General features: G+C 34.3%; 84 protein-coding genes, 1 tRNA gene and 1 pseudogene (2 of these 86 cut by a window edge). 25 read left to right on the forward strand and 61 right to left on the reverse strand.

Features of this window, described 5'->3' with window-relative positions; all coding sequences use genetic code 11:
* The 27 genes from E0I61_RS06105 to E0I61_RS06230 form a co-directional block, all read right to left on the reverse strand.
* Positions 1–791: the 5' portion of an OmpA family protein gene (locus tag E0I61_RS06105; RefSeq protein WP_132070104.1), read on the reverse strand. It extends 583 nt beyond the left edge of the window; 791 of the gene's 1,374 nt are visible here — the first part of the coding sequence; its start codon is at positions 789–791; its stop codon lies off the left edge, out of view.
* Positions 792–1,050: 259 nt separating this feature from the next.
* Positions 1,051–1,182 (reverse strand): hypothetical protein, encoded by a 132-nt coding sequence (locus tag E0I61_RS16535; RefSeq protein ID WP_262708570.1) that lies wholly within the window; start codon positions 1,180–1,182, stop codon positions 1,051–1,053.
* Positions 1,183–1,198: 16 nt separating this feature from the next.
* Positions 1,199–1,672 carry a Dps family protein gene (locus E0I61_RS06110; RefSeq protein WP_132070106.1) on the reverse strand — a complete coding sequence of 158 codons (474 nt, stop codon included), beginning with the start codon at positions 1,670–1,672 and terminating at the stop codon, positions 1,199–1,201.
* 259 nt (positions 1,673–1,931) lie between these two features.
* Positions 1,932–2,993, reverse strand: a complete 1,062-nt coding sequence (locus E0I61_RS06115) for a class I fructose-bisphosphate aldolase (protein WP_131994099.1) — start codon at positions 2,991–2,993, stop codon at positions 1,932–1,934.
* A 505-nt stretch (positions 2,994–3,498) separates the two neighbouring features.
* Positions 3,499–3,834 carry a DUF892 family protein gene (locus tag E0I61_RS06120; RefSeq protein WP_132070108.1) on the reverse strand — a complete coding sequence of 112 codons (336 nt, stop codon included), beginning with the start codon at positions 3,832–3,834 and terminating at the stop codon, positions 3,499–3,501.
* Positions 3,835–4,194: 360 nt separating this feature from the next.
* On the reverse strand, positions 4,195–4,443 hold the full coding sequence (locus E0I61_RS06125; RefSeq protein ID WP_235832072.1) for a hypothetical protein: 249 nt from the start codon (positions 4,441–4,443) through the stop codon (positions 4,195–4,197).
* A gap of 237 nt (positions 4,444–4,680) precedes the next feature.
* Positions 4,681–8,955, reverse strand: coding sequence for a chemotaxis protein CheB (locus E0I61_RS06130; RefSeq protein ID WP_132070110.1), 4,275 nt, complete (start codon positions 8,953–8,955; stop codon positions 4,681–4,683).
* A gap of 217 nt (positions 8,956–9,172) precedes the next feature.
* On the reverse strand, positions 9,173–9,610 hold the full coding sequence (locus tag E0I61_RS06135) for a response regulator (RefSeq protein WP_132070112.1): 438 nt from the start codon (positions 9,608–9,610) through the stop codon (positions 9,173–9,175).
* The gene (locus E0I61_RS06140) at positions 9,610–12,066 is read right to left on the reverse strand and encodes a response regulator (RefSeq protein ID WP_132070114.1); all 2,457 of its coding nucleotides are present in this window, start codon (positions 12,064–12,066) and stop codon (positions 9,610–9,612) included. Before E0I61_RS06140 ends, E0I61_RS06135 begins: the two co-directional genes overlap by 1 nt.
* 118 nt (positions 12,067–12,184) lie before the next feature.
* Entirely contained in the window at positions 12,185–16,087 is a 3,903-nt protein-coding gene (locus E0I61_RS06145) for a response regulator (RefSeq protein ID WP_132070116.1), read from the reverse strand.
* A gap of 27 nt (positions 16,088–16,114) precedes the next feature.
* On the reverse strand, positions 16,115–16,687 hold the full coding sequence (locus tag E0I61_RS06150) for a chemotaxis protein CheB (RefSeq protein ID WP_132070118.1): 573 nt from the start codon (positions 16,685–16,687) through the stop codon (positions 16,115–16,117).
* Between the two features lie 2 nt (positions 16,688–16,689).
* A complete protein-coding gene (locus E0I61_RS06155) occupies positions 16,690–17,514 on the reverse strand; it encodes a CheR family methyltransferase (RefSeq protein WP_131994078.1) in 825 nt (274 codons plus the stop codon).
* Between the two features lie 105 nt (positions 17,515–17,619).
* Complete coding sequence (locus E0I61_RS06160; RefSeq protein WP_132070120.1) at positions 17,620–18,057, reverse strand: response regulator; 438 nt, start codon at positions 18,055–18,057, stop codon at positions 17,620–17,622.
* 161 nt (positions 18,058–18,218) lie between these two features.
* Positions 18,219–18,782: a helix-turn-helix domain-containing protein gene (locus tag E0I61_RS06165; RefSeq protein WP_131994326.1), complete on the reverse strand. Its 564-nt coding sequence runs from the start codon at positions 18,780–18,782 to the stop codon at positions 18,219–18,221.
* 428 nt (positions 18,783–19,210) lie between these two features.
* The gene (locus E0I61_RS06170; RefSeq protein WP_132070122.1) at positions 19,211–19,687 is read right to left on the reverse strand and encodes a hypothetical protein; all 477 of its coding nucleotides are present in this window, start codon (positions 19,685–19,687) and stop codon (positions 19,211–19,213) included.
* Positions 19,688–19,689: 2 nt separating this feature from the next.
* Positions 19,690–20,367, reverse strand: coding sequence for a peptidoglycan DD-metalloendopeptidase family protein (locus E0I61_RS06175; protein WP_132070124.1), 678 nt, complete (start codon positions 20,365–20,367; stop codon positions 19,690–19,692).
* 291 nt (positions 20,368–20,658) lie between these two features.
* Positions 20,659–23,067, reverse strand: a complete 2,409-nt coding sequence (locus E0I61_RS06180) for an alpha-ketoacid dehydrogenase subunit alpha/beta (RefSeq protein ID WP_132070126.1) — start codon at positions 23,065–23,067, stop codon at positions 20,659–20,661.
* Positions 23,068–23,252: 185 nt separating this feature from the next.
* Positions 23,253–26,039 (reverse strand): gluzincin family metallopeptidase, encoded by a 2,787-nt coding sequence (locus E0I61_RS06185; RefSeq protein ID WP_235832073.1) that lies wholly within the window; start codon positions 26,037–26,039, stop codon positions 23,253–23,255.
* A gap of 153 nt (positions 26,040–26,192) precedes the next feature.
* Positions 26,193–26,921 carry an LOG family protein gene (locus E0I61_RS06190; RefSeq protein ID WP_131994063.1) on the reverse strand — a complete coding sequence of 243 codons (729 nt, stop codon included), beginning with the start codon at positions 26,919–26,921 and terminating at the stop codon, positions 26,193–26,195.
* Positions 26,922–26,989: 68 nt separating this feature from the next.
* Positions 26,990–29,821 carry an excinuclease ABC subunit UvrA gene (gene uvrA, locus E0I61_RS06195; protein ID WP_132070128.1) on the reverse strand — a complete coding sequence of 944 codons (2,832 nt, stop codon included), beginning with the start codon at positions 29,819–29,821 and terminating at the stop codon, positions 26,990–26,992.
* 172 nt (positions 29,822–29,993) lie between these two features.
* Complete coding sequence (locus tag E0I61_RS06200) at positions 29,994–33,074, reverse strand: WD40/YVTN/BNR-like repeat-containing protein (protein ID WP_132070130.1); 3,081 nt, start codon at positions 33,072–33,074, stop codon at positions 29,994–29,996.
* 152 nt (positions 33,075–33,226) lie between these two features.
* Positions 33,227–33,964 (reverse strand): LolA-like protein, encoded by a 738-nt coding sequence (locus E0I61_RS06205; protein WP_131916065.1) that lies wholly within the window; start codon positions 33,962–33,964, stop codon positions 33,227–33,229.
* Between the two features lie 330 nt (positions 33,965–34,294).
* Positions 34,295–36,079, reverse strand: a complete 1,785-nt coding sequence (locus E0I61_RS06210; protein WP_131994054.1) for a chloride channel protein — start codon at positions 36,077–36,079, stop codon at positions 34,295–34,297.
* A 36-nt stretch (positions 36,080–36,115) separates the two neighbouring features.
* On the reverse strand, positions 36,116–36,790 hold the full coding sequence (locus tag E0I61_RS06215) for a DNA alkylation repair protein (RefSeq protein WP_132070131.1): 675 nt from the start codon (positions 36,788–36,790) through the stop codon (positions 36,116–36,118).
* Between the two features lie 82 nt (positions 36,791–36,872).
* Complete coding sequence (gene ggt / locus E0I61_RS06220; RefSeq protein ID WP_132070133.1) at positions 36,873–38,558, reverse strand: gamma-glutamyltransferase; 1,686 nt, start codon at positions 38,556–38,558, stop codon at positions 36,873–36,875.
* A gap of 15 nt (positions 38,559–38,573) precedes the next feature.
* Positions 38,574–40,259, reverse strand: a complete 1,686-nt coding sequence (gene ggt / locus E0I61_RS06225; protein WP_132070135.1) for a gamma-glutamyltransferase — start codon at positions 40,257–40,259, stop codon at positions 38,574–38,576.
* Complete coding sequence (locus E0I61_RS06230) at positions 40,256–40,840, reverse strand: acyl carrier protein phosphodiesterase (protein WP_132070137.1); 585 nt, start codon at positions 40,838–40,840, stop codon at positions 40,256–40,258. The genes ggt (E0I61_RS06225) and E0I61_RS06230 overlap by 4 nt, the downstream gene beginning before the upstream one ends.
* Positions 40,841–40,959: 119 nt before the next feature.
* On the opposite strand from E0I61_RS06230, the gene glmM reads away from it, so the two are divergent.
* Positions 40,960–42,348: a phosphoglucosamine mutase gene (glmM, locus tag E0I61_RS06235; RefSeq protein WP_132070139.1), complete on the forward strand. Its 1,389-nt coding sequence runs from the start codon at positions 40,960–40,962 to the stop codon at positions 42,346–42,348.
* A 110-nt stretch (positions 42,349–42,458) separates the two neighbouring features.
* Here the strand turns inward: glmM and E0I61_RS06240 are convergent, their stop codons facing one another.
* The 4 genes from E0I61_RS06240 to E0I61_RS06255 form a co-directional block, all read right to left on the reverse strand.
* Positions 42,459–43,025, reverse strand: coding sequence for a PepSY domain-containing protein (locus tag E0I61_RS06240; protein ID WP_132070141.1), 567 nt, complete (start codon positions 43,023–43,025; stop codon positions 42,459–42,461).
* A gap of 233 nt (positions 43,026–43,258) precedes the next feature.
* Positions 43,259–45,796 carry a TonB-dependent receptor gene (locus E0I61_RS06245; protein ID WP_132070143.1) on the reverse strand — a complete coding sequence of 846 codons (2,538 nt, stop codon included), beginning with the start codon at positions 45,794–45,796 and terminating at the stop codon, positions 43,259–43,261.
* Positions 45,783–46,697, reverse strand: a complete 915-nt coding sequence (locus E0I61_RS06250; protein ID WP_132070145.1) for a FecR family protein — start codon at positions 46,695–46,697, stop codon at positions 45,783–45,785. The genes E0I61_RS06245 and E0I61_RS06250 overlap by 14 nt, the downstream gene beginning before the upstream one ends.
* A 61-nt stretch (positions 46,698–46,758) precedes the next feature.
* Complete coding sequence (locus tag E0I61_RS06255; protein WP_132070147.1) at positions 46,759–47,274, reverse strand: RNA polymerase sigma factor; 516 nt, start codon at positions 47,272–47,274, stop codon at positions 46,759–46,761.
* A 258-nt stretch (positions 47,275–47,532) separates the two neighbouring features.
* Between E0I61_RS06255 and E0I61_RS06260 the strand changes: the two genes are divergently transcribed.
* The 3 genes from E0I61_RS06260 to E0I61_RS06270 all read left to right on the forward strand — a co-directional run bounded on the left by E0I61_RS06260 (position 47,533) and on the right by E0I61_RS06270 (position 50,060).
* Positions 47,533–48,576, forward strand: coding sequence for a hypothetical protein (locus E0I61_RS06260; protein ID WP_132070149.1), 1,044 nt, complete (start codon positions 47,533–47,535; stop codon positions 48,574–48,576).
* 90 nt (positions 48,577–48,666) lie between these two features.
* Positions 48,667–49,443: a membrane metalloprotease gene (locus tag E0I61_RS06265; protein ID WP_132070151.1), complete on the forward strand. Its 777-nt coding sequence runs from the start codon at positions 48,667–48,669 to the stop codon at positions 49,441–49,443.
* A 35-nt stretch (positions 49,444–49,478) separates the two neighbouring features.
* Complete coding sequence (locus tag E0I61_RS06270) at positions 49,479–50,060, forward strand: porin family protein (RefSeq protein WP_132070153.1); 582 nt, start codon at positions 49,479–49,481, stop codon at positions 50,058–50,060.
* A gap of 89 nt (positions 50,061–50,149) precedes the next feature.
* Here E0I61_RS06270 and E0I61_RS06275 read toward each other — a convergent pair whose 3' ends face one another.
* A complete protein-coding gene (locus tag E0I61_RS06275) occupies positions 50,150–51,046 on the reverse strand; it encodes a hypothetical protein (RefSeq protein WP_165930183.1) in 897 nt (298 codons plus the stop codon).
* A 10-nt stretch (positions 51,047–51,056) separates the two neighbouring features.
* A complete protein-coding gene (locus E0I61_RS06280; protein ID WP_132070155.1) occupies positions 51,057–51,476 on the reverse strand; it encodes a DM13 domain-containing protein in 420 nt (139 codons plus the stop codon).
* A 174-nt stretch (positions 51,477–51,650) separates the two neighbouring features.
* Here E0I61_RS06280 and E0I61_RS06285 point away from each other — a divergent pair, with 174 nt between their 5' ends.
* Positions 51,651–53,138, forward strand: coding sequence for an aminotransferase class V-fold PLP-dependent enzyme (locus tag E0I61_RS06285; protein ID WP_132070157.1), 1,488 nt, complete (start codon positions 51,651–51,653; stop codon positions 53,136–53,138).
* Between the two features lie 126 nt (positions 53,139–53,264).
* Here E0I61_RS06285 and E0I61_RS06290 read toward each other — a convergent pair whose 3' ends face one another.
* A complete protein-coding gene (locus E0I61_RS06290; RefSeq protein ID WP_132070159.1) occupies positions 53,265–54,134 on the reverse strand; it encodes a lysophospholipid acyltransferase family protein in 870 nt (289 codons plus the stop codon).
* Positions 54,135–54,249: 115 nt separating this feature from the next.
* Here E0I61_RS06290 and E0I61_RS06295 point away from each other — a divergent pair, with 115 nt between their 5' ends.
* Both E0I61_RS06295 and E0I61_RS06300 read left to right on the forward strand, forming a co-directional pair.
* A complete protein-coding gene (locus E0I61_RS06295; RefSeq protein ID WP_131994010.1) occupies positions 54,250–54,888 on the forward strand; it encodes a rhomboid family intramembrane serine protease in 639 nt (212 codons plus the stop codon).
* Between the two features lie 50 nt (positions 54,889–54,938).
* Positions 54,939–55,628 (forward strand): SIMPL domain-containing protein, encoded by a 690-nt coding sequence (locus tag E0I61_RS06300; protein ID WP_132070161.1) that lies wholly within the window; start codon positions 54,939–54,941, stop codon positions 55,626–55,628.
* A 144-nt stretch (positions 55,629–55,772) separates the two neighbouring features.
* Here E0I61_RS06300 and E0I61_RS06305 read toward each other — a convergent pair.
* The 5 genes and pseudogenes from E0I61_RS06305 to E0I61_RS06325 form a co-directional block, all read right to left on the reverse strand.
* A tRNA-Tyr gene (locus tag E0I61_RS06305) sits at positions 55,773–55,854 on the reverse strand.
* Between the two features lie 175 nt (positions 55,855–56,029).
* Positions 56,030–56,416: pseudogene (locus tag E0I61_RS06310) on the reverse strand (TlpA family protein disulfide reductase); the annotation flags it as partial.
* 18 nt (positions 56,417–56,434) lie between these two features.
* The gene (locus E0I61_RS06315; RefSeq protein WP_131993706.1) at positions 56,435–57,208 is read right to left on the reverse strand and encodes a DUF4369 domain-containing protein; all 774 of its coding nucleotides are present in this window, start codon (positions 57,206–57,208) and stop codon (positions 56,435–56,437) included.
* A 295-nt stretch (positions 57,209–57,503) separates the two neighbouring features.
* Complete coding sequence (locus tag E0I61_RS06320; RefSeq protein ID WP_131993703.1) at positions 57,504–57,944, reverse strand: KTSC domain-containing protein; 441 nt, start codon at positions 57,942–57,944, stop codon at positions 57,504–57,506.
* Positions 57,945–58,119: 175 nt separating this feature from the next.
* The gene (locus E0I61_RS06325; protein ID WP_131993700.1) at positions 58,120–58,365 is read right to left on the reverse strand and encodes a hypothetical protein; all 246 of its coding nucleotides are present in this window, start codon (positions 58,363–58,365) and stop codon (positions 58,120–58,122) included.
* Between the two features lie 91 nt (positions 58,366–58,456).
* On the opposite strand from E0I61_RS06325, the gene E0I61_RS06330 reads away from it, so the two are divergent.
* Positions 58,457–59,002, forward strand: coding sequence for a hypothetical protein (locus E0I61_RS06330; protein ID WP_132070163.1), 546 nt, complete (start codon positions 58,457–58,459; stop codon positions 59,000–59,002).
* A gap of 35 nt (positions 59,003–59,037) precedes the next feature.
* On the opposite strand, the gene E0I61_RS06335 is transcribed toward E0I61_RS06330, so the two are convergent.
* A complete protein-coding gene (locus E0I61_RS06335; protein WP_131993694.1) occupies positions 59,038–59,445 on the reverse strand; it encodes a response regulator in 408 nt (135 codons plus the stop codon).
* Positions 59,442–62,282 (reverse strand): PAS domain S-box protein, encoded by a 2,841-nt coding sequence (locus tag E0I61_RS06340; RefSeq protein ID WP_165930184.1) that lies wholly within the window; start codon positions 62,280–62,282, stop codon positions 59,442–59,444. Before E0I61_RS06340 ends, E0I61_RS06335 begins: the two co-directional genes overlap by 4 nt.
* 368 nt (positions 62,283–62,650) lie before the next feature.
* Between E0I61_RS06340 and E0I61_RS16255 the strand changes: the two genes are divergently transcribed.
* The 6 genes from E0I61_RS16255 to E0I61_RS06365 all read left to right on the forward strand — a co-directional run bounded on the left by E0I61_RS16255 (position 62,651) and on the right by E0I61_RS06365 (position 67,070).
* Positions 62,651–62,803, forward strand: a complete 153-nt coding sequence (locus E0I61_RS16255) for a hypothetical protein (RefSeq protein WP_165930185.1) — start codon at positions 62,651–62,653, stop codon at positions 62,801–62,803.
* A 2-nt stretch (positions 62,804–62,805) separates the two neighbouring features.
* On the forward strand, positions 62,806–63,036 hold the full coding sequence (locus E0I61_RS06345; protein ID WP_131993688.1) for a hypothetical protein: 231 nt from the start codon (positions 62,806–62,808) through the stop codon (positions 63,034–63,036).
* Positions 63,037–63,067: 31 nt separating this feature from the next.
* Positions 63,068–63,451, forward strand: coding sequence for a YchJ family protein (locus E0I61_RS06350; protein WP_132070167.1), 384 nt, complete (start codon positions 63,068–63,070; stop codon positions 63,449–63,451).
* Between the two features lie 107 nt (positions 63,452–63,558).
* Entirely contained in the window at positions 63,559–64,677 is a 1,119-nt protein-coding gene (locus E0I61_RS06355) for a vWA domain-containing protein (RefSeq protein ID WP_131993682.1), read from the forward strand.
* A gap of 37 nt (positions 64,678–64,714) precedes the next feature.
* The gene (locus tag E0I61_RS06360) at positions 64,715–66,178 is read left to right on the forward strand and encodes an AAA family ATPase (RefSeq protein WP_132070169.1); all 1,464 of its coding nucleotides are present in this window, start codon (positions 64,715–64,717) and stop codon (positions 66,176–66,178) included.
* A 298-nt stretch (positions 66,179–66,476) separates the two neighbouring features.
* A complete protein-coding gene (locus E0I61_RS06365; RefSeq protein WP_132070171.1) occupies positions 66,477–67,070 on the forward strand; it encodes a 2OG-Fe(II) oxygenase in 594 nt (197 codons plus the stop codon).
* Positions 67,071–67,073: 3 nt separating this feature from the next.
* On the opposite strand, the gene E0I61_RS06370 is transcribed toward E0I61_RS06365, so the two are convergent.
* Complete coding sequence (locus E0I61_RS06370) at positions 67,074–67,634, reverse strand: 2'-5' RNA ligase family protein (protein WP_132070173.1); 561 nt, start codon at positions 67,632–67,634, stop codon at positions 67,074–67,076.
* A gap of 239 nt (positions 67,635–67,873) precedes the next feature.
* Positions 67,874–68,221 (reverse strand): DUF6249 domain-containing protein, encoded by a 348-nt coding sequence (locus tag E0I61_RS06375; protein ID WP_132070175.1) that lies wholly within the window; start codon positions 68,219–68,221, stop codon positions 67,874–67,876.
* A 141-nt stretch (positions 68,222–68,362) separates the two neighbouring features.
* On the opposite strand from E0I61_RS06375, the gene E0I61_RS06380 reads away from it, so the two are divergent.
* The 3 genes from E0I61_RS06380 to E0I61_RS06390 all read left to right on the forward strand — a co-directional run bounded on the left by E0I61_RS06380 (position 68,363) and on the right by E0I61_RS06390 (position 71,195).
* Positions 68,363–68,959 (forward strand): RNA polymerase sigma factor, encoded by a 597-nt coding sequence (locus E0I61_RS06380; protein WP_132070177.1) that lies wholly within the window; start codon positions 68,363–68,365, stop codon positions 68,957–68,959.
* Positions 68,934–69,341 (forward strand): hypothetical protein, encoded by a 408-nt coding sequence (locus E0I61_RS06385; protein WP_131993664.1) that lies wholly within the window; start codon positions 68,934–68,936, stop codon positions 69,339–69,341. Before E0I61_RS06380 ends, E0I61_RS06385 begins: the two co-directional genes overlap by 26 nt.
* A gap of 207 nt (positions 69,342–69,548) precedes the next feature.
* Positions 69,549–71,195 (forward strand): serine hydrolase domain-containing protein, encoded by a 1,647-nt coding sequence (locus E0I61_RS06390; protein WP_132070179.1) that lies wholly within the window; start codon positions 69,549–69,551, stop codon positions 71,193–71,195.
* Positions 71,196–71,519: 324 nt separating this feature from the next.
* On the opposite strand, the gene E0I61_RS06395 is transcribed toward E0I61_RS06390, so the two are convergent.
* The 18 genes from E0I61_RS06395 to E0I61_RS06480 all read right to left on the reverse strand — a co-directional run bounded on the left by E0I61_RS06395 (position 71,520) and on the right by E0I61_RS06480 (position 100,647).
* Positions 71,520–72,662: a saccharopine dehydrogenase family protein gene (locus E0I61_RS06395; protein ID WP_132070181.1), complete on the reverse strand. Its 1,143-nt coding sequence runs from the start codon at positions 72,660–72,662 to the stop codon at positions 71,520–71,522.
* Between the two features lie 171 nt (positions 72,663–72,833).
* On the reverse strand, positions 72,834–73,457 hold the full coding sequence (locus E0I61_RS06400; protein WP_131993655.1) for an MCP four helix bundle domain-containing protein: 624 nt from the start codon (positions 73,455–73,457) through the stop codon (positions 72,834–72,836).
* A 171-nt stretch (positions 73,458–73,628) separates the two neighbouring features.
* Positions 73,629–74,624, reverse strand: a complete 996-nt coding sequence (locus E0I61_RS06405) for a metal-dependent hydrolase (protein ID WP_132070183.1) — start codon at positions 74,622–74,624, stop codon at positions 73,629–73,631.
* A gap of 177 nt (positions 74,625–74,801) precedes the next feature.
* Positions 74,802–75,914 (reverse strand): formylglycine-generating enzyme family protein, encoded by a 1,113-nt coding sequence (locus E0I61_RS06410; RefSeq protein ID WP_132070184.1) that lies wholly within the window; start codon positions 75,912–75,914, stop codon positions 74,802–74,804.
* Positions 75,915–75,959: 45 nt separating this feature from the next.
* Positions 75,960–77,474 carry a sulfatase family protein gene (locus E0I61_RS06415; protein ID WP_132070186.1) on the reverse strand — a complete coding sequence of 505 codons (1,515 nt, stop codon included), beginning with the start codon at positions 77,472–77,474 and terminating at the stop codon, positions 75,960–75,962.
* Positions 77,475–77,543: 69 nt separating this feature from the next.
* On the reverse strand, positions 77,544–79,019 hold the full coding sequence (locus E0I61_RS06420; protein ID WP_132070188.1) for an arylsulfatase: 1,476 nt from the start codon (positions 79,017–79,019) through the stop codon (positions 77,544–77,546).
* 292 nt (positions 79,020–79,311) lie between these two features.
* Positions 79,312–80,442, reverse strand: coding sequence for an N-acetylglucosamine-6-phosphate deacetylase (nagA, locus tag E0I61_RS06425; protein WP_132070190.1), 1,131 nt, complete (start codon positions 80,440–80,442; stop codon positions 79,312–79,314).
* Positions 80,443–80,518: 76 nt separating this feature from the next.
* Positions 80,519–81,664 carry a sialidase family protein gene (locus E0I61_RS06430; RefSeq protein WP_235832074.1) on the reverse strand — a complete coding sequence of 382 codons (1,146 nt, stop codon included), beginning with the start codon at positions 81,662–81,664 and terminating at the stop codon, positions 80,519–80,521.
* 282 nt (positions 81,665–81,946) lie between these two features.
* Positions 81,947–85,171: a LamG-like jellyroll fold domain-containing protein gene (locus E0I61_RS06435; protein WP_132070194.1), complete on the reverse strand. Its 3,225-nt coding sequence runs from the start codon at positions 85,169–85,171 to the stop codon at positions 81,947–81,949.
* A 97-nt stretch (positions 85,172–85,268) separates the two neighbouring features.
* A complete protein-coding gene (locus E0I61_RS06440; protein WP_132070196.1) occupies positions 85,269–86,459 on the reverse strand; it encodes an AGE family epimerase/isomerase in 1,191 nt (396 codons plus the stop codon).
* A 109-nt stretch (positions 86,460–86,568) separates the two neighbouring features.
* The gene (locus E0I61_RS06445) at positions 86,569–88,680 is read right to left on the reverse strand and encodes a GDSL-type esterase/lipase family protein (protein ID WP_235832075.1); all 2,112 of its coding nucleotides are present in this window, start codon (positions 88,678–88,680) and stop codon (positions 86,569–86,571) included.
* Between the two features lie 115 nt (positions 88,681–88,795).
* On the reverse strand, positions 88,796–90,040 hold the full coding sequence (locus tag E0I61_RS06450; RefSeq protein ID WP_131993628.1) for an MFS transporter: 1,245 nt from the start codon (positions 90,038–90,040) through the stop codon (positions 88,796–88,798).
* A 70-nt stretch (positions 90,041–90,110) separates the two neighbouring features.
* Positions 90,111–91,283: a kelch repeat-containing protein gene (locus E0I61_RS06455; protein ID WP_131993625.1), complete on the reverse strand. Its 1,173-nt coding sequence runs from the start codon at positions 91,281–91,283 to the stop codon at positions 90,111–90,113.
* A gap of 29 nt (positions 91,284–91,312) precedes the next feature.
* Complete coding sequence (locus E0I61_RS06460; protein ID WP_131993622.1) at positions 91,313–92,233, reverse strand: dihydrodipicolinate synthase family protein; 921 nt, start codon at positions 92,231–92,233, stop codon at positions 91,313–91,315.
* A 244-nt stretch (positions 92,234–92,477) separates the two neighbouring features.
* Positions 92,478–94,058, reverse strand: coding sequence for a RagB/SusD family nutrient uptake outer membrane protein (locus tag E0I61_RS06465; protein ID WP_132070198.1), 1,581 nt, complete (start codon positions 94,056–94,058; stop codon positions 92,478–92,480).
* Positions 94,059–94,066: 8 nt separating this feature from the next.
* Complete coding sequence (locus E0I61_RS06470; RefSeq protein WP_205728742.1) at positions 94,067–97,510, reverse strand: SusC/RagA family TonB-linked outer membrane protein; 3,444 nt, start codon at positions 97,508–97,510, stop codon at positions 94,067–94,069.
* Positions 97,511–98,102: 592 nt separating this feature from the next.
* Positions 98,103–99,332, reverse strand: coding sequence for an ROK family transcriptional regulator (locus E0I61_RS06475; RefSeq protein WP_132070200.1), 1,230 nt, complete (start codon positions 99,330–99,332; stop codon positions 98,103–98,105).
* 316 nt (positions 99,333–99,648) lie between these two features.
* On the reverse strand, positions 99,649–100,647 hold the full coding sequence (locus E0I61_RS06480) for a GntR family transcriptional regulator (RefSeq protein ID WP_132070202.1): 999 nt from the start codon (positions 100,645–100,647) through the stop codon (positions 99,649–99,651).
* 103 nt (positions 100,648–100,750) lie between these two features.
* On the opposite strand from E0I61_RS06480, the gene E0I61_RS06485 reads away from it, so the two are divergent.
* The 8 genes from E0I61_RS06485 to E0I61_RS06520 form a co-directional block, all read left to right on the forward strand.
* The gene (locus E0I61_RS06485; protein WP_132070204.1) at positions 100,751–101,800 is read left to right on the forward strand and encodes an aldose epimerase family protein; all 1,050 of its coding nucleotides are present in this window, start codon (positions 100,751–100,753) and stop codon (positions 101,798–101,800) included.
* 28 nt (positions 101,801–101,828) lie between these two features.
* A complete protein-coding gene (gene galK / locus E0I61_RS06490; protein ID WP_131998290.1) occupies positions 101,829–102,995 on the forward strand; it encodes a galactokinase in 1,167 nt (388 codons plus the stop codon).
* Positions 102,996–103,000: 5 nt separating this feature from the next.
* A complete protein-coding gene (locus E0I61_RS06495) occupies positions 103,001–104,050 on the forward strand; it encodes a UDP-glucose--hexose-1-phosphate uridylyltransferase (protein WP_132070206.1) in 1,050 nt (349 codons plus the stop codon).
* A 25-nt stretch (positions 104,051–104,075) separates the two neighbouring features.
* Complete coding sequence (locus tag E0I61_RS06500; RefSeq protein ID WP_131998296.1) at positions 104,076–105,749, forward strand: sodium/sugar symporter; 1,674 nt, start codon at positions 104,076–104,078, stop codon at positions 105,747–105,749.
* 240 nt (positions 105,750–105,989) lie between these two features.
* Positions 105,990–107,540 carry a sulfatase family protein gene (locus E0I61_RS06505; RefSeq protein ID WP_132070208.1) on the forward strand — a complete coding sequence of 517 codons (1,551 nt, stop codon included), beginning with the start codon at positions 105,990–105,992 and terminating at the stop codon, positions 107,538–107,540.
* A 364-nt stretch (positions 107,541–107,904) separates the two neighbouring features.
* A complete protein-coding gene (locus E0I61_RS06510) occupies positions 107,905–111,147 on the forward strand; it encodes a glycoside hydrolase family 2 TIM barrel-domain containing protein (protein WP_205728743.1) in 3,243 nt (1,080 codons plus the stop codon).
* Between the two features lie 270 nt (positions 111,148–111,417).
* Positions 111,418–114,018 (forward strand): family 20 glycosylhydrolase, encoded by a 2,601-nt coding sequence (locus tag E0I61_RS06515; protein ID WP_205728744.1) that lies wholly within the window; start codon positions 111,418–111,420, stop codon positions 114,016–114,018.
* A 90-nt stretch (positions 114,019–114,108) separates the two neighbouring features.
* Positions 114,109–115,343: the 5' portion of a DUF4091 domain-containing protein gene (locus tag E0I61_RS06520; protein ID WP_132070210.1), read on the forward strand. The gene runs 436 nt beyond the window's last position; the window shows 1,235 of its 1,671 coding nt (coding positions 1–1,235); its start codon is at positions 114,109–114,111; the stop codon falls past the right edge of the window.

A 115,343-nucleotide genomic window follows, 5' to 3' on the forward strand; every position in this document is an offset into this window, starting at 1 on the left:
TCGTTGCCATCAGCTATACCATCATTATCAGTATCTGGACAACCATTTAATGCTGCTCTTCCTGCAACATCTGGACATGTATCTAAATAATCAGCGATTCCATCTTTGTCTTTGTCTAAAGGACAACCGTTTGCATCTACTGAAACACCGGCAGGAGTTCCGGGACAAGTATCATTACGATCCGAAACGCCATCATTGTCAGCGTCTTTTTTGTCTCCAATATTGAAAGTCAAACCAGCCATGTGTGATAAGTAAGCATCTTTTTTACCTGAAACAACTCCGTCTCTTCGGTCTTTATTAGAATAACTAAAAGTTTCTTGTAAATTAAGCATGATTCCAGGACTCAATCTGAAATTTAATCCACCACCGGCAGTAGGTAAAGCATAATCAATTCTATCTTGGTCAAAGTTGAGGTCTTTGTCAAATAACATCGCTCCAACTCCAGCAAATACATAGGGTCTGACTATAGATTCAGGCCCCGTAAAATTAAATCTTAGATTTAATGCAACAGAATTGAAATCAGTTTTGAAGCTTCCTGAAGTACTATTGTAACCAATTGTTCCTTTAGATGCTAAAAAATTTAAATCAAAATGACGACCTAAATATCTAGTTACAGATAAACCTCCAAAGCCATAAAATGCTTTATCCGTTTTGTAAAAATTATTACCAAGATCTCCTTGATATTGTGTTACACCACTATGAAGACCAATATTCCATTTTTTATCTTCTGTTTGGGCTTTCGAAATTAATGTAAATGCTATGCATGTACAAAGTAGCAGGATTTTTTTCATCTTAATTTATTGTTTGATTAATTAATTAATTAATTAATACAAAGATGGCTAAGATGAAATGTGTTAATGTTATAGAACTTTATGAATAAGTTGCATCATTCCCACATTTCGATTATTGCATTTCTATCTCAAAAAAAGAACTATTAAAAAACTAGTTTTTTATTAACTGCTCTGGGATTGAAGTTGAAAAAGTTTTTTAATAGTTCTGATTTCCATATTAAAAAGAATATAGAATTTGCATTAAGTAAATGATTATAAGTTATTTATGATATTTTGTTTTAAAATCATTTTCCGTTATTGATGCATCTTCTTCAATTTTTTTAGGAGTTATTTTACCAACTCTACAATGACTTTTGGAAGCTGAATAAACTTCGTTTTCTGAATTTTCCATTTGTATATATATTTTATTATTCTAAATATCTTCTTAGTGTCCAAGCCATTGTTTCATGTGTTTCCATCAAACCTGTAAGGAAATCTGCCGTTCCGGCATCCTTATTTTCTTCAGCACTTATGTCAACATCTTTTCGCAAATGAATGATAACCGTTTCATGATCTTCTAAAAGTTCTTTAACCATTTCTTTTTGAGATGGGTAATGATTTGGTGATTCTTTTATTATTGTTAAATCTGAAAACTCTTTCATCGTTCCAATAGTTTTCCCTCCTAATTTGCCGATGCGTTCTGCGATTTCATCGATTGACGCTTCCAGTTGTGTATATTGGCCTTCAAATAATTTGTGAAATTCCATAAAACTTTCTCCAGAAACATTCCAATGAAATTTTCTTAATTTAACATATAGTGTCATTTCATTCGCTAAAATTGACGATAGGATAGAAATGCTATTTTTTAAATGTTCTTGTGTAATTCCAATTTGTGCTTTCATATTTTCTATGTTTTTTATTATTTAATTTGTGCTACTTTTTTAATGACTGCATACCAGTTCTTTTTTGGAATTATTTAAACGGTATGTGACAAGTAAGAAAGTATCCTAATTATTACAAAGGTCCTTTTATTCCTTTCTAAAAGTATTATAAAATTGTAAAAATAAGTTACATGATTCACACCTTTTGGTAGTGTAAGGTCTATATAATCAGTATTTTAGTTTATTTGTAAAGTGTTTAATAAATTTGCAAATACATGTTTTAAGCAATAGAAACTTCTTTTGCAAGATAAATTTCCTGAACAGCATTTATAAGTTTTACGCCTTCGCCAAAGGGACGCTGGAAAGCTTTTCGACCCATAATCATTCCGGCTCCACCAGCTCGTTTGTTTATAACGGCTGTTTTTATGGCTTCGGCCAAATCAGTTTCACCTTTTGATTCACCTCCTGAATTAATCATACTAATACGGCCAGAAAAACAATTCATTACCTGATAGCGGCATAGATCGATGGGATGATTGCTGGCTAATTTGGTATACATATCTGGATTTGTTTTCGCAAATTGTATCGTGGTAAAACCACCGTTATTAGTTGGTAACTTTTGTTTAATAATATCTGCCTGAATAGAAACACCTAAGTAATTGGCTTGACCGGTAATATCAGCAGCTGTATTGTAATCGACACCGTTTTTAATAAACCCATCATTTCTCGAGTAGCACCAAAGAATGGTTGCCATACCTAAATTATGTGCTTCTTCAAAAGCCTTTGCTACTTCTATAATTTGCCTGTCAGATTCGGCTGAACCAAAGTAAACAGTCGCGCCCACAGCTACAGCTCCCATATTCCAGGCGTCTCGAACACTCCCAAACATTATTTGATCGTATTTGTTGGGATAGGTTAGGAGTTCATTGTGATTAATTTTTACCACAAACGGAATTTTATGGGCATATTTTCTGGATAACATGGCAAGTCCTCCCATTGTTGAAGCTACTGCATTGCAACCTGCTTCAATGGCTAATTTTACAATATTTTCAGGATCAAAATAAATTGGATTTGGAGAAAATGAACTTCCCGCAGTATGTTCAATTCCTTGATCTACGGGTAAAATAGAAATATAGCCAGTATTAGAAAGTCGGCCATGATGATACAACTCTGACAAACTTCGAATTGTTTGTGCATTCCGATTAGTTTGCAAAAAAACAGTATCTATATGCGATGGATTGGGCAAGCGAATTTGATCTTTCAAAATTGTTTTACAGACATGATTCAATAAAGAGTCTTTTTCATCACCTAATAAAGCTAATAATTGGGCTATATCTTTCATCTTATCTTTGATTTGAATAGACTTAAAAAAACATTCGTTTTAACATTAATTAACCTTTATAAAATGAATTGTCTAACAATTCTATTTTTTAAATTAATGGAACCTACTTTTTTTGATGTGAATAATGTATATGTTTTCATATTTTTTTAACCTTAAAAGATTGATATAAAGATAATTATATTTAATGATTTGTCTGTTGGAAAACGATATAAATTAAACCGTAAGATGTTTTAAATGAGTTTGTTGTAAAATTAAAAGCAATTTCATTTATGCGGTTTATATTGCATAAATAAAATTGCTCTCAAAAATTAAGTTAGATTATTTTGCCTTTTAAAAAGTTCTGATTAACAGGTATCAAGCTCGTGTACCTATTCGTTGGTCATAGGCGGAAGGTTGGAAAACCCCTATGTTCTTGATGCTGTTTCGCCAACCTGGCAAACCAGAAAATAGACTATCTAACAAAATAGCAGTATTGTTTTAGGCATCTGGACTCTTACTATTTTATTTATTCTTTGGGTGTAATTGATCCATACATTGCATCATATTTTAGTATAATATCTATTTCGCCTATTGAACAAAAAAAATCTTCTAAGCGTTTTATATGGTCTTGTGTAAATTGCAGATGTACTTTGAGTGCATCTACTAATTCATCAGTAGTTGCATTCTTAATCATTACGGGAATGGATATCATTAGTGCTTTTTCACTAAAGTAGATTTCTTTTAACTCCTCTACAAAAACATTGCGACAATTTAGCTTTGTCTCTGGTATAGTATTTTCTGAATTTCCTTTACCTTCTTGCAACTTTACTTTTTTAATAGTTTTGGTGGCTGTACTTTTCATCAGTTTCTATTTAATTGTTGTTTAATCCTATATAGTAAAATTCCGTTTTTAAGATCTAAAAATTATTACATAATTCTTAAAATGAGTTGTAAGATTCACATGTATATTAATAGAAAAGGAAGGTTTAAGAAACAATATGAGGTATTTGCATAGTAGAAATAACCTTTCTCGACTATTTTAAAAAAGAGGAGAGAAGTTATAGGTATTGTAAAATATAACGATTTTAGTTTAAATTCGTTTGAAGAATCCTTAATGTAACATTAGGGGAAATAAAGATTAAAAGGTAATCTAAATTATTTTTTGATTTCCAATTAAATGATACTTAACATCAAAAATAAAAACAAAGACAGAATTGTAATTTTATGATTCGTCTTTTGTGGTACGAACCAAGCTGATTCCTGAAACGAAGAAAATAATGCCAAGCACACCGTAAATAATTAATGATTTAACATCTGTCATGTCGCCAGATGTTCCAGCAAATAATACTGCGGTATAAATAAGGCCACCTATTCCAAGTGCAGTAAGTAATGCTCCAAAGATTCTTTTAAGATTCATAATTTTATTTTTTTTAGATTGATATTGTAATTTATTTCCCTGTTTAACAGTCAAAAGTCAACTTGATAAAAAGAGAAATACTTAGAGTTAATCATCTTCAAATATTTGTTATGTAGTTGATTACAGAACAAATGTATTTCAGTTAGACTCTAAAAGTGTTACATAATTGCCAATAAAAGTTATATCATTCACACACTTAAAATAAGGGAATCTAATATTTAGGGATTAATATTGCATTAAAAATTATTGAGAACCGTTGAATTGCCTTTTGAGGTTCAGTGAAATTAGATTTTATTTTGTTAGCTCAACAATTTTGGAGAATAGTAATTTTTCATCGATGGGTTTAGCTATATAATCATTCATTCCAACAGCTTTACATTTTTCTAAATCAACGGTTGTAACATCAGCTGTCAAAGCAATAATTGGAATTTTTAAATTCATAGTGTTACGAATGTAATCTGTAGTTTCAAATCCATTCATTATTGGCATTTGCAAATCCATTAAAATAATATCATATGATTTTACCAGAAGCTTTTCAATAGCAATTTTTCCATTGTCAGCAACATCACGTTCAAATCCGAAATCATCCAATATTGTTTTCATCAATAGTTGATTGAGTGGCATATCTTCTACAACCAATATTTTTATATTTTTTACTTCTGTATCTAATCCTTTTATGGTAGTTTCTAATTCAGTATCTATTTTTGTTTTTTGAAAAGGCAGAGTAAAACTAAATGTAGAGCCTTCATTAATTTTGCTTTTTACACGAATACTACCTCCTTGGGATGTTACCAGTTGCTTAACAATAGCGAGTCCTAAACCAGTTCCTCCGTATAGACTTGAACTTCCGTTAGTAGCTTGTTGAAAGTTTTCAAATATTAAATCGATATTGTCCTTTGGAATACCAATTCCACTATCTGTAATTGCAAATTCAATAATTACTTTTTCTTCATCTTCAAACAATAAACTGGTGCTAACGATAATTTTACCTTGAGAAGTAAATTTCACGGCATTGCTTACTAAATTTAAAATAATTTGGTGCAATCTAATAGAATCTCCTAAAAGTACAGCAGGTATTTTAGGGTCATAATTTGTAACTAATTTTAAATTTTTCTCTTGAATTTTTGTTTCAAATAATTGAAGCATTGAAGTTATAGAAACTTCCATTTCGAATGGTTTTTGTTCAAAAGTCATTTTACCTGCATCGACTTTTGCTAAATCGAGTATATCATTAATCAATGCTATTAATGTATCACCACTCATTTTTATGGCATTTAAATATTCTTTTTGTTTATCAGTTAAATCGGTTTTTAAGATCACTCTGGTAAATCCAATGATGGCATTCATTGGAGTTCTGATTTCGTGACTCATATTCGACAAAAATTGTTGTTTTGCTTTCATCGCATCTTCTGCAATTCGTGTTGCATCTTCGGCTTTACTTTTAGCTTCTTCAGCAATTAAAGTGGCCAATTCGGCAAATACTTTTGATTCTATTAATTCAGACTCAATTCTTTTTTGATCCGTAACGTCTATTAATGTATTTATACAGCCGGATAATTTCCCTTCTTCATCAAAAATTGTCCTTGGATTTGGCAGTACAAAACGTTTTTCACCATTAGGGCGCTCAATAATAATTTCTTGCTCCAGAACAGCGCGTTCCTCTTTTAAGGCTATTGCCATAGGACATTTATCCAAAGGAAGTGAAGAGCCATCAGTATTTGAAATTTTAAAGGAACCACACCACATATCCTTACCAATCTCAGGTTTGCGACCCCAGAGTTCTACGGCCTCTTTATTGTATAATTGTATGTATCCATTTTTATCACAGGTATAAACCGCAACAGGTAAACTTTGAATCAGGTTACGGTAGTATTTTTTACTATCCTGAATCCTTTTCAATATTTTTTTCTCGGCCTCAAGCTGTTCAACTAAAGCAATATTCTCTTTCGCCTGAAGTTCGATTGCCAATTTTCTTATATCGGTAACATCAGCAATAGCAAGTAGAATTAATTGTTCGCTATTAACTTTTTGAATAATAAGATGTGCATTAAGCAGCATGATTTTCTCTCCTATTTCAGAGAAAGTGTGAGTAACCTCAAAATTTTCGAAACTACTATTTTTGAAAATTATTTCATTTAGAACCTCACGGAGTTTTGAAATATTCCATTGTTTGTTTCCTAAATCAAATAATAATTTTCCTTCGGTTTCTTCTTTATTAACCAAGAATTTTTTATAAAAAGACTTGTTGGCTGAAATCACATGGAAATTCTTATTCAGAATAAGCATTGGTTCATGAATGGTAGCAATAATTGCTTCAGAATATTCATGTGATTCTATTAATAAATCATGGCGCATTTGCAATTCCTGGTTAGTAGAAATAAGCTCTTCATTAGTGGCTTCAATTTCTTCTTTTGAGGTCTCCAGTTCTTCATTCAGGGTCTGAAATTCTTCATTTGACGAAACTATTTCTTCATTTGCAGCCTGCAATTCCTCATAAATATTTTCTTGTGATTCAATGATAGTAATCATTTCTGTGCGAGTAGTATTTAACTCCTCGGTCAGTTTTTTTATTTTTATGTCTTTTAGTGTTGCATTATTTTTTCCGTCTGAATCCGATTCAATAAATTTTTCTATTTGTTCTTGAGGTTTAAAAATAATAAGCAGCAAGGGTTCGTCCCACTCAATTTTAAGTGGGCAAACTTCAAAAGACATCAACCTTAAAACGGAGTCTATTTTTATTTCAATGCCTGATTTGTATACGGATTGTTTTGTTTCTATTACTCTATTAATTGTATTTCGAAGCTCAAAAGCAAATTCTGGCCGCGCCATTTTTAAAATATTGAGACTGGCTTTCCCCGAAGCATGCTCAAGGTAGGAGGAAATGGGGCCTCTAAACTGCAAGATTTCCATGTCTTTATTAACTACTGCACAAGCCGGCATATAATTAGTAAGTAGCGTTGAATCAATAGCGTTTTCTAAACTTTCTTGATTTACACTTATATTTTTAGAGGTAGTATTTGTTTTTTTGTTTGACATATTTGTACGTGTAAAACGGGGTGTTAATTCAAATGTCTTTCTGACTCCCAAATTATTTTTTCGAGAATAGATTTTAAATTTATTATTTATTAGAGTAAAAAGTAATGATGATGTTCCTATGCTTTCGGCTTTACCAAGCATTAAAGATCCTCCTTCATTCAATGCAAAATGAAGGGATGCAAAGACTTTTTTTTGTGCAGCTGAATCAAAATAAATAAGAAGATTACAGCAACTAACAAAATCCATTCGTGAAAAAGGTGGATCGCGTAAAATATTGTGAGGTGCAAATATGCACATTTCACGAAGTTCTTTTATAATGCGATAATTATCACCTTCTTTAGTGAAAAAACGGGACAAATATTTTTTTGGAATAGAATCAATATCACTTTGCGAATATTCTCCTACACGAGCATACCTTATTGCTTGTTCGCTTAAATCAGTTGCAAAAATTTGTACTGGTGTCTTATTCTTTTTATTCTCTTGTAATTCGGAAATAATCATTGCAATAGAATAGGCTTCTTGTCCTGTAGAGCATGCTGGGACCCATATTCTTAATGTTTCTTCGGAAGATTTACTGTTCAAAAGTTTTGGAAAAAGACTCGTTTTTAAAAACTTGAAGGTTTCTGTTTCTCTAAAAAAACTGGTTACATTAATTAGTAAATCCGTATAAAGAATTTCAATTTCATTATTTTTTTTAAATAAAAGTTTTGCATACTCTTCTATTGTTTTTATTCCATATTGCTGCATTTTATGATTTACTCGTCTCTTAATGGTAGGCATTTTATAATGACTAAAATCCACTCCGGTTTGTTTAAGTAAAAGTTCAAAAATTGCGTTTAAATCATAGTTGTTATTTTCAACGACAATTTCTTCTTTTTTATCTTTTTGTTTAGTATCATTTAAAAGAAAATCATTTTGACTAATGCGAACTAATTTGTGCGCAATTTCTTCAGGAGATAAAATATAGTCTACCACTCCTGATGAAATAGCAGATTTAGGCATGCTGCTGGCTTGAGCCGTATCATCTTGTGCAAAGGTTATTCCTCCAGCATCTTTAATCGCTTTGAGCCCAATCATACCGTCACTGGCATATCCCGAAAGCACTATACCGATAACATTTTTTTTGTGTGTTTCAGCAAGTGAGGAAAAAAGAAAGTCTATGGTGAGGTTAGGAACATTTTTTTTAATGCGGGGATGTAATTGAATGTGCCCGTTAATTACCTCAATTACTTTATTTGGAGGAATTATATATAGATTATTGGGCTCCATTTTTTCCATATTATCAATTTCCTGCACTTTCATTTTAGTAATCTTAGAAAGAATTGAAGTCAGTAAACTTTTATGGTTTGGACTTAGGTGTTGGACATAAATATATGCCATACCTGTGTCTGGAGGTAAATTTTTTAATAAAAGGCTAAAAGCTTCCAGCCCTCCTGCTGAGGCACCTATTGCTACAACTGTAAAAGATTTTTTTTCTACTTTTTTTTCTGGTGACAATTTTTTAGGAGAGGACTTTTGGGCTAATTCCATTTTTAGATTTGTATTTTTAATTCATAGTTTTAATGACGGACTATGAAATTTTGTCTAACAGTTATACTTTATCAATTTTGAAAACTTCGATTTGAAAATAAAATCAAATTTGAACACACTGTGTTCCCGAATATTTAATATAAAGATAAGGTAATACTTTTAGAGATTTGATAAATTATGGCTGTTACAATATAAAAACAAGGAATAGCAATAAAATTTACATTCTATCCATATACCAACTTAATTCTTTTTCTATTTTTTGATATTTAAAAATGGTAGTAATTATTTTTTGCAAGCGTACAAAAGCAGTTTCACTTTTCACTACATAATCAAATGCTTTATGGTGCATACAGTTTATAGCTACTTCAATTTTATCTTGTGAAGACAGCATTACAACTGGAATTTCTGGATTGAAAGCTTTAATTTTATCTAATGTTTCAATTCCGTTCATAGCATTTTCTACGATACCATCAAGTTGATAATCTAAAATTACTACATCAGGATTATTTGAAATATTGTCTATACAGAGTTCTCCTGTAGAATAAGTTTCAACGGTAAAATCAGCATTCTCCAAAAATTCAATTTCTAAAGATTTTAAAAATAACGCATCATCATCTACAAGGAAAATTTTGATTTTATTTTCGTTTTTTGTCATTATGTATTTTTAATTAAGTTAAGTTCTTCTTCTAATTCACTGCAGGCTTGCAAACAAATTTCCTCAAGTTGCTGTACTAAGTCTTCTATTCCTTCTGATTTTTCTTGTGTAAGAGCAAATTCCTGAATTTTTTTTGCAATATTTTCAAAATTAGTGCTGATACCCATTATTGAAAAAGATGGAATCATTTTATGTGCAGCAGCTCCTAATAACGGCCAATTTTCATCTTCTAAACTTTGTTTTATAGTATTAATTAAAGAAGGTGTTTGGGATAAATAAAGCGATATCATTTCCATCATTAATGTTGGATTTGATTTTGTTCTTTGATTTAAATAAACCAAGTCAATACATTTTATTTTTTTCATAGAACTATTAGTATCTTCTAAATTTTCATTAATCTTAGCAGTAAGTTTTGCGAGTTTAGGTTTCTTTAATATTCCAACAATTTTACTGTATAAAAGCTTTTCGTCAACAGGTTTTGCAATATAATCATTCATTCCTACCGCTTTGCATTTAGCCAAATCAACAGTTGTGACATCAGCAGTCAAAGCAATAATTGGGATTTTTGATTTCATAGTATTGCGAATGTATTCTGTAGCTTCAAATCCATTCATTTCGGGCATTTGCAAGTCCATGAGAATAATGTCATAGTAATTTTCTTTTAGTTTTTCGACAGCTATCTTACCATTTTCGGCAATATCTCTGGCAAAACCAAAATCATCCAGTAATGTTTTCATTAACAATTGATTAAGAGGAATGTCCTCTACAACCAATACTTTAATATTTTTTATTTCAGTATCCAATTCCATCATCTCATTTTCTAATTCTGCATCAGAATTTGTTTTTTGAAAACTTAATGTAAAACTAAACGTGGAACCTTCTTCAACGATACTTTTTACTCGAATACTTCCACCTTGAGGTTCTACTAATTGTTTTACTATAGCCAGGCCTAATCCTGTTCCGCCATACAATCTTGAAGTACCGCTAGAAGCTTGTTGGAAATTTTCAAATATTTTTCCTATTTTTTCTTCGGGGATACCAATTCCGGTATCAGTTACGGCAAATTCAATAATTAATTTGTCTTCTTCCTCGTGTAATAAACGAACACTTACCGTAATTTTTCCTTCTGTCGTAAATTTTACTGCATTACTGACCAGATTTAAAATAATTTGATGCAAACGAACGGGATCACCTATAAGAACATCAGGAATATTGTCGTCATATTCCTTAACCAATCTTAAATTTTTTTCTAAAATTTTTGTTTCAAATAAATGAAGCATCGCTGATATGGAAGATTTCATTTTAAAAGGTGTTTTTTCAAATGTCATCTTACCGGCATCTACTTTTGCCAAATCGAGTATGTCGTTTATGAGTACGATTAAAGCGTCACCACTCATTTTAATTGCGTTTAAATATTCTTTTTGTTTGGCTGTCAAATCTGTTTTTAAGACCACTTTTGTAAATCCGATAATGGCATTCATCGGTGTACGAATTTCATGGCTCATATTCGACAAAAATTGTTGCTTTGCTTTTACTGCATTTTCCGCTAAAATAGTTGCATTTTCCGCTTTTATTTTTGCCTCTTCTGCAATTTCGGTGGTTAATTCCGCAAAAATTTTAGCTTCAATTAATTCTGTTTCAATTCTTTTTTGATTGGTCACATCTCTGGCAACAATAACTGCTCCCAGCACATTCCGTTTATCATCTTTATATACTGAGCCATTGAATAATACATGAATCAATTTGCCATTTTTATGGCGAAGGATTAATGGAGAATCTGCAACAAATCCTTTTTCAAACACTTTTTGATATACTTCACGAGCCTTTTGTGGTTCAGTGAAATAATCAAAAAAATCGGTTCCTATTAATTTCGGACGTCCTATACCCGTTACTTTTACCGATGCATTATTCATATCGGTTATTTTTCCTTCTGGGCTAATTGCAAATAAAGGGTCATGACTTGCTTCTATAAGACTAAGAGAATATTCAGAAAGTAATTTTTGGGCTGTAAGATCGGTATTAAGTTTTTTCAGTTGTTCTGCCTGAACTAATAATTCCTGATTTTTCTTATGCAAATCCACAAAAACCGCCACTTTTGCTTTTAATATTTCAGGCGAAATCGGTTTAATCATATAATCAACAGCACCAGCCTGATATCCTTTGAAAATTTGTTGAGAATTATGCATGCTGGCCGTTAAAAAAATAATAGGAACATGTTTAAGTTTTTCGATTTGGCGAATTAATTCTACGGTTTCAAAACCATCCATCATCGGCATTTGTACATCGATTAATATGATGGCAAAATCTTGTTGGTGCAGCAGAATTTTTAAGGCTTCATTACCTGAATTTGCTTTAACACATAAATAATTTTCATTAGAAAGTATTATTTCTAAGGCAAACAAATTTTCGGGCAGATCATCGACCAATAAAATTTTAACGGGGCAATTTATTTTCATTTTTAATTGTAAAATAAAAGTTTGAATGTTGAGTATTCATTAACGAATAGTAAAATACCAACAAAAAAATGTAACTTAAATGACATCGGTGATATACCGCCTTTGTCTTATTGTTTTATTATTTACTTAACCATACGCGCATCAATGATAACAGGCGTTCTACATCAATAGGTTTAGTGATGTAATCGTTCGCACCAGCATCAATACATTTTTGTTTATCGTCTTTCATCGCTTTTGCGGTAAGGGCAATTATAGGTAAGTTTCTGAATTTTATCTGAGATCGTATTCGTTTCATTGCTTCGTAGCCGTCCATTTCCGGCATCATAATATCCATTAATACCAGATCAATGTCAGTATGCACCTCCAGCATATTTAATGCATTCTTCCCGTTTTCTGATTTTATGACTTCCATTCCACGTTCTTGTAATATTTTGGATAATGCAAAAACATTTCGCATGTCATCATCAACCAATAATATTTTTTTTGAATGAAATATAGCTTCTTTATCATGCAAATTATTAATAATCATTTGTTTTGATTTCGGTAAATTGCTGATGGTTCGGTGAAGGAAAAGAGCAGTTTCATCCAGCAATCGTTCTTCGGATTTTATCCCTTTTATAATAATGCTTTCCGCATATTTGTGAAGCAGATTATTTTCTTCTTTTGTAAGCTCTTTTCCGGTATAAACAATAATAGGGGGTAAGTTATGACCTTTTATTTCCTCCAGTTTATGGATAAGTTCAAAGCCAGTCATGTCAGGCAATCCAATGTCCAGAATAATACAATCGATATGATTCTGTTCAAACAATTCCAAAGCTTCTTTTCCTGTTGCTGCTTCATAACATTTTACATCACCATTACCAATGAGTACTTTCATTGCTTTTCTGGAATTTTCACTGTCTTCAATAATCAACAGGTTTTTTATTTTTCTATTTACAAAATTTTCAATTCTGTTAAAAGCTTCTTCCAGACCATCTTTAGATATCGGTTTCATTAGATATTCTACTGCACCTTCTCTGATTGGTTCCAGCGAACGGTCATTTGCAGAAATAATATGCACCGGTATATGCCTTATGGAAGGATTTACTTTTAATTCATGTAATACTTGTTTCCCATTGATTCCTGGCAAACCCATATCGAGAATGATTGCTTGAGGTTTGTATTTTGAAGCAAGCAATAGACCATCTTCTCCAGAAGAAGCCGACAAACATTTGAATCCTTTTTTGTTGGCTTGTTTTAAAAGTATGGCAGCAAAATTTTGATCATCTTCAATAATGAGAACTATTTTATCATCTGTGTTTATTGTATCTCTATCATCTTTTATGGTTGGATAATTTAGATAGTTGATCTTATTTTCGGAGCGTGGTGCATACGAAATAGGTTTCAAAGGAATTTCATTGACTGACTCTTGTCTAGGGTGTATTTCCAATGGAATAATGAGTGAAAAAGTGGATCCTTTGTCTAAATTACTTTTTACTTTTATTTCTCCTTCGAGTAATTTTGCAAGTTCCCGTGAAATAGAAAGTCCTAATCCTGTACCGCCATATTTTCTGGAAGTACCGCCTTCAGCCTGCTGAAAAGCTTCAAATATGGCTGTCTGTTTGTCTTCTGATATTCCAATTCCTGTATCAGCAACAGAAATGTTCAAAGTAGTGTCAGTATTTGGGTCCATACTTATAATTACACTTCCTTTTTCGGTGAATTTTATAGCATTAGATAAAAGATTTTTTAATATCTGATTCAAACGTTGTGAATCGGTGTGGATAAATTCGGGTAAACCTGCGGCCAATTTGCAAAGTATCTTCAATCCTTTTTGTTCCGCCTGATGTTTAAAATCGCGAAGGAGATTATCTGTAAAGTTTTTCAGTGATACTTTTTCAATATTTACCGCCATTTTTCCTGCTTCAATCTTGGAGAGATCCAATACTTCGTTAATTAACACAAGAAGGTCATGACCACTTTTATAAATTATTTCAGCACTTTCAACCTGAACATCATCCAGGTTTTTCTTTCTGTTTTCTGACAAATCTTTGGATAGAATAAGCAAACTATTAAGCGGTGTTCTCAACTCATGCGACATATTTGCAAGGAATTCAGATTTATACTTGCTGCTAATTTCAAGTTGTTTTGTTTTTTGTTCAATGTTATTTTTTGAAGCTTCAACTTCTTTGTTTTTTTCTTCTAATGACTGAGTCTGTTCTTCTAATTCTTCATTGGTCATTTGAAGTTCTTCCTGCTGCTGTTTAAGATTTTGCGCTTGTTGTTCTAATTCTTCATTCAACTGTCTAAGCTCTTCCTGCTGTATTTGAAGTTCTTCAGCTTGACTTGAAAGCTCTTTGTTAGCAAAACTTAACTCTACAGCTCTTTTTTCTTTTTCGTCATTTTGATAGGCAAGTTCTTTATTGGCAATTCCTAACTCTGCTGCTCTTTTTTCTTTTTCATCATTTTGATAGGCAAGTTCTTTATTGGCAATTCCTAACTCTACAGCTCTTTTTTCTTTTTCGTCATTCTGATAGGCAAGTTCTTTATTGGCAATTCCTAACTCTGCTGCTCTTTTTTCTTTTTCATCATTTTGATAGGCAAGTTCTTTATTGGCAATTCCTAACTCTGCTGCTCTTTTTTCTTTTTCATTATTTTGATAGGCAAGTTCTTTATTGGCAATTCCTAACTCTGCTGCTCTTTTTTCTTTCTCGTCATTTTGAAAGGCTAGTTCTTTATTGGCAATTCCTAACTCTGCAGCCCTTTTTTCTTTTTCTTCATTTTGATAGGCAAGTTCTTTGTTGGCAATTCCTAACTCTGCTGCCCTTTTTTCTTTCTCGTCATTTTGATAGGCAAGTTCTTTGTTGGCAATGGCTAACTCTGCAGCTCTTTTTTCTTTTTCTGCAGCTTGTTGAACAGTATTAACGCTGATAGCAATGCTGTTCATAGAAACATTGATAAATTCTTTTTCTGTTTCGTTGAAATCAGTAAGCTTGCCTATTTCTATTACGCCTATCGTTTTACCTTCAAGTAAAAAAGGAGTTATGAGCAAATTTTTTGGTTTTGCATCCAGAACGGATGAAGTGATGCGTATTTGATCTTCAGCTATATCTGTTAAAGAAATCTGTTTCTGTTCCCATGCAGCTTGACCAATTAATCCCTCATTTAAATTAAAATTTTCTTTCGTGTCTTTAGCAGATGAAAAGGCAAATTTACCGCTGAGTATCAGTTTGTTTTCTTTATCATTTAATAGGTAAACAGCCCCTATATTGGCATTCAGATACGTACATAAAAAACTTATGGTACTATTTGCCAACTGTGCTATACTTTGGTCTCCTATTAATTTTTCATTAAGTTCTGAGTTGCCTGTAAGTAACCAGTTTTTATTAGCATTTTCTGATTCGGAGCTTTTAAGGGCTTTTAAATTCCCAGCAACTATAGTGTATACAACGATAAGAATCAGAACAATGACTAACAATAAAATAGCAAAAACAATATTGAACTTGCTGGCATCATCTTCACTTTCTTGTATCCTTTGAGTAAGTAATGTACTTTCTAATTCCTGGGCATTATTAATTATTTCTCTTATTTCATCTTGTATTTTTTTTCCTTCGCCTGAAGCAACAAATGCTCTAGCTTTTTCAAAATCGTTTTTGCGTATGGCTATGGATTTGTTTAAATTATCAAAACGCATTTTGAGTTCTTTCGCAAGTTCCTCAATGTTCTTTTGCTGATTGGGATTGTCTTTTGTTAATTCCTTTATTTTAGCAAGCTGATCTGTTGATTTTATTTTAGCAGATGAAAATGGTTCCAGAAAACTATCATCACCCGTAATGACATATCCGCGTACGCCAGTTTCAGCATCAACGGAAGACATCAGTATTTGCTCGAATTCATATAATACCTGATTGGAATGATTCACCAAAGTATTTGAAGCGACAAATTTTTCACTGTTTTTAAAAGAGAAAATGGCAACTACTAAAAGTACCGTAGCGCAAGTAATAAATCCTAATACTATTTTTTTTCCAAGTGTTATTTTCATTCTATCTATTTGTAAATTTTATCAGAATTATTCTTTTTGTTGATCTATTTGTATTAGTAACTCGACTATATCCTCCAATGATAAAATATAATCGGGTACAATAGCAGCAATTGCTGACTTTGGCATATAAGCAGATTCTGCTGTTTTTGGATCCTGAATAATTGCCAGACCCCCACATTCTTTTATCCGTTTAATGCCTTTTGTCCCGTCATGATTAGAGCCAGTAAGTACAATTCCAATTAATTTATTTTTATAGGCTTCGGCCGCCGATTCAAATAACACATCAATTGAGGGTCTTGCAAAATTTACACGCTCGTCTATGGTAAAGGAAAAGGTTTTATTCTTTTCGATCAGCAAATGATAATTGGGTGGAGCGAAGTACACTTTTCCCTTTTCAATTTTTTCTTTTTCATCTGCTTCTTTTATATCAAGAGGACTTTTTTCATTTAAAAGTTTTATCCATTGGCTATCGGAATGCGCCCCTACATGCTGGACTATGATAATTGGTATATTGAAATCTACCGGCAAGGCTGAGAATATAATTTTCAAAGCATTCATGCCGCCAGAAGAGACCCCTATTACTATTGCTTCATAATACATTTTTAATATTTCTTTTTAAATATTCGTTGCTTTGTGTCCAACTCAATATATTCCTCATACAAATCGGTAAACTGTAAACTTTCTTTGGAACCCAAACATAAAACGCCTCCATTGATGAGGCTATTGTAAAAAAGAGTCTGGACTTTGTTTTGTAAATTTTTATCAAAATAAATCAGCACATTTCTGCATAATATCAAGTGTACTTCAGCAAATACACTATCGGTTACCAAATTATGATTGGCCCAAACAATATTTTTTTTCAATGATTGATTCATAATGACGTTATCATAACTGGAAGTATAATAACTGGAAAAAGATTCTTTTCCTCCCGACAATTGATAATTTGAAGTGTATTCTTTTATCATTTTGTTCGAAAAAATCCCATCTTTTGCACGGTTCAAAGCCATCTGGTTAAAATCAGTAGCATAAATGGTAGTTCTGTCATACAAGCCTTCTTCTTGCAAAAGGATAGCCATAGAATAGGCTTCTTCTCCTGTTGCACAGCCTGCATGCCATATTTTTATAAAGGGATATGTTTTTAAAATAGGGATAACCTTTTCTCGCAATGACCTATAAAAGGCAGGATCACGAAACATTTCGGTTACTGTTATTGATAAATCCTGTAAAAGTTCAGAAGCAAATGGTTCATCATTCAGAACCTTAGATTGCATTTGAGAAACATCTTCGAATCCCGATACCGCCATTCTATTCATAACCCTACGCCTGATATGGGCTTGGGAATACTCTCTGAAATCATAACCATATTTCCGATAGATAGCTTCCAATAGCAATGAAATTTCCAAATCTGATGTGTCTTTATAATGCATTTTTTTTAAAACAATTTTAGTTTTAATTCTGACCAAATCTGGAGTGATTAATATAAATCTATTAATTAAATTTAAACAAAATTAAAATGTGATTAGGAATAAAATTTACATTCTATCCATATACCAACTTAATTCTTTTTCTATTTTTTGATATTTAAAAATGGTAGTGATTATTTTTTGCAAGCGTACAAAAGCAGTTTCACTTTTCACTACATAATCAAATGCTTTATGGTGCATACAGTTTATAGCTACTTCAATTTTATCTTGTGAAGACAGCATTACAACTGGGATTTCAGGATTAAAGGTTTTAATTCTATCTAATGTTTCAATTCCGTTCATAGCATTTTCTACAATACCATCAAGTTGATAATCTAAAATTACTACATCAGGATTATTTGATATATTGTCTATGCAGAGTTCTCCAGTGGAATAAGTTTCAATGGTAAAATCAGCATTCTCCAAAAAATCAATTTCTAAAGATTTTAAAAATAACGCATCATCATCTACCAGGAAAATTTTTATTTTATTTTCGTTTTTTGTCATTATGTATTTTTCATTAAGTTAAGTTCTTCTTCTAATTCACTACAGACTTGCAAACAAATTTCCTCAAGTTGTATTACCTTCAGTACTAATAGTGACAAAAGGATCTAAACTGGCTTCAATCAAACTTCTGGTATATTGCGTGCTTGCTTGTTCTTTCCATTTTAATGATTTGTATCATTCGAATTGCCAATTTCTTCAATCGGATTGCGCCTTTTATCTTTTAATTGCTTAAAATGGGAAGGAGAGAGACCGGTAACTTTTTTGAATTGACTGGATAAATGCGCAACGCTGCTATAGTTCATTTTCCAGGCTATTTCAGTGATATTTAATTCCCCATAAATAATCAATTCCTTTATGCGTTCCGTTTTATGGGAAATTATAAATTGTTCAATTGTAGTTCCTTGCACTTCCGAAAATAAGTTGGATAGATACGTGTAATCGTGATTTAATTGTTGACTCAGATAATCAGAAAAATTAATTTTAATATTTTCAGTTGAATGATGAACCATCTGAATAATTACATTTTTTATTTTTTCGATTAGCATGGATTTCTTATCATCCATTAATTCAAGTCCAGAATCTAAGAGTACCGTTTTTAATCGTTGTCTCTGATCCATAGAAATGGTTTCCATAATTTCAACTTCGCCTAAATCAACAACAATGAAGTGTAGTCCAAGTTTTTTCAATTCCTCTTTTACCGCCATTTTACAGCGATTACTGACCATGTATTTTATGTATAGTTTCAAATTATTTTTTTTAACAGATTATGTAAAAATCGAATAAATTTTATCAAAAGGACTTATATAACTAATTTTTTTATTTGTATAATTCACACATTATTAATTTAATAATATAGCGTTCGAAGAAAAAATGGTAATTGAAAAAGGGCTGGTTTTATAACAGATTTATCTAGTTGCTATTTTTATGTATATAAATTTAAAAATAAACAGCGAGAAAGAGGGGTGATTTGAGTTTTAATAAAAATCGCAGTATTGTTGAACTGTAATAATTTTGAAATACGGGCAATAAATTACTACATACAAAACATTATAAAAATGAGTTGTTTGGATACAACATTTTACAAAAATTATTCCGTGAATAGTTTTCTTTTGAATTACTTTTTATTTTATGAATTCAGTTCTATTACTTGAAATTATTTCATTGAGAAAGGAGTGACCCAATCTAATGATTTAATGGAGGAAACTTTATTTTCTTCATTCATTGAAACACGAAGTTCTTTATTGGCTACTTTTTTTGAATACAGTGCTTTATAGCGAAAAATAGTTGTTCCTTCAAAATTGTTTTTATAGATTTCAACTAATTGAAGATCTATAAAAGTCCCATAATATTGGCGGAATCTAGTGCAGGTTTTTGTCAATCTTTCCTCTGTAGTGTTTTGAATTACTGATGCTGTCGCTTCACTCTGGTTGAAAGGCTTGAATTTTGAGGTATTACACGTCATTAAAACTCTCTTCCCTAATTCATACGCTTTATTCTTTTGACTTTCGTTAACTTCGGATAAACCAAGTTTTTCAATTTTAGCTTTTTCTGGTTCAGTGGTTGTCAAAACCTTTTTTGATTTACATCCAATGAGCAGAAGAATACTAAAGGCAATAATTATTTTTTTCATGTTTATATAATTTTTAATAAGATATTAGGATCAGGACAATTTTCTAAATAATAATCCAAATCGCTTTTGGTACAAACTCCTGGGTAATCTCCAAAATTATCTCCGATGTTTTTTATAATCTGAAAATGTAAATGAGGTGAATAATCCCCATTCACGGAAGCATTTCCTAAAGTCGCTATTTGTTGCCCTTTTTTAACAATGTCGCCAATTTCAATAGCACCGATACTTTCTAACGAAAGATGCCCGTATAAAGTATAAAATCGCTGATTTTCTATTTTATGTTCTAAGATAATAGTTGGGCCATAATCACCTAGACCAGTATTATAATTAAAACTATGTATAAATCCGTCAAGTGCCGCTAATACTGAAGTTTCAGCTTTAATCCATAAATCTAAACCAATATGGATATTTCGTTCTTCTGTTTTAGAATCGTTAAAAATTTCACTTCGTTTATACAAATCTCTAACTTCGTTATAACCTCCAAAAGCTACTTTTACATTGTTTTCGTCTAAATAGCTTTCAATGTATTTTTCAAAATCGCTTGCATTATCAATATTGTGTTTTCTAAAAGCTTCATTTGTAATGGATAAATCCAAAGGGATATATTCGTTGTAATCAATTGATTCGCCTATCACTTTTACGTTTTGGATGTCTTTTAAGATAGTTTCCAGTACTGTCATATTTTTGTAAATTTTTATAAATTCTAAATTTAAAATAAAATAGGCAAACTTTGAAAGTTTAGAGTAGCATTATAACTTTTAATTGTGAAAACTAGTTTTTTTTGATTACCCAAATTAGAAACAAAGTAAGGATGCCTTTTAGATATATTGTATGATTATATTTTTATAGCATCTATTCTAAAAAGGTTGTCACGAATTACAAATATTTGTGCTAAAATATAATTTTGTGTCGTAACAAAAAAGCCAGACAAAAAATGAATTTTGTCTGGCTTTTTAATAATTTAAGATGTTTTAATACAAACTTGGATATTTCGAAGGATTAACCTCATGCATCATTCCGTATACTTTTTCAAAAATATCTTCTGCGGAAGGTTTTGAGAAATAGTCTCCGTCAGTTCCATAAGCAGGTCTGTGTGCTTTTGCAGTCAAGGTTTGCGGTTTACTGTCTAAATAGTTATAGGCGTCTTGTTGCTCAATAATTTGTTGTAAAATATAAGCAGAAGCCCCACCCGGAACATCTTCGTCAATTACTAAAAGACGATTTGTTTTGGCAATACTTTTTACAACATCTTGATTCACATCAAATGGAAGTAACGATTGCAAATCGATAATCTCGCAATCAATACCTACTTCCAGAAGCTCATTTGCTGCTTGTTGCACTAATCGCAATGTTGAGCCATAGGAAACTAGTGTAATGTCATTTCCTTCTTTCAACGTTTCCACAACCCCAATTGGAGTTTTAAATTCGCCATAGTTCAAAGGCATTTTTTCTTTTAATCGGTAACCATTCAAGCATTCGATGACTAAAGCGGGTTCGTCACATTCTAACAAACTGTTATAAAATCCGGCTGCTTGCGTCATGTTTCTTGGAACCAACACATGAATTCCTCGGATGGCGTTTATGATCATTCCCATAGGAGAACCGGAATGCCAGATTCCTTCTAAACGATGACCACGAGTACGTATAATTAAAGGGGCTTTTTGTTTTCCAACGGTTCGGTATCGCAACGTAGCCAAGTCATCACTCATGATTTGAATGGCATATAATAAGTAATCCAAATATTGAATTTCGGCAATAGGGCGTAAGCCTCTTAATGCCATTCCTATACCTTGGCCTAATATGGTTGCTTCACGAATTCCAACATCGGCAACACGCAACTCTCCATATTTTTCCTGCATTCCTTCTAAACCTTGATTCACATCTCCGATGGCTCCGGCATCTTCACCAAAAATCAATGTTTCAGGATATTTTGTAAAAATAGCATCAAAGTTATCACGTAAAATCATGCGACCGTCCGTATCTTCTTTAGCATCTTCAGGATATACCGGTAAAACTTTTTCTACAGAAAATACATTTAAATCTGTTTCTGAAAATAAGTTGCTGCTAAAATTCTTTTGAGTTTTAGTCGTATATGATGTGATCCAATGCGACAATTCTTCTTTACTGTTTTCGTTCAGTATTAAACGCAATACTTTTCGGGCAGTAACCAGAATTTCTTTTTTCAAAGGTGATTTAATACTATTTAAATCAGATGTGAATTGTAAAATCAGGTCTTTGTTTTTACTGGTTTCGGCAATTTTTTGTAATAAAGTGACAAGTTCTTTTTGCTCTTCAACGATAGGTTCAATAAATGCATTCCAAGCCGCTTTTTTGCCTTCTAAAACATCTTTTTTGGCTTGAACATCAATAGCATCAATATCTTCTGGCGAAGCAATATTAATGGCAATCATCCATAATTTCATTTGACGGATACAATCAAAATCTTTCTCCCATGCCAAACGATTTGCGTCTTTATATCTTTCATGGGAACCTGAACTGGAATGTCCTTGTGGTTGTGTCAATTCATTTACGTGAATCAGGACAGGAATGTGATTTTCACGAGCAATATCAGCTGCTTTTTCATACGTAGCAATCAAGTCAGCATAATCCCAACCTTTTACTTTTAGTATTTCAAAACCATTAGTGTTTTTTTCTTTTTGGTATCCTTTTAAAATCTCAGAAATATTTTCTTTAGTAGTTTGGTGTTTTGCATGGACAGAAATTCCATACTCATCATCCCAAACACTCATAACCATAGGTACTTGTAATACACCTGCAGCATTTATGGTTTCAAAAAATAAACCTTCAGATGTACTTGCATTTCCTATAGTTCCCCATGCAATTTCATTTCCTTCATTAGAAAAATTAGCTGCATTTGGTATTACGGAAACTTGTCTGTATATTTTTGAAGCTTGAGCAAGTCCTAATAATCGAGGCATTTGCCCGGCTGTAGGAGAAATATCAGCACTTGAATTTTTTTGTTTTGTTAAATCTTTCCAAGAACCATCTTCATTTAAACTATGCGTGGCAAAATGACCACCCATTTGTCTTCCTGCCGACATGGGATCTTGTTCAATATCGGTGTGACCATATAATCCGGCAAAGAATTGTTGGATAGTTAATTCACCAATAGCCATCATAAAAGTCTGATCGCGATAATATCCTGAACGGAAGTCACCATTTTTGAAGGCTTTTGCCATTGCTAGCTGTGGCACTTCTTTTCCATCACCAAAAATGCCAAATTTAGCTTTTCCAGTCAATACCTCTTTACGTCCTAAAAGACTGCATTCTCTGCTGATTATAGCTAATTTATAGTCTTTCAACACCTCGATTTTGAAATCTTCAAATGTCAATGTAGTATTGGTTTTTTCTTTTATCATAATTGAAAAGTATAACTTTGTGTGGCAAATTTACTTAAAAACTAGCTATTTTCATAGTTCATTGAAAAAATAAAATTAAATTATTTCGATTTATTCTAATAAAAAGAACTTTATTTTTTTACTATGTGTAATTTTGTTTGTATTTTAATGAGAATAGTTTAATAAATGATGATAATTGTTTTGGATTAGAACCATTTTCGATTAAAAAGATTGATTAATGTTTTAGGGGAAAAAGTAACCATAAATCGTACTTTCTCATTATAATTATTTTGTGCTATTTCCCATCCATTGTTAGAATATATAGGAAAATACAACTCAAAGTAGTCTGTGACGAGATTGAGGCGAATACCGCTGTCGTATAAAAACTTTGCATTTTGGTTTTTATTTTTAATAAAACCAATATCTCCATAAATTTCTATCCAGTTCCATACGCTCACACTTGCATTTAAGCTGGTAATCCATCTATTGGCGTATGGCGTATCCATTTTTGATTTAAAGCCACCTTCTGCCATTATGAATTGTTGACTGTAAAAACCAGTGCTTTCTGATCGTCCAAAGTAATTATAATCAAACAAATAATCGGTAGGTCTGTCGGATGCGAAACTAAAAAAATCAGTTTCAGTTTTATTGTATAAAAAACTTCCCGCATAGAATCGTAAATTAATTTGGCGATTGTTTTCAAAAAGCTTTCTATATTCTATTTCGCCGGTAACTTTTCCAAATTTTCCCGAGATTTGAATATCGGAACTAAAATTGAAATGATTCGTTACTTCCGTTTTTGTATTCACATAGCGTGCATCAAAAATGGAATAATTGGATGGAGAGTTGTCCATTGCAAAAGCGCTTTTTTCTCTGTTTACAATAACTTGTCGCAAGAGAATCAGTTGTTTTCTGTTGTCTCTGAAATTAGGCTCCCGAATTCGCAATTGAACCATAGGATTTAGTCTAAAGTAAGAAGCATCTTGCGCATAATGAAAGTAAGAGCCGCTAATAGAATATTTTACATTGTAAAGCGTGCTGTTTCGATAATTTTGATTGACTGCAAATGAAGCTGCCCCGGATAAATTATTGGATTTAGTAGAGTAGGACGGATTGATGTCAAATGTGAAAGGCTTCTCTAAAATAGTTTTATTATGCAATCGTAATCCTGGAGTTATTCCGTCGTATAAATTATAATATATAGAAGGAACGTATAAAACTTGATTGTAATACGGATCCTCTAAATCTTTCAAAAGCACAAACTTAACCGGACGGTTATTCGGAAAAAAACCATCCAGTTTTTTCCAGTTATTTCTTAAATTATATTCAGGGACTTCATTTTTTAAATTTAAAACAATTTTATCAGCACCCTTTCTTTGAATTGTAAAAGTGCTGTCGCGTTCTTGAATATCCAGCCATTGTTTAAAAACAACTGCGCCTTTTTTTGTGCCATAAACAGGAATAGGAATAGGAGCTCCTGTTTTGTTTTTAACTGAAAAAGTGATACTGTCTTTGGTTTTTGTTACGCTCGAAAATTTATAATCAATAATAGCTCTGGAATTAATAATGGTATTAAAAAACCAGTTAATGTCTTTATCTGTATTTGATTTTAGTATGGTTTCAAAATCAGTTCTGGAAACTTGTTTTATCTGATTTTGATTGTAAAATTGTCTTATACTGGTTGTAACTGCATTATTTTGTAAATAATCATCCAAAAACCGAATACTTAATCCCGCACGATATTTACTGGCTATTTGTTCATTAAATTTTATTAAAGTGTTTTTAGGATCTCCAAGCGGTTGGTCCAGATTTTTTCGAGCCATCAGCATATAGAAATAACTATACTGTTCGTTAAACCCAATATTAGCAATATTAAAACTATTCAATAGTCGGATATTAGACAAACTCCCCATCATTTTAGTGTTGGGGTGATTTTCATCCATATATTTCATCATGGCATAGACCTGCAAACCATCATAGATCCAGTTGTCTTTTCTGGGGTCTAATTGTAAACTTGTTTTTAGGTATTCATTCAGATAGGTTTTCAGAAATTTAATTTCAAAAAGAAATTCATCTGGAAACGGACTTATAAAAGAAGGAAGTTGATTCAATCCATAAAAAGGATTTCTCTCGTAATCCGTTTGAGAAACAATAATTTTTTCATGAGGATATTTTCCAATTAAATCGTTTGTAAAATTCACAACTCGATCTATTACAATCGCTTTTTGAATAGTATTCAATTTATTGTTTTTCAAATCTGTGACTACTTCAACAGCACTATTTTTATAACTTTCAAAATGGGTTTTTGGTTCTATTATCACGCTAAAATTAGTTCTGTTATTCCCAGATAATTTATAGCTTAAATAAGTTTCATTAGCGGTTGATTTAATGCTTTTTAAATCAGAAATGGCTTCGAAGTTTTTAGGTGTTTTTAAATCAATTTCAAAGCTGGAATAGGCATTGGCGATATCATCTAAATTAGTATTGCTGTACCGTAAGAAATCATGGTTTTCATAACGGGCTGGCGTAAGAAACCAGTTTTTAAGATGTATAGTTCCGTTATTATTGTACCCATATTTTGTAAATTTATCGCTGGGTATTTTAGTGACATAAGTAAGGTGTAAAACGATTTTCTGATTCGGAAGTAAATTCTCAGTTAATTTAACTTCAATTAAATCTGGATTTTTATCTGTTCTTTCCCAGAACAAAACTGATTTATTTACAGCTAAAATGGTTACATTTTTCGTACTTCCACGTTCTTCTTCTTTGGCTAAATGGAAACCTCTAAAAAACTCATCAGAAAAGCGTTTGGCTAAAGGGGTGTTTTTATTTGAAAAAGCATTGTTCCAATCATTCAATACAATCGAGGTTAAGGTATCATCTGACTGATTGAAAAAAATAATTTGTTGTTGAATTTTTAAAGTTTTATTCTCCGCATTTAACTCTGCCTTTATATCAGAACGATGTTGTGCATATTGTTTTATTGAAAGCAATAAAACAAGAGTGTAAAGCGTAATTTTAAAGAATGAGTTCAAGTTCTGATCTTAATTTTATTAAAAAAATAAATATACTTTTTTTTTAGATTAAAACACTATAAAAACTGCCTAATTAACATAAAAAAAGCTGTCAATTAGACAGCTTTTTTGTTAAAAATTTGGAGTTAAATCGTATTTTTTATAGAATTTATCCAACACATCAACCACTTCATCTTCGGTGTCAACTATTTTAAATAAATTCAAATCTTCAGGGCTTACCGTATGTTCTTTTTCTATTAAAACCGTTTTTATCCATTCGATTAATCCGGCCCAAAAGCTGGTACCCACCAATATTATCGGGAATCGTGCAATTTTTTTAGTTTGAATCAACGTCATTGCTTCAAACAATTCATCCATCGTTCCAAAACCACCCGGCATCACCACAAAACCTTGGGAATATTTGACAAACATTACTTTTCGAACAAAGAAATAATCAAAATTCAGGTTTTTATCGCTGTCAATATACGGGTTGAAATGTTGCTCAAAAGGCAATTCAATATTCAATCCCACTGAAGTTCCTCCGCCAAGATGTGCGCCTTTATTTCCCGCTTCCATAATTCCTGGACCACCGCCTGTAATCACGCCATAACCGGCTTTACTGATTTTATAGGCAATTTTTTCTGCCAATAAATAATAAGCATCTTCGGGTTTTGTTCTTGCCGATCCAAAGATGGTAACACACGGACCTATGCGTCCCATGCTTTCATAACCGTTTACAAACTCGGCCATAATTTTAAAAATTGCCCAACTATCATTGGTTCTAATCTCGTTCCAAGTCTTTCTCTTCAGTCGGTCTTGGATTACTTTATCCTCGTCATTGTCAAAATCTTCTAATCTCATATTATTTTATTTTTTATTTTAACCCTGTTTGGGTTCAAAACCCTAACAGGGTTAAAATTCAACTTTTACTAAAGTAATTCTTTTTTCAAGAATTGCGCCGTATAGCTTTTCTTATTTTTTATAATTTCTTCCGGCGTTCCTTTCGCAATAAGCTGTCCGCCGCCTTTTCCGCCTTCGGGGCCAATGTCGATAATGTAATCGGCTAGTTTAATTACGTCCATATTGTGCTCAATAATCAATATCGTATTTCCTTTATCAACCAGTTTATTAATCACTTCCATCAATACTCTAATATCTTCAAAATGCAAGCCCGTAGTGGGTTCGTCCAGAATATAAAAGGTATTTCCGGTATCTTTTTTGGATAATTCCCCAGCCAGTTTGATGCGTTGTGCTTCGCCACCGGAAAGCGTCGTGCTTTGTTGTCCAAGTGTAATATATCCTAAACCAACATCCTGAATGGTTTTTACTTTTCTGTAAATCTTCGGAATCATTTCAAAAAACGGAACCGCTTCATCTACCGTCATATTCAACACATCAGAAATGGATTTTCCTTTGTATCGAATCTCCAATGTTTCTCTGTTAAAACGCTTCCCTTGGCAGGTTTCACATTCTACATACACATCAGGCAGGAAGTTCATTTCTATGGTTCGTACCCCTGAACCTTCACAGGTTTCGCAGCGTCCGCCTTTGACATTAAAACTGAATCGTCCCGCTTTATATCCCCGAATCATACTCTCGGAAGTCATCGTAAACAGATTTCTGATTTCAGTAAAAACTTCGGTATAAGTTGCCGGATTACTTCTTGGAGTTCTCCCAATCGGACTTTGGTCAATATCAATCACTTTATCGATATGTTCCAATCCTTCAATTTTTTTATACGGTTGTGGTTTTTTGACACCATTAAAATAATAGGCATTCAAAATAGGGTAGAGCGTTTCGTTAATTAAAGTCGATTTTCCACTTCCCGAAACTCCGGTCACACAAATCATTTTGCCCAAAGGCAATTCTATCGAAACATTTTTTAAGTTATTTCCTGTTGCTCCGGTTAGTTTTAGAAATTTTCCATTTCCTTCCCTACGTTTTGCCGGAACTTCAATTTTCATCTCGCCATTCATGTACATCGCCGTAATGGTATGATGTTTCAGGATTTCGGCAGGCGTTCCTTTACTGATAATTTCTCCACCGTATTTCCCTGCTTTTGGACCAATATCAATCACATAATCCGCACGTTCGATCATGTCTTTATCGTGTTCCACCACAATTACCGAGTTTCCAATATCGCGTAATTGTTCGAGGGAATGGATCAGTTTATCATTGTCTCTTTGGTGTAAACCAATACTAGGTTCATCCAAAATATACAAAACTCCCACCAACTGCGAACCAATTTGTGTTGCTAATCGAATGCGTTGCGCTTCGCCACCGGAAAGTGATTTTGAGCTTCGGCTTAAAGCCAAATAATCCAAACCGACATTCATCAGGAAGTTCAATCGATCCTTAATTTCTTTGATTACTTCAGTAGCGATACGCTTTTGTTTATCAGATAAATGATTTTCCAAATCTAAAAACCAAGCTGTCAAATCCGAAATATCCATATCACATAATTCGGTAATATTTTTTTCATTGATTTTAAAGAACATTGCTTCCTTTTTCAAACGGGAACCTTCACAAACAGGACATTTTATTTCGTCCATGAACTCCTTCGCCCAACGTTTTATAGTTGTTGAACCACTTTCGTCATGTTGATTTTTGATAAAATGGGATATCCCTTCAAAATCAATTTTATATTCTCGGGCAACGCCTAAATCTTTGGAGTTGATGGTGAATTTCTCTTTTCCGCCATTCAAAATCATTTCCATTGCTTCCTCAGGAATGGTTTCTATCGCATCAGTCAATTTGAAACCGTATTTTTCTCCTATGATTTCCAGTTGCTTAAAAATCCAAGAGCTTTTATATTCGCCTAAAGGAGCAAAACCACCCGCTTTAATGGATAATTTTGGGTTTGGAATAATCTTCTTTGGGTTAATTTCATTTACTGTTCCTAATCCGTTGCAATGATCACAGGCTCCTTTTGGGGAATTGAAAGAGAATAAATTAGGTTCGGGATTCTGGTATGAAATTCCCGTGGTTGGACACATCAGATTTCTACTGAAAAAACGAACTTCATTAGAGTCTTGATCTAAAACCATCAAAACATTCTCTCCGTGATGCATCGCGGTATTGATGCTTTCAGTCAAACGTTTTTCGTTATCTGGCGTATCTTCAATCACCATTCGATCCACAACAATTTCGATATCGTGTGTTTTGTAACGGTCTAATTTCATTCCCAAAGTAATATCCAGCACATCGCCGTTTATTCGAACTTTTAGGAAACCTTGCTTGGCAATTTGTTGAAAAAGTTCTGCATAATGTCCTTTTCGAGCCCGAATAACAGGCGCTAGAATATTGATGCGTTTCCCTGTAAAATCTTGAATAATCAAATCTTTGATTTGCTCATCAGAATAGGAAACCATTTTTTCGCCGGTATTGTAGCTGTACGCATCAGAACCACGCGCGTATAATAAACGCAGGAAATCATAAATCTCAGTGATAGTTCCCACGGTTGAACGAGGACTTTTGCTGGTCGTTTTTTGTTCAATAGCAATTACAGGTGAAAGTCCGTCGATTTTATCGACATCGGGACGTTCCAAGCCACCCAGAAATTGACGTGCATAAGCAGAAAAAGTTTCTACATAACGGCGTTGCCCTTCGGCATAAATGGTATCGAAAGCTAAGGAGGATTTTCCGGAACCAGAAAGACCGGTAATTACGACCAGTTTTTCACGAGGAATGGAAATATCTATGTTTTTTAGGTTGTGAACGCGAGCGCCTTGAACTTCAATGGTATTGTCTTTGTCTAACATAATTTTTGCAAAAAAGCAAAGTTACAATTTTGAGTTGTTCTTTTCACCCAACGGTTTGGAAGATTTTGTTAAAGATTCTTCTGAAATTAGATTTGCGCAAATAAAAAGTTCAACATATAAAAAAAGCGCCAACATAATTGTTAACGCTTTCTTTGAGAAATTTTGATAAATATTATTCGGTTATAAATTCATTAAAAGGCTTAAGCACGAAAGGAATATTACTTTCTTTTGCTTTCTTTTGATAAGATGCTTCGTGTTTTGACTTTAACGTTTTAAACTCGTTTATTGAATTGTCAAATCGTTGTTTTATCGCTTCCATATTCTCCAGTTGTGAAGGGGATGGTGCCGTAAAACTGCTGGCGATATTAGAATATAATTCTCCCAATTTTTCTCTTAATTGTGGCTCTGCTGCACCTACGTAGTTATCACCAGTTGTCACCACCAATTTTGCTTTTAAATTATCAAAAGCCGTTTTTATTTTGGTAGCTTCTTTGGTATATGCTTTGTCTTTTGCCATAAGTTCGGTCAGCAAACTATTAGTCTGATCAATTTCATATACCGTGTAGGCCAATTCCTCGTTCATGTTGAATAATACACGTGTAATTTTTCTTTCTTTTTGACGGTCTGTTGCAGAAATACTACTTTTAGGGTCGTTTACTACTTTTAGCATGTACGCGTAGGTTTCTTTTCCTTTTGTAAGGACCGCTTTGTAGTTCCCTTCGGCTACTCTTGGTGCTGTAAATCCATAATAGGAGAGCGTTTTTCCTGCTGCAATTTTAGGATTTTTCATGTTGTAATTCCAATTTACAACATTGATTCCTTTTTGTTTACCAGGTGTAAGAGTAGTTATTTTGTTGCCATTTTCATCTTGAATCTCAAGATCCATTTTCCCTAAAGTATGACGTTTTTTTAGGTAATAAATAATCTGGGCACTCGAAGATGGATTATTTCCAACAAATTCCAATTCGGTTGCCGTTGTTCCAAAACTGGACTGTTCTTCTATTACCGCTGGTTTTAAATCAAAGAAATGCAAGTCTTTATTTAATACTACCTGGTTAATTTGACGTAGCGGACTAATGTCGTCCAGAATAATTATTCCTCTTCCGTGGGTTGCCATAACCAAATCGTTGGTTTTCTTGTTTAGCTCCATGTAATGAATCGCTACTGATGGCATTTTGTTTGTAAAATGCGACCAATTGCTTCCACCATCAATAGTTATATATAATCCTTTTTCGGTTCCTAAAAATAATAAATTTTCATTTATATAGTCTTCCTGAATGTTGCGTACAAATCCGTCCACATCAGCCGTGATTATAGATTTCCAGGTTTTACCAAAATCTGTTGTTTTATAGGTGTATGGCGCATAATCGTTTTTGGTATGTCCTTCGAAAACGGCATAAGCTGTTCCTTCTCCAAAAACACTGGCTTCAATATGATAGCACCAAGTGTTTTTAGGCAATCCTGTGATGTTAGCCACAACATTTGTCCATGTTTTTCCGCCATCTTTTGTCACCTGTATGTTACCATCGTCACTTCCTGCCCAAATGATATTCTCGTTTAGCGGTGATTCTGCAATGGTGAAAAGCGTACAATGATTTTCGGCTCCTGAGTTATCTTTGGATAAACCACCTGAATTTTCCTGATTCATTTTTTTAGGATCATTTGTAGTTAAATCTGGTGATATTTTTGTCCAGGTGCGCCCCATATCTTCCGATTTATGAACAAATTGACTACCGACATAAAGGCGGTCAGTTTGTTTCTTGCTGACATCCATAGGAGTATTCCAGTTGAAACGTAGTTTAGGATCTCCTTTTACGGCAAGTGGCTGTATAGTAATAAGTTCTTGACTGTCAATATTGAAGCGCCAAACATTTTCGGCACCTTGCATTTCGCTATAAATAATGTTTTTGGATGGATGTTTCACTACTCTGAAGCCATCTCCATAACCTACGCGAGTCCAATCTCTTGCTTCAATGCCACCCGGACTTTTTGAAGGCCCATACCAAGAACCATTATCTTGCAATCCACCATATACATTATAAGGTTCATTATCGTCTATACTTACATGATAAAATTGGGAAACGGGTAAACTACTCACCATTTCCATGGTTGAGCCACCATCCCAGCTTCTATATACACCGCCATCGGTTCCAGAATACATGCGATTGCTGTCATTAATATCAAAAGTAACATCGTGAATGTCGCCATGCATGTTTCCTAAACTCTTAAAAGTCTTTCCGCCATCTCGGCTAATAGAACCCATTAATCCTGCTTTAACAACGATGTCAGCGTTTTTTGGATCTACCACAATTCTTGAAAAATAAAAAGGACGCACCACCAAACCAAAATCACTGTTTAAATGTTTCCATGTTGCGCCTGCATCATCGGAACGGTATAAGCCATTCTTATCACTTTTTTCAGTTTCAAGTACGGAATATAAAATATTTGAATTTGTAGGCGCAACGGCAATTGCGATTCTTCCTAATTTACCTTGAGGAAAACCATTGTGGATTTTGTTCCATGTTTTGCCACCATCAACTGATTTGTATAATGCAGATTGTGTTCCTCCAGAACTAAATGACCATCCCGTTCTACGGAATTCCCAAAAACTGGCATACATGATGTTAGTATTTTTTGGATCTATAATTAAATCGGAGCAACCAGTTTTTGCATCAACGTAAAATTCTTTTTTCCAAGTGGTTCCGCCGTCTGTCGTTTTATAAATACCTCTTTCTTCGCTATCTCCCCATAAGGCTCCTAATACACCCACCCATACCACATCACTGTTTTTTGGATCGATTACAATAGAACTGATACGATCAGATTTTGGCAATCCCATATTTTTCCAGTTCTGTCCTCCATCTGTAGATTTATAGATTCCGTCTCCTACGGATACGCTGTTTCGTGTCCAGGTTTCACCAGTTCCTACCCAAATATTCTGATCGGGTTTTGATGGGTCAATGGCTACACAACCGATAGACTGAATGTGCCCATCGAAAATTGGAGCGAATGAGGCTCCGCCATCATAACTTTTCCAGACACCACCACCAGCGGTAGCCGTATAGACTATTTTGTTATTAGTTGGGTGCATTTCCAAGTCGGTTATACGACCGCTCATCAACGCCGGACCAAGATGTCTTGCGGAAATGTCACCAAATAATTCTTTTCCTTTAAGGATTACTTTTTCTTGTGCATTAACTGCTGATGACGCAAAAAGAAGTAAAGTTGCTATTAATAGATTGGTTTTTTTCATATGTAGATAATATTTTTTTTATAGGAATATGTATGCACCATGAGGAAATATCTTTATACACAATTTGTGTTTTAAGAAACATGGCTATTTCATAAAAAGAGTTTAAAAAAAATCCCCAACGCAGGTTCAGGATTGATAGTTATAGCTTGATATTATTGCGCTGGAAAAGCAAAAGCGCTGTCAGCAACTGTAGGGTTTAAAGTTACTTTTTTAATTTTCATATCTTGTCCTCCCATATTCATTGAAAATGGAAAAAACACACCGTCAACTTCTTGATAATCACTCATTGTTGAAACCGATTTTTGACCTTTCATTGGGCCTTGTTTAATCTCTGTTTCTGTTGCTATTGCTAAGTAGTTTTCTGTGTCAAAATAGTAATAGGATATATCATCCATTTTTACACCATCAACAGTGACTGGTTTCTTTGTGAATTTTATCTTGAAGCATTCCGTACCTTCTTTAGTTTCTTTTCCTATAAATTCTGCGGCGTATCCTTTAGCTTTATAGTCTAACAATGCATCCGGAAAGTCGTTGTTGCTTAGAATAGCATTTGCCGTTGTCTCAGCATCACTTTTTTCCGCTTTCATCGTCATGAAATTAGTATTCCAAATGGTTTTACCGTCCGATGCCATTTGTGTGATTTCTTTTCCTTGTAAAGAAATTTTAACATACATCTTACCTCCAGCTAATTGTACCATTTCAACTGGAATTTCCATACCCTGAGCATTAATGCTCATTTCCATTTTAACACCTTTAAGGGGTTTTAATTTTTCTACACCTCCAATAGTTGTAAAGTATTTAGAGATAACTTCATCTGCACTTTGTGCAAAAACAGAAGTACTGACAATAGAAAATAAAAATGCAACGATTGATAATTTTAATGTTTTCATAATTTTTTGTTTGGTTTACTGTGTTAGTATAAATTTATTTTAAAAAGTTACAAGATGAAATGATATTCTTGTTAATTAATTTAGAGGTTATAATTATGTTTAAAGATATTAATTAATAAAGTATGAAATAAAAAAATATAATTATAACAGTATGTGATTGTTATGGATTCAGTCACATTTGATGTTTCTTCTAAAAAACACATTTTGATTTATTTTTTCGATAGAACAGTTTAGGAGTTTATGTTAAATTTAGGATACAAAAAAACGCCAACCTAAGTTAGCGTTTTCTATTATGGATGTGGATCAATAATATCATTTTTATATTAAAATCTATTCAATCGTCATCGATTTTAGTTTAGCTCTATAGGCCTCAAGTGCAAGAGATTTAGAAATAAAACCATAATATTTGCCCTCTTTTATTACCGGTAGAAAAACAACTTTCGCCTTTTCAAATTTATTCATAACAGTTTCCATACTATCCTCGGGGGATATTATTTCAACAGGCGGAATCATAACTTCCTTTATCAAAGTATATTTTACGCGATACGGATTGAAAATAATTTCTCTGATCGTATTAAAATGTACTATACCCACCATTTTTAGGTCTTTATCAACAACAGCAAAAATAACTTGATTGGAATGTGAAATTAAATCAACTAATTTTTCTAGATTTTCATCAGGCGAAACGGTTAAATAATCTGTTTGAATAATAGAATTAGTATCTAAAGTGGATAGTACGTTTGTATCTTTATTACTGGTAAAAGCATGTCCTTTTTTGGCTAAATTCTTTACATCCATAGAATGTTTTTCAAATCGTTTTGAAATCGCAAAACTAATGGAAGCCACAATCATCAAAGGAATCATCAAATTATACCCTCCGGTAATTTCAGCAATTAAGAATATCGCAGTCAAGGGAGCATGAAACAAACCACTTAAAATTCCTGCCATTCCAACTAATGTGAAATTACTTACTGGTAATTTAGTAAGTCCTGTCAGATTTAAAAATTTAGAGAAAAAGAAACCAACATATGAACCCAGAAATAGGGAAGGAGCAAAGTTTCCTCCGTTTCCACCACTTCCCAGAGTAATTCCAGTTGCAAAAACTTTCAGCATCATAGTCAAACCCACAAATACCAATAAAGCCCAACTATTGTCTCGAAAACCGCTAAATAATGTGTTTTCCAATAATTTCCCAGGATCATTTTCGGATAATGTTTTAATACTTTCGTATCCTTCGCCAAAAAGCGTTGGGAAAATAAAAATAAGAATGGCCAAAATCGAAGAACCAAACAATGCTTTTTTATAAGGTGATAATTTAAGTCTTGCGAAAAAATGTTCTACTTTTTGGAAATTACGGGAATAATAAACCGAAATAAATCCAGTAAACAAACCTAAAAGGATATAGAAAGCAATGTTATGATAATCAAAACTTTGTTGTTGTTTGAACGAAAGCAAAATTTCTTCATCTAATGCAATTACCGAAACTAAAGCACCTGTTGCAGCGGCAATCATAATGGGTGTAAATGCAGCAATACTCACATCAACAAGCAAAACTTCAATAGCAAATAAAACTCCGGCAATTGGCGCATTAAAGGCAGCGGCAATTCCTGCAGCAACACCACAACCTATAAGTAGCGTTCGGTCTTTATAACTTAACTTATATTTTTGGGCATAATTCGAACCAAAAGCAGCCCCGGTAATCACAATCGGACTTTCTAAACCAGCTGAACCTCCTAATCCAACAGTTAGCGAACTGGTTACAATTTGGGCATACATTTGTTTTTTTGGAATAATACTCGCTTTTTTGGCAACAGCATATAAAATTTGTGAAGTCCCTTTTTGAATTGTTCCTCCTAAAACTCTTTTGACAACAAAAACAGTAAGCAGAATACCAATTATAGGCAAAATACTATTGATGAAACCCAATTTTAAAATTCCACTGACATAAGTAGCAAAGGAAAATACCCAGTGCGCAAAAGTTTTCAAAACGATAACCGCAAAAGCGGCAGAGATACCAACTAAAACCGCAGATAAAAATATAAACTGCTTTGGAGTTAACATGGATTGCGCAAAAGCTATTATGGTTTCTAATTTCGAAATATATTTTTTGAACATGATACTTTTTAAAGGGAGTGCAAAATTACTATTATTTTAAGGGCAACAAATATTTTTCAATGCTTCTTTTCTACTTAATGGTTTTAAATTACTGTTTTCTACAAACTGTCTCACAATTTTAGGATTTGACTTTGCATATTCCCGTAACGACCAGCCAATTGCTTTTTGAATAAAAAATTCCTTAGAATGAGCCTGTTTTAAACATTGTGAAAATAAAAAATCAGCATTCGTTTTTTGTTTATAACCCAATTGAAATAAAATAGCACTTCGGTTCAACCACATATTCCCTGAATTAGAAAATCGTTTTATTACATTTTGGGCTTCCAATGGAAATTCCAATAGATATTCACCCAAAATGTATTTTGCAATCGTATCGACGCTGTCCCACCAAGAATTGTTGCCTATCAATTTTTCAATCAGTTGAATGTCTTCTTTTTTATAATTCCCCTTGAGTTCTTTTATCAAAATTTCAATCGCGCAATAATGAAATTCCCGTTCTTTTTTTGAATATAAAGCTACTGCAACTGTTCTAGCGTTTTCAGAAATCTCGTTTTTGTTTTCTTTCCAAATTTCTTTGAAAATGCGTCTTCGTTCCTCCGTTTTTATTCCAAAAAAAGGAAAGTTATTCTTCATGTATTTTGCCATAGCAAAAGCATTTTCCGGATTCTTATTTTGTTTAAAAGCTTTTTCTAAGACAAGTATAAAGTTCATAAATAGTAAATTTCAATGGCAAAATTCAATAACAATATCGATTTAAAATGCTTAACATGGTCAATAACCAGTAACTCATAACCTAAAATCCAACCGCTTTATCGTCTCCTCTAAAATCAGCGCCACCTTCGAGTTTTTTATTTGGTAAAACCAAAATGGCATCTACTTTTCCTATTACGGGTGTTGTTTTTTCATTAATGATGTATCCTTTTGATTTCAAGGTTTCAAAGGTTTTAGTATCGAATGTATTGGGTTCAAAAGTGATTAAATCCGGTAACCATTGGTGGTGAAAACGAGGTGCATTTACCGCTTCCTGCATACTCAAATGATACTCGTAAACATTTAATATCGTTTGCAATACCGATGTAATAATCGTAGAACCACCGGGAGAACCCACAACCATAAATAATTTTCCGTTTTTTTCTACAATAGTTGGAGTCATAGAACTCAACATTCGTTTTTGTGGCGCAATACTGTTGGCTTCATTTCCTACTAACCCAAACATATTGGGTTCACCTGGTTTGGCACTGAAATCATCCATTTCGTTGTTAAGGAAAAAGCCCAATTCATCACAATAATATTTGGAACCATAACCGTCGTTTAGTGTTGTAGTTGATGAAACCGCATTACCAAACTGATCCACAATTGAATAATGGGTAGTCTCTGTACTTTCATTATAATTTACTTTTCCTTCTTTTATATCTGAGGATAAAGTGGCTTTTTCAAAACTAAAATTCGACATTCTTTGTTTCAAATAATCATCAGCCATTAATGCTTTCAGGGGAATTTTTACAAAATCAGGATCGCCCAGATAATAACTTCTGTCTGCATAGGCCCTTCTTTCGGCTTCTACAATAACTTGAATGGCTTCCGTTGAATTCTGCCCCATTTTAGCCAGGTCGAAAGGTGCTATCATTTTGAATATTTCGGCCAGACATATTCCGCCACTGCTGGGTGGAGGCATAGAAATTACCTTTAAATCCTTGTAATCAAAAGTGAGTGGTGTTCTCCATTTGGCTTCGTATTTAGCCAAATCTTCCAAGCTGATTAGGGCTCCTTTTTCCTGAAGATATTTGACTAATATTTTAGCTGTTTCCCCTTTGTAAAATTCATCTCTGCCATTTTTTGAAATCCTTTTCAATGTAGCTGCCAGTGCAGGATATTTGATCACATCGTTTTCTTTGAAAGCAGTTGCAAATAGCGTTTTGTCACCATTTACTTTTATGATTTTCGCTCGATATGCAGCCAATCTATCTTCTTGTTTTTTGGTAACAATGACACCTCTTTCTGCTAATTCAATTACAGGCTTCAGAATTTCTTCGATAGGTAAAGAACCCAGCTTTTCATGAACAGCAAAAACGCCGGCTATCGTTCCAGGAACTCCAATAGCAAGAGGAGATTCAGTACTTTCTCCTTTTATAACATTTCCTTTTTCGTCAAGAAACATATCTTTTGTAGCTGCTAATGGCGCTTTTTCACGGTAATCCAAAGAACCAATTTCACCGTTTGCTTTTCGATAGACCATAAAACCACCACCGCCAAGATTTCCTGCAAACGGATAGGCTACTGCCAAAGCCAATTCGGTTGCAACCATCGCATCAAAAGCATTACCACCTTTTCTCATGATTTCAACTCCGATTTTGGAAGCTTCTTCTCGTGCTGAAACTACCATTGCTTTATCAGCAACTAGTCCAGTGGGTTGAACCATTACATTTTGGGTTTTACAACCAATAGAAAAAATACTCAATAGAATAATAATTTTTTTCATTCGAATACTATAAATTTAAAATCCAACGGCTTTATTATCACCTCTTTTATCTGCACCACCTTCCAATTTTCCATTTGGAAGAATCAAAACAGCATCGACTTCGCCGATAATTTCTTTGTTTTTTTCATTGATGATGTATCCTTTTTGCTTCAATTGTTCTAATACCTCTTTAGAGAAAGAATTCGGTTCAAAAGTAATTTCATCCGGTAACCATTGATGGTGAAAACGAGGTGCGTTTACAGCTTCTTGCATGCTCATGTCAAATTCATACACGTTTAGTATCGTTTGTAAAACCGAAGTGATAATGGTGGAGCCTCCCGGCGTACCCACAACCATAAAAAGTTTATCGTCTTTCTCGACAATCGTTGGCGTCATGGAACTCAACATTCGTTTTTCTGGAGCAATGTTGTTGGCTTCACTTCCAGTTAATCCATATAAGTTTGGAACTCCCGGTTTGGCACTGAAATCGTCCATTTGATTATTCAAAAAGAAACCCAATTCATCGCAATATATTTTAGAACCATAATTATCATTTAAAGTGGTCGTTGCCGAAACTGCATTTCCTGCTGCATCCACAATAGAATAATGAGTGGTTTGGTTGCTTTCATATCCTTTAATTGCTCCATGGGCAATATCCGAAGATTTAGAAGCTTTATCGAATGAAAAATCACTCATTCTTTTTTCTAAATAGGATGGGCTTACTAATTCTTTTATCGGAAGTTTTACAAAATCAGGATCACCCAAAAAATAATTCCTGTCGGCATAGGCTCTTCGTTCTGCTTCTGTAATTACTTGAATCGTTTTTACGCTGTTGTGTCCCATTTGTGAAAGGTTGAAAGGCTCAATCATTTTCATGATTTGATTCAGACAAATTCCGCCACTGCTGGGTGGAGACATCGAGGTGATTTTTAAATTTTTATATTGAAAGGTAATTGGAGTTCTCCATTTGGCATTATAACGGTTTAAATCTTCTAATGTAGCATTTCCGCCTTTTTTAGCAAGAAAAGAGATTAATTTTTGAGCAGTTTCTCCTTTGTAAAATTCATCCCGACCGTTTTTAGCAATTCTTTTTAATGTTGCTGCTAATGCGGTATATTTTATGGTATCATTTTCTTTATATGCTTTGGAAAACAAACTATTCTTACCATTGCTTTTTATAAAGGAAGCTCTATAATAAGCCAAACTTTCGACTTGAAATTTAGTGACAACAACACCTCTTTCTGCTAAGGCAATTACAGGTTTCAGAATTTCGCTTATGGGTAAAGAACCGTATTTTTCATGCACTTCAAATATTCCTGCAATGGTACCCGGAATTGCGGATGCCAAAGCGGTTGCTGTACTTTTTCCTTCTATTACATTTCCTTTTTCGTCCAGAAACATATCTTTTGACGCTGCCAAAGGCGCTTTTTCTCTGTAATCGATAGCACCCGTTTCGCCATTGGCTTTTCTGAAAACCATGAAACCGCCGCCACCAATATTTCCGGCCTGAGGATGTGAAACTGCCAAAGCCAGTTCAGTGGCAACCATGGCATCAAAAGCATTCCCGCCTTTTTTCATGATTTCAACTCCAATTTGCGAAGCTTCTTCACGAGCTGAAACTACCATGGCTTTTGAAGTTACTAAACCAGTTGGTTCAACAGTTTTTTCATTCGATTTGCAACCTAAAACGGCAAAGGCAAGTAGAAAAAGTATTTTTTTCATAAGGTGGTTATTTTAGTATTCGAAAATAGTATTAATTCTTGAAAGAAATCGGTGAACTCCTTTTCAAATTCCGGATAAAATTCTGAAAGTTCATGGGTAGCAAACCGCATTTTAGATTCGTTTTTGGTGCGTTGATCCATTTGCGTCAAAATTCGATTAATTCCTTCCACAGTTTGATAGCTCACCAGCCAATTTTGGTTAATCATGTATGGCATCATTCCCTTGGTCCTTTCTGAAAGATTGATATGGTTGTCCTGTAAAGATTGATAAAAGCGTGCTACAAAATCGTCTAGGTTTTCATCAGAATAAGTGTTCCAGTTTTTAGCTAAAAAATGATCGTAAAAAACATCTACAATTACACCGGCATAATGATGGTATTTCTCATGCAGTTTTTTGGTGCTTTTCCTAAAAATGGGATGCGCATCGGTAAAAGTATCAATGGCACGATGGAGAATGATTCCTTTTTGAATTTCTAAAGGATAACTTTCAAAATGTTTTCCACGAATCCCATCGGCCATGAAATTGCCAATTTTGATTAAATCGTTATCACCGGAAAGATAGATGTGTGCTAGAAAATTCATTCGCCTAATTTAGGAATTTAAATGATGAATTTTGAATTCTAAATGACTTTTATAAACCGTCAATTATTATATTTGCGGACAATTTAAAATTTATAATTCAAAAATTAAAATAATAATCAATGACTTTAATAAAATCAATATCAGGAATTCGTGGAACAATAGGAGGTAAAGTAGGTGATAACCTGACACCTGTTGATGCAGTTAAATTTGCTTCGGCGTATGGAACTTGGTTAAAAAAATATATTGGAAAAGAAAAAATCACTGTTGTTGTAGGTCGTGACGCTCGTATTTCGGGACCAATGATTCACAATTTGGTGGTAAACACTTTAATTGGTTTAGGAATTGATGTGATAGATTTGGGTTTATCAACTACGCCAACTGTTGAAGTGGCTGTTCCGTTAGAAAAAGCCGAAGGAGGAATTATCCTTACGGCTTCTCATAATCCAAAACAATGGAATGCCTTAAAATTATTGAATGAAAAAGGAGAATTCCTGAATGGTGCAGAAGGACTAAAAATTCTGGAAATTGCCGAAGCGGAAGCTTTTAATTTTTCGGATGTAGATGATTTAGGAACTATCATGATTAACGATGCGTACATGGATATTCATATTGATGAAGTCTTGAATTTACCTTTGGTAGATGTAGATGCAGTTAAAGCGGCTAAATTCAAAGTAGTGGTTGATGGTGTAAATTCATCAGGCGGAATTATTATTCCAAGATTATTGGAATTAATGGGCGTTGAAGTAGTCGAATTATACTGTGAACCAAACGGGCATTTTCCTCATAATCCAGAACCGTTAAAAGAACATTTGACTGATATTTCGGAATTGGTTGTCAAAGAGAAAGCTGATTTAGGAATCGTGGTTGATCCTGATGTAGATCGTTTGGCTTTCATTTGCGAAGACGGAGAAATGTTTGGAGAAGAATATACTTTGGTGGCTTGCGCCGATTATGTATTGAGTAAAACGCCAGGAAACACCGTTTCGAATATGTCGTCTTCCCGTGCTTTGCGTGATGTGACAAATATGCATAAAGGAAGCTATGAAGCCAGTGCAGTAGGTGAGGTGAATGTAGTGGAATTGATGAAAAAGAATAATGCTGTAATTGGGGGAGAAGGAAACGGAGGAATCATTTATCCCGAACTGCATTACGGACGTGATAGTTTGGTAGGAGTAGCCTTGTTTTTAACGCATTTGGCCAACAAAAAAATGACCGTTTCTGCTTTGCGTGCTTCGTATCCTGAATATTATATGAGCAAAAATAAAATCGAATTAACGCCACAAATTGATGTTGATGCGATTCTTGTTGCCATGACTGAGAAATACAAAAATGAAGATATTACCACTATTGACGGTGTGAAAATAGATTTTGCTGAAAATTGGGTTCACCTGAGAAAATCAAATACAGAACCGATTATTCGTATTTATACCGAAGCGGCTTCACAAGAAAAAGCAGACAGTCTGGCACTTAGAATTATTGATGAAATTAAAGCAGTAGCTGGATTATAAGAGAAGTCTAAAAGATTACATATTGCAAGCCTGTTCGATTAATTGAATAGGCTTGTTTTTTTCTAATGTACTGAAAAACAGAGAATATTTTTATAAGAATTACAGATTCGTTATTTTCGTTTCATTCTCTTTGGTCCATACCAGAGCCAGAACCCTGTGATGGAAAATATCAAAAGTGCCAGTCCCATGACGGTTGTGTAAACCAATTTAATGAGTCCATTGCCAGTCTTGAAATAATCGTCAAGAATTGATCCATCGTGTACCTTTTCAATAAAGTCAGACCGTCTTCTTTCAATATGTAATAATTGCCCTGTTGCCCCATCAAGTTGAATTCCCCAAAAGTTTTCGGCAAAAATAAATTTCACCATTCCTTTATCTTTTTTAATCTCAATTCGTTCTAGTTCCAGCGTTGATTCTTTTGAAACAGAGTCTAGTAAAATTTTGCAAGCGTTTTTGTGTAAACTGTCAATAGGAAGCCAGTCTTTTAAATGTATTGAAGTTCCTTGAAATGATTTTGATTGCAGCAACCCGCCACTATTTTTTTTCCAACCTAATAGAATTCCTGTCACGGAAACAAAAAAGAAAAAAATAAATAAAAAAGCTCCAGTTGTTCGGTGAATTTTCCTGAATACCCTGAGCAATTTGGCTTGTTGTTTCCTTTGATTATTTTCGGTCATTTTAATTTCTGTGTTTTGATTTCAGTATGGGCTAAGCTCTCCTTTACTTATGTATAGTTGCTTGTGTAAATCGAGGGCTATACCTTTTATAAAAAGTAAGAATTTGCGAATATACAAAGCGATCTCTATAATTTATCATAAAATTTATTGGAATAAATTTGAAATCAATTCTTGCCAATTTTGAGCTTGACAAAGGGTAAAATTATAAATTAGCTTAAAGGTTAAGGCAAATATTAAAAATTAACCCTAAAACTTATATTTGGCGTTAAGCCAAGCGATTTATTATCTACTTGAATAGCATCATTCGAGTCATTTGGATTGACTTTATAATAGCGATTGATAAGATTATCCTGATTAGTAGCGTTAATGACACCGGCAGTAAACGAAGCTTTAATAGATTGTGACAGGTTGAAATTGTAATTTAAAGAAGCGTCTAAACGCATGAAATCATCTAAGTTTTCATGGTTTGGACAATCATAATTTACCATGGTATTATTTCCGTTTTGTACGGTTTCATTTCCCTCAATTGGTTTTGTATACGGCTGCCCATTTCTCCAAACACCGCCAACAGCTATTTTTAGATTTTTAAGAATATCGTAATAAAAACCAAGCGATACGGAATGCCTTATATCTACATTATTAGGAAAGGTTGAAGGTGTAAAAGTATCAAATTCATAGTCATTTGTACTGAAAGTATAGCTTACCCAAACGCTATATTGACGCGCTGTTTTATTGGCTAAAAATTCAAAACCTTTAGCAGTGTAACTTCCATTCGCGTTAGTAAACTGAAAGCTGTTATAGAAACCCTGATTGGAAGCTGTAATGCCGTCAACAATTTTATAAAAACCTGTAGCTTCTACATTTAGTTTGTTTTGATTGAATTCCACACCAAAAGAACCTTGTTTACTCGTTGCAATGGGAATGTCTTTATCGTTTACTAAAACCCAACGCCTTTTTTCGACACCTAAAAAATCATCCTCAAAATCCACTATTTGAGTAGTAGATTGGTTTTTGAATTCCCCTTCTAATTTTAAAGCAAATTGATCTGATAGTTTTTGTCGAATGTTTATTCTTGGCTCGACCAAAAACTTTTCGAATTTTTGAAAATAATTCAAACGCAATCCAACTCTCAAATACGTGTTGTTTTTATTGTATTCGATTTCAGAAAATAAGGCGTGATTCAATAAAACATCTTTTTTAGTGCTGGAGTAAAACGGAGCACTAACGGTGGTTTGGTTTAACATCCCCGTTTCGTTGAATTGGTAGCCAAACAAGAAATTTAAGTTGTCATTAGTTTTGTAATACGTATTGAGTTTAGCTCCAGTTTCCATCACTTCATTGGCTTCAGTTAAGCGCTGATCCGTTTCTACTCTGTAATCGGTAGCATCAATATTGTATCTGGAAAAGTAAGTGATGAAGTTTGAGCTTAATTTTGGATTCCATTGTGCTTTCCAACTTCCTCCGTAACCCATGTTTTTCTGGGATAAATTACTGGTTTTAGGTTGGGTTTCATTTGAATTTGTAATGCGGCTTTCTGAATAATCCAATGCATTATTAATACCAATAATATTCGCTCTAAATTGATGTTTTTCATTTAAATCGAAAAGTAATTTAGCGGTATAATCATAAAAGTAAAAATCAGAAGACGTATTATTCTGGTCACTATCCGCATTGATTTCAGTGTCTTGAAAACTACGATCAAAGTATTTAGTGTACGTAGGAGATTTAAACAAATCAGTAATAGAACGACGTCCTGAAATATGAAGCTCTATTTTTTTAGTTATTGGAATTTCTAAAAAGGCATCGGCACTAATAGAGTTAATTCCTGCGCCACCAGAAAAGGCATTGGTGACCAGATCTTTCGTATACATATTGATACTACTGGAAACGCCATCGCTGTATTCAGCACTTGTTCCGTTTTTACTGACGATAACTTTATTGGTAAGATTAGGATTGTAAGCGGATATTAACCCGAAGAAATGACCGGAATGATACATTTTGATATTATCCCAAAGCACTAAATTCTGATCGTTAGTCCCACCACGTACGTTGATATTAGCAATGCTTTCATTGGTACTTTCCACACCGGGAAGCGCTTGAACAGATTGCAAAATGTCGGGTTCTATTAATCCGGGAAGAATCCCGAATTTTTTAGTATTTAAAACAGTGCTTCCATCTAGGTATTTCTGTAATCCGGGCGTTAAATAGACATTTATCAGAACCTGATTCAATTCTTCATTTTTTGTTGAAAGAACAATTTCCTTGCAATTATTTTGTGCAGAAAACAATTCGTTAGCAGAAAACTGTCTGGATTCAAAACCCAAATAAGAAACGGTCAACGTTGCAGTTATTGGAATATTTTGCAGGTTAAATGTGCCGTTTTTATCGGTTATTGTACTTCTTCCGATGTTATTTACAAGTACTGAAGCGCCAACCAAACGAGATTTTTTTTCATCAGAAAAAACAATGCCACAAACGGATATTGTTTTGTTTAGCACTGAAACAGTAACATATCGATTGTCTAGAGCTTTGAAATTTAAAAGCGTTTTCGAGTTTAGATAATCAATTGTTTCTTGTAATGTAAAAGAAGTATTTGGTTGCTCAATTGCAGTATTTGCAACATCTTCAACGGCATACGAAAACTTGATGTTGAATTGTTTTTCGAGGGAAATAATAACCTCACTTAAAGGTGTTTTTTTAGTTGTATTTTGTCCGTAACAAATACTGCCAATACAAAGTAACAGAGAAATCAGCCATTTATTTAACACCATAGTTGTAAAATATAATGTTTTTGCCTTCAATCCTGTAACTTAATTTAAGCGGAATTGTAACCGCTTGAAGCGCTATTCCTTTATCAGTATGTGTAAAAGTTCCGGTAAAGAGTTTTGAAGTGTCAACGCCTTCAACTTTAATTTTCATATCGTATTGACGCTCTAATTCTGCAATAACCTGATCTAAAGGAATTTTATTAAAGCTTGATTCTTGTTGAATCCACGAAGGGTTTTCGGCATTAAAATCTTCAACATTTTCGATAATGCCATTTATAACTCGGAATGTTTTTCCGGGAGGCAATTTAATGGTTTCGTTATTATACGTTACACTCACCAAACCTTCGTAACAATGAACCTCAAAATAGTTTTTGCGTTCTTTTACGTTAAATTGTGTCCCTAAAACGGTAACGACTCCCGCAGTTGTGTTTACACTAAAAGTTTGGCCTTTCTGAACTTTGAAAAAAGCTTCTCCTTCTAAAGTTAAAGCTCTTTTATCAGCCCATTTTTTTTCGTTAAAACTTAATTTTGAAGCGGAGTTTAATATTACTTCAGAATTATCAGGAAGCGTAACTGCTTTTGTTTGCGCTATTTGAGTTTCAAAAGATGTAATGTTGTTAAAAAATAAGAAATAAGTTGAGGTTAACATAACAACTAGAACAGCAGCAACTCTATAGAATGCGTTAACGTTTAAAGTTCTTACTTTTGTTTTCTTTTTAGAATGGTTTCTGGCTTTAAAAGCTTCTAAAGCAGCGTGGGCATCTACTTTTGGGGTTTCCAGTTGTGATGCATAATGAGTAATTTTTTCAAGTGTTTGCAAATCTTCAGATTGTTTTAAATCCTCAATTTCTTTGCTTGAAAGCTCATTATTTAACCATTTTAATATCTCTTTTTCGTTTTTCATTTTATATCTCTATGTTTATAAGACAACTAACTTTTAAATTACCCTACAGCTAAATGACTAATTAAATATTTTCTATTTGGGCTCTTAACAGTTGCAACGCTCCAGACATTCTTTTTTCTACGGTTTTTTGAGAAATATTGAGTAACTCAGCGATTTCCCTGTATTTTTTTCCATCTATTCGATTCAATAAAAATACTTCTCGCTGTGCTTCACTTAATGATGCGATTGCTTTGGTGAGTTTTTGTTTGAATTCTTCTTCTTCGAATAAATATTCGGGACTTTGATTATTTGTATCTAAGTTAGGCGCATCTTTGGCGTACCTCAATACTACTTTTTGATGTTTTATGTTATTTAGAAATAAATTATTAATGCTGGTAAACAAGTACGTTTTGACCTTACTAAAGTCAATTTTGGAACAATTCTCCCAAATTTTTGTAAACGCATCTTGTACCAAATCTAATGCAGCTTCATCATCACCACATTTGTAATACGCAAAATTATTTGCTGATTGCACGTGCTTTAAGTAAAAGTCTCTAAAGTGATTTTCGTCGCAAAGTGTACTGTTTTCGTCGCTCATTGAGTATTAATTCATTTTTTGTAGGTTGTAAATGTAAAATATTTTTTCAAAAAGCAGTTGAGTAAATTATAATTGCTTTTTTATGAAAAATAGTTTAAAATTTAATTTGTTGATTTGTAGTGTTTTATGAATTTATTTGTGAAATTTTATATTTTTTTTAAAATTTTGATAGGGTAAAAATAAACGTAGTTGTCTTACTAATAGAAAGGCGCTAAAAACATCGCTTGTAAATATAAAAAAAACATTAAATTTGAAATTATGAAAAAGTTAAAAATTGTTACAGGAATTGCATTGATGGCTATCTTAAGTTTTACCTCATGCCAAAGTGAAGTAGATGAGGTAGAAGGAGAAAATCCAAATACCAATTCGGCTAATTCAACTACAACAAATAATCTAAAACGTACTTCGATGCACGATGGATCATTTGATGATTTCTTGGATGGAGCATCATGTTCATCAATCATATTACCAATTACCGCTAAAGTAAATGGAGTTCAGGTTTCCATTGTTAGTCAATTGGATTACCAACAAGTTATTAGCATTTTGGGACAGTCTAATAATGACCAAGATTCAGTAATATTACAATTTCCTTTAAAAATTAAATCAAGTAATTATACAGAGGTTGCCGTTGCTAATCAAACGGAGTATAATGCTATTCTTAATGCGTGTACAGCAGCGGAAGCTTCGGGTCAAGATGCTATTTCTTCTGTAAATATCAGCTTCCCAATTACAATTTTTACGTATAATTTAAGTTTTCAACAAACAGGAAGTGTTGTCATCACATCCGAACAACAATTATATACGTATATGTCTAATGTAAGCAGCACAGAATTATTTTCGGTAAACTATCCGATTTCAGTGAAAATTGCGGATGGAACAAAAACAACTGTTTCAAGTGATGCTGAATTGCAAGCAGCTATTACTGCATCTTTAAAAACTGAAGCAACGATGGCAGAAGCAGTTCAAAATGGAAAAAAATTAGAAACGATTTTGGTGAACGGTAAGTTTAAAGTAGATTCTTATGTAAATGCAGGAGTTAATTCAGCAAACAACTATTCTGGGTATGCAATAGATTTCGCAAATAATTTATCGGTAACAGCCATGAATCAATTGAATACAACAGTAAATGGTACCTATGCGGTAAGCTCGGAATTAAATGTTTTTCTAAAACTAAATTTTTCAGGTAATGCTTCGTTTACTTTATTGAATAATACTTGGAAAGTAACAAGTTTTACTGCTTCGACAATCACATTGCAAAGTAAGACTGATGCTGCAGTAATATTAGTATTGAAACAAATATAGTTAGGATTTTGATTGGTTAGTTTTTTCAAAGAACAGCTACTAAACATATTGTAGCTGTTCTTTAATATAAACATATAATATAAAATAATAATGAAAAAAGTAATTACTCTACTCACTATAGGTTTGTTCCTATTAGTGATTTCTTGTTCAAAAGAAGATGATCCATTAGATAACTCAATTGCAGTAAATCCTAATACAAATAAACAGCAAACTGGAAGTTCTTCTAACGATTTATTATCAGATAAAAAGTTCAAGAGTATGGTTATTGAAGTGGTGTACGTGGCCGGTTTTGAGCCAAGCAGTACAACAATTAATAATTTTGTAAGCTTTCTTACTGCAAGAACATATAAGCCAAACGGTATTAGTGTTATAAAACGTTCTATACCATCACCAGGGAATTCACCTTACACAGATGCAGAGATTGTAACTATTGAAGATGCTAACAGAACAAAATATAACACTTCTGATGTAATAGCGGTTTGGGCATTTTTTGCAGATGGGAAATCTTCAAAAGATACTGATACAGGGGTTATCCTAGGAACGGCTTACAGAAATACTTCTTTTGTTATTTTCGAACAAACTATTCAAGGTTTGAGCGATAGTCCAGTTGAACCCAGTAGAAGTTTGTTAGAAACAACAGTAATTACACATGAATTTGGACATATATTAGGATTGACTAACCTTGGTACAGCCTTGCAAAGCAATCACGAAGATGCAGCGCATCCAAAACATTGTATTGAAAAAACCTGTTTAATGTATTGGTCATCCGAAACCGGAAGCGGTATTGGAAATATGGTTTCGGGTGGTTCAGCACCACAATTAGATGCGCAATGTATAGCAGATCTTCGTGCCAATGGAGGGAAATAAAATTTAATTTAAATAACTATAATAATATGAAACAAATGAAATCAAAATTTTTAGCAATAGCTTTATTTATTGGAATAGGCTCAACAATGAATGCTCAGGACAGTGCTATTCCCAAATCGAATGGAGGAATAAAAGGAGGTTATAATTTAGCTGCAGTAAGTTTTGACGGAGATGGAGAAACAGAACAACGACACGGTTTTCATATAGGAGTTTATGGCGAGTCATTTATTAGCGAAAGCTTTTCTATACAACCTGAATTGATGTATTCTCAACAAGGATACGAAATAACAAATAGCAGTGGGACTTTTACGCAAAAATTAGATTACATAAACTTACCAATAATGCTTAAAGCATATCCTTCTCAAAATTTCTTTTTGGAAGCGGGTCCACAAATTGGATTAGCAGTTTCTCATAAAGAAGAATATGATGGACTTTTTAGTGGTTCACAAGAGTATGAGCCTAATAATTTTGATTGGGGAATAAACTTTGGAGGAGGGTTTAAAACCGATTCTGGTATTAGTTTAGGAGTGCGTTATCATTTAGGTTTAGGAGATTTATATGATGACGGCAAAGCACAAAACAGAGTGCTACAATTTTCATTAGGGTTTGATTTATAATCATAAATAGTTTTAAAAATAGAATGCCCAAGAAAATTTCTTGGGCATTCTTTTATGTATTTTCGAAAGTAAAAAATCTGATTTGTCTTTTAAAAAGACACTTTGTAAATTATTCCTGCGGTGAATTTCCGAGTTAATCCGTCAGGGCGAACTTCTCGAACTACAAATGGTGTGGCTAAAGATAATTCGATGCTGTTTTGAGTATTAATAGCATAGGCGCCAATTATATTTCCGTTTATTGTCAATCCATCAGAGTCTTTTATCGTTTCTCTTTTTCCAAAAGCATTTTCAAAACTATCTTCTCCTAAATGATAAATAAATAATACATTGGGTTTGAAAGTGAATTTTTTATTAGAAGTTTGAAACGTATATGTAGTTCGAAACAATGCATCTGGTTTTCTTTCGAATAAATTAGTGGAAGGAAAATCATCCGTATTGGAGAACTCCTTGAAGTACGAATTTTTATTGTTATTGAAGACGGGAATTTGGACAGCCGTATTAAAATCCCATTTTTTATAATTAAGATTCAATCCTGCAATCAAATCAAAAGTTCCTAAACTGGATTGATAATCTAAAGGAAGTGAAAACTCATTTATTTTAAGATTTGAACTCGTAAAAGGTATTTTAAAACCCAAAAGTGAACTCCATTGCGTATTCGTTTTTGGTTTCCAATTGTAATTCCCTATCAAATATGCATCACCAAAAGCGCCTCGTTTACCAAAACTTCCACTTGCAACGGAATATGTGATTTTAGAACTTAGCGCAAATCGTTCGTTAATAGTTCTGGTATAGCTGATATAAGGTGAAAAATAAATGACATCAGCTTCGCCTGCACCAAAAATACTTCCTACTTCAATTCCGTTTTTTAATTCTTTATCTGTAATTTGAAAACCGGTTCCAATGGAACAAATTCCGGCATCGCTACAACCTTGTGCAAAGGAGTTAGAGAACATTCCAATAGCGATGATTAGCAGTAGTTTTTTCATAAATCAGGTTTTAATTTTGAGATAATTGCGCCACTGCAAAAAGATGACTATACTGTTGGCAGTGAATCAGTATATATTTATAAGCTGAAACATTAACCTGATTTGGAATTGCATACACAGTGGAAGATGTTAAATTACCTAGATTCACAAAATCTGTAGGGGTTGCATTTTTTGACAGGTATACTTTCAAATCGGGACCGCTGGAAACACTAAAACCGTCCAATCGCACTTCATTTTGATTTCCATTCAAATAAATTTTAGCAGAACCGGTAACTTTGATTCCTGAGGTTGGCATAAAATTACCGGTAGCTACAGGAGAATTGTTTTCAGGAATTGGTATGCTTAACTCAGCATCACGGGTCAAATCGCCTTCTACTTCACAAGAAAGTAAAAGCAAGCAAAGCGGTAGTGTAAAAACAATTTTTTTCATAGTGAAAATGTTTTTTAATTCGTTAATCAAATATAAAACGAAACAAAATCAGAGTTTGTCAGCTACTTTACATTTGGACCATGTTTATAAATTTATTTAAAAATCAGTATTAACTAAATTTGAAAAAGACTATTTAGTAAAAATCAATATCTTTGAACTCAAATTAAACATACAATGATTACCAAAGAAGCGTCAACACAATTAGAGCAATACTTTCAACAGTTTCGCGATAACATAATCGGAATAGATCAAGAGTTTGAATCTCCTTATGGGCGAAAACAAATTATTTATACGGATTGGACGGCGAGTGGTCGTTTGTATCGTCCTATAGAAGAAAAATTAATGAATCAATTTGGTCCTTTTGTGGCCAATACGCATACAGAAACTACGGTTTCGGGAACTGCGATGACTAAAGCATACCATCAAGCGCGTCATATTATTAAACATCACGTGAATGCAAGTGCTGACGATGTTTTGATTACTGATGGAACAGGAATGACAGGTGTTGTCAATAAATTCCAACGAATCTTGGGCTTAAAAGTACCCGAAAACTTAAAAAATTTCATCACTATTCCAGCCGAAAAGAAACCAATTGTTTTTATTTCGCACATGGAACATCATTCGAATCAAACGTCTTGGCTAGAAACCATTGCTGATGTTGAAGTTATTCCTTCTTCAGAAGATGGATTGTTCAGCATAGAAAATCTTGAGCTTTTATTAGAAAAATATAAAGAGCGCCCTTTTAAAATAGCTTCGATCACATCGTGCTCGAATGTTACGGGAATCAGAACTCCGTATCATGAAGTGGCAAAAATAATGCATCAAAATAACGGACTTTGTTTCGTGGATTTTGCTTGTTCAGGACCTTATGTAAAAATCGACATGCATCCTGAAGAGGCTGAAAGTTATTTGGACGCGATTTTCTTTTCACCTCATAAATTCCTTGGCGGACCTGGAACTTGTGGTGTTTTGGTTTTTAATAAAAAATTATATCAAAATTTAGTTCCTGATAATCCGGGTGGAGGAACGGTAAGTTGGACGAATCCTTGGGGAGAACACAAATACATCGATAATATCGAAGATAGGGAAGATGGTGGTACTCCGGGGTTTCTTCAGGTAATAAAAACCGCATTGGCTGTTCAGTTGAAAGAGCAAATGGGGATTGAAAATATCTTAAAAAGAGAGCACGAAATAGTAGATTATATTTTCTCAGAATTAGGAAATATTTCCAATATTAAAATCCTTGCAGGACAGCATCATGATAGGTTAGGGGTGATTTCTTTCTTTGTGGAAGATTTGCATTTTAACTTGGGCGTGAAATTACTGAATGATAAATTCGGAATTCAAACTCGTGGCGGTTGCAGTTGTGCCGGAACGTATGGGCACTTTTTATTGCACGTAGACCAGGAAACGTCCCATAAATTAATAGACGAAATTACTCTTGGAGATTTAATCAGAAAGCCGGGCTGGATTAGAATGTCTATTCATCCTACAACTACAAATGCCGAAATTGAATTTGTTTGTAACGGAATAAAAGCATTGGCTGAAAATCATAAAACTTGGGCTTTGGATTATGATTATAATCCTGCTACCAATGAGTTTATAAATAAGAATGCACAACCGTTAGAAGATGAATTGGTAAAAAACTGGTTTTCTTTGTAAGATTCAAAGGTTCAAAGATTGAAAAAATCACCTATTCAAAAACTATACGGTTTTTGAATAGGTGATTTTTTATTTAACTGACCAGTGAGGCTGATTACTGCGACTGATTACTGAACACTCTAACCTCTAACGGCGGTGTTTCCATCTTTTATGCGTCCAGAAATAATATTCAGGAGCTTCCAGAATTTGTTTTTCTACTTCTCGTAAAAAGGTGTTGGTAATCTCAAAATCAGGAATCGATCTGGGATTATCTGTAATGGGTACAAAAGTAGCTTTGTAAAAACCTCTTTTTACTTTTTTTACTTTTACAAAAAGAACATTCAAATCGTATTTTTTGGCAAGCATTTCGGCACCGGTATGAACAGGAACTTCTACGCCCATAAATTTATCCCAATGAAAGGCTCTATTTAATTTTGGAGATTGATCACTGGCAAGCCCATACATGCTAAGAATCTCATTTTTTTGGTTTTCGGCCATCAATGGAATCGCTTTTTTAGTTTCCACTAGTTCAGCATTGTATTTGGATCGAATGTCTCGTATTAGTTTATCAAAGTATTTATTGGTAATTTTTTTATAAACGCCTATTCCTTTAAATTTTGTTTTCTCGTTGATAGACAATAACCACTCCCAACTCGCATAATGTGATGCCAATAAAACAGTGCTTTTTCCTTTGTTTTCGAATTCTTTTACCAATTCGATATTGGTGACTACGAATCTTCTGTTCATTTCAGCAGATGAAATTGTCATGGTTTTTATCATTTCCAAAAACATATCACACAAGTGGTGGTACGATTTTTTTTCAATGACAAGACGCTCTTCTGCACTAAGATGCGGTAAAGCCAGTGCCAAATTATATTTAACCGTTTTTTTGCGGTAGCCAATAATATAATAAACAATTAAATAGATGAAATCAGAAAACCAATAGAAAACCCTAAATGGAAGAATGGAAATAATCCATAAAAGCGGAAAGGTTAAGATAAAAACAAGAAATTGCATGCCGTTATTTTTCTTGCAAATATAAGTCAAAAATGTAGATTGATATTAATTTTGACGGCTTACTGTATCGGTATTTTAGAATGACTATCTTTACAATTCACAATAAACACACTTTATGAATACCGTTTTAATAGCAATAATTGTAGTAAATGTTTTAATTAGTTACAAGGGGTTTAACGACCTTTCTTTTTTTAGAAAATATGAATTTCATGTTGGGAGTATTCGTACAGGAGAACAAATTAGAATGTTATCGTCTGGTTTTCTTCATGCTGACATGACTCATTTGATTTTTAATATGTTGACGCTTTGGTTTTTTGCTCCGGTAGTCATTAGTTATTTAGGTGCTTTTTCTTTTGGATTGATTTATTTTGGAAGTTTAATTTTTGGAAGTTTACTCACGATGGTTTTCCATAAAAATGATTATGGTTATAGAGCTGTAGGTGCATCTGGAGCGGTAACCGGAGTTTTGTACTCAGCAATATTATTACAGCCGGATATGATGTTGGGAATCTTTTTTATTATCCCAATGCCTGCTTATATTTTTGGAATCCTTTATTTATTGTATTCTATTTACGGTATGAAGGCTAAGAATGATAATATAGGACATACGGCTCATTTTGGAGGCGCTGTAGGTGGTTATTTGATTACATTGCTCAAAGAGCCTACTTTATTAGTAGATCATACTTTAATGGTGATATTATTGGCTATTCCAATAGTTATTCTTTTTGTGATGGAAAAAATGGGAAAACTATAATGGCACAACTTTTGAAAAGAAATTAGTACAAACAATTAAATTATATAAAAATGAAAAAAGCACTATTAATTCTGTCGGTTCTATTTATTTCGATGTCTTATGGACAAGAAGTTAAGCAAGTTCCTCAAATAAATGTAAGTGGAGAAGGAAAAGTAAAAGTTATCCCGGATCAAGCCACTGTAGCGGTAACTGTTGAAACAAAAGGGAATAATGCCAAAGAGGTAAAAAAGCAAAATGATGAAAAGATAGAGGCAGTTTTAAAGTTTATTAAAAAAATGAACTTGGCGCCGACAGATTATAAAACGCAACGTGTTTCATTGAATCCACAATACGATTATGAAAAAAAGAAACACAGTTATAATGCTACTCAAACAATAGAAATTCTATTGAGAGATTTATTAAAGTATGATGAATTGATGGAAGGTTTGGTAGACCAAGGAATTAATAGAATTGACAATGTTACTTTTCAATCTTCAAAGTTGGCACAATATCAATCAGAAGCTAGAAAATTAGCAATGAAAGAGGCTAAATTGAAAGCAGAGGATTATGTTTCTGTTTTAGGACAAAAAGTTGGGCGTGCCATGACAATATCTGATAATTCACAAACCTATTATCCGCAGCCAATGTATGCAGCAATGAAAACAATGGAAATGAGTGATGCTAGTGCGCCAAGAGAAACTCTGGCGGTAGGAGAAATCAATATTACAGCTAATGTAACAGTGAGTTTTATTTTAGAATAAAGAAGCTAAAAATTATAGTTAAATAATCCCATCTCAGATAAAAATGAGATGGGATTATTTTTTGAATCGACTACAATACTAAATGTGATGAAAGTATCAATTAGGATAAATAAAAAAACGCTACAATTGCTTGAAGCGTTTTTGTGGGGAGAGTAGGATTCGAACCTACGAAGACGTAGTCAGCAGATTTACAGTCTGCCCTCGTTGGCCGCTTGAGTATCTCCCCGAAGCCTTTGAGTACAACACTTATTTGTTGTAAGCGGTTGCAAATATAGAAACAGTTTTGGTTTCTGCAAACTAATTTTGCGCTTAATTTTAGGATTATTTTTAATGTGTTGGTATTGAATAAAATAAAAAAATCTCCACTAGGGAGATTTTTTGTTTTATACCGATAAATGGGATTATTTTGCTAAAAGTTCTAAAACTTTTGCTCTAAGTTCCGCACCTCTTAAATCTTTTGCGACTACATTTCCAGATGCATCTAGAATGAAAGTAGCCGGTATCGATTCTACTTTATATTGCTTAGCTATAGGTTCATCCCAAAATTTCAAGTTTGAAACATGATTCCATGTTAGTTTATCTTTTGCAATAGCATCTTTCCAGGCTTTGGCATCTTTATCTAAAGATACGCCAATTATGTTAAGACCTTTACTGTGTAGCTCTTTGTAAATTGCTACAACATTTGGATTTTCTTGTCGACAAGGTCCACACCATGAAGCCCAAAAGTCAACGATTGTTACCTTTCCTAAATTTTCTTTTAGAGAAATTGTTTTCCCTTGAGGATTAGGACCTGAAAAATCTGTCCTTCATTTAGCTTCAACAGCAGCCGGTACCCCTACAGCAGGAGCAGCTCCTACAGCGGGCATTTTCATTTCAGCAAGTTTAGCTTTAATGGCGATACCTGGTTTTGTTTTTTTCAATGACTCTTCTAAGCTGTTGTATAATTTTTCAGATTTTGCAACATCAGCAGTTGGATCATTTAACATCCCTTGAATAATCAAAGCAGAAATGAATGCTTTAGGATGTGTTTCAGCATAAGTTACGTATTTGGCTTTTGAAGCTGCACCAACTTCTTCTTGAATTTTAGAAAATTCTTGCATCAACTTATTGATAACTACTGTATCTTTAGTTTGTTGCGCTGTATTCATTGCCTGCATGTTTTTGGTTTGAAAATCCATAAGTTTCTTTTGAACCTTAGTGATTTCTTCATTGAATGCTACGTATTCGTCATTATTATAAGTTCCTGAAACTTTAGATTTTTGGATACTGTCTTTGTTAATGGCGATAGTTACTTCTCCATTTTCTAATATGAAAGGTATTTTTGCTTGAGCTCCTTCTAATTGGATAGTATAAAACGATGGTTCAGTAATTGACCCTTTCATTTCAAATTTACCGTTCTCAACTTTCACGGTGTCTTTAGCAATCAATCCCATGCCATTAGCATCTTGAGTTTCCAAGATAATTGTTTTACCATTTTCAATTCCTGTTGCAGTTCCTGAAATGATGTATTCATCTTTGCCAACTTTGCTACAAGAAATTAAAACAACAGCAGCAGAAAGTAATAAAATTATTTTTTTCATTATTAATTAGTTAATTAAGTTAAGGTTGCAAAAGTATTTAAAAAATATAAAATACAAATTATTTTGCAACCTAAATTTTTGTTATAATTTTTCATTCTTAATTAGAAGGTATTGTGTATTTTATTTGTAGGTGTTTTGTAATATAAACAATCAATGTTTTTATTTTAAATTTCGATTTAAAATTAATTCTTTAAGATTGTAATTATATGTTTATGAAATAGTTATCGTAAAATTATAAAATAAAAAAAGCACCCTGATAAAGGATGCTTAGCTATTTTTTTGATTTTCTAAAAAACTAGTCTTGGTTGATTGTTTTTCTCCAAGTAAAAGAATTTAGGATATGTCTTTTTGCAAATCTTCCAGGAGAATCAGCATTTACCATTTTTACATAAGTTGCTTTTGGCACGCTGATGTATTCGTAAACACTACCATTTGAAAAATTAATAATCAATCTTCCTTCAACAAACTTATAGTCTGAAATTGTAGCAGTTGCTATAGTTTCAGTATATTCAGGTAAGTTTTGTTTAAGAGTTTCAGGATTGATACTTACCAAAAAATGATATGCTTCAATGATTTTTTTACTATTTTCTTCTGCAGCTTTCAATCCAGATTCATCACCCTGAAATTTGTCAGGATGCGCTTCTTTCATAGCGTTACGATAAATCGTTTTTAATTCTTTAAGCTCTGCAGTTTTATCTACATTTAGCAGTTTGCGGTATTCAACTATTTTTTTCATAAATAAAGGTAACTACTTGTCTTTTACTATTAAATCAATGTAATTTGATTTCAAAATCGACAAATTTTTTGCAAAGGTACACTTTTTTTTAAATTTTTAGTTTGTGACAAAAAAATATTCAAAAAAAAGAATTTGAATTCTATTTTTTTTTCTTAAAAAGTAAGAGGAAAATATATTATTGTTGTGGTTTATTATTGGCTTTATCGAAGTTTTTCGATTTTTTTGGATATTTATTATAACTGATATCGCTTGGATTTTCAATTATAGATTTTATTGTAATCCAATCACCAACAGTATGTTTTTGGGCCATTTTATAGTCTAAAAGATATGCACCACAAAAAAAGTTGTTGTTTTCATCTTTTTCCATAATTCCGGTGTAAACACCTTTTTGTAACATTCTTTCTTCAGAAGCTTTGGTCATAATCAATTTATTTTTACTAATTCTTGTTGGCAAAGTTAATCAAATATTACTTGTCTTACTATGTTTTAGACTTTCTGGTTACCTTTGTTTAATGGAAAAAATATTTCGTCCCAGCCCCAATTCCTTCAAAAATACTTTTTGTGTCTTTCATGAAGAGTCTTTGGACAGCATAAATGGATTAGAACTTCAGTACGACAGTAAATCGGGAAGTAAATATTATTATACTAAAGTAGGAATGTATCGTTTGTCTAATCACTGGGGGCGATTGGCTAACAATAAGTGGCGTTTAGAACCATTGGAACCAGAAATAGATTCTAAAATAAAATTAGGTTTTGCACCTTGGACCAATTTTTATCCAGATAATACTTTGGAAGAATTATATTATTTAGAAGCAAATTATCTAAAAAAAACGGTTAATTATCAGCATAAAAAGAATCCAAATTATGATAATAAAGCCATACTTAGATCCAGTTTTGAAACTACAAAAAGAATCAAGCAAGTCCGAAATTTATTTAATCTGACTTCTTGGGCTAAGTATTTTGATTATGATGATTTGGACGTTTTGAGAAAAAAAATTATCGATAAATTAATTTTGACCAATAAATCATTGGAAGAAATAAAAAGAGAATTGAAATAATTCTAAGGGATAATTTATTCAAAAACGTTTAACTTTTAATTATCTGAAGCAATTAATACTAAATCACTGATAGTGACTGGTTTAGATAAATAACCTAAAATATCTGAATATGTTTTTGATTTGTTTTTATCCTCAGCAGCAATAGAAGAACTTACAATATATACGATAATTTGTTTGCTGAATTTAGATTTTATTAACCCCATTTTCTCCATGAATTCCCAACCATCCATAATTGGCATATTGATATCCAATAGGATTATGTCCGGAAGTACTTCTGTATTATCCAGTTTATAAAGTATAGTATCATGTAATGCATCTATTGCTTCTTTCCCGTTTTTGAAAGTCGTAATGGTTGAAAACATTTCAGATCTTTGAATGATTTTATTAATGATGATTTGATAAATTGGGTCATCATCGATTACCCAGATTGTTTTTTTTGTCATTGGATATAGATTTTAAATGTTGTTCCTAAATTAGGTTCACTTTCCACAGTTATATTTCCGCCCATGGCATCAATTTGATTTTTTGTAATAAATAATCCAATTCCTTTTGAATCAGAATTATTAGAGAATGTTTTATACATTCCAAAAATTTTATCAGCATTCTTAACAAGGTCAATCCCAATACCATTGTCTGAAATCTGAAGTACGTTCATATCATTCTCCATAAGCCATTTTATTTTTATAATTGGTTTGCGTTCCGGATGGCTATATCTAATGGAGTTAGAAATAATATTGTAAAGGATACTCTCTAGATAGGCTGGATTATAATTCACCATAACATTATCTGGCATGATTGTAGAAATGGAAACATCTTTTGAGTTTATTTGCTCAGAAAGGACTCTTTGAACAGTTTCTAAATACTGCTGTAAATTTAATGATTCTGACACCAGACCAATATTGGTTCTTATGTTTATGACTTCGTTTAAGTGAATCATGGTTTCATTTAAGGAATTTGAAACAGATTTTAATAATTGTATCATTTCATCTTTCTCCTCCTCAGATTCAGAAGATTCTATTATAGCCATAATAGATGCGATGTTACTGGTATGGGATCTTAAATTGTGTGAAACAATATAGGAAAAGTTAAGCAGCCTTTTGTTTTGTTCAGTGACTAAATTGAAAGAGTCATTTAAATCTTTCTCGGCTTCTTTTGTTGTTGTGATATCAATCATTATGCCTCTTAAACTAAAAGCTTGACCATTTTCGGAAATTACATTTACAATAGCTCTTAACCAAACTACAGCTCCGTTCTTAGCAACCATTCGATACTCAAAATCATAATTTAAATTTTCTTTGGTTTTTAAAGTACAATAATCGAGCGTCCATTTTCTGTCTTCAGGATGAATATGGTCTGCCCAGAAAGTTTTACTTGCCAACCATTCTTCTGCATTATATCCCAATATTTTTTCTGCTTTTTGACTTATGAAATTAAAAGAAAAGGTTTTAGCGTCACATTCCCAAACTATTCCATCAATAGTATTAATTAAGGATTCGATTCTTTGTTGTGATTTAAGAATTATGTTTTCGGATAGTTTTCGGTCCGTAATGTCTTCAGTGGAAACAATGATTCTATCTAATGTTTTTTCATAACCCCGAATTACATTCCATCTTAAATTTACGTTACGATATTCCCCTTCTTTGTTTTTTATTTTGGTATCAATAATTAATTGTTTTTTACCTTGAGTTATTGCAATTAGTTGTTTTGTAAAATCGGCAATGGAATCTTTATCGATGATTTGTGAAAGACCAGAGATTAATTCTTCTTTAGTTCTAACTTTATGAAGGTGTAAGCACATTGTATTTACATCAATAATTTTTACTAAAGCAATACATTCATGAACCACATCAGGGTGCATTTTTAAATAAAGAGAAACTGTCTCTGGAGTTTCATTGACAAGATTTAATTTTTGAAGATAATTTTTAACTTTAGAAAAATCTTCTTCCCACAAAGGAATTGGGGAATCTTCAAATAGACTTTTAAATCGGGTTTCACTTTTTTTGATTAATTTTTGAGCTTCTTTTTTTAATGAAATATCTTCAACAATAGAGATATGGGTTGTCACTTTTTTTCCTTTTTTAAAGAGTGGAGATACAGTAAGATTTATCCAAACAATAGCACCAGATTTTGTATAACATCGTTTTTCCATAGAATACGCTGCGATTTTTCCATCTCTGAGCTTTTCTAAATTCATTAAATCTTCTTTTAAATCTCCTGGGTGTGTTATCGATTGAAAACTTCTCTCTTTCATTTCTTGTTGTGAATACCCTAATAATTTACAATATTGATTGTTAATCTCAATAAAATTGCCCGTAAATGAATCTATATGTGCTATTCCTACAGCTGCCTGATCAAAAATCGCCTCAAATTTTATTTCAGAATTAAAAAGTTTTGTTGCTTGAATATTTACTAGAGATTGAAGTTCTTCAGGAATTTTTAATAAAGTGTAAATAAGAATACCAAAAAGCGCGGCTAAAATTAGACCTATAATTCCTGGAATCAGAATTTGGGCGTAAAAATAATTCGGATGTTTAGATATTAAGTATAATTTCCAATCACCATCAGGAATAGTTGTAGAGATATGGTATTTTTTAGAAAAATCACTTTTATTGGGTAAGTAAAAAATTTCCTTTTTGGTAACTGGATTTTTCTTTGAAAACTGAAAATAGTATTTTGAATCATCAACAGTATTTATTCCTGAAGATTTCAATAAAGTATTAAATTTAATAATAACAGCTGAAAATCCCCAAAACTTATTGTTTTGAAAAACGGGAAATCTACCTACAATCCCCATTCCGCCTTGTTTTAGTTTTAAAGGACCGGCAAAATACATCTTTTGAGATGCAACGGACTTTAAAGCTTCCCCTTTAAGATGAGGAGCCGCTAAAATATTTAAATTTATTGCAGCTTCATTATTTTTCAAGGGATAGATATACTTTATCACCCCATTAGGAACTAATTGTACCGCACTGATGTTATTGTTTGATTCTATCAGCTTTTTACCTACATAATCAAAATTTTCTGGAACTCCTTTATCATTAATAGTTAATGCTAATGTTAGTGTGGTTGTATAACAGTTTTTAAGTGATTGTTCTAAATTTTGATTGACAATTTGAAGGATGCTATTCATTTCCCGCTGCTCATCCTCTTTTATAAGTTGATATTGCTGATATACAAGAAAGCCTACAACATAGCTCAGGAATAAGAAAGTGATAAAACCCGTTGTTTTCGGTTTGTTTAAGAACCAACTAATAAATTCCGGGTATTTTTTATTGCTCATTTGTACTAATTGGAAGGATTGAGAAAGCTCAATTTTTAAAAAATAAATATAGATAAAAATAATATAACACCATAACATTTTAATACTATAGTTAAATTCTTAATTTTTAACCTGTTGAAATGGTTTATGTGATTATTCATATTTTATTGTAGTGTCAAAAATTATATAAAAACCAATATTTCTGAAAAAAAGTATAATATCTTGTTATAAAAAACAGAAATAATCAGAATAAATACGAAAAGTGATTATATGGCTATTTTTAAAATGCTAAACTCTATGGTTAAAAACAATTGAATTTCAATAAATAACCCGAACTTTGCAAGAGTTCTCAGATTAAATAGTCGATTTGATAATTATAAAAAAATGACATGGGCAGAAATAACGAAAGAAATATAAAAAAGCACAACGACAAGTTGCATAAAGCTCAGGATAAAGTAAAACAAGCTGAAATTCTCCGTAAAGAAAAACTAAAACAAATTGCCAAACAGTTTAACGAGAGTAAGGATTTAGAAAATAATTAAAGATGGAAAACAATAAATTTGCGGATCTAAAAAAAGGGGTTCAAGAAATAATTGATTTGATTGCCAGTAGAAATGGTAAAGAGGCTAATAATAAATTAGTTGAAGTGAGCGAAGATTTAGATGAGTTGCTTGACTTTGCAGAAGAAGACGAAGATCTAATCGAAATCAGTAAGTATCAAGTACTGTTGAATCAATTGCAACAAAAGATAGTTGCACTTGACGGACAATTATAATGTTATAGATTTCAATAGTTTTTTATATAAAATGACAAAAATAAAATGCCATTGTGGTTCTCAAAAAAATTTTGATCAGTGTTGCGAACCATTTATTAATGGAGCTGAAAAAGCATCAACAGCTTTAGAATTAATGCGTTCCCGTTATTCGGCTTACGCAACACATGCCGCCGAATACTTATTGGCCACAACCCATATTTCAGAAAGAAAACAGTATTCTAAATCTGAAATTCTAAATTGGGCCATTTCAAATCAATGGCTTCAATTAGAAATTGTAAAAGCGACAGAAAATACTGTGGAGTTCAAAGCCTATTTTTTGGATAGCAAGCTTCAAAAACAAATTCATCACGAACTTTCTACTTTTAAATTCGAAAACGAGAATTGGTTTTATGTAAATGGGAAGTTTTTTGATTAGTTCCCTTTACTAATAAAATCTAGGATAATTTTGTCTCCAAGTTTTTAACTAAAAATTAATAAACGTTTGTCTAGACTACATTTTAAAATGATGTAATTTTAAAGTCTATGAAAAATGATAATAAAAAAGGATTTTATTTTAAGCAATACGAAGCCCCATTTCAGTCTCCGTTTGATAAGCTCTTTGGTATTTTTAAAGAATTAATTACACATACTTCGGGAGATTTTGATGAAGCAATCGACTGGTTGCGGGAATTAGACAAAGAATATAAACTCACCGATAAACAGTATACCATTGATGATTTTATCGAAGATTTGAAGAAAAAAGGTTACATCCGCGATGAACTCAAAGACGATGGAACTTCAGGAATTGGAATTACTGCCAAAACAGAACGCGCCATTCGACAACAAGCTTTAGATAACATTTTTGGTAATTTAAAACGTTCCGGAAGTGGAAATCACAAAACAAAACATGCCGGAAACGGAGATGAACATACCGGTGAATTTCGGGAATTTCATTTTGGTGATGGACTGGAGCGTATTTCGTTGACCGAAAGTTTGCGTAACGCCCAAATCAATAATGGTGTAGCTGATTTTATGCTAACCGAAAATGATTTGGTGGTTGAAGAAACCCAATACAAGTCCCAAATGAGTACGGTTTTGATGATTGATATCAGTCACAGCATGATTTTGTATGGAGAAGACCGAATCACACCTGCTAAAAAAGTAGCGATGGCTCTTGCTGAATTGATTACAACACGTTATCCGAAAGATACTTTAGATATTTTAGTTTTTGGAAATGACGCTTGGACGATTGCAATTCGGGATTTACCCTATTTAAAAGTCGGGCCGTACCATACCAATACGGTAGCCGGTTTACAACTGGCTATGGATTTACTTCGCCGAAAACGAAACACCAACAAACAAATTTTCATGATTACCGATGGAAAGCCAAGTTGTGTTCGCGAAAAAGACGGTTCCTATTATATGAACAGCAATGGACTCGATGAATATATTGTCGATAAATGCTACAATCAGGCGCAACAAGCCCGAAAATTGCACATTCCAATAACCACTTTTATGATTGCCAATGATCCGTATTTACAGCAATTTGTAAATCGGTTTACCGAAGCCAATCAAGGAAAAGCATTTTACACCGGATTGAAAGGACTTGGTGAAATGATTTTTGAAGATTATGAAACGAATCGTAAAAAAAGAATAAAATAAAGATTAGAAAAAGATGCAAGAAAAGATAATTCACAATATGAAAATAGAAAATATAAAAACACTCGGAGAATTAAAACACTCGGGTTACGAAAGTAAAAGCATTAAAGATGAATTGCGTTCCAACCTTAGAGAAAAAATAAAATCTGGAAAGCCAACATTTGAAGGCGTTCACGGTTTTGAGAATACCGTTATTCCAGAATTAGAACGCGCTATTTTATCGCGTCACAACATCAATTTATTAGGGCTTCGCGGTCAAGCCAAAACCAGACTGGCTCGTAAAATGATTGAATTACTCGATGAATACATTCCGTTTGTGACTGGTTCCGAAATTAATGACGATCCTATGCAACCAATTTCGCGTTTTGCCAAAGATATAATTGAAATTAAAGGAGATGAAACTCCAATTTCTTGGTTACACAGAAACGACCGTTTCTTCGAAAAATTAGCTACGCCAGACGTTACCGTTGCTGATTTAATTGGTGATGTTGATCCTATAAAAGCAGCCAATTTGAAACTATCGTATGCAGATGATCGTGTGATACACTTTGGGATGATTCCAAGAGCGAATCGCTGTATTTTCGTCATTAATGAACTGCCTGATTTACAGGCTCGAATTCAGGTAGCGCTGTTTAATATTTTACAGGAAGGTGATATCCAGATTAGGGGTTTTAAGTTGCGAATGCCACTGGATATGCAATTCGTTTTTACCGCAAATCCCGAAGATTATACGAATCGTGGAAGTATTGTGACGCCATTAAAAGACAGGATTGGTTCCCAAATTTTGACACATTATCCGGAAACCATTAAAATTGCCCGAAAGATTACAGAACAGGAAGCTAAACTAGATGCTTCACAAAGCGATATGGTTTACGTACCTTCATTAGCGCGGGATTTATTGGAACAAATAAGTTTTGAAGCAAGGGAAAGTGAATATATTGATAACAAAAGTGGCGTGAGTGCCAGATTGAGTATCACGGCTTTAGAGAATTTATTAAGTACCGCAGAACGCCGAGCATTGAAATCAGGAGAAGATAAAACAAGCTTACGATTATCTGATTTTATGGGTATTATTCCTGCCATTACCGGAAAAGTCGAATTGGTTTATGAAGGAGAGCAGGAGGGAGCAGCCGCTGTGGCGCAGCATTTATTAGGGGATGCGATTCATACTTTTTTCCCGGCTTATTTTCCAAAAATTGAAAAACTGGAAAAACAGGACGAGAAAACACCTTATACCGATATTATCGAATGGTTTTTTGCCGAAAGCGGTTTTGAATTATTGGATGATTGTTCGGATGAGGAATATCAAAGAATCTTGGGAAGTATTGTCCCGCTTGAGATTTTGATTAAGAAATACCAACCACAACTGGAAAAAGAAGACAAATTCTTTATGAAAGAATTTATTCTTTGGGGTTTGGTAGAATATAAAAAACTGAGCAAAGACCGCTTCTCTGAGGGGTATCAGTTCAAGGATATTTATGGAAGTTTTATTAGTAAATTATAAATAACAACAAGGGTTTGGATTCATTTCTAAACCCTTTTTTATTAATATTCAGCAGCATTTTATTCCTTGAATATTTATAGATTGAACGATGAAAAGTATTTAGGAGTCTTAAGTTTAAAGTTTTTATAATGTACTTAAATGCCTTACATGGTTGAAATTGACATTATGTTTCTACCTTTTCTGTTTTTAAAGGTGGCGAGTTTACACTATAATTTTTATTTATTTCACAATGAGACGCTAACGGTTTTATTTAGTCTACCTTGCCCCGTTGACAGTCTAAACTGTCAATAAAAAAGACATGGAAAATTGCTTTGAGGCTTTGATTGCTACTTATATTGAAAATAAGGTAGGCATATCCGAAAATTTTTTGAGTACCGATTTGGCCAATAACTTAAAGCAAAACTTGCTTACTTTAAATCAGAAAAGTTTGTTGATGGAAGCAGGAATTGGCAACTCAGAGAAAGTTTCTTATGATGGTGCGATACGAAGCGATTCTATTTATTGGCTTGACAAAAAACATAACAACGTATTCGAAAATGAATTTTTTGCTCAAATTGAAGCATTTATTATCTATTTGAACCAAAGTTGTTATGCCGGAATAACAGGTTATGAATTTCATTATTCATTGTATGAATCGGGTGATTTTTATTTAAAACACTTGGATCAATTCAAGAACAATCCCAGTCGAAAATACTCTATGATTAGTTATTTAAACAGCGATTGGCAAGAAAGTGATGGAGGAGAATTGCTGATTCATCAATTAGACAACAATCAGAAAATTTCACCTACACAAGGCAAGACTGTTTTCTTTAAAAGTGACGAGCTAGTTCACGAAGTTTTGGTAACACAAAATACCAGAATGAGCATTACTGGATGGTTGAAGAGTGATTAATAACTAAAAAAGCGTTCCTTGTATAAGTTTGGGTTGAGGATTACTGTTGAATTTAAAAGTATCAGTTACAAAAAACTGTTTTATATTCTCATCAAACTTTCGTAAAACAATACTGTCACACAAAAAAACGGTGTCAATTTCGGTAAACAAACGATTCGCTTTTTGAAGCTTTTCAGGAGTTAATCTTCGCGCAATAGACAAGTGCGGATCGTTGCTTTTTTGTAAATCAAATCTTCGAAGTGATTCATGAACTCGTTTCATTATGGGTTTCAAACTGTTTTTAGAATCTTCGTTGGGCGATATAAAAAACGCACCATTGGGATAGGAACCAAATCCATTCAAACACACTTCAATCGGTTCCAAAGTATCACACAATCTGACTAATTGATTTTTAATAATTTCAATCGATTTATCGGTAGTTTTGAATTCACAAATGGTAATATGACCCACAGAATTTTTACTGTGAAACCAACCCGCTTCCTTTGCCAATTGATTTTTCATGGATTTAACTAAAGCAATAATATCATCCGAAGGGTATATCGCAACAGAATATTGTTTTTCCATAGGTTATGATTTACGCTTTATGCAAAAGTAAAGATTTAGTTATTGCAATTTTCATTGGATTTTTTTTATTGCAATAGTTTTATTTTCTGATACAGAAAGTAACTGGATATGAAAAAAAAGACTTCCAACCCTTGATTCGCATAATTCGTTTAGAAAACAATAAAAGAGATGCCGTGAGACATCTCTTTTATTGTTTTAAATATTGAAAAGGAATATGCTTAATTTTTGAATGCAAATTTTTATTCTTTATCTAATCTTTCGGTCATTTTAAAACCAGTCAATAAACCAGTACCTGCCATTAGGAATATCACTCCAGGGTATAAGGCTTCATTTGTAACGCCAAAAACGTGTTGTATACTCAAAGCTATTAATATGCCAGCTCCAATTCCCATTAGTAATAAGGCAAAATTTAAGATAAGCACTTTCGCTATTGGAGCAGTCTCTTGTCTTTTTGTCATGAAAATGCTGGCGTCTATACCTTTCTCAATAAGTGCTAAACGTTCCTTGTTTCGGGTTGAAAAAAATAAATAGAATACTCCGAAGATTGCTCCGAAAATGATAATTAGGATAAAAACTTCTGGTCCCATAATAATTTGTTTTTAATTGGTTACTTTTAATGTGTTCCTAGCTTAGGACGATAGAAGCTCAACTTTGGTTACAACTTTTTTCAAAAACTTTTTTTAATTTAACTGTAACCAAAACCCATTTGTTGTAGTCTTAACTAATATATGACCCTAATCGACGATCAATATTACATCACAAAAATAGTAGAAGGTGACACCAAAGTATTTGCCGTTTTGGTTGATCGTTATAAAGATTTGGTTTTTACCTTGGCTTTGCGAATGCTTAAAAACAAGGAAGAAGCAGAGGAAGTATCACAGGATACCTTTATTAAAGTGTTTAAGTCTTTAAATAAATTTAAAGGAGATTCAAAATTTTCAAGTTGGATTTATAGAATAACCTATAATAATTGTTTAGATGCCTTAAAGAAATACAAACAAGAATATCAGTGGGTCACTATAGATGAGTATACAGAGCGTCAAGTGGTAACACTAGACAATGCGTTTGATGCTTTAGTAGAAAAAGAACAGCAGCAAGCGATAGAAGATTGTTTGCAAAGACTGCCTAACGAAGATAGTTTTTTATTAACCCTGTATTATTTTGAAGAGCAATCATTAGATGAGATATCAAAAATAATGGGGTTGACAGCTAATAATGTCAAAGTGAAACTCTTTAGAAGCAGGAAAAAGTTAACTTCCATATTAAAAGAACGATTAGAGCCAGAAATAATTGAACATTATGAACGAAAACAAACAAATGGATAACTTATCAAGAAAAGTTATTAGAAAAGCCTCATTAGAGTCTCCTTCATTTGATTTTACTACTCAAATAATGGCACAGCTCACGGTTTTGAAGCAAAGCGAGACTACCATTTATAAACCTTTAATTTCAAAAAAAGGATGGTTTGTTATTTTTGGAGGTTTTGCAGCTTTGGTAGTTTATGCGATTATTGGAGAGCAACCACAAATACCAGAATGGTTTGATACAGTAGGTTTTAGTACTCTTTTAAATAATAAAATTTTAGGAATATTTTCTAGATTGACATTTTCTAAAACACTGCAATATGCTTTATTCTCTTTGTCTATAATGGTGCTCATTCAAGTTTATTTGTTTAAGCGTTATTTATATAAGAGATTTGAGGTTTAATAAAAAATTTCACTTCCACAAATTGTATTTATGTTTTATATTATTGATTTTAAGCTTGGTAAGTCCAAATTTAGTTTGATTACGAAGGCTGTCCCGAATCTTGGGTTTTGAAAAGTATCACATTCAACATTAATAACATTAGTTCGATTATTAAACAGTTATCTACCATTTTAAAAGACAACATTGCAAACATTAAAGAACAGAAATATGATGAGACGGCTTGCTATTTTAACCACAATTTTCCTGACAACATTCAACCTGTTTGGACAGACAATTGATTTTGTAAAAAGTGATATTATTACTTATCCAATTCATAAAGCAAACGTTGGTAAAATTGCTTTTATGGGTAAGACTGCTCCTATTGAAAATTTTAAACAATCTGACTTTCTAACATCATTTGAATTAAAAGAGAAAACCGACCTTAACATCAGAGTTTTTTTAGGAAATTCTCTGACAAATTCTCTTCATTTACTTTCGTCTCAATCAACCGCTGACGAACTAACTAAAAATGGAAATTATCAATTCACATTTTTCGTTGACAACCAAAAGATTTATGTTGAAAATCTCAATGTTGGGGCAGGAAGTGCTGACAGTAAAAATCAAAGAACAGTTTTTAGAATTCCGTTAATAAGTTCTACCAATGAAGATTCTTGGGGTAGATTTCTTTGGAATAGATTTTTAACGAATGGCGGACAAGAAGCATTTACAAATGGAGAACATCTTTTTAAAATTGAAATCAGGCCTTACTTAAAACTGACCGAAGTGTTGACTGGCAATATTATTGCTGAAGGCCAAATTAAAATCAAAGTTCCAGAAATTAAAATCAATGAAAAATTGGTTAAAGTTCAGACCATAAAACCACTTAAAGACTGGCAAATTTCAACAGAGAAAATTGATACCGCTAAAATTGAAGAACTAAACCGAAAAATCGCAATACAATCCTATAAAGATATAACAAGTGTTGTTGTAATAAAAGACGGTAAACTTTTAATTGAAGAGTATTTTAACGGAGCAACTCGTGAGTCACTTCACGACACACGGTCTGTTGGAAAATCATTTGCGTCAACTCTTTTAGGTATCGCAATTAAAGACGGTTACATAAAAAGCGAAACACAAACCTTAAAAGAATTTTACAACCTAAAATCCTTTCAAAACTATTCCTCATCAAAAGATAGTATTACTTTAAAAAGTTTGCTGACAATGAGTTCAACTTTTGACGGTTCCGATATAAATTCTGAATCATTTGGTCACGAAGAAAATATGTATCCTACAAAAAATTGGGTTGACTTCACTTTAAATTTACCAATTGACAAAACAAAAGTAGCAGACAAGCAGTGGGATTACTTTACAGCTGGTGTTGTAGTTTTGGGCGACATCATTCATAAATCTGTTCCAAATGGTTTAGATAAGTATGCCGACAAAAACCTATTTCAACCTCTCGGAATTACAAAATATAAATGGCAGTTCACACCTCAAAAAGTAGCTAATACAGCAGGTGGTTTACAATTGCGTTCGTTGGACTTTGCGAAGTTTGGGCAGTTATACAAAAATCAGGGTACTTGGAATGGCAAACAAATTCTGTCACAAGACTGGATAGCAAAAAGTTTATCACACCAAATGACAATATCAGAAGACGAGTATTATGGTTATCTATTTTGGAATAAAAGGTACAAAGTAAATGGCGTGAATTATGAAGTTTACTATTCGAGCGGAAATGGTGGCAATAGAATTTTTATTTTCAAAGACCAGCCAATTGTAATTGTAATTACTTCGACAGCATATAATACTCCATACGGACAGAAACAAGTTGACAAGATTATGCAGGACTATTTAATACCAGCAATTACGAAATGACAAGAAAAAATATAACAGGCGTTTGGAAAAAAAGCGGGATCAGTGCTTAAATGAAGTTTTGTGCTTCGTATCAAATTCAGTGCAGGCAGACAGTTTTTTGATTCGATATTCGCTTCTTTGACAAGTGCCAAACCATTGATTTACAAAGAGGTTTGGGCTCCAGCAAGGTTTCCAAAACCTTGTAGGTATTGTTCTTCTTGCATCCAAATACCTACAAGGTCGAAAAAAGACCTTACAGGAAAATACAAAATAATAAAATACTGATATTGAATTGATTAAAAAATAATTAATAATCGAACTCAGGTTAATACATTATTACCGTGTTTATAATTTCCCATAAACATGTACAATATAATTCCCATTTAAAAATTGTACTGGATCAATTTGGCTTTGCAAAACAACTCCGCTATGAGGCGTTTCGAGTAATAATTGGGCTGCTTGCGCTAAGGGTGCTGCCGTAGTTGTTTGGATGGCTCTCAATTGATGTTTTCCTACTTTTTGAGGAAGTATACATTTAGCGATCTCTCGTCTGCGCAAAATTCCAGCTGCATCTTTGCCTTCTACAGCTGCATACAAAACAATTTTGTCGTCTTCAATATGAGGGATTACAGCTTCCATTTTTTCTTGAAGAGTTTTAATTGCGTCCGATGTATTTCCTAAAGTAGTAAGTTGCTCTTGTACCCAAGCATAATGCCCTTGATGACGTAAGGTTTTGTAGTCAAGTGAACGCACCTTTCCTAACAATGCATCTGGTAAATCTGCTGCGCCACCAGAGGTGAGATCCTCTTCATAAGCAATGCCGTCAATAATAACAGTAGCTTTTTCCGACAATGAAGGTAGTATAGTTTTTTTAAAATCCCTTATGACTATGGTTTCTTTCAGATATTCGGTAGCAACACCCACCGGACTCCAAGTAAATCCATAATAATGCGGAGCAACAGCGTGATTGGTCAGAGCACCAACTTTCATTTCTAATTTATCCACTTTATCTACTCCAAAGTCTCTACAAAACTGTTGGAAAAGACCATTGGCGAGCAAGTCTATGTAGCCGGGAGCCAGACCAGTTTGAAGCACAAAACCAGTTTTGGCATCTTTTGCCAAAGTCATTATTTCTTCGGTTTCTGAAACATATTCGGTGAGATTAGCATAATGAAGATTGAAATCTTTGGCAAATTGGGCTATCCTTGGTGCTTGGCTACCCGGTAGGCAGTCTAGAATGATATCTCCTTGACGCAAGATTGCTGCCATTTGCTCCGTCAGGCTTTTCTCAGCAAGGTGAAAGCCGGAAACGGAGCAAGGTTTCGTTGTGCCTTCTTCAATCCAAAGAGCCACTTTTTTTGCTTTTGAATGGGTTCTGTCACCAATAAAAAGAGTAGGAGGGACTTCGCTCCATTCCATCAATAACAAACCTGCAGCTTCGGCAATTCCACCAGCTCCGGCAATAATAATAGTGTGATGCTTTTTCATATACTAAAGTTACTATTTTTTCTTGATTTAGTATTTGGTGGTATGCGTTAATTTATTGACTTTTAAATAATTGTGTTTACGTTAACTGCGTCACAGTTGGATTTTTTGTATTGTACGCTGGTTGAATGACAATAATTAATTCTCATAGTATAAAAATATTTCAGCATATGATTAATTCATACTTGGAGATTGGGGTATTTTGATCTTATTTTTCTTCGCCATTAACAAATATAAAGACACCGCACCTAAAATAACCAGTAAAGCAATCTGAAGTTGACCAAACGTGTTATTACCGTAATGCAAGGCATTTGAGTTTGACAATTTTGATCTGCCTTCCTTAATTTGAATTTGTGATAGCTGTTCCAATGTTTGTAAAGCCTGATTAGTGGAGTAAACTACTTGATGCCAATTTCTATTTTTGGTTTGTTCATTAATCGCAGAGGAAGAAGCCAGAAATGATGCAAAGGATATTTTTTCTTTGGGGGTTAATACCGTTTTTAAATATAATTTATCTATGTTTTGAATGTTTTTTAATGCGGTTGTAATCTCCTCCTTTTTTTGGGTGTCATTTAGTTTTATTTGTATTGCGCTTGCTTTTATAAAATGAAGTTCATTTGCATACTGAAAGATATATCGGGCCACGACCAATCTGTCATTGTAGACTGCATTGATATTCTCATTTGCCTTTTTGGAGTTTTGTAGCGTATTGAAATTGCTTACTATAATAATAAGCATAACAATAAGTATAACAAAAGCCGCTTTTGTTTTATTACTATATTTTTTTAGATCTTTCATGGAGATGGATTTTTATGGCTACTGCAATATAAGGCATTGTTTTGGATTTGTTTCAGCAACAGAAAAGATTACAAAAAAGCACCAAAGGTTATTTTTTAAAATTACCTTCTTTACTGTACTATCATCCTAATATTCTGCATAACAGATCCAATAATTTTCTATTCTGGATGATTAATTTCCTTTTAATCGTTTGAAAATCTTCTGAAGTAATCGTTTACCATCTCGTTTTTCTTTGGTTACTTCAACAGCTTTTAATTCTGAATCGGTTTGGATAAATTTATAACTGAAAGCAAACTGTGGCTGTTTTGGATTATCATTTAGCAAACCAAAACGTAAATCATTGAAGTATAAGGTCTCGTTTTGTTTAGAAACGATATACCAGCCCTCACTTACTTTTTTTAACTTTTCAAAGTCAGAATTCCCTATTAACTGGCGGTCCAAATCTGTATTCTTAGCATAGGAGGTAAACGAAATTGGCTGACTGTCAAAAAGGGAATAATCCCCTAATAAGTATTTATCAGAAGTTGCTATGTTCGCATTCCATAAAATTAGGTTGAATGCTGTTGGTTTTACTATAATTTCAGAATATTGGATTTCTTGCTTCGTTAATGCTTTTTCAAATTGGTTCAAAGCATATAGTTTTATAAAACAGGACAAGAATAAATAAGCACTGCTGATGTATAAGCCTCTCCTAATATATTTTTTACGAAGCAATACTTTGTTTGTTTTCCAAACTATTATCAATGAAAGAAGTAATGGAATAGTGTATAATGGGTCAATTACAAATATTGTTTTTAATGCAAATCGATGGTTAAGCGGCCATAAAATCTGTGTGCCCCAGGAAGTAAACATATCGAGTAATACATGGGTGAATAAGCACCAAAACACCATCGATGTTGCTCCAAGAAAGTTAATTTTGTTCTTTTCTATTTTTGAAATAATCCAACCCAAAAAAGGAGATAGAAACAGAAATAATATAAGAGAATGACTTATGCCGCGATGAATCATAATCCCATCAATCGGATTCAAAAATAAACCGATTACTACATCTAAATCAGGAATTGTTCCTAAAATCGCACCATATAAAAAGGTTCTGTTTTTAAGTTTTTTGCCTACACATACCTCGGCAACGGCAATTCCTAAAACAATTTGTGTTAATGAATCCATTTATAGTTTTACTTCCCAATGCAGGAATTAGCAACCCCGTGTTTGCATGCCATTATTTATTGATGACGTCTTTAGAGTCTCAGAAGTATCTAAAAGGGCACATAATTCAGCGGTTGGTACAAAGTTATAAAATATTAGTATAAGAGTTTTGAAGTTTAGGAACAAAGTAAAGCACCATTATTTGGCATCAGCCACACACCTGAAACCGGTATGCTCTAGACCGGTATCGGGAGATGATTTCATACGTGCTGTAACCCGATATCCTTTGCAATAGGAAGCATTGCAAAGAAAAGAACCGCCACGAACCACTCTTTTGGGAACGGTAGGCTCCATGGGATCGTAGCTTCTTGCCGGACCTTTCGGGTTAATCAAAAGACCGTTGCCCAACTCCTTATAATAGTCAGGTGTATACCAGTCGCTGCACCATTCCCAAACATTACCCGCCATATCATACAATCCGAATTTATTAGGGGCAAAAGATTTTACAGGAGCGGCTCGTTTAAATTTATCTGCAACCGTATTTAAGTAGGGAAATTTTCCTTGCCAGATGTTTGCTTTTGGCTTCCCTTTTTCGGGATCTTCATCGCCCCAAAAATATTTCTTGTCAACTAATCTGCCTCGAGCGGCAAATTCCCATTCGGCTTCCGTAGGCAATCTTTTACCAGCCCATTTTGCATACGCATTAGCATCATCCCATGAAATATGCACCACGGGATAATTATCTTTTCCTTTGATACTGCTGGCGGGTCCTTGCGGATGCTTCCAATTCGCATCTTGGGTCCAACTCCACCATTGCGAGGCATCATTTAACTCCACCGCCGAAGAAGTTGGTGTAAAGACTAAGGAAGCTGTAACTAGTAAACTCTCGTCTGGTTTTGGTGTGTCTGGAGGCAACTGTTTTTTCATTTCTTCCCAATCCGGTTTTATTTCAGCAGTGGTGACATAGCCCGTTGCATCGACAAATTTTTTAAATTGGGCATTGGTAACTTCAGTAGCATCCATCCAAAAACTATTCATTTTTACTGGGTGTTGCGGGTATTCATCAGACCTTCCTTCATTATCTGAAGCGCCCATCATAAATTCACCCGCAGGTATCTGCACCATTCCTTCATAAGAAACCGTCCCTGATTTATTGATGGCAATGGTGTCTTTTGTTGCCGAAAAACGGGATGGAAGCCTCGATTCACAACTCATCGCATCATTAGTAGCCTTAGAAGTTTTGTCAGGCTTCTTATTACAAGCTCCCAGTGAAAATAATAGTAATCCCAGAATAACTGCCTTATACTTCATTTATATTTTTATTAAATCTAATTGCCAAATTTAAAAGTAAATAATTTAATCGCTCTGCTTTTTATCTTTTGCTTTTTGCAATAAGGCCGCTAACTCATTTACCCTCATCGGATGTTTATCCGCAAGATTATTTTTTTCTCCAATATCAACACTTAAATCATACAACTGTGGTTGTTGGTTATTCCCTAATTCTATATTGGTAGCCGTATTCATCGCCGGTCCGTTATTTGGCTCGATGTATTTCCAATTGCCCTGAACGATGGCCAATGATCCTAATCCCTGTTCAACCAAAACAGTCCGGCCTTTTATAGATTTTCCCAACATAACGGCTAACATATCTTCACTATCTATGGCATCATTTTCCTTCAATTTAATATTCAACATCTTGGAAAAAGAGCTAAATAAATCAACCTGACAAAGCAAAGCATCAGAAACACCCTGTTTTGTTTTCCCTTGCCAACTCACAATAAATGGAATTCTTGTGCCGGCTTCAAATAAACTATATTTTCCGCCACGTAAAACGCCTGCAGGTGTATGCCCATTTAGTTTTGAGACCGCTTCATCCTGATAACCATCATCGAGCACAGGGCCGTTATCGCTGCTAAAAATGATGATGGTATTTTTTGAAATGCCAAGATATTCCAATTGCTTCATAATTTCCCCTACCGTCCAGTCTAATTGCAAAATCGCATCGCCACGATAACCCAACTCGCTTTTTCCTTTAAACATCGTGGAAGGCATGCGGGGCACATGTGGTTCAGTCAACGTATAATAAAGAAAAAACGGTTTGTGTTTATTTGTTTCGATAAATTCTTTTGCTTTTGATAAAAAAGTCAACGGCATTTCTTCATCGGTCCATCGGGCTTTATTGCCGCCGCTCATATAACCAATGCGCCCAATCCCATTTACAATCGTATTGTTATGTCCCTGCGCCGGAGAAGATTGCATTTTTAATAATTCAGGATGTTCTTTTCCTGTTGGATCATTCCCAACTATTTTTTTATAATCAACCTGAATGGGATCGGCGAGATCCAATGCAACTACCCGATGATTTTCGACAAACACTGTTGGCACACGATCTGCAGTAGCTGGGAATATAAACGAATAATCGAAGCCCACTTCGTTAGGTCCTGGTTTTAATTCGCCATTCCATTCTTTTTCTAAACTATTGCCCAATCCCAAATGCCATTTACCAACTATACCAGTTTGGTATCCTGCTTTCTGAAACAAGGAAGGTAAAGTTGTTTTATCCGTTGGAACAACTAAAGCGGCATCACCGGGTAGAATTCCCGTGCCTTTTTTTCGCCAAGGATATTGCCCCGTCATTATTGCATAACGAGAAGGTGTACAGGTTGCTGAAGTGGAATGCGCATTGGTAAACCGAATGCCTTGCTTTGCCAGCTTATCAATATTGGGCGTATTGATTTTTGTCGCACCATAACAACTTAGATCACCATAACCCAAATCATCTGTTAAAATGATTATCACATTTGGTTTTTGCTGAGCAAACAGTACAGTCGTTAGCAAACATACAATTAGCATTGTCCCAATTTTATTCATACTTAAAGCTTATTAATTATTTATTATTGTATTGGAAGTTCCTTAGAACCGCCCGTTAAATCTCTTTTTTTATTTTTCAGAAAACTTCGGATTTATAAATTCCCAATCTTTTATATGCGATGACTGATGTTCTTTTTTCAGAATCTCTTCAAACTTTTTTGCAAGCTCCGGATGCAGAACAGCAAGATCAGTCGTTTCTTTTTCATCCGTAAGAAGATTGTAGATTTCCCAAGGGGCATTCTTATTTTTCTTCATATTACTCTTAACCCCTTTCCAGTCTCCCATTCGAACTGCTACCTGACCGCCTTTTTCGGGAAATTCAAAATAAAGATAGTCGTGTTTCTTTTGCTTATTATCATTCCCCATTAAAGTTGGAAAAAGCGAAATTCCATCATTATCCCATGCTTTCACTCCTGTAATTTCAGACAAAGTTGCCATCATATCAAATTGTGCAGAAATGTGATTGGTTACTTTACCCGCAGGAATTTTACCCGGCCAACGCGCAATAAAAGGCTCACGAATACCTCCTTCGTATAAGTCCTGTTTTTTACCTCTTAAACCACCAAAACTATTGAAAAATTCCGTGTCAGCTCCGCCCGCTTTAAAAGTAGCACCATTATCGCTAGAGAACATCACTATCGTATTTTTATCTAATCCAAGCTCTTTCAACAACTTCATAATTCGGCCAACTTGTTCATCCATATAGGTAATCATGGCCGCGTAAGTAGCTCTAGGATACAGCGCAGAAGCATATCCATTTTCTCCACGGTAAGGCTTTTCGTCAAATTGGCCCAAGTATTCTTTCACCGCTTCATCCGGTGCCTGAAGTGAAACGTGTGGTCCTGTGTAAGGCAAGTATAAAAAGAATGGTTTCTTTCTATTTTCTTTGATAAAGTCCAAAGTCTTCTCCGCCATTTTTGTTACCGAATACTCTTTTCCTTTGAAATAATCAAAAGCAGTATCTGGAGCATCTTTAGCCAGTGGTTTGTGCACTTGTATGTACGGATTCTTCAATGTATCCCATTTTCCATTCTCCCAAAGATGGGTCGGATAAAAATTATGCGCTTGTTTCTGGCAGAGGTAACCGTAGAAATAATCAAAGCCCTGTTTGTTTGGGTCACCGGTTGTTGTGTTCATGCCTAATCCCCATTTACCGATGGCTCCCGTGGTATAACCCGCCTGTTGCATCAACTTTGCAATCGTGAAAGTGCCTTCCGGCAATGGCATTTGTCCGCCCTCGTTCTCATCTTCAAATCCGCCTAATTCATAATTCCCCCGAATATAGGAATGCCCGCTATTCTTTCCGGTCATCAACATACAGCGCGAAGGTGCACAAACGGGTGCACTAGCATAATGTTGGGTGAATTTGATTCCTTCCTTGGCAATTTTATCTAAGTTGGGCGTTTTTATTTTTTCTTGGCCATAAGCCCCTAATTCTCCATACCCCATATCATCGGCATAAATGTAAATGATATTTGGTTTTTGCTGGGCAAATACAGCACAGGTTACCAAACACGTGATGATTAATGTCCATATTTTGTTCATATTTCCGAATTTTATTCTTTTATTAAATCCAATAAACCTTAAAACTTCTTCCTAGGGATATCTCTTGAGAAGTAATTTTTTCCAAAATACTGCATTATTAGCGACGAAAACAAAAAACACCTACCAGAAAAAATGGAAGTTATTGATTCCAACATAAAATCATCAAAAAAACTTAAAACTTCTTATTAATTAAAAAAGAGGTGCTTTAGAATAAAAGCACCTCTTTTTTAAAACCAAATTCAAAACAAAAAATCAACCAATTTTTAAAATTTTCACTTTTGGCGAAAGATTTTTAGGGTGTTAATGGATTGAAATTTAAGGTTTCGATTACCGATAAATCATCGTTAAATGTAACAAAACTAGCGGGGAATCCAGGTTTTATTTTTCCAATTTTATTTCCCATATTTATAGCACTTGCCACACGACAAGTAGCCATTTTAATTGCTTCATCCGCAGATACATTGAGATGGTTAAAGGCATTTTGTACGGCTTCTTGCATCGAAATACTGGCACCGGCTAAATTGCCCTCGTCGTTTCTGTAAAAACCATTGTCGAGATGCGCATCAAAATTCTCCCATTTAAAACTGGCAACTTTTCGCCCTAAAAAGGCGGCGTCACTAATTAAAAAGAATTTATCTTTCTTTAATTTATACGCCAGTCTCGCTGCGGCATAATCGCAATGGGCACCGTCTAAAATAACAGGGGCATAAACGCTTTCATTTTCGAAAGTTGCACCAACCAAGCCGGGTTCACGATGACCAAACTGTGTCATAGCATTGAATAAGTGTGTCACGAGTTTAATTCCTTTAGAAAAATAATATTGTGCTTGATCGTAAGTCATTGTTGAATGTCCTGCTGAGATAACAATACCACTTTCTAAGAGCATATCAAGTTGCTCATCAGAAAAGTATTCTGGAGCAATAGTGATTACTTTTATCACATCTTTTCCATAGCGAATGATTTCCTCTAATTCGGAATTTGTAGGTTTGCGAACCTGATTAATACTATGCGCACCGCGTTTTAGAGGATTTAGAAACGGACCTTCTAAGTGCATTCCCATAACTCCGTTATTGTATTTTGCTTTATAATTACGAATGGCTTCAATTCCTTGATGAATAGTTTCATTGGATGAAGACACTAAGCAGGGCAGGGTATGGGTAGTGCCGTATTTTAAACTCGAATCATAAATATCCTGAATGGTTTCTTCAGTGGGAAACTGACTGAAATAATGCTTTTCTCCACCATTTATTTGGATGTCTATAAATCCTGAAGAGATATGTTTTCCTTTTAAATCAATTTGTTTAACATCATTTGGTATTTCTTTTTGAACCGAAAGGATTTTTCCGTTTTCTATAATAATAACACCGTTATCAATTATTTCATCTCCAGTATGAACGTTGGCATTAATAATAGCCTGTTTCATTTTTTAAGTTTTTATTTAGTATATAAATTAAAGCCCTCTATGAATTCTGAATTCATAGAGGGCTACTAATTGTTATTTATTTCTTTGTTGATTTTCTTTTTTTGGAAGGCTTTTTGAATTTATCCTTTCCATCAGTAAGCCATTTTAAAGAAAAGCTAACAAACGTATTTTGAGTGTAGTCATCTTTCTCAAAAAACACACCGATATCTCCATTTTTTAGTACAGTAAGGGAAGAATATGCTGAGCCACCGCCATATATTGTTTTTCCTTCTGTCCATATTTTTCCTTCGTCATAACTAATACGAACGGTCAAATTCATACGTCCTTTTTCCATTTTAGCATTAGAAAAAAGGATTCTATTTTTGTTATATCCATCTGCTTTAGCAGTGTATCGAACGATACCTGCATTACAACCTGGGTCTATTAACTTTGGTTCGGGTTTACTGCTCCATGTTTTTCCTTCATCAGTTGAAATATGTACATAGCGCATGCCGCCCTTATTTACTCTTGCATTGACCATCCAACTTCCGTCAGCCAATTCGATGATTTTTGATTCATCTGCCGGTTTTATTGGAGTATCAATAAAATACCATGATTTCCCATGATCATCGCTGCCAAAAATATACAAGCCACTATTTAAATTTACCAAAGTATGCAATAACTTCCCATTTTTTGTTTGAATTCCACGCCCCGATGTGATGAATTTAAAGTCTTTATGCCATTCCGGCTTCGCGATTTGACTGGTAATATCTTGTGGTTTACTCCAAGTTTTACCATTATCAGCACTCTTTACAACGTGTAAATAATAAACATCTTTTTCTTTATCTAAATCCATATAATTATAGAACATAAAGATTTCATTGGTTTGTTGATCTACAATCATCGAAGGATCTGATGCGGATTGCCCAAAAGGAAAATTAATCACTGTTTCAATCTCAGACCAGGTTTTACCATTATCGGCACTTCTGCGTAGAACGATGTTGATGTCTTTACTCCATTTTAAATCGCCGCACGAAGGTACACGTTCATCTATAGCAGCAACAAGATCGCCATTTGGGGCTGTAACTATAGCTGGGATTCGAAAGCAGGAAACACCTTCAACCATAGATGTATTAAATAAATCCTGATGTGTGATTACTCCATCTGCTATTTTATAGGTTTGATTCTGAGCTGAAAGCCCCGTTGCAGTGATTAATAATAGTGATATGAAAATTTTTTTCATGATAAAAATAGATTTAAGATTATTTTGTATTTCGGGGCTATTGAAAAAATTAATATTAAAAACGGTTCTAGGTACATTTTGTTATATTTCAATTTACAGAAAAATTGATTTGTATTGCATTTGTTTGTGTAATTGCCGAGTGGGAATAAACAAAAAATGCACCAATAAAGAGAAGTAACTTTTTCATATTTATGGATTTTGGATTAGAATTATTAATTTAAAAATGAGGAATTCAAAAAATAGAATCGTCCTCTGACAATGCGTTGAGAATTATTACAATATTTATTTCTTAATCACTTTACGACTAATAGTTGTATTTGTATCGCTTACTTGTAAAATATAAATACCGTTGGTTCGATTTCCTAATGAGAATGCCTTGTTAGTTTCTAAATCATTTAGAGTCACTTTTTGAAGCATTTTCCCTGAGAGGTCTAATATTTTGACAGTTACACGGCCTTTTGCATTACTGACTTTGACGTTAAACAAATCATCTGTTGGATTGGGATCTACCTGTACGTTGAATTTAAGGTCTGTATTGTCTTTTATATTCAGTTCTGTTTTTAATGTTGAATCGGTTTTAAGAAGTGGGCCATTAGGGACGAAAGTATCTGTTCCGTTGCTTAACCAATTTAAGCTGAATCTGGCAAAATACATTTGGTAAGTTGAGCTTTCTCCATTTTCATAATAGATTCCCAGTGTTCCGTCAGGCAATACCGTTAAACTAGAATAAGCAGATGCTCCAGGAAAAATTGTTTTTCTGATTGGCCAGGTCGCTCCTTCATCGGTACTCATTAATACCGATACATTGGTTCTGTTTCCTGCAAAAGGAATGGTATGCAACAAACGGTCTTTATCGTATCCGTCCAGAGTTGAGGTATAACGTATAAAGTCGCCGTCACAATTTGGGTCGGTTATATTAGCCTGATTGTATGCTGTACCCCAAGAAACACCTTTGTTTGTTGATATATTAAATCTGCGGGTTCCGGAATTACGGATACTCATCATCAGATTTCCATTATTCAATTCGACAATTTTTGCTTCATCGCCTCCTGCTTCGGCAATACCTGTTGATGGTGTCCAAGTGATACCGCCATCAGTACTTGAAATCATGTAATTATTTATTCCTCCTCCTGACTCTCTGACACAAATGGCAGCAACGATACGACCATCTCTTAATTGATGCGCTCTACCAGAAGCCACAAATACACCTAACCAATTTTGGGTAATTGGATTACTACAACCAGCACCGTAAATTTGATTGGTGATATCTATTGGCGCACCCCATGTAACTCCATTATCAGTACTTCTGCAATATTTTATTTTAATTGGATTTGTTGGTGTTGATGCAAAAAATCCTAAATCGGCAGCAAGTAAACAGATTAAATCGCCACTTGCGCTATCCATGACCAATGCAGCATCTCCGACTCCTGTTGGCGCACCAAAATTGGCAATGGTCACAGGCTCTGACCATGTTTTTCCATTATCTGTACTTCGACGCACCACAGGATCAATTTTTGCAGCCAAATCTCCGGCGTGATTCCATCTTTTGTCAGTTACGGTTACTAATGAACCATCGGCTGCTGTAATGATAGCTGGAATACGATAGTTTAATGACCCGGCATCCCCAGGTGTAAATAAAAGGGTATTGGCCAATAAAATTACTCGGTTACCGGAAACGGTATTCGCAACAGTATTGTAGGTTATGGAGTTGGCAACGATTGATTCACAAGTTGCATCCAATAGATTTCCTTCGGTTACTCCGGAAGCTACATCATAAGTAATCCAAAAGTAATTATCTCCAGAGGTTAATATTTTAGAACCATTAACGACTAAGTTACCGGCAGCAGGAGTGACATTTCCAAATAGGGTAGCTGTTGTAGCATTAAAAATAGCATTGGTCCCACTGGAATAGACTTTAATATTGGTGACATTAACAATATTAGTAGTACCATTCATGGTGAAGTTTAATGCGCTCACGGTAAGTGGATTGATGGTTCCGTTTGCAGCAACTTTTACAGCTACAACACGTTGGTCTGTATCTCCCATACCCGTTGGAAGTTCCGTTTGAACCAATGAAACGCTGTTGATTTGCATCGTATTCGTTTGAGCAATTACCGTGGCTCCGCCATTTAGCGTACCGGGATGGCTGTGACCAGAAATATCTGGGACAGTAACTCCATTTATATTTTCAAAGTCCCATGCGGCTAATAAATTAGCTTCTGAACCTGTTATGACGGCTGTTTTATCAGCAAGTACTTCTGTAGCTGTCATTGCTTTGCTCCAGAAACGGATGTCATCTATTTGGGCATTCATATAAGAAGCAAAATTGCTGAGTGTACCAACGAATAAATTACCAGTATTAGAAACGGTATTTGCACCTCCGATATTTGTTGTAGTTTTGGTTTGTTGTAAAGCACCGTCCACATAAATTTTGCAACTCGTAGTCGCAACATCAATAACCATAACGAGATGATGCCAAACATTATTAGAAATATTTGATGTGCCATAAGGAGGTCCAGCAGCGCCAGCACTTGTTGTTAGATTAACTCCAAATTGCCCACCACCAGCAGGTGAATTATTGATAAACTCATAACCAATACCCGCACCGTTTGGTCGCTTACTCAGGATTCGTTTAGAGAAATCAGCTGTTTTAATTCTACAACTAACCGTTAAACTTTGTCCCGCAGCCAGATTAAAATCGGAATGATTAACAACAGACATGTAATCATTTATACCATCCAAAGATAAAATCATCGGGAAAGCATTTGGGAAAGAGGGAGTTCCAAAAAGAGTTCCTGCATGATTGTAACCTGAAACATCAGAAACGGTAGTGCCACTCACATTTTCAAAATCCCAGGCAGCCAGGAGGTTGGTTACAGGGCCATTTACTACAGCAGTCATGTCTGCCAGTAGTTCTGTTGGAGTCATTGCTTTATTCCAAACCCGGATGTCATCAATTTGACCAGCCCATTTGTAACTGTTATTTGTGTCAGAAGTAGCTCCGACAACAAAGTTTAATGCAGTTGAAAAATCAGAGGTAACGGATGTGAAAGTTTTCCCCGTATTGGCTAAAACACCGTCCACATAACCGTAAACTGTTCTGTTACTGGAAGCATCCAATACCAATGCGATGTGATGCCAAGTGCCATCTGCAATAGAATTTGCAGAATAACCCGCTGTACTAATGCTGTTAGGCGTTCCTGTACCTTGCATATTCATGGCAAATTTACCGGCATTTGATCCATTGCCAGTCCAAAATTCATATCCGTTGCCTGATGAGCCATTTCTTTTGGCAAATATGCGAGGAGTTCCAGTTGTAGTGGTTGTTTTTATCCAACAACTAATTGTTTTGTTTTGGCTTATGCCAAAGTCTAAATCGGCATGGTCAGCTACCGTCATATAAGTACTGGTTCCGTTAAGATTTAGCACTTTACCGCTTTGTGCTTTTAGGCTTATAACATAGATACACATAAAAAATGTACAAAAAGAAAGTAATAATTTTTTCATAATTTCTAATAGTTGGTTAAAATTGGTTTTATAGTTAAAAAATTTGGTATTCAATTTCAATAAAAAAACAATTGTTATAAGCCATTGCTAGTGGTAATTATAAGTCGCTATTCAAATATTCATTAAGAATCTGTAAACAGTACCATTCTTGTCGTGGCAAATGAAAAGGACCTTTGAACATATTTCCTTTGGCAGTTTGAGCAATAGTCCCATCTTTATGCAAATACCCAAACCATTCTCCATTTTCCTTATCGTGAAATTTGGCGTAAGCATAGTCATGAATCATTTTGTGCCATGTTGCATATTTTTCATCACCAGTCATGGTGTAGGCTAAAAGAGTTGCGATGATTACTTCGTTCTGTGGCCACCAGAATTTCATATCCTGCCAGTATTCCTGCACCGGTTTATCATATACATCACAGAAATATAAAATACCGCCATGTTCTTTATCCCATCCGCGTTCCCACATATAATCAAGCATTTTACAGCCTAATGCAATTAAATAAGGATCGTTATTTCTGTATTTTGCTTCGTGTAAAATAAACCAAGCGCCTTCAATGGCATGTCCTGGATTCAAGGTGCGGCCATCAATATGATCGACTATGGAACCATCTGGTGCCACTTGTTCCATTACACATTTAATATCGTCTTTTACAAAATCGCGCTCAATTTCGGCTATCCATTTGCTAATCCATTCATCACAACGGGGATCTCCAATATTTTCACGTAACTGTTGCGCCGTATTTATCATAATCATAGGCGTACCAATTCCTTTTGATGGTCTGTTAGTGGTGAATTTAGGTTCTAATAAATCGGGGGTAGTGGAGTATTCGATACATTTTCCGAATAAAAAACGGGCTTTTTCGGCAGCAGCCTCATCTCCGCTTGCTTTTGCATAAGCTGACATAGCAATAACTGCAAAGGTTTCCGAAAAATAATAACGGCGTTTGCGTATGGGCTGTCCGTCACGGGTTACATGAAAGAACATTTGTCCATCAGTATCGAAGCAATGTTTGTTTAAAAAATCGATACCTGCTTTAGACCCCTCTAACCATTCTTGTTTTGGTTCAACGGTATTGTAAAGTGTTGCCAATAACCAAGCGGCACGGCCTTGTATCCAAACGGCTTTGTCATCGTCAATCAAACTTCCGTCCTGATCCCGCATTAATAAATAACCACCAAACTCGGTATCAATAGAACGTGGAAACCAAAATGGAACGGTGTCATTTAATAATTGATTCTGATAAAACTCTTTCAGGTTTTGGAGATCTGTTTTTGAATAGCTCATTTTTTAAAAATATTTTATAGATTGGTTTTTAGAACACCTATCTGCTTATTTTAATTATTTATAGTGTCGAAACATCCTCACGAATGTTTATTTATTTATTTATCTTATTTTAATTCAGTTCTAACTTAAAAGTAGAACATGGCAAGCCCGCTTCGTTCACCAAATTGGCGGCAGTAAAAGGTTTCCAGGCATATAAAACTGTCGTTATTTTTTCTCCTTTAGGGATAGTAATAATGACTTGGTTTTTAATTATGGTTGCTTTGCTTTGAATATGGTTTCCTTTATCGGTTACTAATTCAAAACCAATTAATTCTTTTTTATCTGCTGTTGCCAGTTGTTTTGCAAATGCAAATGAAACAACGACAGTATTTTCTTTTTGTACTGCTTTCAAAGGGGATGGACCATTGGCGGTAACTGATTTTCCATAGGTATAGCGCAATGCCAAGAGCGACAAACGATCAGCGACTTCCTTTTTCTTAATTGGGTGTACATTGCTAACATCACCATAATCCATGCTAACTGCCATGCCACTATTTGGTATCTGTTTTTGCATTCTGTTTTGTGCGTCTCTAAAAGCCGGCCAAGTTGGACGGTCTATGCTGGACAATTGTACGTAATAGAATGGGAGGTTGGTTCCCCAGGCTTTACGCCAACTTTGAACCATTACTGGCATTAGATGTTCATACAATTCAATATTGTGCGCATTACTTTCCCCTTGGTACCAAATCACTCCTTTGATGGGAAAATTTGTAAAATTTGAAACTCCAGCTTCAAAATTATAAGAAGGATCATACGGATGGCGTTGTTTCGTATTGGTAGCGTTTTTCAAATTTACATCGGCACGTTCCCGAACCCAAGGCATAATAAAGTTAGATTTACGCCAGTTGGTCAATACATCAACTACTTTATCATCGTGTTCCAATGTGTATCTGTCAATCCAAGATTCTATCGGAGAACCTCCAACAGCAACTTGTATCAAACCAACGGGAACGTTTTCTTCATGGGCGATATTTTTTCCAAAATAATAGGCAATTGCCGAAAAATCTTTGGCACTTGTTGAATCACAAACTGACCAACTTCCCGAAAAGAATTTCAGTTGATTGGTTTTAACCAAAGTGATCGAATCCCAAGCTGTATCATCTGTATCACGAATCGCTTTGGCATTGAATAAACGTATCGTAGTATTGGCGATAGCTTTTTTTACTTCAGCTGCTCCGTTTTCTGAGTTTTGAAGTTGGAATGCCATATTCGATTGTCCCGAACAGAACCAAACATCACCAACTAGAATATTTTTTAAAACAATATTTTTTTCATTGCTTTGAATGCTTATTTCGTACGGACCACCGTGTGGCATGGTTGGAAAAGTAATTTTCCATTTTCCATATTGATCGGTTGTTGCACTCTTTTTTTGTTGTTTAAAAGTAACTTCGACTTGATCTCCGCCATTGGCAGTTCCATAAATTTGAATGGGTTGATTGCGCTGTAAAACCATATTATCTGTAAAAACAGCAGCTAGTTTCAATCCACCAAAATCTTTTGTAATATTCCCATAAACGGTTTGGGCTAAAATTGCCGCCCCTTCTTTTATAGGATGTAAGGTATCCGGAAAAAGATCTGGACGAGGATATAATTTTTCGTGTAAATCGATTAGGCCTACTTGATTTGCTTTTGCTATATTCTCGATATGGGATTGAATTTGCCAAAACCAATCTCTGGTTCCCGATTTAAAGCGGTAATGCTCATTGAAGATAGGCGTCATTCTGCAGATGTATATTTTTACAGCTGGATTTTGTTTTTTTAAAGTATCTATTAACCAAGAGTAGTCTGCATCAAATTCTTCTTTGTAATTAGGCCAATTTCTTGGGTCGGTATCATTTAAACCCAAATGAATAATGGCAATATCTGGGCTATATGCAATAGCATCAGTATATTCTTTTGTTTTATAATATGGTTTGTGACCTTTTTTTAAAAGGGTTGCACCACTATGGCCGAAGTTTTTTACCTCATATTTTTCTCCCATCATAATTTGAAGTTGTGATGGATAAGAATCGGTAGCCGGATTAGCTAAAAGATAACCCGCCGTTACAGAATCTCCAATGCAGGCCACTTTGATAGCTGTTTTTTGTGCAGCTAGTTCAAAATGACTGAATATAGAAATTAAAAACACGAATAAGGGAAGATTCCTTTTCAAATGATTCATCATGTTAGATAGATTTTTCAAAGAGTTTGACAATTTATCAGCCAAGGCGAAACACAGAGATTTCGCCTCAACGGATAAAAACTAACCAAAAACCAAACAATTTATAAAAACATAGTAAAGCTATGTTTTGAGAATTTTATGCGTCAACAAAGTCATTTACTTTTGGACGTAAAAAACTGATTTGAACAACCAAAGCAATTAAGACTACACCTGCCATAAGCGCAAAACCATATCCTAAAGTACCGCTATCAGAGGATTTTCCTAGCAATGAGGTTACTAAAGCACCACATCCCACTCCGGTCATATTTAAAACACCATAAGCAGTTGCCCTGTATTTTGAAGAAACAAATTGACAAAGGATTGGCATATTATTGGCATCAAACATTCCGTATCCAATACCAAAGAAAAGCCCTGCTCCAACGACATGAAATAATGAATCCCCAAAACCAATTAGCAATAAAGCAGGAATGGTTAAACTCAAACCAATGGCACTGGTATAAACCCTGCCTTTAACATTTTTCTGTACCCATCTATCCGATAAAATTCCGCCAAAAATCACTCCTAATAATGAAGAAAAGGAAATGGTGATAGTCGCTAGTGGACCAGCTTGTTCCATCGGGATTCCTAAGTTGTCAGAAAATAGGGTAGGGAGCCAGTTTTTAGTAGCCCAACCCGGTAAACTTATTATAGCAAAATAGAATAAGATAATCCAAAAAGAAATATTAGTAAATAATAATGCCAAGCCTTGAAGAACAGAAGGTTTTTTATTAGGCACAATGTCACTTATGTTAATGGTTTTTTCTTCAACAGTTTTTTTCTCTCTTAATAAGAAAACCAAAATAACTGCATAAACTACACCTGCCATTCCAAAATAATGGAAAGTAGAATGCCAAGAATAGGTAGCGGCAATTGTTGCTCCAAAACCCCCTAAGGCCGATCCCACATAAAGTCCGGTCATATGAATACCAATGGCAAGCGATCTTGTTTTTTGCTGGTGATAATCAGCTATAAGGGATAAACCTGCTGGAATATAAAGAGCTTCACTCACTCCCATAAGGGCTCTTAACCAATATACTTGATTATAAGTTGTAGCATAACCCATGGCATAAGTCACTGCTGACCACACAAATAAACTGCCTACAATTAACCATTTTCTGTTTAATTTATCAGCTATAATTCCAGATATAGGACTCATTAAAGCATAAATCCAAAGAAATATAGCCATTAAGCGTCCAAAATTTTCACCGGATACTAATTCAGGAATGTCCGCTTCCATTGAAGGACGCATAGTGGCTAACATTTGTCTGTCCATATAGTTTAACAATGCTACAAGCCATAGCAAGCCTACTACAATCCAAGGATAATGCTTTGTGTTTTTCATGTTTTATTTTTTTTAGTTTTAACTTTCTTTTTCGACATGAAAAAGTAGACAAAACCAATTATTTGTGTCGTTATTTTATTGTTCCTAACATGACATTAGGAGTACGAATTCCAGGTTTTACTTCCCCATTTGACAAGACAATTTCGTCATTCCATAGGACAGCTGTTGTTGTCACATGAGCAAGAAAAGGCAATTCGCCAATGGTAGACCATGAATCGGTTCTGGTATCATATAATAAGATTCCTTTATAAAAACCGTCATGATTTGTATTTAACTTATTCTTCTCTGCAGCCAGTCTCGCTTTTTCTTCAGGAGAATAGGCTAGTGCAATTTGGGATAAATAGGTTTCGATTTTATGAAAAGTTTCACCATTATCACCCCCAACGATTAGGATAGAATGATTGCCTACAGCAACACCCGCACCTGCTGAAAAGTTGGTTGTATTTTCCCCATCGGACAGGTTTGCACGACTTTCCCAGATTTGTTTTTTAATGTTAAAAACAAAAGTGGTATTGTGTAAATCACTTATGCCTGAAGGAGTTTTTGTTCTTCCTCCAATTACATAGATATTGGTTCCATTTTTGTCTTTCTGAACTACCGAAACGGAATTAGCGAGAGCAATAGGTAATTTTGGTAATGTTTTCCACTCCGGAGTGTTGCTTTTTAAATCAAGACTTAAAAACAGATCAGAAGATTTAGTCGCTTCATCACCACCAATGGCGTATATTACATTGCCAATATGTGTAAGGCCAATATTTGTAATATGTACTGGAAAATTGGGTAACGATTTTGTTTCAACCTTATTTTTGGATGCATTCCATTTTAAGATAAAAGCTTTATTGGAAAGCCCATTTTCATTTTCACCACCTACATATACGACTCCTAAATCAGTTGAAGTTGAACCACAATAGGCGATTGGTTCCGGTAATGTACTTTGTACCTCTTTGTTCCAACTGTATGTGTTGTTGCATTTCTGTAATACATGAATTTCTTTCGAATAATGTTTTTTTCCGCCTTCCCAAGGCTTTTTATCTTGGAAATTAGCACCTCCCGAAACAATTAAAACATCGTTAGTAACACCATTAATCGCACCAGCAAAACCTAATGAGATACTTCCATCAGCATTTTGTAATTGCGCTGCTTTTTTCCATTCAATATGGGTTATAGCTTTTTTTTGAGAAAGGGCATCAGTTGTCGACATAATCAGTAAGGAAAGAATTAGAGGAGAAAAATATTTATTCATAGTATTTGTTTTAATCTAAAGTGACTAAACTATTTTGATCTGAAATCTTCAAAATGGAGACTTTCAACATCTTTTTTGAACAATTCAAATTGGTCAGCACTCATGTTTTTAACAGGCAATCTAAATTCACCTAAATTTAGTCCTACCACTTTCATATAGGCTTTACCAACTGAAATTCCACCATATTTACCCAACAATCGAATCATGTTGATTGATTTTTGCTGCAAAGTACGTGCAGTAACCAAATCATTTGCATTAAAAGCAGCAATCAAATCATAGTATAGCGGAGCTGCATAATTAAAAGTACTTCCAACAGCACCTTTGGCACCTAATACTAATGCGGATAACATATTCTCGTCACGTCCCCAAAGCATGTCGAATTTGCCATTTTTATAACTCATGCAACTTTGGAAATCCATGAAATCTTCGTGTGTGTATTTTACACCGGCAAAATTTGGAAGCTTCTCGTCTAAGGCTTGTACTAAATCAAACATTGGTAAGTTTACGCCTGTCAATACTGGAATGTGATAGTAATAAAAAGGCATATTAGGAACACTTTTCCCAACTTCGATACAGGCTTGTGCCAACATATCAACATTTGCAGGTTTGAAATAAAATGGAGCAGTTAATGAAACAGCATATAAACCTATTTCATACGCATGTTTAGCTAAGTCAATGCAATCCGTAAGGCATGTTCCTCCTAAGAATACCATTACTTTAAAGTCGGCATCATGGTTAGAACAATCTGCCCAAGCTTGAGCAACCGCTTTTTTCTCTTGTAAGGTAATAGAAACGCCTTCTCCAGTTGAACCATTAATAAAAGCACCGGTTATTCCGTTACGTTTTAGAAAAGTATAGTAAGCCGGAATTAGGCTAACGTCTAATTTTCCATTGCTGTCAAAGGGTGTAAAAGGAGCTGAGATAAGCCCTTGTAAGTGTTCAATTTTCATGAGATATTTTTTTAGTATTCTTTTTTATGCTTTTTAATTAGGACGGAAACTGTTGAATTTCCAGCTTTATCTTTAAATCTCCAATATAAGTTTTATTGTATTTTTTCAATTGGTGTCCATGTTAGTTTGCTAAATCATTGATTTATTTGGACTAACTTAAATACTCAATTTATAGGAATTTTGGTTACATTCTTTTAAAAAGAACCGACAAGTTTTCTTTGTCGGTTCTGTAATAAAAAAACTATTAAGTTCCTTTGTAACCTGGATTTTGGGCATCTAGTCCTAAAGTTTGATCAGTAGTTAAAGTAAATAGGTCTATTGGCCATAGCAATTTATGGTTTTGACCCGCAATATTTTGCAATACACCAACTAAAGGTAAACCTGAGAATGCTAAAGGATTTCCGGAAGCATCTTGCATACGACGTAAGTCATACCAAATTTTTCCTTCGCCCACAAATTCTTTTTGTCTTTCAACGAAAATAGCCAATTCGTTTTGCTCGAATGAACCGTTTACATATACTGGAGCAACACCACCACCACCAGCATAAGCTCGGGTTCTGATTCTGTTAATTTCAACAGATGGATCCTGACCTTGTTTGTTTTTAATCTCGGCTAACATTAAGATAGCTTCCGATAGACGATAAATAGGGAAATCATCTGTAAATGCACGGGCACCACTAACAATAGTACCGATAAACTTACGCAAGTTGGTAGCTTTTACCGCACCTTTGTTAAAGTTTAAGAAAGTAACATTTGCTCTAGTATCAGCAGCATCATATTTAGCATATAATTCGTATTTATACTCATAACGAATAATGGTTCCACCACCATTTACTTTTAGCGGATCACTGGCAGGAATGGCTACCCCTTTGTCGTCTACATAACCTGATAATGGATCTGTAATGGCGTAAATAAATTGACTATAGCTATTGCTAGCCTCTCCAAAACCATATCTCATGGCGAAAATAATTTCATTGTTTCCTTTAATTGCAGGTATGTCGGCTGAATTAAATACGTTTGCAAAGCTCGGTTGTAAACTATATTTAGGTATAACAGCTTCCATAGCTGCTCTGGCAATCGCTAAATCAGCAGTTGTGCTTGTAGGTGCAGCACCGTCAATTTTAACTTTGGCAGACCATAAATATACTTCGCCCAGTAACATTTGTGAAGCTGCCAAAGACCACTGTGCTTTTTGCATTTTAGTGGTATAATTTCCAGTAAAATTAGCAACGGACTTATTTACATCTTCTTTGATAAAGTCTAAAGTCTCTTTCTCGGTCGCGGTACGTGGCAAATAGGCATCTTGGGATGAATTTGGCAAGTTGATGGCTATTTTTGGCTCTTTTGCCAAAGGCACTCTTCCATAGGTTCTGTATAATTGGAAGTAATAGAAAGCTCTTAAACCATACGCCTGGCCTAAATAGTAACTTTTATCAGTCGCTACCAAATAATCGGCTTTTTCTACCTGATAAATAAAATTATTTACCTGAAATATGGCGGCATAAAATCCTGCCCAACCTGAGATACCAGGAGAAGATTCTCTTAAATCCTGACGAACAATAGACCCTGAGTTTAAAGATGCCGTTCCAGTAAAACTGGTACCGTCTCTTAGTGTACCTCCTCTTAGTTCCCCTAAGGTAAACAATGTAAATTGATAGTTTCTCAATTGTTGGTGCAAACCAACCATCGCTCCATCCACTTGAGAGGGAGTTTTCCAAAAGGCTTCGGTGTTGAAATAATCTTCTGGGGCTAAATCCAGTTTGTCGCAAGCATTAAACGTAATTGACAACGCCAATAATGCAAATCCTAATACTATCTTTTTCATATCTTTTTTTATAAAATAAATTGAACACCAAAGATTATTGTACGTGGTAATGGATACCCTCCCGTTACATTTATCCCTTGATCTGTTTTCTCTGGAGTGAATAAAGTTGATTTACTTAAATACCCTAAATTTTGTCCGGTTAAAGTAAATTTAATTCCTTCTATTTTTACCTTAGTTAATAAATCAGCAGGCAATGAATAGGCTAAACTGATTTCGCGGAAAGCTATATAATCGGCTTTATTATAGAACATACTTGAGGTACGGAAGGTGTTGTTTTTAAACAATTGATCCGCCCAGTAGTAAGTTGGGTATTTGGCATTTGGATTCTCAGGAGACCAAGTGTCATTTACTGCTGTGGTAGTGTTAAATGTTCCTTGAGCGTTACTTAAGAACCACTGATTCGGTCCATCGAATTGAACATGACCTAGAGCATAGTCAAAACGAGAGCTTAATGAGAATCCTTTGTATTTGGCGTTAAAACCAAAACCACCAGTTACTGTTGGTACCGTACGACCCATATATTGTCTGTCATAGGTATTGATAATACCATCCCCGTTTACATCTTTCCACTTCACATCTCCTAATGCTATAGGAAAATGCAATGCTTTTTGAGCTGGAGTCATAGCGTTGAAAACGTTTGGATGAACTAAAACTTTGGCACCAATTAAATCTCTTAGTGTTAATGCATAAGAATCTAATTCTGCCTGGGTTCTAATAATTCCTTCGGCAACATAGGCATAAGCTACGTTTGGATCTTGACCTTCTTGCAGACCGCCAACCCATATTAAATTACCGTCTTTATCATAAACCTGACTTCCACCAACTCTATTATTTTCTAAACCATTGGTAGGTAATTTTAATATTTTGTTAACATTGTAAGCTGCATTTGCATTAAAATCCAATGAGAAATCGGAGTTTTTAATAACTCTATAATTCAAATCAACCTCTAGACCTTTGTTTTGCATATTCCCTAAGTTTGTTGTAATAGACGTTAAACCAGCGGTAGCCGGAAGGGCAAAGCTTGAAATTTTATCTTTTGTCTGTCTGTTGTAATAAGCAACAGTAAGGTCTAATCTATTGAATAAGCGGGTTTCTAAACCAAATTCATAGGTTGAAGAGCGTTCCCATAATAAATCAGGAAAAGGAAGCCCTCCTAGTAGATACCCTCCAGTCCCATCGTATCTTACAGACGGATAAGAACCTTGTAATTGATAAGGTCCAATAAGATCATCACTAACGTTTCCGTTTTGACCGTAACTGGCTCTTAATTTTAGGGTATTAATTATTTTTGAATCGCTTAGGAAACTTTCTTTATGCATATTCCAACCCACAGATACTCCAGGGAAATTACCCCAACGGTTGTTTAGTAATTTAGAGTATCCATCACGTCTTACAGTAAAAGTAGCTAAGTATTTATCATCATAATCATACGTGACACGCGAAAAGAATGATAAAATACGTTGACTTGTATGGTAGGTGTCTATAGATCTTCTGTCTCTTTCGATACTGGTGTATTGTAAATCCATAAAATCATCAGATAGCGCGCCTGAACCCGAGGCGAACAATCCGTTTGAATAGATATCATAATACTCCGTACCTACCATGGCATCAACATGGTGTTTTCCTAAGAAATCACTGTTAAAATTTAAAGTACCATTATAGGTTTGACTGAATGCTCTTCCGTAGGAAGCAGATGAAGCACGGGTTCTATTAATATTGTTAGGACTCGCTAAAAAATCTTTGTTGAAAGACTCATTAAAGCCTTCATTATAAAACCAGTTAGCACTAGTTCTAAAGCTTAGATTTTTTAATAAATCGGCTTTAAATGCTTGAGACATTGTAAATTTATCGGATTGGTTTTTACGGATAAACTTATCATCGTTAACGGCCGGGTTACCATCTTGAGAATCACGACCTACCAATAAATCTCCATTGGCATTGGTTCCTCTCATCGTTGGTGGTGCCCCCAGTGCTCGGGTCAAATAATTACCTTCACCAGTTGTTTGTGCATCTCTCCATTTAGCAGTTGCAAAGTTCAAACTGGAAGTAGAGGTTAACCAAGGTTTTACTTTATATTCGCCATTTAAAACAAAGGTCATTCGTTTGTAGAAAGTGTTAATAGGCAAACCTTCCTCATTATAAGAGCCAATACTTGCATAATAACTGCCTTTTTCGTTACCGCCAGTCATGGCTACATTAAGGTCTTTGGTTATACCTTGAGGTCTAAGCGCATATTTTTTATAATCAAAATCTTTAAAAATGATTTCTTTATTGGTTCCGTTTGGATCGTAAGCCCCAGCTGCATTGGTGCGAACCGGATCAATCATACTTTGCCAACCTTGACCTAATAATTCTTGATTAGCAGCATTTCTAAACATAGGGCTCCATACCGCACCGGAGTTTTTGTTTCCGTCAATAATGTTTCCGTTTGCATCTTTGTAAAGATTTCCAGTACCAAAAGGACCAGTGGAGTTCAATTGACTTAAACGGCTGGCATCATAAGAACCTGATGTTTGAATGGCTTTTCTGGACCAAGATAAATAGTCTTTTGCGTTTAAAAATTCAAAAGGAATATTTAGGGTATTGATACCTAGTTTGGTGTTTATGGTGATGTTTGAAACACCTGCCTTCCCTTTTTTAGTGGTAATCAAAATCACTCCATTGTTGGCTCTGGCACCATAAATGGCTGTTGCAGAAGCATCTTTTAAAACTTCGATAGAAGCAATGTCGTCTGGATTGATTTCGCTAAAACTGGCTCTTAAAAAGCCGTCAACCATTACTAATGGAGACCCACTACCATCGTAATTAGTACCACCACGTAAAGTAATAGTTGCAACAGCACCAGGACGTCCTGAAGCCTGTTGTACTCTTAAACCTGGAATGGTACCTGCTAAGGCCGAAGCAGGGTTGGAGCGCATTCCAGTTTCCAATACTCTATTGTCTAGTTTTGATACGGAACCGGTTATTTTCGATTTCTTTTGAGTTCCATATCCTACAACAACAACTTCATCCAGGTTCTGACCTGATTCTTTTAAGGTAACTGTAATTGGGGAGTTTCCAATAGTTAATTCCTGTTGAATCATACCAATATAAGATACAATAAGTTTTGTAGCATTATCAGGAACGGTCAATGTAAAATCACCATTAAAATCGGTCTGTGTTGAAACATTAGTTCCCTTAACAACGATGTTAGCTCCCGGTAAAGGATTTCCGGATTCATCAAGTACCTTACCCTTAATTTGTTTTTGAATTAGAGATAATTTAATTGTTGTTCTGTCATTTTCTACTGTTACAATTCCGTTTTTTTCGGATAAAGTAACCGTTCTAGTAGATTCAGCTGCCGATACCTGCATAGTGAAAGGTATTAAAAACAGGGGCGTTAATTTGATAACGTTCCCGAATTTTGGCGAAAGCCAATATTTTTTCGGCTTGCTTTTTGGTAGTAATTTCATACTTTTGTAATGGTTTGGTTAATAATAATTTTTCCTTCGTGGTCTTATTTTTCTTTTCCAAGTCTATATTCCTTTGTATTAAGGAATCAGCCAGCAGTGTTCGCAGCATCTGCTGGTTTTTTTATGAGAAACAAAAAATTAATTATAAAAATAGGTTTCCCCGTTTTATTCAAATTACTATGACATTACTTTTAAAATTCAGCTGTAATTTTAAAATAGGATCGTTTCTTTCTAAATGGCAATATTATTTCTTAGTAATTGTAAATTTTATTCAAAAGTTCTCAAACAAAAACTTGTTTTTTCAAATGATGTATTTACAACCATGTCAGTTATTCAAATGAAGAAATAAGCCTGAAGACTAAACTATTGCTAAAATGGAGGATTCCTTTTTGGCGATAGTAATTTCATTTCCATTTTATTCAAGTGAACTAAAATAATTTTCGTGACACTTTTATTAGAAAGAAAGAGCAGAAGATTAAAAGAACCCATGCTTTTATCTAAAAGGGTATTGTCAGGCTGTAAATATATAAATTTTTTTAATAAGTTAAAGTATTTATTAAAAAAATTTAATAATTAAAATTTAACATTAATTTTAATTATTGATCAAAGGGGATAGCATTTTCTCTTTTATAACGCAACAAGCGCCTATAACTCCTGCACGAAGTCCTAAAGTGGACTTTTTGAGTTTCATGTCTCTGTTGACTAATCCTAAAGAATGTTTTTTTAAGGCGGACTGGATTGGTAAAAGTATATAATCGCCTAATTGTGAAAAATCGCCACCAATAACTAATAGATCTGGATTGAATATATTGAGTAAAATAGATAAATAACGTCCCATTTTCTCGCTTTGTTTTGTAACTAACTCCACACATAGACTATCTTCCAGGTTTATGGCTCCTGCAATAATATCAAGATGTTGTAAATCAGAATTTTCATTGAGGGTAATTTTTGACTGTTTTCCTTCTTTCAAAGCTGCTTTGAACTGGTTTACGAGTGACCAGCCTGAAATTTCAGTTTCCAGACATCCCATTTTACCGCACTGACACATAATTTCGTTGTCAAAAATAGTACTGTGTCCAAATTCTCCGGAATATCCGGATTTTCCATAGTAAAGCTTGCCATCGGAAATAATTCCAATAGCGACCCCCCAGCTGTAATTTAAAAAGATGATGTTTTGCTCAGCATCAACCACTCCTTCACAAAATTCGCCAAAAGCCATGGCTCTGGTATCGTTTTCTAAATGAACCGGTAAGTTCAATTGTTCTGAAATAATTTCTGTTAAAGGCCTGTTTTCACTAAAGAAGTAATTATAACTGAATCCTTCCATTGAATTAATACGACCTGAAAAGTTAATGCAAACGCCCACAATCATTTCTTTTTCGACCGAACTGTCTTCAATAAAAGAGTTTATCAAATTGCAAAATTCTAAAAGGGATTCCTGGGTGTTTTTTAAAGTAAAAGAAGTTCTTAAGTCTATGCTGATGAATTCGTTTTTAATATTTTGTAAACCAATAGAAATGCTGGTTCTGCTTACTTCAACGCCTAAAAAGAAAGCGCAGGTCGGGTTAATGCTATATAATGAGGGACGTCTTCCGCCGCTATTGGTTATTTTCCCCATATCGACCACATAACCTTCTAATAGTAATTCATTGATTGCTTTGGTAATCGTTGGAACGCTCGATTGCAATTCAGAACCTAATTCTGCTATGGTTGCATTTCCAGCGGATAACAAACGTTTTACGATTGACTGTCTTAGAATACGCCACTTTTGACCAGAAAGGCTATGATCGGTGTTATTATCTAGTAAATCTTTTAAACTCATCTTTGCGCTTTTTAAAAAGTTTGGTGGTATTCAATTACAAACGTACTATAAATTTATTTAAATCCATATTGTAAATTATTCGCTTCAAGGCTAACTCATGAGTTTTAAAAATGACCGCTAATTCGCTAATTTACCCTTTAAAATTCCTAGATAAGGAGATGTTAATTTGCGCTGATTCCACTGAATGCGGCTGAAATCTAACTAAAATCAGCGAATTAGTGGTAAAAAAATAATTGGTGCGGTTGCCCTGTACTTCGCTTCACTTCACTTGCGTTGTGAAATAATTATTTAGTTAAGGATAGTCGTTCTTAATCTATTACAAAGAATTTCTAATGATTAAAGCGCTCTTATTTTCTATTTGTTCTTTTTTTCCTTTCAAAATCATTTGGGATAAAATTTTCCCCATGGCCACAAAATTTGTCGAAATGGTTGTTATTCCGTTTTCTACCACTTTTTTCAATGGAGTTTCGTTGTAGGAGATAATTCCGTAATCGTTCCCCAATTTCAAATTTTGTAGTTTTGATTTTTCTATAACGGCCACCAAATCCCTGTCGTTGGGGATAATGTACACTTCGCCAATTGTGATTTCCCTATCGACAAATTCCGGAATTACCTGATATTCGAAAGAGAAATCATGACAGAAATTGATAAAGCCTTCCTTCATTCCTAACGGTTCGCGAAATCCAGGGAAAATCAAGATCAGTTTCTCATATTTATTTAAATGGGATTTACCTTTTATTAAAGCATCATAAATGTCTTTTTTATGATTTTGATAAACCGCAGGGAAGGATTCTAATTCGGGATTGGTTTGGTCCAATATAATCACCTCGTTTACCGGTAGGGTTTTAATAATTGAAGCGGCATCTGGTAAATTGGTTGGCATTATGATGTATTTGGTATAGTTACCGTTGCTTTCATTAATTAATTTTCTAAACATTTCGATGTTAAAGTGATGAAAATAGATGTCTACCTGAACATCCTTTCCAGTATTCTTTAAAAATGAATTATAAATATCTTCTTTGAAACTGTTCAATTCGTCAAACAACAGGAATATTTTTTGTTTTATGGTTATCTCTACGCTCTTTACATAGTAGCCTTTGCCTAGAATGGCATAGATGATACCTCTTTTTTTCAACTCCTCATACGCTTGTAAAACAGTGTCTCGGGATAATGAAAATTCCAAACAGAGCTTGTTTATCGAGGGAAGCCGCTCGCCTTTTATCAGTTTTTCATTTTCAATAGCCTTCTCAATTGATAAAATAATTTGCCTGTATTTGGGTATGCCGAGATTATTTTGAATAGAAATGATTTTCATAATAAGAAATGATTTTTGTGCAAGTTACAAAAAACCGGTAGGTACTGGTATATTTTTTTTGAAATTTAGTATAATTTTGAATTTCATTTTTCTTAATAAAACAATGAAAATAAAACAAGAATCCCATTTTATTACCAATTCCGAAACAAAATTATTTGGTTTAATGCCGGATGGCGAAGCAATTTCCGCTTACCAAATTTCCAATAAAAACGGAATCAAATTAGAAGTTATCAATTATGGTGCTACGGTTAGTTCGTTGAAAATCCCACTGAAAAATGGCGGTGTTGTAGATGTCGTTTTAGGCTTTGACAATTTAGAAGCCTACCTGAAATCATTCGATCTGGAAAGCGCACCATATCTGGGAGCAACTGTCGGAAGATTTGCAGGAAGAATTGGCGATGGGACTTTTAGCTTGAATGATAAAATATTCCATCTCAATAAAAACAACAATAAGCATTCGCTTCACGGAGGTACTATTGGCTTTAGCCAAGTAGTGTGGAAGGTAAAAAACGTAAATTATGGAGAAAATCCCTCCATAACCTTGACCTATCTTAGTCCAAATGATGAAGAAAATTACCCAGGAGATCTGTCTGTGGAGTTAACCTATACCTTGTCTGAGCAGAACGAGCTGATTATTGAATACAGCGCAACAACAACTGAGGATACTATTGTGAATTTGACACATCACAGTTATTTTAATCTCAACGGACACGATTCAGAGGTACTGAGCCAAGAAATGAGCATCAGCGCCGATAAAGTATTGGAGACTACAAAAGAGAATATTCCAACAGGAATATTTTTGGATTTAGCCAATTCTCCTTTTGATTTTTCATTATCCAAAAATTGTCCTGCTATAATTGATACCACTTTTGTTTTAAGCAAGGAAAAAGAAGTAGTGGTATCACTTTATAGTCCAAAAAATAGTCTAAAAATGACTGTTTATACGGATCAGCCAGCAGTTCATATTTATGTTGGAGGGAATTGCGGAACTATAAAAGGAAAAGAAAAAGTGTTGTACCATTCATCCAGTGGTATCTGTTTTGAAACACAAAATTTCCCGGACGCTCCAAATCAAGCACATTTCCCAGATGCAGTCCTCAAAAAAGGAGAAACGTATTGTCATAAGACCAGCTATAAATTTGAAATTTTTTAAAGAAAAATACTCTTATATTTACTAAATAATGAATGAAATTTTAATACATAAAACGATAAATCATTTTCAAGAAAAATTTGGTTCGGCACCAGAAAAAGTAGTTCTTTCTCCGGGCAGAATCAATATTATTGGAGAACATATAGATTATAATGACGGTTATGTTTTGCCTGCGGCTATCGACAAAATTATCTGTTTTGCTTTCGAAAAAAATAATTCAAATCAATCCAGAATAATTGCCATTGATCTTGACGATGAATTTGAAATAGATTTGGCGGATCTAGTTGAATTGAACGAAAAAGTTTGGACAAATTATCTTCGTGGTGTTATCAACCAGTTGAAAATTAATGGGTTTGTTTTTGAAGGTTTTAATTGCGTTTTTAGCAGCAATATTCCCGTTGGTTCTGGATTGTCCTCATCGGCAGCCTTAGAATGTGGTTTCTTATATGGAATAAACGAGCTTTTCAATTTGGACATAAAACCAATTGATATTGCCTTGATGGGACAAAAGGCGGAACATTGGGTAGGAATCAATTGCGGTATAATGGATCAGTTTTCGAGTGTCTTGGGGCAAGAAAACAAAGTGATAAAAATTGATTGCCGAACGTTGGAATTTGAATACCACGATGCGAATTTCAAGGATTATTCTCTAATCTTATTTGACAGCAATGTGAAACATTCTTTGTTTACTTCGGCTTACAATAAAAGAAGGGAAGAATGCGAAGAAGGACTGGCAATCATTAAAAATAATTTTCCTGAGGTGGGCAGTTTTAGGGACTGTAGCAAAAGTCAGGTTTTAAGTTTGAAAGACCAGATGAGTGAAGAAGTGTTCAAAAGATGCTATTTTGTGGTAAAAGAAATTGGTCGTGTTGTCAAAGCTTGTGAAGCCTTGGATAACGGCAAAATTGAAGTTTTAGGGCAACTGATGTTCGAAACGCATGAAGGATTGTCCAAAGAATATGAAGTGAGCTGTGATGAATTGGATTTTTTGGTTAATATTGTCAAAAGTGAAGAAGCCGTGATTGGATCTCGACTTATGGGTGGCGGTTTTGGAGGCTGTACCATAAATTTAGTAAAAAAAGGACATGAAGAAGATATTAAAAATAGACTTTCGAAACTGTACGATCACGCATTTGGAATAGAATTAAAAAACTATGATGTCAAAATTGGAAAGGGTGCATCACTTTACAAACAATAATGAAAATGAAGAATTTCGATATAAATGAAGACCCGCACAGGCGTTATAATCCATTAATCAACGAATGGGTTTTGGTTTCTCCGCATCGTGCTAAACGTCCTTGGCAAGGTCAGAACGAAACAGTTGCTTCTGATGTCTTACCAGAATACGACCCAACTTGTTATTTATGTCCGGGAAATTTACGCGCTAATGGAATGACAAATCCGGATTATGAAGCCAGTTTTGTTTTCGAAAATGATTTTGCTGCACTAAAGCAAGAGAAGATTTTTTTTGAGAACAGTACCAAAGAGACTTTTTTCAAAGCAAAACCCGAGAGAGGTATTTCAAGAGTGGTTTGCTTTTCGCCAAAGCATAATCTTACATTGCCAGAAATGACGATAGATGGCATTAAGGATATAATCCAGACTTGGCAAAAAGAATACATCGATTTAGGCAAGGTTGATTATATTAATTATGTTCAGATTTTTGAAAATAAAGGAAGTGTAATGGGATGTAGCAATCCACATCCACACGGTCAAATTTGGGCGCAATCGTCTCTGCCTACCGAAGTAGAGAAAACGCAAAATAACCTAAAAACTTATGACGATTTACACCAAAGCAATCTGTTGCAGGATTATTTGCAGGAGGAATTAAAACTGGACGAACGAATCGTTATCGAAAATACTCATTTTGTGGCACTCGTTCCTTTTTGGGCCATTTGGCCTTATGAAACGATGATTATCAGCAAGCGTCATTTTGGAAAAATTACCGATTTTACTTCGGACGAAACTACCGCTTTCGCAACGATTTTGAAGCAATTGACGATCAAATACGATAATCTTTTCGAGACATCATTCCCGTATTCGTCAGGAATTCACCAAGCTCCAACCGATGGAGAATCACATCCAGAATGGCAATTTCATATGCATTTTTATCCGCCTTTATTGCGTTCTGCTACCGTGAAAAAATTCATGGTGGGTTACGAAATGCTCGGCGAATCACAAAGGGATATTACGCCCGAAAAGAGCGCTTCGATATTGAAAGCCATTTCAGATACGCATTATAAAAACAAATAAATCAATTAACTTTTAAACCGAAATTATGCATAAAACATTGTCAACCAATGATTACATTGTTTTTTTCCTCTATTTCATAACCATTGTTGGTTATGGATTGTGGATTTACAACCGAAAAAAGAAAGCAGAAGCCAGCAGTAAAGATTATTTTCTTGCTGAAGGTTCATTAACATGGTGGGCAATTGGTGCCTCTTTGATTGCCAGTAATATTAGTGCCGAGCAATTTATAGGAATGAGCGGGAGTGGTTTCAAATTAGGATTGGCCATTGCAACCTATGAATGGATGGCGGCATTAACCTTGGTTTTTGTAGCAATATTTTTTATGCCGGTGTACCTGAAAAATAAAATTTCGACCATGCCACAATACTTAAACCAGCGTTACAATGGTAATGTTGCTATGATTATGGCTGTTTTCTGGTTGTTACTTTACGTATTAGTCAATTTAACATCGATTCTCTATTTAGGTGCACTTGCCGTGAGTAGTATTTCAGGTTTAAATATTACCCTTTGTATGATTTTCTTGGCTCTTTTTGCTGTGATGATAACCCTTGGAGGAATGAAAGTAATTGGATATACTGATGTTGTTCAAGTGTTTTTCTTGATTTTAGGAGGTCTGGCAACTACTTATTTGGCACTTAATTTGGTTTCTGAAAAATTCGGAACGACTGGAGTGATCAACGGATTTAATTTAATGACTGAAAAAGCAGATGGCCATTTTCAGATGATTTTTGATAAATCAAATCCGAATTATATGGATCTTCCCGGATTATCAGTATTAATAGGAGGGATGTTAATTATGAATTTTAATTACTGGGGTTGTAATCAATATATAACACAACGAGCCCTTGGAGCTGATTTAAAAACGGCCAGAAGTGGTATTTTGTTTGCTGCGTTCTTAAAATTATTAATGCCAATTATTGTAGTGTTACCTGGTATTGCTGCTTATGTTCTTTATCAAAATGGAAGTTTTCAAACAGAATTATTACAAGATGGAAGTTTGAATCCTGACCGTGCTTACCCAGTATTGTTGAATTTGTTACCTACAGGATTAAAAGGGCTTTCATTTGCGGCTTTGACCGCAGCTATTGTTGCTTCGTTGGCAGGAAAAGCAAATAGTATTGCCACTATTTTTACTTTAGATGTTTATAAGAAAAAATTAAACATTGAAGCAAGTGAGCAAAAATTAGTAAACATTGGGAAAATTACCATTATTGCGGCTATGATTATTGCCGTTATTGTTGCGCCCTTTTTAGGGATTGACAAAAAAGGAGGTTTTCAATACATTCAAGAATATACCGGTTTTGTAAGTCCAGGTGTTTTTGCCATGTTTATTTTAGGATTCTTTTGGAAAAAAACCACATCTAATGCAGCTATGTTTGCTATGATTGGCGGTTTCTTAATGTCGATAGTATTCAAATTCATGCCTCATTTTGTTGATTTGTCATTCCTAAATGGCATGGGCTTTTCAGTGCCAAATGCAGAAGGTGTTTACGAAATTCCATTCATGGATCGTATGGGATTTGTCTTTTTGATATGTGTAATCGGAATGTATGTTATAAGTATTTATGAAACACAAAGAGGTGTTAAAACAAATGGCTTGGATGTAGATAAATCTATGTTTAAAGTTTCACCAGGGTTTACTGTAGGGTCTTTAATTATAGTTGCTGTCCTAGCTGCTTTGTATACCTTTTTCTGGTAAAAAATAATTTCAAGTATGTGGAATTAATTTAAAATCACATCATTTTTGCCATTAAAAATAGAGGCATTGAGCTTAATAAACTTAATGCCTTTTTTAATAAAAAGGATTGCTTTATAATACCTCCACAACTGATACCAGATTTGTTTTATGTAATTTAAAAAACATAGTTCTAACCAAAGACAAGGATGCCGTACAGATTTTAAAACTGTTTTTGTGATATAATTATTAAAGAAATAAATAATGAAAGTGTTTAAAATTTCCGTTATTCTGGTTGTTTTATCGTGCGGTTTTTCGACCAATGTATTGGCGCAAAACAAAGCGGAATCTACCAAAAGACCCAATATTGTCATTATCATTTCAGATGACCACGCCTATCAGGCCATCAGTGCTTATGGCAATAATTTGGTGCAAACTCCCAATATTGACCGTATTGCCAAAGAAGGGGTTTTATTCAACAAAGGATATGTGACGAATTCTATCTGCGGTCCAAGTCGTGCCGTGATTTTAACCGGCAAATACAGCCATAAAAATGGTTTTAAGGATAATGAAAACTCCAGATTTGATGGGAGCCAGGATTCATTCGTGAAACAATTAGGTGCTTCGGGTTATCAAACTGCCTGGATTGGAAAATGGCATTTGGAAACAAAACCACAAGGGTTTGATTTTTGGCAAATATTACCCAACCAAGGACAATATTACAATCCGGAATTCGATATGATGGATGGCAGCAAGAAACGAAATGAAGGCTATGTTTCAGATGTTATAGAAGACGTTTCAGAAAATTGGTTGAACAATCGCGATCAGGAGAAGCCTTTTTGTTTGGTCATTGGACATAAAGCAACGCACCGAACTTGGATACCGGACACCCAAGATTTGGGAAAATTTGATACCGTTACTTTTCCTTTACCGGCTAATTTTTATGATAATTATAAAGACCGTGAAGCGGCTAAGGTTCAGGATATGTCTATCTCCACAACGATGCAGATGGGTTATGACCTAAAAATGTTCGGAGGTGAAAATGAAGCCAATAAAGATGGTAATATTGCGCGAATGAATCTAGAACAGCGACAAAAATTCGATGCTTATTATTCCCCGGTAGAAGCGGATTTGAAAGCCAAAAACTTGAGTGGTAAAACATTAGTAGAATGGAAATACCAGCGATACATGCGCGACTACATGAGTACAGCTGTGTCTTTGGACAGGAACATCGGGCGTACCTTGGATTATTTGGATAAAAATGGCTTGACAGAAAATACGATTGTCATCTACCTTTCGGATCAGGGTTTTTATCTGGGAGAACACGGTTGGTTTGATAAACGTTTTATTTACGAAGAATCTTTTCGAACTCCAATGATGATGCGTTATCCGGGAGTTATAAAACCTGGAACGGTATCAAATAATTTTGTTATGAATCTGGATATTGCACCAACGATGCTCGATGCGGCAGGAGTTTCCATTCCAAAAGATGAACAAGGACAATCCATGTTACCTTTATTTAAAGATAAAAAAGCAAAGGGACGTGATGCAATTTATTATCATTATTATGAAAATGGAGAACATTCCGTTTCGCCTCATTTTGGCGTAAGAACTAAGCGTTATAAATTGATTCGTTTCTACAAAAGAGTAAGTTCTTGGGAGCTTTATGATTTGCAAAAAGATCCAAATGAAATGCATAATTTGTATGGAAAAAAAGGGTACGAAAAGATCACCAATTACATGAATCTGCAACTTAAAAAGTTGATTGATCAATATGATGATCAGGATGCAAAACAGCTATTGAAAGGAGATTAGTTTTATTTCTGGACTTACAAAAACGGTATAGTTTATAGTATTTTATCTTTTACAGGATGAATACTATAAACTATGCCGTTTTGCTTTTGATAATGGATAAATTCATATGATTTGCTATTGGCTTTAATCATCAATATGAAATTTGTAGAATCCTTGTAAAAATAGTATTTCGGGATTCTTTTGAATTAAGTAGTTTTTTTGCACATGCCATAAAAAAAACTGGTAGGCACTGGTATATATTTTAGAAGAACTGTTATATTTTTGAATTTTGGTTTTATAAAAAAGAATCAAATAGTAACATTCAAGCAGATGAACCAAAGAAAAACCGAATAGGCATGAATGGTCACAATACATAAAAACTAAAATGGATATAAATATAATGATGAAAACAATGTGGAGCAAAAGTTTGAAAACGAACGGGATAACCGTTTTTGGGAACATGAGAAAAGTAAAAATGGCAATCATTGCCTTGTTATTATCTGTAAATGTTTTTGCACAGTTGCCAGCCGAGTTGCTAAATCCTGAAATCATTTCCTTGAACCGAATGCCAATGCGAAACAGTGCTTTTGGTTTTGAAAACATGGAAAAAGCCAAACAATACGACAGAGAAAAGTCGGCTAACTTTTTTTCATTAAATGGAAGTTGGAAATTTAATTGGGTACAAGATCCGAACCAGCGTCCGCAAAATTTTTTCGAAACTACTTATGATGATACCAAATGGACTAATTTTCGTATACCAGCGAGTTGGGAAGTGAATGGGTATGGTTTGCCAATTTATGTGAACCAGCCTTATGATTTTGCCGGTCATAATTTGCGTTACGCAAAAATGAATCCGCCATTTGATATTCCTGCCAATAACAATCCGGTAGGTTCTTATCGTAAAAAAATCAATTTGCCTGCCAATTGGAAAGGAAAGCAGGTTTTTATTCATGTGGGTAATGCAAAATCTTGTCTGTTTGTTTGGGTAAACGGAAAGAAAGTGGGCTATAGTGAAGACAGCAAAATGGCTGCCGAATTTGATATCACCAATTTTTTGAAAGCAGGAGAGAATTTAATCGCTTTTCAAGTATATCGTTGGAGTGACGCCAGTTATTTAGAGTGTCAGGATATGTTCCGTTTTTCAGGAATTGAAAGAGATGTTTTTTTATATGCCACAGAGAAGTTGAATATCCGTGACACTAAAATTATCAGCACACTTGATGACACGTATACCAATGGATTGCTTAGCATTAATACCGAAATTAGTAGCTATAAAAGAGAAAAGGGATTATATAGTAAGAAGGACAGTTTGACGGTTGAAGTAAGTTTGGAAGATGCCAAAGGAAATGTGGTTTATCAGGATAAAACTAAGGATTTTAAAACCATATTAGGGAAGTATAAAACAAATATTGAATTTAAAACAACTATAAAAAACGTACAAAAATGGACTGCGGAAACGCCTTATTTGTATCGTTTGTACATTATTTTAAAAAATGCAAAAGGGGTAGTGATTGAAGTGGTGCCGCTTCGCATTGGTTTCAAAAAAATAGAAATTAAGGGAGCTGATTTTTTAGTTAATGGCAAAAGAGTTTTCATAAAAGGGGTTAACCGACATGAACATCATCCAAGAAATGGGCACACGCTCAGCAAGGAAGATATGAGAAAGGACATGGAGATGATGAAGAAATTGAATATCAATGCAGTTCGTCATTCTCATTATCCGCCGGATCCTTATTGGATGGAACTTTGCGATGAATTTGGTTTGTATGTTGTTGATGAAGCTAATATTGAATCACATGGTTTGGGTTATGATTTAGATGTAACACTGGCAAACAATCCACTGTGGAAACAATCGCATCTGCAACGTATCCAACGTATGTATGAAAGAGACAAGAATCATGCAAGTGTAGTAACTTGGTCTTTAGGAAACGAAGCCGGTGACGGTACTAATTTTTATGCTGCATACGATTGGTTGAGAAAGGAAACGACTTTGCCAATCCAGTATGAAAGAGATATTAATTATGAAAAACCGAATGATACGCATTATTCTGAGATTTTTTGTCCGCAATATATGTCTCCGGACGCTTTGTTGAGCTATTCAAAAAGTGATGCCAGAATACCAAATATCCAAAGTGAATACGCCCACATTATGGGGAATAGCTTAGGGAATTTCCAAGATTATTGGGATGTTGTAGAAAACAACCCAAAACTGCAGGGAGGATTTATTTGGGAATGGATTGACCAATCTATCGATACAGTTAAAAATGGTAAACGCATCATGGCTTATGGTGGAGATTTTCCATTGGAAGGACCAGTTGATGAAAATTTAAGCGATAATAACTTCTGTGTAAAAGGAGTGGTTACGGCATACCGTGAAATTACACCAATGGCTTTGGAAGTGAAAAAAGCACACCAAAACATTAAAACGAAATTTGTTGGTAACAACACCATCACAATTAAAAACGGTTTTTTCTTTAAAAATCTGGATAATGTAATGATGCGTTGGGTATTGATGGAAAATGGAATTGCCAAAGAAAACGCTACCATTAACACGATTTCATTGGAGCCACAAGCAGAAAAAGAATTTAAATTAGCCATCAAAACGGTTCAAAAGACCGATAAAGAATACCAGTTGAATGTGTATTATTCGCTAAAAACCGAAGAGCCTTTCTTACCTAAAGGATATGAAATTGCTGAGGATCAGTTAGCATTGAAAACACTTCCGGCAACTGTTTTTACACCAAGTTCAAAAAAGGCGTTACAATTAAAAGAAACAAAAGAACAGTGTATCATTTTAGGAGATAAATTCGAAGTTGTTTTCGATTTGAAAAAAGGAATTTTGTCCGGTTATAGTGTCAAAGGTGAGCAATTTATTGAACAAGGACCAAAACCTTCTTTCTGGAGAGCTCCAACAGACAACGACATTGGTGCTGGATTTAATACGAGCCTAAGAAAATGGAGAAATGCGTATGATAATGCTACCGAAATGCAAGCCGTTGTTTCAAAGAATACTGACGGTTCGGTTCAGGTAAAATTCACAACGAAATTGGTTGACGGTGATGCCACACACCAACAAGTATTTACGGTTTATGGTGACGGAAATATTAAAGTTGATAATGAATTTACTGCCATCAAAGGAAAAAATCCTTTGTTGTTGAGAGCAGGAAATGATTTGGTTATCAATAAAAATTTCAATACAATTAATTGGTACGGTCGTGGTCCGGGTGAGAATTATTGGGACAGAAAAACCAATACTTTCATCGGTCAATTCAAGCAATCAGTGGATGAGCAATATTATCCTTATGCCCGACCTCAAGAAAGTGGTAATAAAACAGAAGTGCGCTGGGTAAGTTTCAGTAACGCAAAGGGAAGAAAAATAGAATTTGCATTTGTGAACAATTTATTGAGTTTTTCGGCCTTGCCTTATAATTTGGATGATTTAGATCCTGAAGCTCAAAAGAAACAATACCATAGCGGGGAACTCAATAAAAGAAACGAAATCTACCTGCATATGGATTTGCAACAAACCGGTTTACAGGGAATAGACAGTTGGGGCTCTATGCCAATGGAGAAATATAGAATTCCTTTTAAAAATTACAACTATAGCTATTGGATGAAATTTGAGTAATGAATTAGTGTTAAAAAAGAGGAAGGAAATACTATATTTTTTCCTCTTTTTGTTTTTTGTAATAAAGAAGCAGTTTTATGTTTTTTGATAAAGTCAAAAAAAGGATGAAAAAAGAACTATTTGCTACAAGGGAGAATGATGAGAATACAGCAAAACTATTTTTAGCATAGTAAAGTGGTAAATTAATTCAATTTCAGTGTAGTGAAGAACATTTTAAAAACTAAATCCGGAAAACGAGAATATTTGAATTCGGGAAATTAAAATACTATTATGGATTATTTTAAAAAACACAGTTGGCTTCATTTTGTAAAGATTATTATGCTGTTTGTTGCAGCAAATACCAATTCCCAGATTAAAAAAACAACATTGCCTGATAGTTTGTTCTCTACTTACTATCATCAGCGGGCTTCCCATTTTAGAACCCTTCCGATAACAAAAGATGATATTGTATTCTTAGGAAACAGCATTTCTGATGGAGCGGAATGGAGTGAATTATTTGCCGACAATCGCGTGAAAAACCGTGGAATAAGCGGTGATATAAGCGCCGGAGTCCTGAACCGAATCGATGAAATTATTATCAGGAAACCAGCAAAAGTTTTTTTGCTGATAGGAGTTAATGACTTGTCAAGAAGTACCGGAACCGATAGTATTTTTAAAAATATCACAAAAATTGCTTCCTATTTAAAACAGGAATCTCCTTCGACAAAATTGTACGTGCAAAGTATATTGCCCGTAAATGATGTCTATAAAAAATTTGGAAGTCACACCAGTAAAGGAGAACAAATAAGACAGCTAAATGCTAATCTAAAAAAGAATGCTGTGGCTTATCATTATACTTATATTGATTTGCACACTTCCTTTTGTGATGCCAATGGGAAGTTAATAAAAGGGTTTACCAATGACGGTTTGCACCTCAAGGGAGATGGTTATTTATTATGGAAGCATTTGGTTTACCCGTATGTTTTTGATCTGGAATCTAAACCTTCTTTATTGCCAAAACCACAACAGCTGAAATGGAATGCTGGTGCTTTCCCATTGTCTGTTGCAACGACAATTCTTGTGGATAATCCTGCTTTAGTGAAGGACGCTTTGGTCTTGAAAAATGCTATGGAGCAAAAAGGACTGAATGTGAAATTAGCCGACAAAGTATCGGATGCAGCAAATTACATTCAGCTTCGTTTAGGGAATGTTAGTGCACCACAAAACCAATCCGAAGCCTACCATCTGGAAACAGCAACGGATAAAATAGTGCTTACTGCCAATACTTCTCAGGGAATTTTTAATGGTATTCAAACTTTATTGCAGTTAATGCGTGACAATGTTTTTGTGGATGCTTCTGAAATTACAGATTGGCCAGCCTTTGCGTGGCGTGGATTTATGGTTGATGTAGGAAGAAATTACCAGTCGGTTAAACTGTTGAAGCAACAGATTGATGTGATGGCAGGGTATAAGCTAAATATTTTTCACTTTCATCCTACCGAGGATATTGCCTGGCGTTTACAAAGCAAGCTATACCCACAGTTAACAGACCCAGAATATATGCTTCGTGATAAAGGCGAATATTATACGGAGAGCGATTTAAAAGAGCTAATTAAGTATTGTAAAGACCGATACATAACTTTAGTTCCGGAGATTGATATGCCGGGTCACAGTGGCGCATTCAAAAGAGCCATGGGAGTAGATATGCAAAGCGATGCGGGCTTAGAAATTGTAAAAAACATAATTAAGGAATTTTGCACCACCTATGATGTACCGTATTTGCATTTAGGTGCCGATGAAGTAAAAATTACGAATCAGAAATTTTTGCCCGAAGTTATTGCCTTAACAGAAAGTTTAGGTAAAAAAGTAATCGGATGGGAACCAGGCGGGAATTTTAGCGATGGGGTAATTCGCCAGCTTTGGATGGAAGGTGCCACAAAGGTAAGTAAGAACAAAAACATAAAATATCTAGATTCAAGGCATTTGTATTTAAACCATATGGATCCCTTAGAAAGTGTAGTTACCATTTTTAATCGCCAAATATGCAATTTAACTGAAGGTAACGAAAATGCTTTGGGTGGTATTGTATGCGTATGGAATGATAGGGCTGTAGCCAATGAAGAAGATGTTATGACAATGAATCCAGTTTATCCGGGCATGTTAACTTTTGCAGAACGCTCTTGGCAAGGTGGCGGTAATGCGGGTTGGACAGCAACCATTGGTCAACCGGAAACCGAAAGAGCCAAAGCCTTTATGGAGTTTGAAAACCGTTTGTTAGATCAAAAACAGCACTATTTTAAAGCCATGCCTTTTAATTATGTTAGGCAGGCTAATTTAGTTTGGGATATCTATGGACCTTTTGATAATAAAGGTGATTTAACCAAAGCTTTTGCCCCCGAAAAGGCAAAATTTAATGCATCAAAAGAAAAACCAATGTACAAAGCCACTGGCGGCACTTTAGTAATGAGACATTGGTGGGCACCGCAAATTTCGGGCGTTATTGAGGAGCCAAAAGAAAACACCACTTGGTATGCCCAAACCCAAATTTGGAGTGATGAAGACAAACAGCAAGAATTTTGGATAGGTTTTAATAATTTATCCCGTTCCATGAACACCGATTCGCCAAATGCAGGTACTTGGAATAATTTAAAAAGTTTGGTTTGGGTAAATAATGGGTTGGTTAGTCCGCCAGTTTGGAAACATACCAACCAAAAAGGTAATTTAGAAATCCCCCTGATTGATGAAGGATACGAATTTAGAGAACCAACAAAAATTACTTTAAAAAAGGGATGGAATACAGTTAAAGTAAAACTGCCGGTAGGTTCATTTAAAGGCCTCAATTGGCAAAATCCAGTAAAGTGGATGTTCACTTTCGTTGAAGTAATTGAATAAGAATCGTAGTAAAGCTTTTAACTGAGCGATTGGATTTTTTGAGTAAAAAGAATAAATTTAAAAGCTTTCAAAATAAAAAAATATTTTAAAATGAAGAATATCTTTTTACTGTTAGTCCTTTTTGTAGGTATAACTACAAAGGCACAAACCAAGCAACAAAGTCCGGCGTTTATCAGTTTTGTAAGCAGTAATGCCCGTTTTGCAAAAGATGTAAAACCTACAATTTCTCAAATTAATACTTGGGGAACCACGGCTTGGAAAGGCGAAAAAATTCATACCCAAATTTTGGTTTGGGCCGATAAAGATATTGCTAAACTGACTGTTGGTATCAGTGATCTGAAAAATAATGCCGGAGCTCAGATTGCGAAAACCAACGCTAAAACCGGTTTTGTGCATTATGTTATTACCGACGAATTTGGTGGAGGCTGCGGTTATCGAAAACCCGAAGATTTCAAATCCTCATTAGTGGCGGATCCTATTGATTGGGCATCTTCTGTTGCAGTGAAAAAAAAGGAATTACATCCAATTTGGTTGAGTATAAGCATTCCTGCTAACACAATTGCAGGGCAATACAAAGGAATAGTTACTATAAACGCAGGGAGAAAATACAGCTTACCTATCGCCATAAATGTGCTCGAGCATACACTTCCAGCTGTTGATAAATGGAAATTTGATTTGGATCTTTGGCAACATCCCGCCGCCATCGCCAGAGTGCATAAAGTGGAATTATGGAGCAACGAACATTTTGAAAAAATGAGACCTTATTATACGATGCTTGCCAATGCAGGTCAAAAATGCATTACAACCAGTATCATGCAGGAACCATGGGGACATCAAACCTATGACGATTTTCCAAGCCTTATAAAATGGGTTAAGAAAAAAGATGGCAACTGGTATTATGATTACAGTTTATTTGATAAGTATGTTTCTTTTGTAATGAGTTGCGGGATTACCAAACGCATCAATTGTTACAGTATGGTGCCGTGGAAATTGTCTTTTCAATATTATGACGAAAACCTTTTAAAAAATACCGAACTTGTGGCCAAAATTGGTTCTGAGGAATACAATCGTTTTTGGTCTTCTATGATAAAAGATTTTACAAAACATCTAAAAGAGAAAGGGTGGTTTGGTATCAGTACAATTGCCATGGACGAAAGACCAATGAAAGACATGCAGACGGTTATCAAATTATTGAAAGATATTGATCCGGATTGGAAAATTGCATTAGCTGGGAATTACCATCCTGAAATTGAGAAAGATATTTTTGATTATAGCGTTGCATCCCGATTTCAGTTTGATGCAGTGACTTTGAAAGAGCGTATCGC

The organism is Flavobacterium ranwuense, assembly GCF_004349315.1.
GTDB classification, from domain to species: Bacteria; Bacteroidota; Bacteroidia; order Flavobacteriales; family Flavobacteriaceae; genus Flavobacterium; species Flavobacterium ranwuense.

Bases quoted from the DNA above. Each gene is read 5' to 3' on its own strand.
- E0I61_RS06275 (WP_165930183.1), bottom strand. From the start codon at position 51,046: ATGAAAAAACTACTGCTAATCATCGCTATTGGAATGTTCTCTAACTCC.
- E0I61_RS06505 (WP_132070208.1), top strand. From the start codon at position 105,990: ATGAAAGTGTTTAAAATTTCCGTTATTCTGGTTGTTTTATCGTGCGGT.
- E0I61_RS06435 (WP_132070194.1), bottom strand. From the start codon at position 85,171: ATGAAAAAATTATTACTTTCTTTTTGTACATTTTTTATGTGTATCTAT.
- E0I61_RS06230 (WP_132070137.1), bottom strand. From the start codon at position 40,840: ATGAATTTTCTAGCACACATCTATCTTTCCGGTGATAACGATTTAATC.
- E0I61_RS06145 (WP_132070116.1), bottom strand. From the start codon at position 16,087: ATGAAAATAACACTTGGAAAAAAAATAGTATTAGGATTTATTACTTGC.
- E0I61_RS06380 (WP_132070177.1), top strand. From the start codon at position 68,363: ATGACCCTAATCGACGATCAATATTACATCACAAAAATAGTAGAAGGT.
- E0I61_RS06280 (WP_132070155.1), bottom strand. From the start codon at position 51,476: ATGAAAAAAATTGTTTTTACACTACCGCTTTGCTTGCTTTTACTTTCT.
- E0I61_RS06130 (WP_132070110.1), bottom strand. From the start codon at position 8,955: ATGGAATTAGCCCAAAAGTCCTCTCCTAAAAAATTGTCACCAGAAAAA.
- E0I61_RS06205 (WP_131916065.1), bottom strand. From the start codon at position 33,964: ATGAAAACATTAAAATTATCAATCGTTGCATTTTTATTTTCTATTGTC.
- E0I61_RS06475 (WP_132070200.1), bottom strand. From the start codon at position 99,332: ATGAGTTTAAAAGATTTACTAGATAATAACACCGATCATAGCCTTTCT.
- E0I61_RS06315 (WP_131993706.1), bottom strand. From the start codon at position 57,208: ATGAAAAAAATAATTTTATTACTTTCTGCTGCTGTTGTTTTAATTTCT.
- E0I61_RS06300 (WP_132070161.1), top strand. From the start codon at position 54,939: ATGAAAAAAGCACTATTAATTCTGTCGGTTCTATTTATTTCGATGTCT.
- E0I61_RS16255 (WP_165930185.1), top strand. From the start codon at position 62,651: ATGGGCAGAAATAACGAAAGAAATATAAAAAAGCACAACGACAAGTTG.
- E0I61_RS06240 (WP_132070141.1), bottom strand. From the start codon at position 43,025: ATGACCGAAAATAATCAAAGGAAACAACAAGCCAAATTGCTCAGGGTA.
- nagA (WP_132070190.1), bottom strand. From the start codon at position 80,442: ATGAAACAGGCTATTATTAATGCCAACGTTCATACTGGAGATGAAATA.
- E0I61_RS06405 (WP_132070183.1), bottom strand. From the start codon at position 74,624: ATGGATTCATTAACACAAATTGTTTTAGGAATTGCCGTTGCCGAGGTA.
- E0I61_RS06350 (WP_132070167.1), top strand. From the start codon at position 63,068: ATGACAAAAATAAAATGCCATTGTGGTTCTCAAAAAAATTTTGATCAG.
- E0I61_RS06245 (WP_132070143.1), bottom strand. From the start codon at position 45,796: ATGGTGTTAAATAAATGGCTGATTTCTCTGTTACTTTGTATTGGCAGT.
- E0I61_RS06190 (WP_131994063.1), bottom strand. From the start codon at position 26,921: ATGAGATTAGAAGATTTTGACAATGACGAGGATAAAGTAATCCAAGAC.
- E0I61_RS06255 (WP_132070147.1), bottom strand. From the start codon at position 47,274: ATGAGCGACGAAAACAGTACACTTTGCGACGAAAATCACTTTAGAGAC.
- E0I61_RS06420 (WP_132070188.1), bottom strand. From the start codon at position 79,019: ATGAACAAAATATGGACATTAATCATCACGTGTTTGGTAACCTGTGCT.
- E0I61_RS06265 (WP_132070151.1), top strand. From the start codon at position 48,667: ATGAAAAAAGTAATTACTCTACTCACTATAGGTTTGTTCCTATTAGTG.
- E0I61_RS06460 (WP_131993622.1), bottom strand. From the start codon at position 92,233: ATGAAAATTGAACACTTACAAGGGCTTATCTCAGCTCCTTTTACACCC.
- E0I61_RS06370 (WP_132070173.1), bottom strand. From the start codon at position 67,634: ATGGAAAAACAATATTCTGTTGCGATATACCCTTCGGATGATATTATT.
- E0I61_RS06200 (WP_132070130.1), bottom strand. From the start codon at position 33,074: ATGAAAAAAACCAATCTATTAATAGCAACTTTACTTCTTTTTGCGTCA.
- E0I61_RS06400 (WP_131993655.1), bottom strand. From the start codon at position 73,457: ATGAAAGATCTAAAAAAATATAGTAATAAAACAAAAGCGGCTTTTGTT.
- E0I61_RS06360 (WP_132070169.1), top strand. From the start codon at position 64,715: ATGAAAATAGAAAATATAAAAACACTCGGAGAATTAAAACACTCGGGT.
- E0I61_RS06290 (WP_132070159.1), bottom strand. From the start codon at position 54,134: ATGCAATTTCTTGTTTTTATCTTAACCTTTCCGCTTTTATGGATTATT.
- E0I61_RS06485 (WP_132070204.1), top strand. From the start codon at position 100,751: ATGAAAATAAAACAAGAATCCCATTTTATTACCAATTCCGAAACAAAA.
- E0I61_RS06120 (WP_132070108.1), bottom strand. From the start codon at position 3,834: ATGAAAAGTACAGCCACCAAAACTATTAAAAAAGTAAAGTTGCAAGAA.
- E0I61_RS06155 (WP_131994078.1), bottom strand. From the start codon at position 17,514: ATGCATTATAAAGACACATCAGATTTGGAAATTTCATTGCTATTGGAA.
- E0I61_RS06365 (WP_132070171.1), top strand. From the start codon at position 66,477: ATGGAAAATTGCTTTGAGGCTTTGATTGCTACTTATATTGAAAATAAG.
- E0I61_RS06500 (WP_131998296.1), top strand. From the start codon at position 104,076: ATGCATAAAACATTGTCAACCAATGATTACATTGTTTTTTTCCTCTAT.
- E0I61_RS06390 (WP_132070179.1), top strand. From the start codon at position 69,549: ATGATGAGACGGCTTGCTATTTTAACCACAATTTTCCTGACAACATTC.
- E0I61_RS16535 (WP_262708570.1), bottom strand. From the start codon at position 1,182: ATGGAAAATTCAGAAAACGAAGTTTATTCAGCTTCCAAAAGTCATTGT.
- E0I61_RS06450 (WP_131993628.1), bottom strand. From the start codon at position 90,040: ATGAAAAACACAAAGCATTATCCTTGGATTGTAGTAGGCTTGCTATGG.
- E0I61_RS06385 (WP_131993664.1), top strand. From the start codon at position 68,934: ATGAACGAAAACAAACAAATGGATAACTTATCAAGAAAAGTTATTAGA.
- glmM (WP_132070139.1), top strand. From the start codon at position 40,960: ATGACTTTAATAAAATCAATATCAGGAATTCGTGGAACAATAGGAGGT.
- E0I61_RS06480 (WP_132070202.1), bottom strand. From the start codon at position 100,647: ATGAAAATCATTTCTATTCAAAATAATCTCGGCATACCCAAATACAGG.
- E0I61_RS06165 (WP_131994326.1), bottom strand. From the start codon at position 18,782: ATGGTCAGTAATCGCTGTAAAATGGCGGTAAAAGAGGAATTGAAAAAA.
- E0I61_RS06135 (WP_132070112.1), bottom strand. From the start codon at position 9,610: ATGACAAAAAACGAAAATAAAATCAAAATTTTCCTTGTAGATGATGAT.
- E0I61_RS06140 (WP_132070114.1), bottom strand. From the start codon at position 12,066: ATGAAAATAAATTGCCCCGTTAAAATTTTATTGGTCGATGATCTGCCC.
- galK (WP_131998290.1), top strand. From the start codon at position 101,829: ATGAATGAAATTTTAATACATAAAACGATAAATCATTTTCAAGAAAAA.
- E0I61_RS06470 (WP_205728742.1), bottom strand. From the start codon at position 97,510: ATGAAATTACTACCAAAAAGCAAGCCGAAAAAATATTGGCTTTCGCCA.
- E0I61_RS06320 (WP_131993703.1), bottom strand. From the start codon at position 57,944: ATGAAAAAAATAGTTGAATACCGCAAACTGCTAAATGTAGATAAAACT.
- E0I61_RS06410 (WP_132070184.1), bottom strand. From the start codon at position 75,914: ATGAAGTATAAGGCAGTTATTCTGGGATTACTATTATTTTCACTGGGA.
- E0I61_RS06285 (WP_132070157.1), top strand. From the start codon at position 51,651: ATGATTACCAAAGAAGCGTCAACACAATTAGAGCAATACTTTCAACAG.
- E0I61_RS06325 (WP_131993700.1), bottom strand. From the start codon at position 58,365: ATGACCAAAGCTTCTGAAGAAAGAATGTTACAAAAAGGTGTTTACACC.
- E0I61_RS06440 (WP_132070196.1), bottom strand. From the start codon at position 86,459: ATGAGCTATTCAAAAACAGATCTCCAAAACCTGAAAGAGTTTTATCAG.
- E0I61_RS06295 (WP_131994010.1), top strand. From the start codon at position 54,250: ATGAATACCGTTTTAATAGCAATAATTGTAGTAAATGTTTTAATTAGT.
- E0I61_RS06180 (WP_132070126.1), bottom strand. From the start codon at position 23,067: ATGATAAAAGAAAAAACCAATACTACATTGACATTTGAAGATTTCAAA.
- E0I61_RS06150 (WP_132070118.1), bottom strand. From the start codon at position 16,687: ATGTATTATGAAGCAATAGTAATAGGGGTCTCTTCTGGCGGCATGAAT.
- E0I61_RS06270 (WP_132070153.1), top strand. From the start codon at position 49,479: ATGAAATCAAAATTTTTAGCAATAGCTTTATTTATTGGAATAGGCTCA.
- E0I61_RS06455 (WP_131993625.1), bottom strand. From the start codon at position 91,283: ATGAATAAATATTTTTCTCCTCTAATTCTTTCCTTACTGATTATGTCG.
- E0I61_RS06115 (WP_131994099.1), bottom strand. From the start codon at position 2,993: ATGAAAGATATAGCCCAATTATTAGCTTTATTAGGTGATGAAAAAGAC.
- E0I61_RS06335 (WP_131993694.1), bottom strand. From the start codon at position 59,445: ATGACAAAAAAAACAATCTGGGTAATCGATGATGACCCAATTTATCAA.
- E0I61_RS06415 (WP_132070186.1), bottom strand. From the start codon at position 77,474: ATGAATAAAATTGGGACAATGCTAATTGTATGTTTGCTAACGACTGTA.
- ggt (WP_132070133.1), bottom strand. From the start codon at position 38,558: ATGAAAAAAATTATTATTCTATTGAGTATTTTTTCTATTGGTTGTAAA.
- E0I61_RS06430 (WP_235832074.1), bottom strand. From the start codon at position 81,664: ATGAAAAAAATTTTCATATCACTATTATTAATCACTGCAACGGGGCTT.
- E0I61_RS06210 (WP_131994054.1), bottom strand. From the start codon at position 36,079: ATGTTCAAAAAATATATTTCGAAATTAGAAACCATAATAGCTTTTGCG.
- E0I61_RS06340 (WP_165930184.1), bottom strand. From the start codon at position 62,282: ATGAGCAATAAAAAATACCCGGAATTTATTAGTTGGTTCTTAAACAAA.
- E0I61_RS06250 (WP_132070145.1), bottom strand. From the start codon at position 46,697: ATGAAAAACGAAAAAGAGATATTAAAATGGTTAAATAATGAGCTTTCA.
- ggt (WP_132070135.1), bottom strand. From the start codon at position 40,259: ATGAAAAAAATACTTTTTCTACTTGCCTTTGCCGTTTTAGGTTGCAAA.
- E0I61_RS06355 (WP_131993682.1), top strand. From the start codon at position 63,559: ATGAAAAATGATAATAAAAAAGGATTTTATTTTAAGCAATACGAAGCC.
- E0I61_RS06260 (WP_132070149.1), top strand. From the start codon at position 47,533: ATGAAAAAGTTAAAAATTGTTACAGGAATTGCATTGATGGCTATCTTA.
- E0I61_RS06495 (WP_132070206.1), top strand. From the start codon at position 103,001: ATGAAGAATTTCGATATAAATGAAGACCCGCACAGGCGTTATAATCCA.
- E0I61_RS06375 (WP_132070175.1), bottom strand. From the start codon at position 68,221: ATGGGACCAGAAGTTTTTATCCTAATTATCATTTTCGGAGCAATCTTC.
- E0I61_RS06330 (WP_132070163.1), top strand. From the start codon at position 58,457: ATGGAAAAAATATTTCGTCCCAGCCCCAATTCCTTCAAAAATACTTTT.
- E0I61_RS06510 (WP_205728743.1), top strand. From the start codon at position 107,905: ATGGATATAAATATAATGATGAAAACAATGTGGAGCAAAAGTTTGAAA.
- E0I61_RS06175 (WP_132070124.1), bottom strand. From the start codon at position 20,367: ATGACAGTACTGGAAACTATCTTAAAAGACATCCAAAACGTAAAAGTG.
- E0I61_RS06170 (WP_132070122.1), bottom strand. From the start codon at position 19,687: ATGAAAAAAATAATTATTGCCTTTAGTATTCTTCTGCTCATTGGATGT.
- E0I61_RS06160 (WP_132070120.1), bottom strand. From the start codon at position 18,057: ATGACAAAAAACGAAAATAAAATAAAAATTTTCCTGGTAGATGATGAT.
- E0I61_RS06465 (WP_132070198.1), bottom strand. From the start codon at position 94,058: ATGAAAAAGATAGTATTAGGATTTGCATTATTGGCGTTGTCAATTACG.
- E0I61_RS06515 (WP_205728744.1), top strand. From the start codon at position 111,418: ATGGATTATTTTAAAAAACACAGTTGGCTTCATTTTGTAAAGATTATT.
- E0I61_RS06110 (WP_132070106.1), bottom strand. From the start codon at position 1,672: ATGAAAGCACAAATTGGAATTACACAAGAACATTTAAAAAATAGCATT.
- E0I61_RS06345 (WP_131993688.1), top strand. From the start codon at position 62,806: ATGGAAAACAATAAATTTGCGGATCTAAAAAAAGGGGTTCAAGAAATA.
- E0I61_RS06395 (WP_132070181.1), bottom strand. From the start codon at position 72,662: ATGAAAAAGCATCACACTATTATTATTGCCGGAGCTGGTGGAATTGCC.
- E0I61_RS06215 (WP_132070131.1), bottom strand. From the start codon at position 36,790: ATGAACTTTATACTTGTCTTAGAAAAAGCTTTTAAACAAAATAAGAAT.
- uvrA (WP_132070128.1), bottom strand. From the start codon at position 29,821: ATGTTAGACAAAGACAATACCATTGAAGTTCAAGGCGCTCGCGTTCAC.